The sequence below is a fragment of the Entomomonas moraniae genome (genome assembly GCF_003991975.1).
GTDB classification, from domain to species: domain Bacteria; phylum Pseudomonadota; class Gammaproteobacteria; order Pseudomonadales; family Pseudomonadaceae; genus Entomomonas; species Entomomonas moraniae.
The window spans coordinates 3,163,051-3,278,393 of sequence record NZ_CP029822.1; the positions used below are offsets into that span (position 1 = coordinate 3,163,051).

A 115,343-nucleotide genomic window follows, 5' to 3' on the forward strand; every position below is an offset into this window, starting at 1 on the left:
TGATTTTTATAAGCGTAAAGAAAAAACAAAAGATGAAATGGAAATTGAGTTGAATGTAGGGAAAAATGACTTAGATAAGGTGTATGCCAGTAAAAAAATACAGATAGTCATTTTAGACTTAGATACGAAAGCGATGGGTACATTAAGCTCGCTTTTAAAACCTCGCTATGAGGTTCATTGCTGTACCTCACCAAGTAGTGCCTTAAGATTATTGAGTACCAAAAAGATTGCGTTGATTATTAGTGAGCAAGCGTTCCCTAATTTAAGCATTTTAGGCGTTGATTTTTTAAAGCAGGCAAAAAAAATAGCCCCTTTTACAACAAGAATTTTATTAGCTGGGCAATTAGATTTTGGAAAAGCAAAATATTCTTTAGAAAAAGGTGATGTTTTTAAGTTAGTTAAAAGGCCTTTTGATAATAATCGTATACTTGGATTGATTGATGATGCGGTTGAATCTTACTTGGAAAAATCTGGTGGATTAGCAGCTGCTGCTGCGAAGATGCAGCAACTTTCTCCCAATATCACTAAGCAAATTGAGCTGACAAAAACAGTTTCTCCCTCTTCTAATCCTGTTGTTATTCAATGTGAGGATAATGCTTTTTTTGATGAAGTGAAAGAAAATTATACTGATAAGGCATTGTTTATTCATGCAAAGAGTAAAGAAGAAACAATTAAAACTCTAGAAACAACCGTCGTTAAAACGCTGGTTTATTGTTTTAATGACTCTAGTCTTCGGGAAGAGAAAGAAATACTTTTTTTAGAGCAAATTAAAAATGAGTTGCCTCATTTAACTATCATTACGATTATGAGTAAAGATAGAATGAATTATCAGCAAATTATGAATTTGTTAACAAATAAGATTATTTTCAATTACTTACCCTTTAATACTAAGCTTGAAAAACTTTATCAGCAATTATCAGCAGCGATTGAAATGTCTAATAGGCTTTATACTGGTCCTGTCTATTTAGTTTGGCCCCCACTTGAGCGTGTTGAGCCTAAGGCAGAGGAAGAAACGATATCTGAAGCCTTAAAAGATGTTAGTTTAAAAGTGAAAGAGGGTGTTTTGTCGGGTCTTGAAACAGTTAGAGGATTCTTTAAGAAAAAAAACTAAAGGAATCAAAACTATTTTTGTAAGTGTAATATATTAATTGTTGGTGGAGTAAATAATCGTAAAGGTAAATTATCTTCACCAATGCCTGGAGTAATAAAAACAGGGACTGTTTTATCGGTTGCTTCATGATATCCGCAAGTAAATTTATGCTGAGTTCTTATGACAAGTCTGTTTGTAATAAAAGGTAAATAGACTTGTCCGCAATGAGTATGTCCAGCCAGTAAGAGCGGAACATTAAAAGGAAGAAGACGATCACTGCTATCAGGATTGTGGGCAAGCACTAGTATGGGTTTTGTTTTATTTGCTTTATTTAAAAAGCTGGTATCATCGTGAGACTCAAGGCGATCACTTAACCCTGCCAGTTGGTAAGTACCGAAGTTGATAATGTGATTTTCAATAATATTGACACGGTATTGCTTTAGTACATTGAGTAATTCTTTGTCGGAGGTTCGATAGTCATGATTCCCTCTTACGGCATAAATAGGCTTGTTGATATGTGCCAATGGCTTAAAGTATTTTTTGTAGTCTTTGACATTAGCTTTATAGGTAAAGTCGCCTGCAATGACTACATAATCGGCAGAAATATTATTTATTTTATTAACGACACGTTGTAAGTAATCTTCGTTTTTGTATAATCCTAAGTGAATATCTGATATCAAAATAACGTCTGCATTAAAGCCAAGCCCTTTAATGGTTTTGTCTTGAGTAAGGATAATGTTGGGTTCAATATAGTGAGCCCATAAAAAAAGAAAACTTAACATAAGAACAAAATAGCTTGTTTTTCTATAATATTTCTTTTTTATAAAGTATGAACATAAAATAATAGAAACAAAACAAAACCAGCCTAGATAAACGGCTAAAAAACTCAGTAATGTAATAGTCAAAGAAATCATGTGAGCTGCGTAATAAAAAAGGCAGCGAATGCTGCCTTTGTATGATATGGCGTCCCCTAGGGGACTCGAACCCCTGTTACCGCCGTGAAAGGGCGATGTCCTAACCACTAGACGAAGGGGACAAAACCTTCTATGTTATAACTCTATAACGGGTATATGTATTATCAGTGTTAACTGATTAGCTAATACACCTAGCTGAAAGGCCGATTATAATAATATGGCTTTACAACTTTTACAAGCTTTTTTTATAGGTTTAGTGTGTCGTAATAATTATTTATTGCTAGAATAGTGTGTTGTAGCGGTTGAGCAGATTAATAAATAAATAAACTAGTAGGGCGGTGCTAAATAAGATAGGTAATATGGTTGATAATCAATATCATAAAGTATGGTATCTTTAGAGTCCTAAATGATAGGTTTTTATTTACGCTCACCTGGGGAGTGGGAACTTTTTAAAGACCTGTTTAAGGTCAATGATTAGTTCTTTTTAATAAAACTGTTTTGCATTATTAATAGTAATCATTATCATATATTTTATCTATGATTCATATATCGGGAGTATGGGCTTATGTCCTCTCATGTTAATGTACAAATCCCTTTGCCTTTAGCTCCTAGGAATCAAAAGCTACAAGTGGTTAATGTGACAGGGAGAACAGAGACTGTAAAAAAACTGTCGAGTATGGGCATTATGCCCAATACGATGGTTGAAATTCTTCAGTCGGCCGACGGAAATTTGATTATTGGTGTAGGAAATTCTCGCATTGCTATTGCATCGAGTCTAGCGCAAAAAATTATTGTTCAGCCTAATTAAAGCATAAGAGATACTAATTATGGGTTCTATAACAGATTTAAAAGTTGGCTGTAAAGCAAAGATAGTCAGTTTTGCTAAAGGGAATAAAGTATATCGTCAAAAACTGTTAACAATGGGTTTAACCCCAGGGACTGAGTTCACGTTAACCCGTTTAGCCCCTATGGGAGATCCTGTAGAAATTAATGTGAGAGGCTTTGCCCTTTCTTTGCGTAAAGATGAAGCCGCAATGTTAATTATTGAAGAGTAAAAGGATAAGCATAGGTAGAATATGGGAAAGCGAAAACTAGAAGTCGGCCTTGTCGGCAATCCGAATTGTGGAAAAACAACATTATTTAATGCGTTAACAGGTGCTCGTCAACAGGTAGGGAACTGGCCAGGGGTAACCGTTGAAAAGAAAATAGGTTTTTTCAGTTTTAATCAAACCGATATTGAGTTAGTTGATTTACCTGGTACGTATTCGCTAGATTATTTTGCGGATAGCACATCGCTAGACGAGCAAGTAGCGCAAAAGTATATTCTTTCTCGTTCTGCTGATCTTATTATCAATATTATCGATGCTTCTAATTTAGAACGTAACTTATATTTAACAACACAGTTATTAGAGATGCAAGTCCCTATGATTGTGGTTTTGAATATGATGGATGCGGCGAAATCTAAAGGCATAGAAATAGATATTGAGCAACTCTCAACGTTGTTAGACTGTTCAGTTATTCCGGTTATAGCATCTAAAAATCAAGGTGTTGGTAAGCTTAAAGAGTTTCTTGATAGTACAGAGCAATTCTCTATTCCCCATACACTTCCAGAGTATCCCCCATTATTAACATCAGCTGTTGAAGCAATGCAACAGAAATTATCATCCTTAGATGTTCATCAATTAAATTCACATTGGTTGGCGTTAAAACTGATTGAAGGTGATGCTAGTGCAATGCAGCTAGTCGATGCTGAACAAGTTAACGTGGCAAGTTCAGTTAAGGAAGATTTAGAGGCGGAGCTAGATGAAGAGTTAGATATTATAACCGCAGATGCGCGTTATAGCTTTATTGGTCGCATTACTAAGGCAACGATTAAACGTAAAGATCAATTGTCACGCACGACATCAGATAAAATTGATAGCATAGTTTTAAATAGAGTGCTTGGTATTCCTATTTTTCTTGTTGTCATGTATTTGATGTTCATGTTTGCTATTAATTTGGGGACTGCATTTACAGACTTCTTTGATGGATTCTTCGGTGCTATTTTTGTGGATGGGTTTAATCATGTGTTGTCTGGCATAGGTGCACCTGATTGGGTAAAAGTAATTTTTGCTGATGGGCTTGGCGGTGGCATTCAAACGGTTTCTACCTTCATTCCTGTTATTACATTCTTATTCTTATTTTTATCTATTTTAGAAGATTCCGGCTATATGGCACGTGCCGCTTTTGTGATGGATAAGTTTATGCGTTTTATTGGCTTACCAGGTAAGTCATTTGTTCCCCTTATTGTTGGGTTCGGTTGTAATGTTCCTGCTGTGATGGCAACAAGAACATTAGAAACAGAGCGCGATCGTTTAATGACGATGGCAATGGCTCCCTTTATGTCATGTGGTGCTCGTTTACCTGTTTATGCATTATTTGCCGCTGCATTTTTCCCTGTGGGAGGGCAAAATATTGTCTTTTTACTTTATCTGATCGGTATTGGTGCGGCAATTTTAACTGGTTTAGCATTAAAGAAGACATTGTTACCCGGCGAGAGCACTCCTTTTATTATGGAGTTACCTACATATCACTTACCGAGTGTTAAGGGTGTGGCCATTAGTATCTGGGGGCGTTTAAAAAGTTTTATTTTCCGGGCAGGGTCGGTGATTGTCCCCATGGTGATGGTATTAAATCTTCTAAATTCTATTGGGGTTGATGGTAGTTTTGGCCATCAAGATACGAAAGAGTCTGTTCTTTCATCGATTGGTAAAAACATCGCACCTGTATTTTCTCCTATGGGAATGACACAAGATAACTGGCCTGCAGCCGTGGGTATTTTTACCGGTGTTCTTGCAAAAGAGGCGGTTGTTGGAACGCTCAATGCACTGTATGAGGAAGCTGCCTCCTCATCAAAAGAAGCGACAGATAAGGAAGATACGTTTGATTTCTGGGGTGAAATACGTGCTTCATTCCAGACTATTCCTGATAATATTAAGGCATTATCACATAAGCTTATCGATCCTTTAGGGCTAAGTATTGCTGAGAATGGGGAGACTGAAAATGTATCACAAACAGTATTTGGGTCTATGAAAGAGTTATTCCCTAATACCGCAGCAGCATTTGCGTATTTATTACTTATTTTGCTTTATTTCCCTTGTGTTGCTGTAATAGGGGCAGTCACCCGCGAAGCGAATTTACGTTGGGCCGTGTTTATTGGTTTGTGGTGTACAGGATTAGGCTATAGTGTTTCAGTTATTTTTTATCAGCTAGCTATATTTACAGTATCACCAATCCATTCGATCAGTTGGATTGTTGGCTTAGTTATTTTTATAGTTGCAGGATTATTAATAATGAAACGTTATGCTGCGAAAAAGCTACAAAAACTTACCGTTAAAGTTTTGGCTCAGGAGTAGTCAACATGACACCAAGTTTATTAAAGCAATATTTACAAGAACATGAACAAGCTAGTTTAAGAGACCTTGCTCTACATTTTGATGTCAGTAGTGAAGTCATAAAAGATGCTATGAGCCTTTGGTTACGTAAAGGAAAGGTTGAGCAAAGCACAGTTTCTGGTTGTGATAAAGGTTGTTGCCAATGTGATAGTGAGTTGACAACAATTTATTATTGGAAAAGTTAATACTAGGTTATTGATCTCAAGCTAAATTTTTATGTTTTTTAGCTAAAAGTCTGTACATGACGTGATGATAATGGTACGATTTGGATACCGTTATTACTTACGGATTTGATTTAAAAAATTATAGTATTTGTAAAAAAGGAAAAAGTATGCTTAAGTCTATTAAATTTGCTGCATTAGCTTCTGCTGTAGTAGTAGCTGCTGGTTGCCATAGCTTCAATACAAACAGAACTGCTGCAACCTTGTCTTCTCAAGGTATCGTAACTAACGAAATTCGTGCTGATATCAAAGTTGGTGAAAGAGTTTCTGGTGAGTCTAACCTAAATGTATTATTTGGTTTCATCTCTTTTGGTGGTGATAGCAACTTCGTTGATGGTGTTGGCTTCAATGGTGTTTCTTCTGGCGGTTTATTACCATCAAATCCTTTAGACAAAACTCCACAAGTTCAAGCAGCTGCAGCATATAATGCTTTAACTCCAGTGAACGGCGATGTATTAATTTCTCCACGTTACGAAATCACTGTTGATGATTATTTTGTTTTCAAGAAAATTCACGTAAAAGTAACTGGTTACAAAGGTACTGTTAATAGCATTTCTGCTACTAACAAGTACAGCGATGGTTGCTGTTTAGTAAAATAATTTAGTTAATAAACTAAATTAGACAAAAAACCAGCATTTTTGCTGGTTTTTTGTGGGTGATATTTTTATAAATAAAAGGAAGATTGCTCTTCCTTTATATTTTTGGGGTATTTTTACTTTTTGTTGATGGCTTGGATTGCTGTTAATGCAATAGTGAATACAATATCTTCCACCAGTGCGCCACGAGATAAATCATTCACAGGTTTTCTTAGTCCTTGTAGCATAGGACCGACACTAATCACTTGAGCACTACGTTGAACGGCTTTATAAGTTGTATTACCCGTATTTAGGTCTGGGAAAACAAAAACAGTGGCTTTGCCTGCCACTTGACTATTAGGGGCTTTTTGTTTGGCGATACTATCAACCGTTGCTGCATCGTATTGAAGTGGGCCATCAACCATTAGATCAGGTCGTTTTTGCTTAACAAGGTCTGTCGCCTGTTTTACCTTCTCAACGTCAGCACCAGTACCTGATGAGCCAGTCGAGTAACTTATCATTGCAATACGAGGGGTAATGCCAAAAGCAGTAGCTGACTCAGCACTTTGAATGGCTATGTCTGCTAATTGTTCAGCGGTAGGATTAGGGTTTATTGCACAATCACCGTAGACCAATACTTGTTCAGGTAAAAGCATAAAAAAGACGGAGGAAACAAGATTGTATTCGGGGGCCGTTTTAATAAGCTGTAATGCAGGTCGAACTGTATTGGCTGTTGTATGGACAGCACCTGAAACTAAACCATCCACATCGCCTGTGGCAAGCATGGTAGTTCCTAACATCACCGTATCTTGGAGCGCTTCAGTTGCTAATGCTTCTGTCATTCCCTTAGATTTACGTAGCTCTACTAAAGGAGCAACATACTGTTGGCGAATGGTATCTGGATCTATAATTTCAAGGTCACGAGGGATTTGTAATGTCAACTCATTAGCAATACGTTTTACTTCATCAGGTTTGGCTAATAATACACAGCGAGCAATTTTGCGCTCTTGGCAGATAATAGCTGCCTGAATGGTTCTGGGTTCATTTCCTTCTGGAAGAATAATACGCTTATTGGCTTCTACTGCACGTTTTACTAATTGATAGCGGAAGATAGGCGGTGTGATACGCAACTCTTGTTTTAAATGACTACGCTGAGTTAAATAATCTGTATCTAGTGTTTGAGAAATTTGAGCAGCAAGTTTTTGTGTATCAGTATTTAAATCGGGGGCTGCATAATTAGCAATAATTTTGAATTGGCTATTAAATAACTCGTGAGCTATTTGTTCTAAGTGTGCTTTAGAAAGGTTAGTTCCAGTTTGTGCATGGGTGTTTAGGATAGTACCAATAAATCTAGAATTTTTTATTCCCCCAAAGGTTTGAATCTGGATTTTGATATTTTCAATAAACTCCTCGGCAGTGGTATTTCGTTCACTGGGTTGTGCAGCAATAATAATATCTGCATTCAGGCTTTTAACTAATGCGGTGTTAATCAATGTGGCATAGCTAGCCTCTGGTGACGGGATAACGCCTTCAACAATGACAATGTCATTTCCCTGGGCTGCCTCTTGAACTAGATGAGCGCAGTCCTCTAAAGCTAGATCTAATAGACCCTGACTTAAATATTGTTCAACTTGTTTTCTAGAGAGTGGGTGAGGGGATTTTATATTTAAGGTTTTCTCAATCAGTTGGGTAGCGTAGTCAGGTGTATGTTCTGTTATTTGCTGTGATATCGGCTTACAGAAACCAACTTTCATCCCTTTGTTTTGTAAAGCCTGAATAAGCCCAGCGCTAATAGAAGTTAAGTTAATTTCAAAATCTGTGGACGTAACGAAAAATGCATGCATGATTTTCAATCCTATCTTTATTCTTTATTTATAAACTCATTTAAACAATATTTATACTGAATACGTTGACTACTGTTTTGTTGTGACTCCTGACTGATAAAGCACCTGTAGCGGGTTCTTATAGTATTTAAGCCCTAACAAATCTAAAGGATTGATTAGGGCTTATTTAGGCTAGCTAATAGCGTTATCTACTTACTTTACAAATAGTAATGTATCTAATGCAATTTGACGCTCTTCGTTTGTAGGCATTACAACAATACGAGGTGTATTAGGCTTATTAATTAGGCCCGCAGTCCCGCGTGCTAATTTTGTATTAGCTTGTGTGTCGATTTCAAGACCTAAGAGCTTTAACCATGAAACAGTTAGTTCTCTAATTAAAGAAGAGTTTTCACCAATACCACCTGTAAAGATTAATCCATCTAAACGAGGTAGTGCACAAGCCATGCTTGCTAATGATTTAGCGAGGCGGTAGCAAAATACTTCAATAGCCAATGTTGCCCCTTTATGGCCTTCTTCTCTAGATTGCTCTAATGTACGCATATCATTAGATAAACCAGATAGACCTAAAAGACCACTTTGTTTGGTGAGTAGATTCTCGATCTCATTGATGGACATTCCCAAAACACGAGATAAATGACCAAATAAACCAGGGTCTACATCTCCACTGCGTGTTCCCATGCATACGCCTTCTTGTGGTGTCAACCCCATGCTGGTATCTACGCTTTTTCCATTAGATACCGCACAAGTAGAACTACCATTTCCTAGATGGGCGGTCAACCAATGGCTGTTGTCTACGGGCAGATTGCAAAATTCTGCGGTTTGATGACTAACATAGCGGTGGCTAGTACCATGGAAACCGTAGCGACGGATATTATGCTTTGAATAATAGTCTTCAGGAATACAATAACGAAATGCTTGTTCTGGCATAGTTTGATGGAAAGCCGTATCAAAAATAGCAACCTGCAATAGATCAGGATAAACGTCTAGTGCTGCACGCATACCTTGTAATGCTGCTGGGTTGTGTAAAGGTGCCAGAGGAGAGATACGTTCTATTTCAGAAAGAACTTGTGGTGTTATCTTTGTTGGTGCAGTAAATATGTGTCCACCGTGTACCACTCGGTGTCCGATACCATCCAGTTTCCCATGACAAATTTCTTGAACTAGAGGCATAATCTTAGATAAAGCGTCCTTATGGTCTCCGCTTGGGATAGATAAAGTGTTTTTATCTTCTCCTATTTTCCAAGAAACAACCGCTTGGGGAGTGTTTAGGCATTCAGCTAAGCCAGAAATGGCAAACTGACTTTGTTCAGGGTTAACTAAAGCAAACTTTAGTGATGAGCTACCACAGTTGATAACTAAAATATTACGAGAGACCATAAAAAATACCTTCAAGTTATATACGTATCTACGAAAAACATTGGATAGTATAATTTATATAAAAAGCTAAGTAACTTTAATTAGCAATATTATTGTCTGTTAATTGACCGACATAAAAATACATTGAAATATTTGTAAAAGTTATTATTTTTTTGTTTCAAGTTGTTTTTATACGACTCTAATAAATTACAGTAATGGCAATATTATGCAAGACTAATTATACAAATTTTAATAAGTTTTTAGTCGATATATTCTTCTTAGCATTGTAATATGCACATCTCAATTCAAATTATTTATAAAAAAGGCCAATAGCATGCAAATTGAACCTAAAAAAGCAGTATATATTGATTATACATTAACCAATGAAGCAGGTGATGTATTAGACAGTTCTGAGGGGCATTCTCCTCTGGCTTATTTACATGGATTTAATAATATTATTCCTGGTTTAGAAGGTGCATTGTTAGGAAAAAAAGTAGGTGATGAGCTTGAAGTTACTGTTGAGCCTAAAGATGCTTATGGTGATTATTCCGTTGAGCTAGTAGCAGAAGTTCCTCGCAGTGCTTTTCAAGGTGTTGATAAATTAGAACCTGGTATGCAATTTCATGCTTCAGCGCCTGATGGCGGTGTGCAAGTTGTAGTTATACGTGATATTGATGGTGATAATGTTACTGTTGATGGTAATCATCCTTTAGCGGGTCAACGCCTAAACTTTAAAGTAAAAGTAATGGATGTTCGCGATGCAACTGAAGAAGAGTTAGCTCATGGACACATTCATGGCGAAGGCGGTCATCAGCATTAATATTTAATCATGAGATGGGTGATTAATCTTATCCATCTCATATTCATTAATTATTATTCGCTGTTTGCTTTTGTAATCCCGCCCAAATAACTGCCACGATAATAATCAAACCACCCACGACTGTTCTTATGCTGGGTATTTCATGAAATAAAATCCAAGCGCCAATAATGGCATAGACAGGTTCTAGCGCAATAATAATAGAGGCTGTTTTAGCGTTAATTGCTGTTAAACTACTAATAAAAAGATAATAAGAAAGCCCTGTACATAAAAGACCTAAGCAGGCGATCCATAACCAATCCATTTTAGGTACGGTATTTAGTTGGTTAAAGCTAAATGGAAATAGAATAATAAGGACAATAAAACATTGCCACCAGCAAATTTGTACACCTGTTGTTAGTTTTAGACTGTAACGATTAATCACTACGCTAGCACCATAAATAGTACCTGAAATAACCCCCCAAATTAAACCTACTGTTCCTTCGTTGTTAAGGTCAAAAGAGGGCGTGACCATAATAAGGCCAGCGGAGACACAAATCAGTAAGCTATATTCCGCCGCAGTGATTTTCTCTTTAAAAAAAATCATCTCAAATAAAGCGACACAAGCAGGAAAGCAAGCAAAGCCGAGAGTTGCCACGGCAATATTACCTACTTTAATGGCATGGAAGAAAGAGACCCAGTGGGCAGCCAATAAGATTCCCGTCAGTGTCAGTGTATAAAATGCTTTTAATGGGATGTGCCACGGTATTATACGAAAATGAAGGCTCAAGATTGTCATTGCAAGAATAGCAAAAATAGATCGGCCAAAACTGAGAATTGATGCATCGCTTATAATGAGATTACCAAAGATACCAGAAATACCAAATAAAACAGCGGCAATATGCATTTGAATTAATGCTATTTTTTTTGTCATGATGACTCCACGTTTATTGAGCGTTAAATGCTTGTCCATTTACTTTGTTACTGTCAGGACCAAGTAAATAAAAATAAATAGGAAGAATTTGCTCAGGTAATGGATTGTTTGTCACCACTTCATCAGGGTAAATCTGTGCTCGCATCTCTGTTCTTGTTGCACCTGGATTGACACTATTGACGCGTACGTTTGTGTGTTGCAACTCGTCTGCAAGGCATTGCATAAGTCCTTCTGTTGCAAATTTAGATGTTGCATAAGCTGACCAGTTAGCACGGCCCATACGGCCGACAGAACTTGAGGTGAATATAATAGAGCTTTCAGGGGCTTTGTCTAATAAAGGAAAGAGTGTTTTAGTTAAAGCAAAGCTAGCATTAACATTGATATGCATAACACGATTAAACTCATTATTAGAAAGCTGAGTAAAAGGTTTTAGATCAGCGGCAACGGAAGCATTATTGACTAAACCATCTAAGTGAGTGATTTGCTCAGACAGTATGGTGTAGAGTGTCTGGTAGTCATCCTCGGAGGCATGTTCTAAATCAAAAGGGATTATTATAGGCTTGGGTAAGCCTTGGTCTACTACTAGCTCACTAACATATTGCAGTTTTTTAACTGAGCGTCCTAGTATGATAACTCTTGCACCCAGAGTTGCACAACCAATAGCAAGTGCTTTACCAATGCCTTGCCCCGCACCAGTAATAAAAATGGTACGGTCAGCAAGTAAACAAGGAGGGGGAGTATAAGTATACATGTAAAAATTAAGCAATATCTATAGGGTTAAAGTGAGTTATTCTTTTTCTTTTTTGTCCATCTCATCCCATTTTACGTTACGTTCACGAATAACTTTTTTCTCTGCTTCTGTTAAGTTGAGCTTTTTATTTGATTTTAATAAAGAAAATAAAGGACTAATAATAATACAAATTGCTATAAATAAGATTGTCCAACCATACCATGGCATATTAGATCACTCCTTTTATGAATGAGTTATGTGATTAGTATAGTTTACTTTATGCTTAATAGGATACAATATTTTAATCATAACATTAGGATTGCATGTGGAACTATTGTGGCAGGAATAACGAATAGAAAGAAGTTTGTTATTGGCTTTTGGGTCATTTTTGCGTTGCTATTTATTGTGTGCCATAAATTTTTAGCCAGTATTATTCTTGATTACCAGCGTCGCCCAGCGGTTGAAACTGAAGAAGCTTATCAATTGATGAGGCAATATCAGCAGTCTGTGCTTATTTTTTACAAGCAATATCACCGTTGTCCCGTAATGACTGATAAATCGTTGATAATACATAAAGTAGAGGCTTATCATTATGTTAAAACAATACGCTTTTTAGAAGATCCCGCTACAAAAATGTGTTTTATTAATGCTGTGATGAGAAAGGATACGCCAAGTAAGGTTGTTAAAGGGCGTTTACTTATCATTGCTTACGACACAAACAAACCGAATGATAACTGGCATTGTTATACGAATATTGAAAGTAAATATACGGTGTCTCCTTGTCGCGATAGACCATTACCCCAGAGTTTTTTGCATATTGTTCAGCAATATGAGTTATCTATAAAAGATGACTAAGTAGAGAGTAAAGGAGCTTTTTGAGGTCGATTAATCTAATTCTATGCCATCGTTGATTATAAATTGAGGGCAATTTCTGTTATAGTATAGGCTTGATTTTTTTATTTTTATTATGAGTTATTACTTTACATGCCCCATCTTTTTTCTGTTAAGCCTTTTAGTCGTCAAGTTATTAAGGAGAGTCATGATGATTATCAGGTGGTACAAGATTTTTATCAGACAGGGGAAAAGCGTACATCTCCTTTTCTCTTACATAAAAACAATTCGACTCCAGTTAGCTTTGAATATGATCATCTGCTAATTGATGGCGTATTAACGTTATATTATAGAACCGGTGCAGTAGAGCAACAGATTACTTATAATGAAGGAAAACGTTGTGGGCTTTGGCAATCTTGGTATTTAAGTGGGCAGAAGGCGGGTGTTGGGCGCTTTTTACAAAATAATAAGGAAGATTGTTGGCGTAAATACTGGCCTGATGATCAAAGCTCCTATATTGAGTCTTATTATAAAAAAGGTTGGTTACATGGAGAACATAAAGCCTTTGATGAAGGGCGTTTAATCCTTGAAGGACATTTAGAAGAGGGCATGCGTACAGGAATATGGGTAACCTATTACGATAACCATCAGAAATCCATGGAGAAAAACTATTACCAAGGCTTAGAAGAAGGTTCCTTTATCTCTTATTATGAGCAAGGAAATAAGTATGTTGATGGTTATTTTCATCATAGTGAACGAGAAGGATGGTGGGTTACTTATTATGAAAATGGCCAGAAAGAACAACAACAATGTTATGTCAATGGGAAAGCACAAGGCTTATATCAAGCTTGGTATGAATCAGGAGAAAAACAGACAGAAGGCTATTACCAAAATGGTGAGCGTCATGGTATATGGCGAACATGGTATGCAAACGGACACCTTAAAACAGAGGACAGTTATGACGAGGGAATACGCCATGGCTTTTGTCGATCTTGTCACCCAGAAACGGATGAGCAAGTAGCTATTTATTTTGAAGATGGCTCACCTGTTGAAGATATTGTTTGGCTTGAATGGCATGACAATGGACAACTAGCCCTAGAAGCACCTTATGTCAATGGATTAGAGGAGGGGCTGTGGCGACTATGGTATGAAAATGGTCAGCAAGATCAGCTGATTCCTTATCATGAAGGCTCTTTTCAGGGGGAAGGTGGGTGTTGGTATGAAAATGGCCAGAAAGAACGAGAAGGATGTTATGAAAAAGATTTCTTACAAGGTCTCACAAAATATTGGCATGACAATGGGCAATTAAAAACACAAGTGGCCTATGAGAAAGGATTAGAAGAGGGGCCATGTATTGACTGGTATGCCTCTGGCAGTAAAGAAAAAGAATGTTTTTATAAACAAGGGAAGTTAGTGGGCGCTTATGTTTTTTGGCATGAAAACGGAAATAAATCTGTTGAAGGTGTTTATAGAGACGGTTTACAAGTTGGATTCTGGCGATATTATTTAGAAAATGGTACGTTATTTAATGAAGTGTTGTTTGAGAATGGATTGGCCATCACGGGGATAGATCGAATTTTCGAGTATCCCTGAGATAGAAATGACAAGGTCTCAGATAAGAACACCTTGTTAACCACTGGTAGCTAACTATTGAGACTACGCATAACTTCGATGATGTTAGGAAGTTGTGAAATACGCCCCAGTAAACGCCCAAGTGCATCTAAGCTGGTGATTTCAATAGTTATTTTCATTGTTGCGGTATTGTTTTCTTTATTTGAGAGAGTATTCATGGCGAGTGTGTTCACTTTCTCATTGAGTAAAACTTGTGAAATATCGCGCAGTAAACCTGATCGATCATAAGCTTTAATGTGGATATCCACAGGGTATGTGTGTGCAGGTGCTATACCCCAATCAACTTGTATCATCCTTTCAGGTTCTTTACTCGCCAGTTGTAGCGCATTAGGACAATCTTGGCGGTGAATAGTTACCCCGCGGCCTATTGTGATATAACCAATAACAGGATCTCCCGGAACAGGATGGCAACAATTAGCCATCTGCGTCATAAGATTTCCTACACCCTGAATTTGAATTTCTCCTGCGTTATTTCCCATCCTACTTGGGCGGCGTTGTATGAGCTCAAGTTGTTCAATGGTATTATCACTGGGTTCATTAAGTTGAGTAGCAAGGTTAACAATGTGGTTAAGCCTCAAATCACCCGCACCCAAACCTGCAAAAAGATCATCAGCAGATTTGACATTTGCTTTTTCGATTAAGGCATTAAGATTAGGTAAGCGTAAAGCAAGACGTGAAAGCTCACGTTCTAACATTGCTTTACCTGCCACAATATTTTGATCTCGATCTTGTAGTTTGAACCAGTGAATGATCTTAGCGCGCGCTTTTGATGTATTAATATAGCCAAGGTTAGAGTTTAGCCAGTCGCGACTAGGGCTTCCCTCTTTAGTTGTAATAATCTCAACTTGTTCCCCTGTCTTTAAAATATAGTTTAAAGGAACAATGCGACCATTGATTTTTGCACCGCGGCAGCGATGGCCTACTTCAGTATGCACTCGATAGGCAAAGTCTAAAGGAGTGGCGCCTTTGGGTAAGTCGATAGCATGTCCATCGGGTGTGAAAACATAAACTCGGTCAGGTTCTGTGTCTAATCTGATTTGATCCGCAATTCCCATGACATCACCGAGTTCTTCTTGCCATTCGAGAACTTGGCGCAGCCACGCAATTTTTTCTTCGTAGTGATCAGATTTATTTTTTAGATCGGTTCCTTTGTAGCGCCAGTGTGCACAAACACCCAACTCTGCTTCTTCATGCATGCTATGCGTACGTATTTGTACTTCTAACACTTTCCCTTCTGGTCCAATCACGGCAGTATGCAATGAGCGGTAACCGTTTTCTTTAGGGTTGGCAATATAATCGTCAAACTCTTTAGGAATGTGTCGCCATAAGGTATGAACAATACCTAATGTTGTATAGCAATCGGCTAATGTAGGAACGAGTACACGAACAGCACGAACATCGTAAATTTGGCTAAATTTAAGCCCTTTCTTTTGCATTTTACGCCAGATGGAGTAAATATGTTTAGCGCGGCCACTGATATCGGGTTCAATATGTGCTTCTTCAAGCTTTTCGCGTAGTTGTTGCATAACATCTGCAATGTATTGTTCGCGATCAAGGCGACGCTCATGGAGTAATGTGGCGATCTGTTTGTATTGTTCGGGTTCTAAATAACGAAAAGAGAGGTCTTCCAGCTCCCATTTTATATGACCAATACCTAAACGATGAGCAAGAGGTGCATAAATATCAGCTACTTCGTGGGCAACCTTTATTTTTCTTTCAGGTGATGCGTTTTTAACAGCACGAATGGCGCAAGTACGTTCGGCTAGCTTAATAAGTGCTACACGAACGTCATCAATCATGGCCACTAACATTTTGCGCAGGTTTTCTACCTGTGCTTGTGGTGTTAGCATATCAGATTGAACAGGGTTATTGGCAAGGGTGATAGCCGCCATACGTAAAACCCCTTCGATCAGTTTAGCAACGACATCACCAAATTTTGCTTGTACATCTTCTAAAGGAATATAGTTTTCGCGCACGGCACGATAGAGAACGGCAGCGATTAATGTTTCTTGGTCTAGGTTTAAGTCAGCAAGAATTTCGGCAATATCAAGCCCGTCATGAAAGCAAGACGTATCGTCATTCCAGCTTTTGTGAGATGGAGTTCCTGTATTAGCTGCATGATTGACATATTCACATGCTTCCCTTAAAGCATCTATATCTAAGTCAGAAACCATGGAGTTAATATGCTCTAACCATGTGTCTAGGTTAATACTACCATCTTCATTAATAGATTGATGTGCTTTGACCTGTACCATGAAACTACCTTAATAAAAAATGATTTTTTATTGTACCGATATTGCTCTTATCTCTCAAATAATACCATCGTTTCTATATGCGATGTTTGTGGAAACATATCTATTATACCTGCTTTTATTATTTGGTATCCTTGTTTTGTCAATAACTCAGCATCTCTTGCTAATGTTGCAGGATTACAGGAAATATAAAGTATACGATTTGTATCAAGCTCACCCATTTGCTTTATTACTTGTATTGCACCATCTCTGGGGGGGTCTAAGACAATAGCAGAGAGTTTTTCTCTAGTCCATGTTTTGCCAGTAATGGGCTGAGAAAGATCAGCTTGGTGAAATACGGTATTGTTAAGGTTATTGTTGAGAGCATTGTTTTTTGCGCTTTCGACCATGGTTTCTACAACTTCAACACCGATCACTTTTTTGGCTTGGGTTGCCATAGGAAGTGTGAAATTACCTAGCCCACAGAATAAATCCAAAATCGTATCATTAGGTTGTATAGTTAACCAGTCAAGAGCCTGTAATACCATCTGTTGGTTGATAGAGGCATTGACTTGTATAAAGTCACCCATTTGATAATTTAGGTGAAGCGGTTTCGTTTCAAAGCTCAATGAATATTGCAATGCTTGTGTTTCATCAAAAGGCGTAGGCTTGTCTTTACCTTGTAACCAAAGTTGACAGTGGTTCTCTTTGCAAAAGAGTTGAAATTGTTGAATATCGCTATCAGTTAGCGGTTTTATATGGCGAACCAATAGTGCGGTATGGTCGCCATCAAATAGTTCAATGTGACCAAGGTTATGGGGCGCGTTTAATGCATTTAAGCAAGTGGGTAGTTTTTGTAATAGTTGCTGTAATGGAGCTGTTAGAACGAGACAATCTTTAATCGGAACGATTTGTTGGCTAAATGCTGCCCTAAAACCAACATGAAGTGTTTTTGTCTTTTCATCAAAGCGTACCGCAATGCGTGCGCGACGGCGATAGCCAAAAGGCTCTCCGACTAATGGAGGTTGCCAGTGGGTTATTTTTATAGAAGAAAAACGCTGAAGTTGGTCAATAACACTGCTTTGTTTAAGCTGGACTTGCTCATCGTAAGGGATGTGTTGTAACTCACAGCCACCACAAATCCCCGCATACTGACAAAGGGGGGCTTGTCGAAGCGGGGAGGGGGTTATTATACGTTCGCATTTAGCATTAACCCATTGGCTTTGAGAGGACATAACTCTAGCTTCTATCTCCTCTTGAGGGAGTGCCCCTGCAACGAACCATGTTTTATCTTGTAGCTTGACGATTCCTCGGCCATCATGAGAAAGGCGCTCAATGGTCAAGCACTGCTTTTTCCCTACAGGAATTGTTTTTGTTATACTTTGCTTGTGGTTATGTTGGAAACGTAGGTTAGTATTTTTCTTTTTCATGCGTGTGGATCGTTATAAATACCAGTTGATAAATAGCGATCGCCGCGATCACAGATGATGGCTACAATGGTTGCATTATTGACTTCTTTGGATAGCCTAAGTGCCCCTGCAACTGCTCCGCCCGAAGATACCCCACAGAAAATACCTTCTTCTCGCGCTAAGCGGCGCATTGTATCTTCTGCCTCTTGTTGCTCCATATCGATAATACGGTCAACACGTTGAGCTTCAAAAATTTTTGGTAAATAGGCAGGATTCCAACGTCTGATCCCCGGAATAGATGAACCCTCTTTAGGTTGTAGACCAACAATTTCAATAGCATTGTTTTGCTCTTTAAGATAACGAGAAACACCCATGATGGTGCCTGTTGTTCCCATAGCACTGACAAAATGAGTCACAGAGCCTTGTGTTTGTTGCCATATTTCAGGGCCTGTACTGGTGTAATGTGCTTCTGGGTTATCGAAATTGGCAAATTGATTCAGTACCAACCCCTGTCCATTCTTCTGCATTTCAAGGGCAAGGTCACGAGCACCTTCCATTCCTGTTTCTTTTGATACAGTAATAAGCTTTGCACCATAAGCAGACATGGCCGCTTTACGCTCAGCACTCATATTATCGGGCATAATGAGTGTCAGTTTATAGCCTTTAATAGCCGCAGCCATGGCCAAGGCTATACCTGTATTACCGGATGTGGCCTCAATCAGTGTATCTCCTGCTTTGATAGCACCACGCTGTTCTGCCAGTGAAATCATTGATAAAGCAGGTCTGTCTTTGACAGACCCCGCAGGATTATTTCCTTCAAGTTTGACCAAAATAGTGTTGGTAGTTTTACCAGATAGTCTTTGTAGTTTTACCAGAGGCGTGTTGCCTATAGTTTCAGCAATAGAGGGATAATTTATGCCCATAGCCTTTAGTATTCTCTTAAGCTAGTTGAATTAATTATTTATCATACACTATACACATAAAAAGGATGAAACTGGATTTTTTAAGTCTTTTTATTAAGTATTTTTATTCATAAGGATAGAGAAAAAATTTATAAGTTTTATTTCAGTTTTGAGAGATGTATCACAATTACCTATTAAATAAAATGACGATAAATTATGTTAACGTATACTACCTTAGTATTAATAAACAATATTTTTATTCTAAATATAAGACGCTTAGCAGCGTTAAGTAAGGTTTTATGAGTAGCGGGAGATTACTTATATGGATAGGCGAGTTGGGCATATTCTTAAATGGCAGACATTTTTACTGTTGAGTTGTGCCTCCTCTATCGCATTAGCCGATAGAGCTAGTTGTTCAGTTTCTGCTGATGGATTAACAAATAACTGCAGTGGTGTCTATTCTTTGTATGATTCGAGTAATTTTAACTATCAAAATGTCGTGGTTAATAATACGGGCATTTCGACAGGTTATAGTCCTGATGTGCAAGGCTTCGGAGTTTATGTTTCTCAACATTCAACAGTCCAGAATTTAACAGTGAATATGAAAGGTGGTATTTGGGGTGGATTTTTACCGACCGATGGTTTTGGGACTGATGCGATTAGAACGCAAGGTAGCGGTTCACTAACCGTTACAGGAAAATTGATTGTTAATGCAATAGGGAGTTCTGCCGATGGTATTAATGCTTCTATAACTAGTAATGCTACTGTTAATACAGGTAATAATACGGAAATTAATGCAAAAAGTGGTGTTGCAGTCCGGTCTAATTTAACGCAATACAGTACTGGTGAAAATACGATAAATATTGGCGATAATGCAACGATTAATACATTGGGTTATGGCAGTAATACAAGCGATTCTCTAGGCTATGCGTTATATGCTGGCAGTAGAGACTCAGGTGATAATGTTCTTTCTCGAGAAGGGTCGGCAGTTGTCACTGTTGGAAAAGACAGTACTATCACTACCACCGGAAATAATGCTTATGCAGTGTATGCTAATAAAACAGGCTATATACAATTAGGCGATAATGCCACTATTACTACGTCTGGGGCAGCTGCACATGGTATCGTTGCGCAAGATGGTACGATTACTGCTAATGGAACTACTCAAAGTTATTCAGGAGGTGTTGTTGATCTTTTGGGCAACACAACAATCACTGTAGACCCGACGAAAAATAGTAATGCAATCTACTCCAGTGGCAATGGGTCTGTTGTATCATCTTCTAATACAGACAGAGCCACAACGGTCGCAGCACAGACATCAGGTAAGTTCAATGTTGTAGGTAATATGCTGGTTGATAATGGTGGCAAAATAGATCTACGCATGACCGATGGTTCTTCCTTTATAGGAAATACAGCGATTACTAATAATAATGGTACATTAAATTTAGATATTACAGGCGCTAATAGCCGTTGGCAAATGAACGATAGTTCACAATTGACTAATTTAGATTTAAAAAATAATGCAGCGGTTGTATTGGGGGATCAAACAACAGCAGTAGATAATACTAATCAAGTTGTGCTAACAACAGAAAATCTAACAGGAAGTGGTAATTTCTTCATGCGCACTAATATTGTTGGTTCTGGATTAGGTGCTAATAATATAGGTGATCTTTTACAAGTGACGGGTTCTTCACAAGGCAATCATGTGGTCACTGTCTCTGATTCTTATAATGGTTCTGCAGCAGTCGACGGAACAGAACGGTTGAAAATTATTGAAACGGCTGACGGAAATGCTAACTTTGCATTAACGGGTACAGGTACTGTTGATGTGGGCGCTTATCAATATACCCTCAATAAAGGAGATTCGAAGTTTTCTGAAAATGCTAATAATTGGTATTTAAGCGCTAAAGCAGGTGGTGGTCAGTTAACCAATGCGGCAGACCACTCAGTCAATATTTTAAATATTAACTATCTTTTAAATTATGCAGAAACTCAGACTTTGCTTCATCGCATGGGTGAGTTGCGTCAACCCCGTGATAAAGATTGGGACTTTTGGATACGCGGCTTTGCTGGAAAAATGAACTCATTCAGTGGCAAGTTATCTGGATTTGATATGGATTACCATGGATTTCAAGCTGGTTTAGATAGACGTTTTATTGTGGATGGTAATGACCTTTATACAGGTATTATGGTCGGAACCAGTAAAGCAAAAGCCGATTATGATGTTGGTAATGGTGATACTACAAGTTACCATGTAGGACTTTATACAACCTATAAAACACAAAATGATTTTTATGTTGATGCTATTGCCAAATACACAGTCATGAAAAATGATTTTAATACAACGACTGGCGGTGGTTATCAAGTCAATGGCGATGGTAAAACCAGAGGCTATACTTTAGGATTGGAAACAGGAAAACGTTTTTATTTTGATCATATGGCTAAAGCAGGCTGGTATGTTGAACCACAAGCTCAGTTAACCTATTCTTATCAAGACAGTGCAAAAATTCACTCAAGCAATGGACTAAAAACTAAATTAGACAGTTATGAATCCATTCTTGGACGAGCCAGTGGTGTTGTTGGATATAACATAAATCAAGGAAAAACCCCTGTTGATGTGTATTTTAAAACAGGCTATGTGAAGGAGTTTGATGGTAGAACAAGTTACTCATTTAATGGTAACTCTGCAACGCGTAATAAATATGCATTTGACGGCAGCTGGTGGGACAATGGCATTGGGATCAATGCTAAAGTGAATAAACAACATAATATCTATGCGGAAGCTGATTTTTCGAAGGGTAGTCGCTTTAATAATAAAAGTATTAAAGTAGGTTATCGTTTAGAGTTTTAATCGCATAGAGTAATACATTAAAACCTAGCAATTACTTTTTGTTTATTAGTAGTTACTAGGTTTTGTAGTTCATAAAATAAAGATTAATATTTTTCTGGTACTAATCTGTAAGGATAGTTAGGTTCTTTATAATCCCCTTTTTTCTGGCGTTCAGGAAGTGTTACTTTTTTAAGCGGTACTTTTTTATAGGGAATCAAACTAAGGATATGGCTAATAATATTAAGATGTGCTCGTCTTTTATTATTTGAGTCGACAATATACCAAGGTGCCCAAGAGGTATCTGTAGACATAATCATATCATCTCGTGCTTTTGAGTAGCCATACCAACAACTATAAGACTTAATGTCCATAGGTGATAATTTCCAAGTTTTTCTGGGATCAGTCATACGGCTTTTCATGCGTTTTTCTTGTTCTTCCATATTGACCTCAAGCCAATACTTTATCAATATCACCCCAGAATTAATGATGGCTTTTTCCATAAAAGGGATTACTTCTAAGAACTCTCTACTTTCTTTCTCTGTACAAAATCCCATAACACGCTCAACACCTGCTCGGTTATACCAGCTTCTATCAAAGATGACCACTTCGCCAGCAGCTGGTAGGTGTGGGATATAACGCTGCATATACATTTGACTTTTCTGACGCTCAGTAGGAGCTGGTAAAGCGACGACTTGAAATGTTCTTGGGCTCACTCGTTCAGTTAGTGCCTTAATAGCACCACCTTTTCCTGCTCCATCCCTTCCCTCAAAAATGATACAAATTTTTTGGCCAGTTTGCTTTACCCATTCTTGTAGAGCTACTATTTCACCTTGTAACTTTTCTAACTCTTTGTAGTATTCTTTTTTTGATAGCTTTATTTTTTTCTGTGTCAGTTGGTTAGATAAATCTATGCTTGTTGGTTTATCCTTAATTGTTGTCTTTGGTGTAGAACTTTTTTTAGATTTTTCCTTTTGTGGCTTATTCATGATAAATTCCTCTTTATAGCCATTAAAAAATGATATTTTTTTATTATTTCTGATGCTAGATTAATGCTTAATAATCGTTGTTACTAGTTTTTTAATTATGTAATTGTAAGAAAGATTAATATATGACGGCGTTTTGTTTTAATTTTTTTTCTATTGCGATGTGCGAGAAACGCTATAAGACATATTATGAATAAAATAGAATTTAAGTTTTTAATAATGAATATACAAATAAGGCCTACAGTATGGGGTTAAGATACTTTTTAGCTTATGTTACAACATTATGCTGTTTAAGTATTTCTTGTTATGGGGAGTTGCTGCCTGAAGTAAAAGAAAAGTTACTTGTCAAATTACCTGATAATTTGAGTCAGAATGCCTTTGTCGGATTGCTTGCGATAGAGTCTCCAGTAGATAGGAATCCTATGGAGATTGGCAAACAATTTATTATAAAAAGAGTGAATGCTCAGCATTTGGCCATGGAAAAACGAGATATCAATATTCTTAAAAGTACGGAGAAGCTTTTCAGTGGTTTTAGTGAGGAGAGAATATTAGGTTTTGATGACTATCAGTCTTATTTTTTTCCCTGTAAGAGTTTTATCGAGAAAAATTGCATAAGCAATATTATGGCAGAAAAAATAAAAACGAAGGCTTTTATAAGGCATAATCTCTTATTGGTACGCTATAAGGTTTACTTAAAACTACCTATTTATGAGTCAGTTGATGATGATACTGTTGGTTTGATAGGATCAAACTATATCAGATTGTTGCATTTACATTTAAAAGACATTACATATACCATCGCAGACAATCGTGTAGATGAAGGGTTAGAAAATTTACAACTAGAGCTAGATTTTGCAAAAAAAGCATTAACCCAAAATAAAAATATCACATTAGGTGACTATGTGATTTTTTCACAAGGTTTAAGAAAAATATATTATTTAATTAGTGAGCTATTGGATATACCGCTATTAGCTTCACAATTAGATAATCCAAAACTAGTTAAGTTGCTGGAGTCTTTCACAGAACTGGAGCAACAATCATTAGTTAGGGCTTTTGACGGGTATCGAGATCAAGAATTGCGAATGCTCTATTTATATCCTGAAAGGTGGAAAGATAATGTACTTAATAAAGTAACAATATTTGAAGGGCTAAGCATAATAGCAAAGCAAGATAGTGCATTCGATACCGATGAAACAATGAATTTATTTTATAACGAGATGAATACGTTTAGCGAAGAGAGTAAACAGCTATTGATTAATGCCTCTACAAATGATCAACAAGTGTTGTCGCCTGTTTTTAAAGACACTACTTTAAGTCTAAAAGCGTTGTCGGATGTCTATGGTATGGAGAATATCGGTGGTAGATATTATGTACAAGCTAAAATGAACCAGATGCATGACTGGAGATTGAGTCAATATGATTTGGTTGGTTATTTAAGTTTAGTGCAGCTTAAGTTAAAAATTAAACAAGCCCATATTAATAAAGAAGAAGTTTCCAATTTTTTAAAACAACTAAATAGCAAGGCTTCTCATCCTTATAGTAAACAACCTGCTGTGTGGGATGAGAAGACACAAACATTGTCTTATAAATGGTTAGATCAGTATTTTAGTAAGGATAATCCTACTATGCGAGTTTACTTACGTTTTTAATGGATTATTTAAGGATGATTTTTTATTGGTCAACCGTTAGTAAAAATGGGTAGAATAACAGTAATCTCTAATAATTGACTATAACAGCAGATGAAATAATAAAGTCTGTGAGGAGCTTGGTGTGGAACGTGAGTCTATGGAGTTTGATGTTGTTATCGTCGGTGCGGGACCTGCGGGGCTGTCTGCAGCGTGTCGGCTAAAACAAGAAGCATTAAAAACAAGTCAGGAAATTAATGTTTGCGTAGTGGATAAGGGTGTTGAAGTAGGTGCTCATATTTTGGCCGGTACTGTTTTTGAAACAAAAGCATTGCAGGAGTTATTTCCGGATTGGCAAGAAAAAGGCGCGCCTGTTACAACCAAAGTTCTTCGTGATGATATTTATTTATTGACCGGTGAGAAAAGTGCACAGAAGATTCCTAATCTTTTTGTTCCTAAAAGTATGCATAATGAAGGTAATTACATTATTTCCTTAGGCATGCTTTGCCGTTGGTTAGCAGAACAAGCAGAAGCTCTTGGTGTTGAAGTTTATCCTGGGTTTGCTGCTCAAGAGTTATTAATTGATGAGCAGAATAGGGTGTATGGTGTATTAACGGGTGACATGGGCGTTGATAAAGAAGGTAAGCCAAAAGACGGGTTGTATACGCCAGGCATGGAGTTACGTGCTAAATACACTCTGTTTGCCGAGGGATGTCGTGGCCATTTAGGTAAGCAACTTATTGAGCGCTACCGTTTAGATGCAGAGTCTGATGCACAGCATTATGGTATTGGTATTAAAGAGCTGTGGGAGATTGACCCTGCTAAGCATGAGGAAGGGCTTGTTGTGCATACCACAGGTTGGCCATTAACAAAGTCTAGCCCCGGTGGTTCCTTTTTATATCATGCAGAAAATAATCAAGTATTGGTTGGGCTTATTGTTGATTTATCTTATGACAACCCGTACTTATCTCCTTTTGAAGAATTCCAACGGCATAAATTACACCCCGTTATCCGCCAGTATTTAGATGGTGGTAAGCGTATTTGTTATGGTGCGCGTGCAATTACTAAAGGTGGTTTTAATTCGTTGCCTAAAATGGTTTTCCCCGGTGGTGCGCTCATTGGCTGTGAACTTGGAACACTCAATTTTTCAAAAATCAAGGGCTGCCATACCGCGATGAAAACGGGAATGTTAGCGGCAGAGTCTATTGTTGATGCTTTATCAGTGGGGCGCTCCGGTGATGAGCTAGCGACTTTCTCTTCATCGTTTAAAGAAAGTTGGGTTTATGATGAGCTGTATGCTTCGCGTAATTTTGGCCCAGCGATGCATAAATTTGGTACGTTTATGGGGGGGATGTTTAATTACATTGACCAGAGTATTTTTGCGGGTAAACTACCGTTCACGCTGCATGATAATCACCCTGATTACACGACATTAAAGAGGGCGAGTGAGTCTCAAAAAATAAGTTATCCTAAGCCTGATGGCGTGATAACATTTGACCGCTTATCTTCTGTCTTCTTGTCCAATACCACTCATGAAGAGAATCAGCCTTGTCACTTACAATTGCTTGATGCGGATATTCCTATTAAGAAAAATCTTCCTGAGTATGGTGAACCATCACAATATTATTGCCCCGCAGGTGTTTATGAGGTAGTAGATGGCGATGATGGAGCTAAACATTTCCAAATTAATGCCTCTAACTGCGTACATTGTAAAACGTGTGATATAAAAGACCCTGCTCAAAATATTAATTGGGTACCACCTGAGGGTGGTGGTGGGCCTGTTTATCCTAATATGTAGAGGTTTTAAAAGGTGGCATATAATAGCCACCTTTTTTATTTAATAATTTTGTACAGTACTATAAACGCCCTGAATAACTTTAGCCATGCGGTTATAGTCTAAATCTTCCCAACTATCGCCATTAGCCTCATGGTAGTGAACGTTACGATAAAATGAGGTATCTGTGATCATAACCGCTGGAATGTCATGTTTCCAATAGTTACGGTGGTCTGAAAAATCAACTCCAGTGATAAATGAGGGCGCGTTGAGTGAGTAAACAGGTAAATCTGTTGCGCCAAGCATATAGCTTTTAATGGTTGCTGTGGCTTTTCTATTGTCCATATTACTGATAATAGCAATAAAATTACCTTTATCACTGTAGAGTTTTTGCATAAGTTTAAAAGGAAACTGCTGTGAGTTAGGTTTATCGCTAAAATAACCTATCATCTCAAGAGATATCATGAGCTTAATTGGCTGACCTGCAACCGATTGCGCATGAATTGCACTGCCCATATCCTTTGTTCTGAAAAAGGGTGGTTCTTCTAGACTATAAGCGATTAACTCAATGGGTGTATTGGGTGGGTTTTCCTTCAAGAGCCTAGCAAGCTCCAATAGTCCGGCTATACCACTGGCATTATCATCAGCACCTTGTGTTTGACAGCAACTATCATAGTGAGCACCAATAATGATACGCGCTCCTTTTTTAGGGCCAAAGTGGCTAATAATATTACGGTATTTTATATTGTCTATTGTAAAGATTTGTTCTGACACATCATGGGAGTAAGATTGCATGTGTTGTTTTATATAATCTGCTGTTGCATTCAGGTTATCCAAATGTAAATAGTTTCTGGGGTGATTTGTGACAGAAAGCTGTTTAACATGTTGGATAAGATTTTGTGTAGAAATATTAGGGATGACCAGAGCTGTTTTTTTAGGCTTAACAGAAGATTGTGTTAATAGTGAGCAGGCAGAAATAGTCAACAAGCTGATAAAGAGAATTATGCCGGCTATAGAAATAGTTATTTTCGTATAAATAGACATGTTATTTCCTTAATATCTATTTGTATGCAGTAGCGGCTAAATAAAATTAGCCGCTTAGATTAGTCGAGTTCTTCCACAGGTTGAGGGGGTGTTTGTAGCCAATAACGGCGAGAGATCAAGTAAAAAATAACCAATGCGATTAAAACAAAAATAGCACCTACATAGCCAATATAAGAAATATCCATTTTAGCTAGTACAATACTGCCCACTAAAGCGCCACCACCGATACCAATATTAAAAATACCAGAGAACATAGAAATAGCAACATCAGAGGCATCAGGAGCCGCATCGAGGACTTTTGTTTGTAGTGCCAATGCAATGACTGTCATCGCACCACCCCAGATGAGGCAAAGTATCATTACACTAACGTGAGTATTAGCACTGATGGTTAATAAAATTAAACTGGCTAATAAGCAACTAATGGAGATGATCGGTAATGCAATGGGATGTTGAGCTGATTTTTTTGTAAAAATAATACTACCAATGATGCCTGCTCCTCCTATTATTAAGAGAAGGAATACAACGAAGTTTTCACTAAAGCCAGCCATAGTTGTCATAAATGGTGCAATATAGGTGTAGGCAGTGAAGTGTCCTGTAACAATAATCGCGGTGAGAAGATAAACGTACATTAAGGTAGGGCGTTTAAAGAGCGAAGGTAAACTCTTTAAAGAACCTGCATTATTGCTAGGCAGTCTGGGTAGTAACCAAATGAGAATAAACATCACAATAAATGCAGTGATAGCAATACAGAGAAAAGCAATACGCCAGCCTAAGTGTTGGCCGATGATGGTACCAATAGGAACACCCAAAACAGTCGCGAGTGATGACCCTGTGACAATAAAACTTAAAGCTTTTGCACGCTTATGAAAAGGGGCGATGCGTGCAGCAAGCGGTGTAGTAATTGCCCAGAAGACAGCATGTGCACAAGCTATTCCCACGCGTGCAGTCATTAAAGAGGCAAAACTCCATGCAAGCCAAGCAAGAACATGGCTACCAATGAAGAGAATAAAGAGGATAACGAGCAGTAAACGTCTTTCAATTTTTGCTGTTAAAATGGTCAATGGTAATGACATGATGGTCACAACCCATGCATAACCTGTAATTAAAAGGCCTGTATGTGATACATCCATATTAAAGCTTTTGGCAATGCTAGGGAGCAAGCCAACAGGGAGAAATTCTGTCGTATTGAAAATAAAAGCTGCAAAAGAAAGCGCTATAACAGGTAGCCAAGCTCGCCAGAATTTTGTATTTTGATCAGTGGATGTGTTATTCATAGGTGGAAGCATGCGTTAGTAGAAAAGGCTACTGTAGCAGTTTGTGATGAATATTTCATGTGTAGTTAAGAAAAATTATGCGTTGTTTTTATGTTAAATAATTTATTAATAGGTTAAATCAGCATGGTGAATATTCTATGTACTTGATTTAACCTATTTTTACTAAGGCCATAATCTATATGTTATAAGCGTTACTCATAGGCCATTATGTACATTGCTGTTCCAATGACAGACCCAGCGGTGGTATTGCCTGTTGAGTAATATTGGGCTACTAATGGAATAGAGGCAGTTCCTGATGAACTGATGGTCGCTTGTGATGTTGCATGCGTCATAAAAACTTGTTGTTGAGTAACACCATCAAGAAGACGTATTTCAACATTAGAGGCAGTCCCCCCTGTATTTAGTACATTGCCATTGCTCCCATTGAGTGCAGTATAGATCCACGCCTTGGCTTTAGAGGCTTGTGTACAATCTTTGATTTCAATAGAGAATCCTGTGTTTCCTGCTGTTTGGCCTGCAGTTGTTAACACAGAAGATGATACTGTTGGCATCAGCACGACAGGGCTTGTCGTTTCACCATTGATACTGACATTACATGTTTGAGAGGTAACTTCACCTCTAAAATTAATGGTATTAGCCTGCTCTGCAAAAGCTAAGGTAGGTAAAGTGCTGGCGGTAAGTAAAATACTAGAAATAAATTTTTTCATCGTTTCTCCTAAAACTACATATTTCAAGATATAAGATCTTCTATTAAATACCTTGTTATTTACACTATTCCTTTAATGACAAAAATTTAGATAATAATCAGACGCTAATAGTTTTAGTACAATATTTAAATATTAAGCATCTATTCTAATAATACTTTTGGCTAATACTCTTAAGTGCGGCGTAATTATAATAGAAAAATTTAAAGATACAATGCCCTTTGAAATAAAAATTAATAACAGAATTTTTTTAATTAATATTGAATTTTTTTAATTTATTGATCATCCCTATATTAAAACCGCGGTACAGTAAAAAACGCCCTTGCTTTGCTTTTTCTTTGAGGTCTTTAGGCGAGTTACCAAATTTTCGCTCCCATACCATTTGTAGTTGTTCTTGCCAGTCATACCCAGACTCATCAAGTGCTTGGGTTATTTCTGTTTTATTAATACCACGTTCGAGGAGTTCTTGTTGTATTCGTAAAGGTCCATAACCATTATTGGCTCGGCTTCGAATATAAGATTCTAAATAGCGACTTTCATTAAGGAGTTTATCTTGAGTGAGCTGATCAAGAACATTATCGATAAGCTCAGGCAGTGCTCCCTTGCGTAATAGCTTTCGTTTTAGCTCAAGACGGCCATGCTCGCGCATGGCTAATAAGTCCATAGCTACCTTGCGGATAGCCATGGGGGTCTCTAAAACAGCCATGTGTTAGTCATCTGATGAAGTTGTATCATCATCGGCTGTAAATGAAGCAGGTTGGTTCAGTAGCTGCTCACGAATAGCTGTTTCTAATGCTTTGGTAATGTCTGGATTCTCTTCCAAGAATTTAGAAGCATTCGCTTTCCCTTGGCCAATTTTTTTACCATCATGACTATACCAAGCACCTGCTTTTTCGATAAGTCCTAATTGTACGCCTAAATCTATAATTTCACCTGTGCGGTAGATACCTTTTCCGTACAGAATTTGGAACTCTGCTTGACGGAAAGGCGGCGCCACTTTGTTTTTAACCACTTTAACACGTGTTTCACTACCAGTAACTTCATCGCCTTCTTTAACAGAGCCGGTGCGACGGATATCTAAACGGACTGACGCATAGAATTTAAGTGCATTACCACCTGTTGTTGTTTCAGGGTTGCCAAACATGACACCAATTTTCATACGAATTTGGTTAATAAAGATAACTAAACAGTTGGCAGTTTTGATGTTTCCTGTGATTTTACGTAAGGCTTGTGACATTAAACGAGCTTGTAAGCCCATGTGTGAGTCACCCATTTCTCCTTCGATTTCCGCTTTCGGTACAAGCGCTGCTACTGAGTCAACAATGATGACATCCACAGCGTTAGAGCGCACAAGCATGTCAGTAATTTCAAGGGCTTGTTCACCAGTATCTGGTTGTGCTACATAAAGGTCATCAACATTAACCCCTAATTTGCCTGCATATTGAGGGTCAAGTGCGTGTTCTGCGTCAACGAAAGCGCAAACACAACCTTGTTTTTGCGCTTCAGCAATAACAGAAAGGGTAAGCGTTGTTTTACCAGAAGATTCTGGACCATAAATTTCAACAATACGGCCTTTGGGGAGACCGCCAATACCAAGAGCAATATCAAGACCTAGTGAGCCTGTTGAAATGGCAGGAATGGTTTGACGCTCATGATCGCCCATGCGCATGACAGCACCTTTACCAAATTGCCTTTCAATTTGCGTGAGAGCAGCGGCAAGGGCGCGTTTTTTATTCTCTTCCATTATCAATCCTCATTCGTGTAAAAAGAAACATCTATAGCATTATTTTTGCTAAAATTTGGTGACTATTATTTCATAGTGGTTGCTAATAACCAAAGCACTTTTTAGTTTTCAGTGGGTATTTTTTGTTGTGTTAAGCGGATGAGCCCATGAAGTGCTAATTGAATCGTTTCCTCTCTAATACTTTCGCGATCTCCCTGAAATTGTGCACAGTGACTATAGTATTGATTATTGCCATACCACCCAAACCATACCATTCCTACAGGATGTTTATCTGTTCCTCCTGTAGGGCCTGCCACCCCGCTAACCGCAACACCAAACTGTGCATTACTTTGAGTGATTGCACCTTTTATCATGGCATTCACCACTTCTTCACTCACAGCGCCTACACTACTAAACAATTGTTCAGGTACATTAAGTAATGCTGTTTTTTGCCGATTGGAGTAAGTAATATAGCCAACTTCAAACCAACCAGAGCTACCAGAGATGCGCGTAATAGCCTCGGCAATACCACCACCTGTGCAGGATTCGGCAGTGGTAACTTGCGCCTGTAATTTTTTTAGTTGCTTTCCTAAGTGTTGTGCTAAGTGGTTAATCGTCGTTTTCATGTTGAGCCTATTTATTGGCGTAAACCTTTGCCAGTTTTCAGTAAATAAAGACTTGCGACATAAAGCAGGATGGTTGCCGCAACTAAGAAACTAATTGCAATGTAAATATTGATGTCCGAAACACCCAAAATACCATAACGAAAAGCGTTGACCATATGGAGAATAGGGTTGATCAATGAGACATCTTGCCAAAACTTGGGCAGTAGATCGATGGAGTAAAATACTCCACCCAAATAGGTGAGGGGAGTTAGGACAAAGGTTGGAACAATGGATATATCATCAAAATTACGGGCATAAACTGCATTAATAAAGCCAGCCAAAGAAAAAACAGCGGCTGTAAGAATAACAACTAATAAGGTAATACCAATATGGTGTATATCCAGTTTAGTAAAGAAGAGAGATAAAATAGACACAATAAAACCAACCGCAAGCCCTCTTAAAATCCCACCCGTTATAAAACCAAAGAGTATGGTATGGGGTGAAACAGGCGAAATAAGAAGTTCTTCAATCGAACGATGGAATTTTGCACCAAAAAAACTAGAGACAACATTGCTATAAGAATTGGTGATAACCGACATCATAATCAGGCCGGGAACGATGTATTGGATATAATCAAATCCTCCCATGTCACCGATACGGCTTCCAATGAGCTTACCAAAGATAATAAAATATAATGCCATTGTGATGGCAGGTGGTAGCAGTGTTTGTGGCCATATTCGCATAAAGCGATTTATTTCGCGAAATACAATGGTACGTAGGGCGATTAGGTTTGTTGTTAATTCAATATTCATGATGTTTGTTCTGTCTCGTTGTTTTCAACTAAATCTAAGAAAAGCTCTTCGAGTCGGTTATTTTTATTTCTCATACTAGAAACAGTGATAGCGTGCTGGTTTAATTGATTAAATAATTCATTAATACCTTCCTCGTGCTTAACAACAACCTCTAGTGTTTGATTATCAATGAGTTTACAATGATAATCCTGTAGTTTTGGAGGAGCATTTAAAGGCGTTACGAGGTCTAAAATAATCGTTTCTTCATTGAGGGTATTTAATAAACTACGCATGCTGCTATTTTTAATGATTTGCCCATGATTAATGATCGCAATATGACGGCATAACTGTTCTGCTTCTTCAAGATAGTGAGTGGTCAGAATAATGGTCATGCCTTGTTCATTAAGCTTGGTTAAAAAGTTCCACATCGAGCGGCGTAACTCAATGTCTACCCCCGCAGTGGGTTCATCTAAGATGAGTAGTTTTGGTTCATGAATAAGAGCGCGAACAATCATGAGGCGACGTTTCATCCCCCCTGATAGCATTCTAACGGTAACGTCTTTTTTATCCCATAAACCAAGCTCTTTAAAATAATATTCAGCACGTTCTTTTGCTATTTTGGGCGGAACACCATAGTAACCAGCCTGTGTGATAATTACATCAAAACACTTTTCAAACTGATTAAAATTGAATTCTTGAGGAACAACGCCTAAATGGCGTTTTAAGTTAAAAAGGTCTGTATCATAGTCATGACCAAATACTTGGATAGTACCACTGGTTTTATTCACTAGGGATGAAAGGATACCAATGGTGGTTGATTTACCCGCACCATTAGGGCCTAGTAAAGCAAAAAAGTCCCCTTGATCTACTTCTAAATCAATCCCTTTTAACGCTTCAAAGCCATTGTTATAGGTTTTTGTTAACTGTTTTATAGACAGAGCAGGTGTCATAATACTCTCATTTTTGAACATAAGTTTTTATCTTAACACTTTGATTAAGATATTTGCAGTCGTTATATTATATATGGACTATAGGCGTAAATAGCAAATCAGATTATAATAATCGATTAAAGTTTAGCCAGTAAGGTTAAGCGTTTTATTAATTTATAGGTGTATCAGTAAAAGGTTATAAAGATCAATATGGGGCAATTTCAAAGGATTCGTCCTTACCATGATGATGAAGTACCGAGCGTAATCGCTAGACTGTCAAAAGACAATGAATTTATCAATATCGTATTAAAGTACCGTTTTCCTCATCTAAGCAGTGCTTTTGGGTGGATGTTGCGTCCGTTTATTGCTTATAAATTAAAGAAGTATTTATCACAAATTAATACAGTCACCGATTTACAATTAAAGATTACCGACTATGTTCGGCATTCTATTTCTTCATCCATTGCGCATTTTAATTACTCTACTTCTAAACCACTCGATACAACAAAAGCTCATTTGTTTATAGCAAATCATCGCGATATTGTGATGGATCCGACATTAACCAATTATGCACTGCATTTATTAGGGTTAGATACTCCACGTATTGCCATTGGCGATAATCTACTGCAAAAACAATTTGTTGCCGACTTAATGCGCTTGAATAAAAGTTTTATTGTGCAGCGCTCTGTCACTGGGCGTAAAGAAAAGTTAGTGGCTTACCAAGAGTTATCAGCCTATATTAATCATTCACTTATCAACGATCATGTCTCTATTTGGATTGCTCAAGCAGAGGGGAGAGCTAAAGATGGTAATGATGAAACTGACCCAGCATTATTAAAAATGCTGCATATTAGTCGTAAAGAAGAAGTGTTTGCTGATGTAATTGCCAGTTTAAATTTATTGCCAGTGTCTATTAGTTATGAATATGACCCTTGTGATCTCATGAAAGCCCGCGAGCTCTATATTAAAGCAACCGAAGGTAAATACACGAAAGCGGTAGGTGAGGATGGTCAGAGCATTGCGCTAGGAATTACAGGGTATAAAGGTGATGTTCATGTGCACTTTGGGCATATAATTACAACAGGATTTGAAGACGCTAAAGAGTTGGCTGATCTGGTTGACCGACAAATACTTAAAAACAGTTATTTGTTTCCTGTTAATTACTTAGCTTATGAGCAATGGGATAAAGCGGATAAGAGTTTGATAGTTCCTCCGATGGAGTCACTATTTACGGATGAAAAAATAGCACAGTCAAAAATTGAATGGCAAAAAAGATTAGAGACATGCCCTGATGAGCATAAACCTTATTTAATTATGCAGTATGCTTACCCTGTTTATAATAAGTACCGATTAAAGTAGATAGTAGCTAGCCCTTTATTAAGGGGCTAGCTGATTTTGGTTATTGATTTACTTTAGATTTTAGACGGCCGGCATAATCTTTGGCAAATTGTGCTGCAATACGTCCTGAACGTGAGCCACGGTAAGTAGCCCACCGAATAGATTCTTTAGCTATGTCTTCATCATCACCCATTTCAATACCATAAGTATTTAGCCATTGGCTTACAGCAGCTAAGTATTGTTCTTGAGTAAACCCATAAACCGAAATCCATAAACCAAAGCGTTCAGAAAGAGAAACCTTTTCTTCAATGACTTCACCTGGATGAATCTCACCTTGTTGGTCAGTACGATAACTTAGGTTATCATCAATACGCTCAGGCATTAGATGTTTACGGTTTGAGGTGGCATAAATGAGAGTATTATCTGATTTGCCTGCAATAGAACCATCTAACACGGTTTTTAGGCCTTTATATCCTGTTTCGCCTTCTTCAAATGAAATATCATCACAAAAAATAATAAAGCGCTCAGGACGTCCTCTGGTTAAACTGACAATTTGAGGTAGATCCATCAAGTGTTCTTTATCAACTTCGATGAGTCGTAACCCTTGCTTGTGAAATGCATTTAAGCACGCCTTAATTAAAGAGCTTTTTCCTGTACCTCTTGCACCTGTTAATAAAACATTGTTGGCGGGTAATCCCTCAACAAATTGTCGTGTATTTTGTTCAATTAGCCCCTTTTGGCGATCAATATTTTTTAAATCATCGAAGCTAATTAAATTAGGTTCTTCAACAGGAATGAGTACGGGTTGTTCTACCCCATTAAAGAAACGATGCTCCCATAAGTAGGCGATAGTATCGCCATGTATGGTATTGTTGATGGGCGCTGGGAACGCTTGCTCTAAACTGTTTGCAATACGTGTCAATTGCGCAAGGATTTGTTGTAAAGGTAAATCATTCATAAGTATTCTGATAGATATCTTTTGGTTGAAAATGATTGTAAATGCTTAGGTTATATTAAGCATTCTACGCCGATATGTACTATATCTTATATTGTTTTACCTTTTGGGTAATCTAAAATTAAGATTAATTTTTTAAAGCACTGGTAAGGGTATTGACCAGTGCTTATCTATTAGATAGCTGTTTTAATAATGGACTCTTAAATTAGATAAAAGTTGCGGTAGATAGGTATTAATTCAAAAACTAATACCTATCTTTTAAGTTGAAGTTGATGGGGATTGTTATTGTTCTTGCATTTTTTCCATTAAGGACATCAGCCGGTGGTTTCGGTAAAGGTTGTGCCCTATCTAATAAGTTAAGAACTTCTTGGTCTAATAAGGGATAGCCGGAACTTTTAACAATTCTTTTGGCCGAGAGATTTCCTTGGGTATCGATAGTGAAGTTTACAGAAACTGTGCCTTGTTGTCGTTTCTTACGGGCCATCATGGGGTAGCGTTTATATTTTGCAATATGAGCAAATAAACGAGATTGCCAAGTGATTTGTGCTTTGGATGGACTGGTGGACGCTGTTGTTTCAGGTGCTGCGACACGGTCAGATATTTTATCACTGGCAGCAGAAGCAGTGGATGATATTTCTGCTTTAGGCAATGTATCTTCAGTTATTTCTTTAGGTTTTTCAACTGGTTTTTCAACAGGTTTTTTTACCTGCTTTTTAATAGGCTTGGGTTTAGGTTGCTTATTAATAACCACTTTAGGTTCTGGTTTTTCTATAATGGGCTCTGGTAAAGGATCAGGCTCATCGATAGGGTCAGGTTCCTCAGGTGTTGGATCAGATATCTGTTGTGTAATCGGGGCGGGGTCTTTTTGTGGTGTATTGTTAGGTGCCTCAATGGATGGAGCTAGTTCTACCATGATTGCAGCAGGTGCAGTAAGCGGTGGAGGGGGAGCCGCATGCCAACTAAACATTAAAGCAACAGCTAAACCAATGTGTAAGCCTATTACAATAATAAGCGATATAACCCAAAGAATAATCGATGAAAGTTGCTTATTTTGCATCGTTCTGAGTAGCCTCTAAACCCACCAAGCCAATTTTCAAATAGCCTGCACTTCTAAGATCATTCATAACAGTAATGAGGTCTTCGTAATTTACGGTTTTATCAGCTTGGAAGAAGATAGTTGTTTCTTTATTACCATTTGTTTGCTTATCTAGTTGTTCAGCCAACTGGTCATTATTGTTGACTAAATTATTGCCTAAATAAAGCTCATTTCCTTCCTTTAGCGTCAATATAACAGGTTTATCAGGCTTGGGTTGTGGTTTAGCTGTAGAGGTCGGAAGGTCTACTTTGATATCTACTGTCGCTAGCGGTGCGGCTACCATAAAAATAATAAGTAATACCAGCATCACATCAATAAATGGTGTGACGTTAATTTCACTCATTACTGCACTATCATCGCTTCCTTCTTTTAGATTAATTGCCATGAATGCTAACCTATTTTGACTCAGCCGTGTGGTGACTGCTTGTTCTAGATGTGTAGTTTTCTCTATCTAAGTCTCGGCTTAATAACAGTAGTGCTTTGGCCGAGATATCGCTTACAAGAACTCGATAGCTATTGATCGCTCGCACAAAAATGTTATAGATAATAACTGCTGGGATGGCGGCAACTAACCCCATTGCCGTGGCTAATAATGCTTCCGCAATACCTGGAGCAACAACCGCTAAGTTAGTGGTTTGTGTTTCTGCGATACCAATGAAGCTGTTCATAATTCCCCATACGGTACCAAATAGGCCAATAAAAGGAGAAACAGAACCGATGGTTGCCAATACACTGGTGCCAGTATTCATTTGTCGCCCACTTGCAGCGACTAGGCGGTCTTGACGAAAGGCAGCACGTTCTTTGATACCCTCTTGACTGGTTGTGTTAGCTGAGAGATCAAGTTCTTCTTGTATATCATTGATTAAGATATTGGTTAGACTATTTTTAGCAAATTGATCTGAAACATTACATGCTTGCTTAAGTGTTTTTGCTCCATTTAGTGAAGCCATTTCTTTGCGTAGTCGCTTTTTAGCAAGAGTGAGCTCAGTGAGTTTGGCAATAAAGATCGTCCATGTAGCTAGTGAGGCAAGAAGTAGACCAATCATTACAATTTTTACAATGATATCTGCGTTTTTATACATTCCCCACGGAGTAAGATCATGCGTTAGTGCTACGTCAGAAGCTACTGTATCGTCATTTATTGTGAGGTTTGGTGTTGGGGGTAATGTTTTTCCTTCACTGCCAGCTTCAGAAGTTGTTGCTACACTGTGCTCCATTGGGTTTTGAGGCGTAGCTGTTTCTGATTGTTGCGCAAAGCTTACAGAACTAAAACAGAGCGCTGTTACTAAAAGCATTTTTATGACAATCGATGTGTAATGACCTGATACTTTTAACATAGCTATCCAAAATTTTAATGGTTAAAAATAATAAGAATTATTCTCATTATCTCAGAATATGTTATTTAACAAAAGTCATTTTATATTTTTTTTGAGTTTTGTGCTGAATGTTTAATGCAGTTGTTAGCAAATAAACTGTTGTATACTGTTTGATATCAGTGGAGAAAGGTATTATTTATGCAGGTAACTGTTGTTGAGGGAGATTTACTAGACCAGCCTGTAGATGTGATTGTTAATGCATGGAATCGTAATATTATTCCATGGTGGCTTTTAATTCCCCAAGGGGTATCTGGTGCTATAAAAAAGCGAGCAGGTTATGCCCCTTTTTGTGAGTTGGCTAAAAAAGGGCCTATAGCTCTAGGGGGTGCAGTGATGACAGGTGCAGGAAAGTTACCTTATAGGGCTATTATACACGTTGCAGGTATTAATCTGTGTTGGTTTGCTACACGCTACTCGATAGAGCAATCTGTATTATCTGCAATGAAGATCGTTAATGAGCAGCAGTTTAAGCGTATAGCGTTCCCTATCATTGGCGCAGGGTCGGGGAGTTTTAGCCAAGAAAAATCATTAAAACTGATGCAAGATACATTCAGCCAAATAGAATCAAGTGCCCAAGTGATCATTGTAAAATTTAAACGCTAACTTAATAGGCTAACGATTTTATTTAACACCTGCTTTTTTTTGGCATTCTGCGTACAGCACATTTAACTCTTGATTGGTTGGCATTGTGCCTGCTTTTATTCCCTCTAGTTCAGGAATAATACAATGACAATAAGTATCAATTTGTTTGCTTGTCATTTTTTTATCAGCGTTCACTTGTGACTGTTTTTGAGCTAGCATATCAATACACATTTTTATGGTATCGTCATTGGCTAATACATTGCTTGAAGCAGCAAAGGCAATTGTTAGTAATAATATGAGCTTCATAATCTTTACCACATGAGGTGGGGTTATAAACATTATTTATACAAACTGGTTAATCAATTTATTATATAATGCATGTTCATTAAAAAGTGGAATAGCCTTATCTTTTACCTAACCATTCAATATTCGTTCAGTGAAAACAAAAAAATCCATATTTAAAAGGCTACAGCATAACCCCATTGTTTGTGTCATTATTTTATTGTTAACCGTTGCTCTTTATTATCAATTACCTGTTACAGACGATAAGTTCACTGTACGTGTTATCTCTGTCATTGATGGTGATACAGTGGATGTTTTGTCTGATAATCAGCGTCAGCGTATTCGCTTGGCTTATATTGATGCACCAGAAATAGGCCAGCCTTATGGTCAGAGATCTAAACAAACACTTATCGCATTAGTAAAAAATAAAATGGTAAATATTAGGCCTCTTAACCAAGATAATTACCAACGAACTGTGGCTATTATTGAGGTTGATAGTATGAATATTAATCGAGAAATGGTTCGATTAGGCATGGCATGGGTGTATACCCATTACAATGATGATTTACTACTTTTGTCTTTAGAAGCTAAAGCAAAAGTGAATAAAACAGGTCTATGGCAGCAGAAAAATCCTATTGCCCCTTGGATTTATCGGCAGAGTAAAAAGTAGAAATAGGTCGTTAAAGCCTTGTAAGTGTTATTACAAGGCGTAGGGTTTTATAAAGATTGTACGTCAGCATTTTGACTACGGTTTCTTAGAAAGTGGTCCATTAAAACAATCGCCATCATCGCTTCTGCAATAGGTGTTGCTCTGATGCCTACGCAAGGGTCATGTCGGCCTTTGGTGATGACGTCTATTTCATTGCCTTGGGTATCTATTGAACGCCCAGGCGTAGTTATGCTAGGAGTAGGTTTCAAAGCAAGGTTGGCTACAATAGGTTGACCTGATGAGATACCTCCCAAGATACCCCCAGCATTGTTTGATAAAAAGCCTTCTTTCGTTAGTTCATCTCGGTGCTCTGTACCCCGTTGGCTTACACTCGCGAAACCGGCACCTATTTCTACACCTTTAACGGCATTAATGCTCATTAGTGCATAGGCAAGTTCTGCATCTAAACGATCGAAAATAGGTTCTCCAAGCCCTACAGGAACCCCATCGGCAATGACTGTAATCTTAGCGCCAACAGAGTCTTGATCTCGGCGTAGCTGCTCCATGTATTTTTCGAGTTCTGGTAATAGATCCAAATTAGGTGCGAAAAAGTGATTACCTGCAGCGTTTAATGCTTCCCAACTATCAAAAGGTATTTCAATAGGGCCAAGCTGGCTCATATAACCACGTACCTTAATGCCTTGTGTCGCTAGATATTTTTTGGCAATGGCACCAGCCGCTACGCGCATTGCTGTTTCACGTGCAGATGATCGGCCACCACCGCGATAATCCCTAATACCGTATTTATGGTAGTAAGTGAAATCTGCGTGGGCAGGGCGAAAAATATCTTTAATCGCTGTATAGTCTTTAGATTTTTGATCGGTGTTACGAATTAATAAGCCGATAGGACACCCTGTTGTTACACCCCCAAAAACGCCAGATACAATTTCAACTTGATCTGCTTCTTGGCGCTGTGTGGTGAATTTACTGCTACCAGGGCGGCGTCTATCAAGGTCGTGTTGTAAGTCTGCTTCTGTTAAGTTAAGCCCCGGTGGGCAGCCATCAATAATAGCCATTAGTGCAGGGCCATGGCTTTCTCCTGCGGTTGTAACGGTGAATAGTTTACCAATGGTATTACCCGACATAATGGCATGTTCCTTTTTAGATCGATAAAAAACGAGGCAATGCCGATATTGCCTCGCTTGGTTTTATTATTGTAGTTTCACACCTTGTAAACCGACAGATGCTCCTATTTCTTGTGCTGCACTCGCACCTATTTTTTTGGCAAAGCGGTCGAAAGGGGTATCTTCTACTGTGTAGTTTTTTAAGTTTTCTACACCTATGACATCGCGTGCAACGGAGCTTGTACTACCAAAGCCATCGATTAAACCTAGTTGTTTGGCTTGTTCACCTGACCAGATTAGACCAGAGAAAAGTTCAGGATGATCTTGATATTTTAAACGATCACCTCTGCCTGCTTTAACTTGGTCAATAAATTGTTGGTGAACAATATCAAGGGTTTTTTCCCAAAAATCGACTTCATCAGGTTTCATTGGTTGGAATGGGTCTAAGAATGCTTTGTGTGCACCTGAGGTATAAGCACGGCGCTCAATACCAAGTTTATGAATTGCATCCACAAATCCAAAGCCTGCCGCTGTCACACCAATTGACCCTACAAGGCTTGATTTATCAGCATAAATTTCGTCTGCCGCACTGGCAATATAGTAAGCACCTGATGCGCCGAGATCAGTAATTACTGCATACACTTTTGTTTGTGGGTAAATTTTGCGTAAACGTTTAATTTCGTCATAAACATAGCCAGCCTGGACGGGAGTACCGCCTGGACTATTGATGCGCATGATAACGGCTTTTGTATTAGGGTCTTTAAATGCTGTTCGTAAGGCTTTAATTATATTGTCTGCACTGGCATCTTGCTGATCTGCAATCATCCCTCTAACGTCAATAACTGCTGTATGTGCGCTATTTGTTGAGATATCTCCTTTAAAACTACCCATGGCTATCGCCAATAAGACAAAAAGATAAATAAATGTAAGTAGTTTAAAAAAAATGCCCCAGCGTCTTGAACGACGTTGCTCAATGATGCTTGTTTGCAATGTTTTTTCTAATAGCTTCCAACTTTTCTCATCACTGAGTGAAACCTGAGGTTTTTGATCTTCAGACATGCTTTAATCCTAAATAGTGTATCTGTAATAATAATGCGTATTTTAAAGCTAAATCATAGCATAATTTCATTCTAAATTTATTTTCTTTCTTTTAGAATTAAGTCAATAATTAGGGGGAAAGACAATGGCCTTTTCAAAAGCAGAAAAAGAGAAACTACTCACAATCAACGGCATTGGTAATACAGTAATTCAACGTTTCGAACAAATTGGAATAGATTCTTTGTTAGCATTATCAAAAACAAATACAGAGGATGTTATTTATCAGATAGCATCTATGTTAAAAGTAAGCTGTTGGAAAAATAGCCCTCAGGCTAGAGCTGCTGTTAATGATGCAATTCAGTTTGCGAAGATCTATTGTAATGATAAGTCAGCAAATTTAAACTGATAAAGTACTATATTGGCATTCATGATCAAGTAGCCATTGTTTTCGATTCAGACCTCCCGCATAACCTGTGAGTTGATTATTTTTTCCAATAACTCGATGGCAGGGTACAACAATAGCAATGGGGTTGCGGTTATTGGCCATCCCCACGGCTCGGCAAGCCTGAGGGCTACCAATTTGTTTGGCTAGTTCACCATAGCTGGTTGTAGAACCTGCTGGAATGGCTCTAAGTGCTTGCCATACTTTTTTCTGAAACTCAGTTCCGCACGCGGAAACAACTAGGGTATCAATTGCCTGAATATTTCCTGCGAAATACTCTTTGATTGTATCAATCACCATGTGAGATTGTGCCGTTTTCTGTAAAGTTATCGTAGGGACTTGATAAAAGCGACAGAGTTGTTTCATCGTCTCTTGTCTAAATTCTTGCCAGCCGATAAATTGAAGTATGGACTTTTGATCTAACCAAATGACAAGTTCGCCGATAGGGGTGCAAATAATATGCTCATTCCATGTCAAAGTGGGTGTAGCTTTCATTGTGTTTACCTAGCTGTGGTAAAATAATAGACTATATAAAAGTATATCAATAATATTATTAGCTTGTAAGGTCACTATCGTTAAATGAGTAATAATCTCGCTACTGCCTCTGTTTGTATTGAACCCTTAGACTTGCAATGGCAGCAAAAGGCTTTAGATTTAGCTAAAGTACTAAATTTGCCACTAGGGGGCGACGCTGATTTTTCATTGCAGGTGGGGGCGTTAGGCATTCAACTACAAAGCCAACAAGAAAAAAATGTTGGGGCTTTAAGGGTTGATTTTGTTGATGGGGCTGCTGCTCATCGCCGTAAGTTTGGCGGGGGTAAGGGGCAGATGATTGCTAAGGCTATTGGTATTCAATCAGGGATTAGCCCTATAGTACTAGATGCAACAGCTGGCTTGGGTAGGGATGCTTTTGTTTTGGCAACGTTAGGTTGTCAAGTAACATTGATCGAACGACAACCCATTATTGCAACGCTTCTAGAGGATGGCCTCGTGCGCGCTAGGTTTGACGTTGAGGTAGGAGATATTCTCCAACGCATGGTGTTATTGAAAGGAAGTGCCATTGACCTGATGAGTAATTGGTTAGGTGTTGTGCCCCAGGTGATTTATCTTGACCCTATGTTTCCCCACCGTGATAAATCTGCATTGGTAAAAAAAGAAATGCGGTTGTTTCGCCCTTTGGTCGGGGATGATTTAGATTCACCTGACTTATTAGAAAAGGCGTTGGTGTTGGCCAGTCACCGTGTAGTGGTTAAGCGACCACGTAAAGCTCCTATAATTGAGGGAGCTTCACCCAGTTATAGTTTAGAGGGGAAAAGTAGTCGCTATGATATTTATACAAAACGTTCATTAAAAGAATAGAAAAATACATTATTCAACAGTAAATTGATCGCCTATTTGGAAGAAGGTGCCACCTGCTTGGTAATGAATAGAGCGTTTTTGATCGCTTGTAATATGCCATCTTCCATGACTAAAGACTTCGGGGTCAGCCCATGCAGCAGTCACTTCACCAATATAAAGATCATATTTGTCTTGATTGTACGGCTCTGGAATAAGCTTGCATTCTAATGCAGCTAAACTACCTTGGATCAGCGGTGCTTTAATAGTTTGACTCGGTAATGTTGTTAAACCAAATGTCTTAAATTTATCAATCTCACGACCAGTTGATGTTCCAACTTGTAGTACTTGTTTGGCTTGCGCTTTACTCGGAATAATGACAGCAAATTCGCCAGAGGCTTGAATTAATTCTTTAGAGTAATTATTTTTATCGATGATAACGACTAATTTGGGAGGGTCGAAATCTAGAGCCGTTGACCATGCGGCACTCATGATATTCTGCTTATCTTCTAATGCTGAACTGATCATGATAGTAGGACCATGATTGAGAAGTAAATAAGCTTTATCTAGGGGAACAGGTTGATAGTTCATTGTCTATGACTCCTTGTGTCCTGCACAGGGGATTTACCCAATAAAAAAGGCAGATTCAACTGCCCTTTTTTTATTTTGTACTGGCTTTGATTTCTTTAGGAATTTCTTCTAACGCATCTTGGTAGCGTTTTTCTAAATCTTCATTAGCACGAGTTTGTCCCGGTGGTAAAGGGTCGTTGTTACTACCTACCCAACGAACGATGGTACGTGAAAACCAATCACGGTCGGCTAGCTCTTTTACCATAGGTTTATAAGTACCACTCGCAATTGCAGGGTATTTTGGATAGTTTAATTTTAATACTTCTAAGCTACTGTTGGCTAAATCTGTCATACCCATTCGTTGGTAAGCTTCCACCATGATGGCTAAACCATTGGCTGTTGATGGGGTGCCATCAAAGTGCTCTACAATATAGGTTCCACGTCTTGCCGCCGCAATGTAGGCTTGACGTTCCAAGTAGTAAACACCCACATGTGCTTCGTATGCGGCTAGTAAATTACGTAGGTAAACCATACGTATCTTAGCATCAGGCGCATAAGCACTGTTAGGATAGAAACGTGTTAGTTGTGCAAAGTCGTTATAAGAGACTCTTGCTGCACCGGGGTCACGGGTGGTCATGTCCAGTGGGATGAAGCGTGCTAAGAAGCTTTGATCTTGGTCGAATGCCGCAAGACCGCGCATATAATAGGCATAGTCCACATTGGGTTGATCAGGATTTAAGCGAATAAAACGATTAGCTGTATCACGTACCGCCTCGGTATCAGATATCTTATAATAAGCGTAAATAAGCTCAAGTTGTGCTTGTTCAGTATAACGACCAAAAGGGTAACGTGAGTCTAGCGCTTTTAGTTTAGCGATCGCTGCACTATAATTTTTACCATTAAGATCTTTCTGAGCTTGTTGGTATAGTTCTACCTCGCTTAAATTTTCATCCACCTTGGTCGAGTTGGAGCAAGCGGAGATTAAGATCAATAATGAAATAACTAGTAAATGTTTCACACGCATGGTGATAGTGTTCTCATTTCAAAAAAACTGTTGCTATTAAGATAGTCTTGCTATGATGACTATTATAACGATTAGGATAAATTTTTCCTATTTAACCATAAGCTGAGCTTTAAACCCAAGTCAATAATGAAAAATTTATGAATTCTACAGATATAGTATTAACAGCAAAAGTTCCCTCTGAGCTAGGGGGGCAGCGTTTAGATCAGATTGCTGCGCAATTGTTTACCGATTATTCTCGTTCTCGTTTAACCCTGTGGATTAAAGAGGGTAAATTAACAGTTGATGGAAAGGTATCAAGACCTAAAGATACCATTTTTAGCGGTGCTGTGCTTGATTTACACGCCAAGCAAGAGTCTCAGGGTGATTGGGTTGCACAAAATATTCAGCTAAATGTCGTATATGAAGATGAAGCATTATTAGTTATAAATAAGCCCGCTGGTTTAGTTGTTCACCCCGCGGCAGGACATTATGAAGGGACGTTATTAAATGCGTTACTTTATCATGCCCCTGAATTACAGAATGTGCCACGCGCGGGAATTGTCCATCGCTTAGATAAAGATACCACGGGCTTGATGGTGGTTGCAAAAACATTAGAGGCTCAAACGAAGTTAGTGGAACAGTTACAAGCGCGAACAGTTAGCCGTATTTATGAAGCCATTGTAAATGGTGTTGTAACCTCCGGCGGTACTGTTGATGCGCCAATTAGTCGGCATGGCGTGCAGCGTCAAAAAATGGCAGTAGTTTCAGATGGTAAAAAAGCAGTGACTCATTATCGCGTACTAGAGCGTTTTCGTGCTTACACACATGTGCGCGTGCAATTAGAAACGGGGCGCACGCATCAGATTAGAGTACATATGGGGCATATCAATTTCCCGTTGTTGGGTGATCCCGTGTATGGTGGGCGTTTCCGCATTCCTCCTGCAACAAACCCTACTTTAGTTCAGAGTTTAAAAGACTTCCCCCGGCAAGCATTACATGCACGTTTTTTAGAGTTAGAGCACCCAGTGACGGGTAAGAAAATCCGTTGGGAGTCTGAGTTGCCCGAAGACATGGTGTGGATGCTTAGTTTATTACGACAAGACAGTGAGTCATTTGAGGAAAAATAATGGATAACTTATTACAAGAAACCATTATTAAGCCCAATTGGCCTGCTCCTGCTAATGTTTGTAGTTATGCGACTACTCGCTTAGGTGGGGTAAGCAAAAATGATTATGATTCATTTAATCTAGGTTTGCATGTAGGGGATGACGAGCAATTAGTTTTAGAAAATCGGCAACGTTTACAAACAACCCTAGGTTACAAATCAATTGCTTGGTTAGAGCAAGTACATAGCGCAATAGCAACCAAAGCCGATATCGATCAAGTTTTGCAGGCTGATGCGAGCTGGACAGATCAGTCAGAACTTGCTTGTGTTGTAATGACGGCTGATTGTTTACCCGTGCTATTTTGTGACATGTCGGGTCAATATGTTGCAGCAGCGCATGCGGGTTGGCGCGGTTTAGTGAACGGTATTTTAGAGGAAACAGTTAATCAATTACCTGTTGAACCTAATCAGTTAATGGCATGGCTTGGCCCTGCTATTGGTCCCAACAAATTTGAAGTAGGTGCGGAAGTAAAGCAAGCATTTTTAGATAAAGACAGTGAGGCAGCGTTAGCCTTTAGGGCGAGCTCGACTCACAATAAGTATTTAGCAGATATTTACCAATTAGCAAGGCTAAGGTTAAGAAAAGCGGGTGTGACAGCCGTTTATGGGGGAGATTTTTGCACAGTGAGTGATAAGGAAATATTTTTTTCTTACCGCCGCCAAGCAATGACAGGAAGGATGGCTTCGCTAATTTGGTTGTTACCTTAGTAAATCATTAGAGAACATTATGCGTAAAAGACAAAGTAAAAAGAAATTACCTCCTCGTGAAACCGCTGAAGAGGCGTTAATACAAATTGTAGAGGGTTTTAAAAAGTTTCGCGAAGTAGTTTTCCCCGAACAACAGGAACTATTTAAGCGTTTAGCCTCATCACAACAACCTCGTGCGATGTTTATCACCTGTGCCGATGCTCGAGTGGTGCCAGAGCTTATTACACAAAGCTCTCCTGGCGATTTATTTATTACACGTAATGTGGGTAATGTTGTCCCGCCTTATGGTCAAAATAATGGGGGCGTATCCACAGCCATTGAATATGCAGTCATGGCCTTAAATGTCCAACATATAGTTGTTTGTGGGCATTCTAATTGTGGGGCTATGCGTGCTGTTATAGATCAGAATACGTTAGAAACCATGCCAACAGTTAAAGCATGGCTAAGGCATTGTGAAGTTGCAAGAACTGTTGTTGCGGAAAATTGTGGTTGTTTAAATGAAGAAACATTAGATGTTTTGATTGAGGAAAATGTTATTGCTCAGTTAGATCATTTAAGAACACATCCTTCGGTTGCTTCACGTTTAGCCAGCGGTCATTTATTTATTCATGGCTGGGTTTATGATATCGAAACGGGAGCGATTAAAGCATTTGACGATGAGATAGGAAATTTCTTACCTCTCGATGGAGATATTACCCCTACCGCAACGCCTCGCTCACGTTTTATTGATAGAGACTAACAAAAAGCGCTTCATTTGAAGCGCTTTTTTATTAAATAACTAAAGCATTAGATTTTTCAAAAATAATTTGATAAACAACACCTGGTGCAAGTATTGTAAGAGGTAATGTCCAGATTAAGCCAATGCCAAGAGGAATGACAGAGATAATCAGAATAATCGTTAGAATGAAATATAAGCCAAAAAATTTAAACCAGTGTTTTGTGACAATTTTGCGAGATATCTCTAATGCTTGCCATGGGCTAACTTCAGGGTGATCAATGATAATCCACTGCATAAGACAATAACCAATAGATAAATAAATACCTGGAATAATAAATAAGAGGAAGCCAAAGACTACTAAAATGGTTGCTACAACCGTAGCGATAACCAGTGTAATATAAATATTAGACAACGAGTAAAAACATTTAAGAGCATCAATTAATTTTTCACCACGTAAATGTTTTAAAGCAATGATTGTAAAGTTTGTGGAAAGGCCGCAAGCAGCAATACTTAAGGCAATGTTAAAGACTATAGCGGCTTGCTCAGGAATGATTTCAAGGAACACATTAATGATGGTGTTAATGACCATGATAATCAAAAGGGCAACAAACAAAGGTAGTTTTACACCATTAACTTTTTCCCATGCACGGGCTATGACATCGCCAATAGAAAAATCATAGTCATAGGCTAATGCTTCTTCAATAGTACGTTTTTCTGGGTATGGATCAGCACCATTTATGTTATTAGGGAGTTGTTCTTGCACCTGGTTAATTCCTTTATAGGCTTAATAATTAAAAGCCAATTGTAACTAAATATTTAATTAAGTAAAGAGTAAGCTATTAAAGTCTGTGGGTGTTTGTTTATTCTTTGAGTTTTAAATGTAAAAGAGGGTATGGCTTTCCTTGACCATCTAAGGGGGAGCGACCAATAATTTTAAATCCATGATGTAAATAAAACGCAGTTGCTTGGGGGTTTTGCTCGTTAACATCAACATAGTTGATATTAAATTGAGTTATTGCATGGTTTAGCAATGCTTTCCCAATACCTTGGCCTCTGAGGGTGGGATCAATGAAGAGCATTTCTAATTTATCTCCTTGTACACCCGCAAAGCCGGTAATTTTTTGTTTGTCATTCAGACTACAAAAAAGATTCACCATAGGGAAATAGTCCTGCAAGACACAGGGTTTTAATTCGGCAATAACCTCTTGGGTTAAAAAGTGGTGGGTCGCTTTAACAGAGGCTTCCCATATTTCTAATAAAAGAGGGTATTCATTTTTATTGGGTGTAGTAATAGATATCATTATTTAGCTAGTTTGATGAGTTTTGCATAATAGAAACCATCATGTCCGTTGATTTGAGGAAAAAGCTGACGGCCTCTTAGTTGTTTAATACCCCATTGGTTACCTATATCGAGTTCTTGAGCATTGGGGTGTGTCGATAAAAAACGCTCAATATTTTGTGTGTTTTCTTCGGGTAATACTGAGCAAGTAGCATAGACTAGGATGCCGCCTACGGCTAATGTTTGCCAAATAGCGGTGAGTAGTTCATATTGCAAATTAGCTAGGGGGGTAATGTCTTCTAGTTTGCGAGTTAGTTTGATATCAGGATGGCGGCGAATAACCCCTGTGGCAGAACAAGGGGCATCTAATAAGATGCGATCAAAGGGGCGGCTATCCCACCAATTGGCAAGGTTTCTACCATCAGCTGTTTTTAGCGTAGCTTGTAGGCTAAGACGTTGTAAATTCTCTGTGACTTTCTGTAACCGGTTATTTTCAGCATCAATTGCGACGACTTCAGCAAGATTAGGTTCTCGCTCAAGAATATGGCAAGTTTTTCCACCCGGTGCGCAACAAGCATCTAAAATTCGTTGTTGTGGTTTTAGGTCTAATAGTTGTGCAGCTAATTGTGCTGCTTCATCTTGAACGCTAACCCAACCTTCCGCAAAATAGGGAAGTTGCAGTACTGCACATGGTCTTTTTAGTTGTATGCCTTCACTACTGTATTGACAAGGTGTCGCTTCAATTTCAGCTTGTGCTAATAAGTTGAGATAGTTTTCTTGCGTTGTATGTTGCAAGTTAATACGCAAAGTCATCGGAGGATGCGCATTGTTAGCCTCACAAATACTTAGCCAATAGTCTGGCCAATCTTGTTTCAAGCGTTTTTGTAACCAACGAGGGTGAGCAGTAAAGGAAACAGGGTCTTTCGCTAATTGTTCAAAAATCTCTAGATTTTCACGCTGGCATCGACGTAAGACAGCATTAATAAGTCCTTTGGCCCATGTTTTTTTTAAGGTGTTAACGCAGTTAACTGTTTCATTAATGGCAGCATGGGCTGGAGTACGCATATAGAGCAGTTGATACAAGCCAATATAAAGGAGTGCTTCAATATCTTTATCGGCATTTTTAAGCGGTTTTTCCAGTAGCTTATTTAATAATAACTCAAGTCGAGGCTGCCAGCGCGCTGTTCCTAATGCTAGTTCTTGGGCAAGGCCTTTATTATTTTCCTCTACTTGAGCTAATAGAGGCGGCAAGCTACTTGATAAAGAGGCTTTACCTTGTAAAACAGGCGTTAGGGCATGGCATGCGGCTAATCTCGGATTCATTTGCCGAGTATCCGATGAGGCGTAAACAACTCTTTATGGCCATTATAAACATCCCAAAAGGGGAGTGGTTTACTGTTAGGGAGTTGTAACTTGGTAATGCATAGTGCCTGTTTTCCACAGGTTACAATGAGACCTTCTTTTGAAATATTGATTATTTCACCCGCTTTGCCTGATCTGTCCTCAACATGCGCCTCTAATACTTTTAATTGCACGCCATCAATAAAACTATAACAGATGGGCCAAGGGTTGAATGCTCTTACTGTATTAGATAGGTCGGTAGCTGCTAACTGCCAATTAATTTCAGCTTCTTCTTTATTTAATTTATGGGCATAACAAGCAACGCTATCATCTTGTTTTTCTGGGGTTAGCTTTTTGTTTGCGAGGCCATCAATTGCTTTAATGACAGTTGTTGCCCCCAACTCAGCAAGGCGATCATGCAAACTACCACCATTATCTTGTTCTGTAATGGCGATTGTTGCTTTTAATAGCATCGGCCCTGTATCGAGTCCTGCTTCCATTTGCATGACAGTAATACCTGTTTCTTTATCACCCGCTTGAATTGCTCGTTGAATGGGCGCTGCTCCACGCCAGCGGGGAAGAAGTGATGCATGGCTGTTGATACATCCTAATGTAGGTATATCTAAAACTGCTTGAGGTAAAATGAGGCCGTAAGCAACGACGACCATAAGGTCTGCTTGTAAGGAAGCTAATTGTTTTTGTTCTTCTTCAGTCTTAAGGGTTGCAGGTTGAAATACAGGTATATTGTGCTGTAACGCTAGTTCTTTAACAGGGCTTGCCATGAGTTTTTTGCCACGGCCAGCAGGGCGATCAGGTTGCGTGTAAACACAAACCAATTTATGAAGATTTTGTTGAATGATCTTTGCCAGATGTATGGCAGCAAACTCAGGCGTGCCAGCAAAAATGATACGTAACGGTTTATTCATTTTATTTAACAGCCTTTTGGTCTTGTTTATGTTGCTTTTCAAGCTTATGAGCAATACGGTTGCGTTTGAGAGTAGATAAATAATCAACAAACAGTTTGCCACTTAAGTGATCCATTTCATGTTGGATACATACGGCAAGAAGCCCTTCGCAAGTCATCTCAAAAGCTTCACCATAACGATTTAGAGCATTTACCTTTACTCCTTCAGGCCGAATGATATCTTCATAAAAGCCTGGGACTGAGAGGCAACCTTCTTTGTAAACGTGAGGCTCTTCTGACAAAATTTCAATTTTAGGATTAATAAATACCAGTGGTTGTGTACGATCTTCACTAATATCGATTACAATGAGCTGTTTATGAAAATTGACTTGTGTTGCAGCAAGGCCTATTCCAGGTGCTTCATACATGGTTTCAAACATGTCGTCAATTTGTTGTTGAAGATCTGCATCCACCTTGTCAATAGGTGTCGCAATTTTACGTAAACGAGGGTCTGGAAATTCAAGTATGGTTAAAATTGACATAGTACAGTAGATTTCGTTGTAGAAAGTTAAATAAATAGCGTTATAATACCGAAACAGTTTACACTATAAGATGAATGTTTTCTGTTGTAATTTTAAAAATTAGGTAATAAAAAAGGAATGCATGGCATGAGGAAATTACTACTCGCCCTTAGTTTACTAGCCTTTAGTACACTGTTACAAGCTCAACAAGTCGAGTTAAAAGAAAATCATCCTACGACATATACGGTTGTAAAAGGTGATACTTTATGGGATATTTCAGGACGTTTTCTGAAACAACCGTGGCATTGGAAAGAAATTTGGCAAGTAAACCCAAATATCAAAGATCCTAATCTAATTTATCCAGGTGATACACTGACATTAACTTATGTTAATGGTAAACCTCGTGTAAGCTTAAAGCGTGGGTTGTCTAGAGGAACAGTGAAGTTATCACCTTCTATTCGTGTAGAGCCAACATCAGATGCTATTCCAACGATTCCTTTACAAGCAGTTAATTCTTTCTTATTACGTAACAGGGTGTTATCAAGCACCAAAGAATTAAACACAAAACCCTATATTGTAGGTGGCGAGTCTGGTAGTGTAGTGAGTGGTGCAGGAAATAGAGTCTATGCACGTGGCAAATTACCAGAGGGTGAAACAGGTTTTGGCATTTTCCGTCAAGCTAAAGAATTTAGAGACCCTAAAACCAATGAGTTATTAGGAGTTAACGCGGATGAAATCGGTTCTGCAACATTAATAACCAAACAAGGCGAAGTCTCAACATTACAACTTGTTCGTACAAACCAAGAAGTACGTAACGGCGACCGTGTATTACCTACAGAAGAGCGTAATATTTCAGCGACTTTCCAACCTAGCTCTCCAAAGACATTAATCAATGCTGAAATCGTTGATGTACCTAGAGGTGTAACACAAGTAGGTCGTTCTGATGTGGTACTTATCAATAAAGGTGCACGTGACGGCATTGAAGTGGGTAACGTATTATCTATTTATCGCTTAGGTGAAACTGTGAAAGATCAGGTTGAAGGTGGTGATGTTAAATTACCTGATGAAGAAGCAGGCCTTTTAATGGTTTTTCGTACATATGATAAATTAAGTTATGGTATTGTTTTATCAGCAAGCAGACCTTTAAGTGTGGGTGATAAGTTAAAAAACCCACAATAAGTGATGTTGCGGTATAAAAAAGAGAGATTGTTTAATCTCTCTTTTTTTATGGGAGATATTTTATTGGATTATGAAATATAACTGAGGGATAAATCAAATGAATGACTTATCTGCACAAGAATTAAAGGCACGCTTGATTTTACATAATTTACCTACGATTGGTGGGAAGCGCTTTTTCCAGTTAGTGAATCATTATGAATCGGCAGATATAGCTCTGCACTCACAAACAAAATGGCAACAGGCAGGATTACCTAATAGCAGCATTAGTGTGGATCATAAACAAGCAAAAGAGCAAGCCGAACAAACATTGCATTGGCTAGAATTAGAGAATCAACAGTTAATTTTTTGGGATTCTCCTCATTACCCTGCATTATTAAAAGAAATCAGTGATTTTCCTCCTATACTTTATGCCAAGGGGAATATTAGTTTATTGGAAAAACCTCAATTAGCTATTGTAGGGAGTCGTCATGCCAGTAAACCTGGACTAGACACCGCCTATCAGTTTGCTAAAAAGTTAGCAGAAGGCGGGTTTGTTATTACCAGTGGTTTGGCGCTAGGTATTGATGGTGCTGCTCATTCTGGCGCATTAGCTAGTCGTGGTGAGACGATTGCGGTGCTAGGCTGTGGATTGCAGCATATGTACCCTAAGAGTCACCATAAGCTCGCACAAGATATTATTGAAAATAATGGTACTTTGATTTCTGAGTTTCCTTTAAATACAGCACCTCAAGCTTCTAATTTTCCGAGAAGAAATAGAATTATTAGTGGTTTGTCGTTAGGAACATTGGTTGTGGAAGCATCATTATCCAGTGGTTCTCTAATTACAGCGAAGCTAGCCGCAGAACAAGGAAGAGAAGTTTTTGCAATTCCTGGCTCTATCCATTATGCGGGCATCAAAGGATGCCACCAGTTAATTAGAGAGGGTGCTACTCTGGTGGAAAGTATTGATCATATTTTAGATGCATTACAAGGATGGAAAAATATTGATGTGAAATCTCCATTGGATACACAGCAATCATTTTTTGATAGTATTCCAGATAGTTTATTATTAAAAACCTTAAAGGCTGCGCCACAAAGTAGCGAGTCACTAGCTATGAGCCTTGATATGCCTTTTGACAAAGTGCTAATTGAATTAACGGATTTGGAGTTAGAAGGCTTTATTAGTTGTGAGGCAGGTATTTGGTATATACGCCATACCAGTGAGTAAGAAATAATTTGTGTTTTTTTAGCGATGAGCAAATGGATTAAAAACATTTTGCAATAAATCATCCAATAGATTGAGGGAATATTAGGTGGAACTATTTTTTTTAGGTACTGGTTCAGGCTTACCTTCAAATGAGCGTAATGTCTCCTGTTGTGTACTTAACTTAATGAAAGAGCGAAAAGCTCTTTGGGTATTTGACTGTGGAGAAGGTACTCAGCATCAGTTTTTAAAAACACCGTTGAAGATTCCGAAAATAGAAAAGATTTTTATTACACATTTACATGGCGATCATTTATTTGGACTGCCAGGACTTTTAAGTTCAAGATCTTTCGATCATCAAGCGACACCTCTTACTGTTTATGGACCAAAAGGGATTAAAGAGTATTTAACGGTGGTGATGAATATTTCTGCGTCACGCGTATCTTATCAACTAGAGATTAAAGAAATTGAGGAGGGGGTTATTTTTGAGGATGAACAATTTATAGTGTCTTGTTTGCCACTGACCCATCGTATAGAAAGCTATGGCTTTAGAGTGGTAGAAAAAGATAAACCAGGTGCACTCAACACTAAATTACTGGCTAAATTAAAAGTGCCAGAAGGGCCCCATTTAAAACAATTGAAAGAGGGAAAAGAAGTCGAGTTGGCAGACGGGCGTATTTTGCAAGGTAAAGATTTTATAACCTCTCCTTTAAAAGGAAAAGTGGTTGCTATTTTTGGCGATACGGTTCCTACTAAAACAGCGATAGTTCTTGCAAACAATGCAGATGTGATGGTGCATGAGGCGACGTTTGAAGACGCTTTAGAAGAGTTAGCCGAGAAGTATGGGCACTCAACAACGACACAAGTAGCAAAAATTGCGAAGAAAGCGAATGTGAAAAAACTTATTATTACCCATATTAGCTCTCGCCACTCTGAACAAAGCCATAAGCAATTATTGGATGAATGTCGTAAGCTGTTTAAAGAAACTGAAATAGCAAATGATTTTAGCCATTTTATGATTTGATAATCCTCGATGAGGATAAACTTATTGGCTTAAAAAAATGTTCTATTAAAAGCATGCTACAGAAAAGAAAAGTAGCATGCTTTTTTTATTTTAACGGAAAACAATACCGCCATCGCTGATGATAGCTTGGCCTGTAATATAATCTGCATTGGGAGATGCTAAGAACGAGACAAGGTTAGCAATATCATCAGGTTGTTGCATTCTACCTAGTAAAATGCCAGATGAGAATTTCTTAAGTGCTTCACCGGGTTTTAACCCCATGTATTTAACCATGCCTGCATCAATACGATCCCACATCTTAGTGGGCGCAACACCTGGGCAATACGCATTTACTGTGATTTTATGTTGAGCAAGCTCTTTAGCAGATGTGTGGGTAATAGAACGTACAGCATGTTTTGAAGCACAGTAAGAGCCAAGTAGCTCATAAGACTCATGCCCTGCAATGCTGCATGCGTTTATGATTTTTCCACCAGAGCCTTGTTTAATCATTTGTTTAGCTGCTGCTTGTGTACCATAGATGACGCTTTTTACATTAATATTTAAAATTCTTTCTAAGTCATCGGGTGTGAGTTCAAGTATAGGAGCAACTTCTTCAATTCCTGCATTATTAATGAAAACATCAACTTGACCAAAAGCATTGACAGCATGATTGACTAAATTTTGCTGGTCTATTTGTTTAGAAACATCGCCTAAAAAGCTGGTTACATCAAATCCTAATTGTTTAAACTCTTGCTCAGTCTTTTGAAGAGTGGTGACATTAATATCGGAAAGAACTACTCTAAAACCATCTTCAGCTAAACGTTTAGCGATGCCTTTGCCTAACCCATCTCCTGAACCTGTAATTACAGCTACTTTCTTAGTCATAGTAATCATTCCTTAATAATTTGGTGTATAGATAGTACTATATTTTATTTAATTCGTTTATAGAGTATGAAGCAGTTTTATAATGAAATAAAATAACCATTAGTCTAGGTATTTTAATAAACTTTAATTAATTATCCACTTTCTCTGTGATTTTTGATTGGTCACTTGATGCATAAAATACAACAAGCTCAACAGGTTCATTTCCTGTTACACCACGATGAATGGGCCCTACCATTTCAGGTACGACTTGTCCCTTAGTAAATACTTTTTTACTACCATCTTTTTCTTCTACGGTTAATATACCAGAAGCTACATAAGCTGCGTTAGGAACAAAATGTTTATGCCAGGGTAAAGCAGAATGTGCGGGAATATGATAGGTCATTACAATGAGTTCTGGGTTTCCTATTGGGTAATTTTTATAAGGAACGTTATCCCATGATTTTGTTGTTTTCAAAATTACTTCAGTGGTAGTTTGAGGCGGACCTCCAGGTGTCTCAATTGTTTTAGCTAAAATTGGCAGTGTAAAGGTAGAGATCAGTAGGCCAATAATAATGTTTCTAATGAAGCATAATGTCAGGCGATTCATTTAAAGCTCCTTTATCTTTAATACTTTAGTTTTACTGTAACACTTAATACTATAGTCTAATTAATAAACAAGTCGATTTGAGGCTAGTCAGTATAAATAAGGATATAACAATTTCTTCAACAAAGGGGTATGTTCATTGATATATATTAATGTTTTGTATATTACTATTTTACTGTTTACTCAATTAACAGGGATATTATTATAGAGTTGAATATATCGTGATTTCTCAAGCGTAATGAATATAATAGAACCACAAAATTGCTGATAGTAGTTATCAAAATTAAATATAGGGTGTTATTTTTTAATAATTTTATTCGTTGATTTAAGCTAATAGCTAATGCTTTTTTAGATAGAATGCTCACTCTGGTTTTAGATTTTGAATTAAAATAAAAATGTTTTACATCAAACTATTTATTTAATCATTATCAGGAAGTTATTATGAAATTAAGGCAATTATTTGTAGGGGTTTTTCTTTGTTTATCTTTTTCTATGGGAGCCAATGCAAACGTGAGTAATAAGGCACCTTATCGTTTTCAAGATATTAATAAAATGAGTGAAACGGACTATGTAACAACGTTTACACCTCTATTTAATAATGCCCCTTGGGTTGTGAAAGAATCTAGCCAAAAGCGCCCATTTACAGGATTTGTTAATATGTATGAAACCATGGTTATTATTATAAAAAATAGCGACCATGACACACAGTTATCATTAATCAAAACACACCCACGCTTAGCTTGTAAGAGTTTACGTGCTAAAAATATTGCTGCACACTCCCTTTCAGAACAATCTGGTTCTGGTCTAAATGTATGTACAGAAGAGGAAGCACAACGCTTACAAATGCTTAATGACAAGTACCATGAAAAATTTGGTTATGATTTTTTACTTGCCATTAAGGGGTATGATAAACAAGCAATTTTTGTGGAGTTAGAAGATAGATTTAATAATGATCCTAACACAGAGTTTAATGTAGCTATGCAACAGTTTTATAAAATTTTATTAATGCGTATGCTAGATTCCGTAAAATAAAGAACTTAACACTAGGTTGTTAAATTGCCCCCTTGTGGGGTAATTTTATTTAAATGATATATTATTGCTTATGTATCAATATGGCCAAAAAATAGATCTGTTACGAGTTTATTATCGATGGGATCATTGTTTAGTGTACGAATAAGTAACTCACTTCCCAAAAGTTGTAGCGAAAATAGCATATCTGGTTGGACACGTTTGATTTTCTGTAAATTACTACTTGAGTTTACTAGAGAAATAATTTTTGTTTGTTCCCCGATGACTTCTTTAGCCGCTAATATTATAAATACATTATCAGAGTCATCATTACGAAGCGCAAGAATATATTTCGCTTTATTAGCGCCAGCTTTTAGTAGACATTCTGTATTAGAAGGATCACCGATGACGATATCTGTATCGGCAGGGAAAGTATGGGCAGACTCTTTGTTGACGATAACAGTCACCACCATTTTTCGATCTTTAAGTCCTTGATACAAGCTGATTGCTAGCGGTGATGCACCTGCAATAATGTAGTGATTATTCCGCATATTTTGAATCCTTCTACTATGAATAATTTGTTTGAATCCCCCATCGGTGACAAAGCTGATGACACCACTGAGAGATGCAGTAAAGAATGTAATACCAAGAATAATGACCGTAAGGGTGAAGAAGCGAGCATCTTGGGTATAAGGAACAATGTCACCATAGCCCACTGTCGACATTGTCACGAGGGAAAAATAAAATGCACTTGGCATATCGGTTAATGCGGGTTTAAATTGTGAACCCATGTATAAAACACCGAATACGGCGTAAAAAAGCAGTAAGATCATCCCCGTTAAGGCAAAGTAGCTACCAGCAATAATGCTATGCTTATTATAAAATTTGAACCTTAGTATGAGTACTAAAATAAGGGTAAAAGAATAGGGCATTAACCAATGGCTTTGTATGGTGGTTAATGATGCATAGGTACACGTAAAAAAAAGTATAATAAGTGAAAAAAACCATGCGGCACGAGTACGCATCGTGAGCCCTATCGCCGCAAAAATAAGAGCGCAGCCTAATGCAAATTGGGGTATCTCAAAAAGATCAAATACAGATAAGGTGTTTTCCCACGAATTAAATGTTTCGAATTTATCAGGTAAAAGAAACAGGGCGTTAATTAAAACAGGAAATATTAAATAAAAACCATTAATAGCGATTAATAAACTAAGCACAATATTAATGAGCAAGTTAATTCGAGGATGTTTTAATATATTATTAGCCATGTTTTAAAGGTAGTCTGGCAAAAATTGTATATTACCAGTTAATAAAGTTTAATAAATTAGAAAATGGCATTAGATCGTGTTAGTGAGAGTCAACTAATGCTCTGCGCTATTGCTTTTATTAACTGAGTGCTAATAAAAGCAATATAAAGATGCAAATAATATAAGAATAATGGCTTCGTATTATTTTTGTTGTTTAATAAGGCGCTCTTGCAACCATGTTGCAATATCAGATAACTCTTTATTGCATACCTCATGCATCATTGAGTAAGTATGCCATGATGCATTAACGCCATGATCTAACAAAAAGGTATAGGCTGCTTTTCCTAAACTAATATCAACAACATTATCATCTGTTCCGTGCAAATGCAGGGAAGGAATTGCTAGTTTGCCATCAACAAAAACAGTATCTTCATTAAAAGTGGGCGCATAGGTTGATAAGGCCATTACCCCGCCAACATTTTCAAGGTATGCTATATAAGCAGTGTGCATAACAACGGCACCGCCCTGGGAGAAGCCGGCAAGAATAATACGATTTAATGCGATACCTTGTTTACGTTGTGCGTCTATTAATTTAATAACTGATTCAGCAGATCGCTGAAGCTGTGGCACACTGATTTCACGTGGGGATGATAGGCTAATAATGTCGTACCATGAGGGCATGGTCATCCCCATGTTTAAGCTAACAGGCTGATTAGGAGCTTGAGGAAGTATAAAGCGAGTATTAGGTAATATTTGTTGTTGTAACTGCTCAGCAACAGATTGGAAATCATATTTATTAGATCCCAATCCATGTAACCAGATAACTGCTGAATCGGCCTGATTTTGTGGTTCGATAATTAGCGGTTCTAGCATAATGAGATGCTCCTAGTATTTTCTTAACTTGAAATACAATAAGACTACCATATCTTTAAAATCTAGCATAGAATAGTGTTATATGTAGACACGGTGAACTTTATCATCTTTAGTGTTTCTTATATAAAAGGGTTTTTATTAGAGGAGTATTCTATGAAGCTTAAAGTATTATTTGCGTTAGTGTTTGCAGGTTTTTTTGGTGTTTTAGCAGGCTGTGCGACCCCATCAGTCATTACTTTAAAAGATGGCCGTCAAATTCAAACAACAGATACACCTAAGTTAGATGCAGATGCTGGCTTTTATCGTTTCCAACAATTAGATGGTAAAGACAGTAGCATTAATAAAGATGATGTATTAACAATTAAAGAATTATAATATTCTTTATTGGAAAGAAAGCCACTTTTAACAGTGGCTTTTTTTATGCCTATTAAAAAGTAACCAGATTATTTAGTGGTTGTAATGTTAAATAATTTACCTATAAAATGACCTTGCTCTATAGAATGAACAATAATTAAAAATTTTATTGAAAGAATGTTTTGGTATACGCAAGATAAATAAGAAAGACCGTTAACATTTTAGGAGTCAATGTGATTAAAAAAATATTGATAGCCAATCGAGGGGAAATTGCTGTTCGAATTATCCGCGCTTGTGCTGAAATGAATATTCGATCGGTTGCTATTTTTAGTGAGGCTGATCGACATGCACTGCATGTTAAACGGGCTGATGAGGCTTACAATATTGGGGAAGAACCACTTGAAGGCTATCTAAATCCACAAAAGATCGTTGATTTAGCCGTTAAAACAGGTTGTGATGCTTTGCATCCAGGGTATGGTTTTTTATCTGAAAACCCTGAATTAGCAAGATGTTGCCAAGCAGCAGGTATTCGTTTTATTGGCCCCTCTCCAGAAGTTATTCATCTGATGGGAGATAAAACCCAAGCCAGAAATACCATGATTAAAGCAGGTGTTCCCTGTACACCAGGGACTGATGGAAATTTAAAAGACCTTGATGAAGCGCTTCACGAAGCTGAACAAGTAGGTTACCCTATTATGTTAAAAGCTACCTCGGGTGGTGGCGGGCGCGGTATTCGCCGCTGTGATAATCCTGATGAGTTAAAACAAAACTACTCACGTGTGATTTCTGAGGCTACTAAAGCTTTTGGTAGTGCTGAAGTCTTTTTAGAAAAATGTATTCTTAATCCTTGTCATATTGAGGTACAAATTCTAGCCGATAGTCATGGTAACGTGATTCATTTATATGAGCGTGATTGTTCGATCCAGCGTCGTAACCAAAAGCTGATTGAAATAGCACCTAGTCCACAGCTAACAGAAGCACAACGGCAATATATTGGTGGTTTGGCTGTCCGTGCTGCGCAAGCTGTGGGTTATGAGAACGCTGGAACCATTGAGTTTTTATTATCTGATAATAACTTTTACTTTATGGAAATGAATACTCGTGTTCAAGTAGAACATACCATTACAGAAGAAATCACAGGTATTGATATTGTTCGAGAACAAATCAATATCGCAGCTGGTAAATCACTGTCTATCAAACAAGAGGATATTCGCTTTAAAGGCTATGCATTACAGTTTCGCATTAATGCAGAAGATCCCAAAAATAACTTTTTACCTACGTTTGGTCGTATTACCCACTATTATGCGCCGGGTGGGCCAGGGGTACGTGTTGATACAGCGATTTATACAGGGTACAACATTCCACCGTATTATGACTCCATGTGCTTAAAATTAGTAGTACGCGCTTTAACGTGGGAAGAGGCTATCAATAGAGGTTCTCGTGCGTTGGATGATATGCGCCTACAAGGGATTAAAACTACCGCTAACTATTACCAAGAAATTTTAAAACACGCTGATTTTAGAAGTGGTCGCTTTAATACAAGTTTTGTTGACTCCCATCCTGAGTTAGTAGATTACTCGACTAAACGCAGGCCAGAAGAGTTAGCATTGGCAATTTCTGCAGCAATTGCTGCTTATACAGGTCTATAACAGCAAGGTAGAATGAGATGACTAAAAAGATTCTTATAACAGATACCATCCTTCGTGATGCGCACCAATCATTACTAGCAACACGTCTTCGTACTGAAGACATGCTACCTATTTGCGAAAAGTTAGATAAAGTAGGTTACTGGTCATTAGAAGTTTGGGGCGGTGCTACCTTTGATGTATGTATTCGCTTTCTTAAAGAAGATCCATGGGAACGTTTACGTTTATTAAAAAAAGCATTACCTAACACCCGTTTGCAGATGCTATTGCGTGGTCAAAACTTATTGGGTTATCGCCATTACAGTGATGATGTAGTACAAGCATTCGTTGAAAAGTCAGCCGAAAATGGTATTGATGTCTTCCGTATTTTTGATGCCATGAATGATGTGCGTAATCTAGAGGAAGCTATTAAAGTTGTAAATAAAGTAGGTAAGCATGCTCAAGGAGCGATCTCTTACACGACTAGCCCTGTTCATACGATCGAATTATTTGTTGAGCAAGCCAAGCAAATGGCTGATATGGGCGTGCAGTCCATTGCTGTTAAAGACATGGCGGGCTTATTAACACCCTTTGTAACAGGTGAATTAGTTAAAGCGATTAAAGATGAAGTTGATTTGCCTGTCTTTATTCACTCTCATGACACAGCAGGCTTATCAACAATGTGTCAATTAAAAGCCATTGAAAATGGTGCTGATCATATCGATACAGCTATTTCTAGTATGGCGTGGGGAACGAGCCATCCTGCGACTGAGTCAATGGTCGCTGCGCTTCGTAATACTCCTTACGATACAGGATTGGATTTAGAGTTAATTCAAGAAATTGGTATGTACTTCTATGGTGTACGTAAAAAGTACCACCAGTTTGAAAGTCCATTTACTGGTGTTGATACCCGTGTACAAGTGAACCAAGTGCCGGGTGGTATGATGTCAAATCTTGCTAATCAATTACGTGAGCAAGGTGCTTTAAACCGAATGAATGACTTATTTGACGAAATACCTCGCGTGCGTAAAGACCTTGGCTATCCTCCTTTAGTGACACCAACATCGCAAATTGTAGGTTCACAGGCTTTATTTAATGTCCTCTCTGGTGAGCGCTATAAAACCATTACTAATGAAGTCAGACTCTACTTGGAAGGCCGCTATGGTAAGGCTGCGGGTGAAATTAATGAAGAATTAAGAACGCAAGCCATTGGTAACTCGTTCGTAATTACTACTCGCCCAGCAGATTACTTAGACCCTGAAATGGAGAAGTTAAAAGCTGAAATAGGTAGCTTAGCACAATCAGAGGAAGATGTATTAACTTACGCGATGTTCCCTGATATTGCTCGTAAATATCTAGAAGAGCGTGCTTCTGGCAATTTAACACCAGAAGTTTTGTTACCTTTACCTGTCGCAGGCGAAGTGGATACAACAGAAGCGAATTCTTCTGCGGTTACTGAGTTTATGGTTGATGTCCATGGTGAGCGTTATCATATTGATGTTAAAGGTGCGACAGCTAAAAACAAAGGGAAACGTCATTTCTATCTATCGATTGATGGTATTCCACAGGAAGTTGTCTTTGAACAGATGGTGTCAGGTGAAGTCACGGGCGATGGAAGAAAACAAGCAACCAAGGCAGGCGATGTAACGGTCGGGATGTCAGGCACTGTAGTTGAAGTGTTGGTTAAAGAAGGTGATAGTGTTAAAAAAGGTCAACCTTTATTTATTACTGAAGCCATGAAAATGGAATCTGAAATTAAAGCACCGATTGATGGTATTGTAAAAGCAATTAATATTAAAGGTGGTGATAAAGTCAACCAAGGTGAACTACTCATTGAAATTGAATAATTAATCTTTATTCACTGTGAACGCGCTATTAAGTAATTAATGGCGCGTTTTTTTATGGTTGAACGCTAAGTTATTAAAGTATTACTTGTGTTATTGACTATAAAATGATGAGTTTTTAACGCATCTTGAATTGAAAAATCATACTTTCTGCACCACAACAGAAATTAAAACTCGCCAAAAGTTTTACACCGTCTTCTACTTGATCTATCGTGTGAGTTATTTGACAAGGATCAGATGCGATTCCCTGTGCTATTTCAGTCAACTTCGAAAATGCTTCTTCAGCCTCTTGCTGACTTGTAAATAGAGCGTCATAAGAAACTATACAATCCTCATTACTTATCACTGTCCCAATGTCAACACCACAACAGGCTGCTGTTTCGTTGGCTTTACATTTATTTGTTAAATCTACCATAACGATAACCTCTTAGTTTTTAGTTAAACATCAGTACATCTAACTTATTATAAAAAAGAATGGTTAGATTAGCTAGCTTAACCGTAAAACCAAACATGAGGTGTGAATAACTTATTAAGTCTCAAAAGAATGGATAATAGTCACATTATTATTTTTAAAATGGCATCTAGGGTCTCAAGTTTTTAGGTAAATCGAGTGTATCGACAATAGTTTCTCCTGCCAGTGCTAACCCTTTATCACAATGTAGTGCAGGTTTATCACTTAAAAAGGTCAGTGTAGCTGTTGCCTTTATTGTAGCGCCATAAACCTCTCCCGTATAAGCATCTAAACCAGAGGGCGTATCAATAGCTAATGTTGGTGTATTTAAATTGTTTAACTGTTGAATAATAGCTTGCCACTCTTCTGATAAGGAGCGATTAAGACCAATCCCAAATAGACCGTCTACAATTAAGCTAGGTCTTGTTGTTAGCTGAGTGAGGCTGTTAATGTCTAAAAGATGGTTAGCTTTACAGAAAGTTAAAGCATTCAGTGCAGCTGAGCTTTTTACGGGTTGTGGGATAAATAATATCACTTGATAATCGCGAGCATCTAAATTTAGCGCTGCCCATAGCGCATCACCACCATTATTGCCTGTACCTACCGCGATTAAAATAGTATCTTGTTGCGAGTAGTGCTGTGTTACCCGATCAGCAATCGAACGTGCCGCCCGTTGCATTAAGTCAATACCTGCTTGCTCCGCCTTTTGTTCAATTTGGCGGAGTTGGGTAAGGGTATAGAGCGGTAACATAATGTAAGTTTACCGACTGTCTTTTTTTAATTGGTCAATGGATATCATCAAATTATAAGCTAGTTCTTTGCAATCTTGTTGAGACCTTTGCCTTAACGTGTTTGTCATCCTTTCTAACCCTTCCTCACGTTCTGCTGAAGATTTACTGTTATAGTTTCTTGATGATGGATCATCGTACATATATGAAGTAACTTGATGATAAGCTTTTAATGCATCAATACAATCACCAGTTATTCCTTCTGGTACAGTAATTTGTATATTAGCAAGCTGTGCTACTGGATCGGTAGGTTCTGTTTTTTTATCACAGGCAGTTATTAATAAAGAACCGATAGTAAGTATAAGAATTTTTTTAAGCATGCTATTTTTCCCTAAAATGGATAAAAGTAAATATGTCAGCTTTTTGAGCTTAGGTGGGAATAGTTATACCCACCTAGTTTGACTAAGCTATTTAACCCGTTGTCCCGGAATTGCACCGCTGTCTGGGCTTAGTAAGTAGATTTCTTCACCACCAGGCCCTGCAGCCATAACCATACCTTCTGACATGCCAAAGCGCATTTTACGGGGTTTTAAATTGGCAATCATCACGGTTAAGCGACCCTCTAGTTTGCTTGGGTCTTTATAAGCGCTTTTAATGCCTGCGAACACATTACGTTGTTCATCGCCAATATCAAGGGTTAATTGAAGAAGCTTATCTGCCCCTTCAACTGATTGGGCTTTGAGTATTTTGGCTACGCGAATATCGACAGCTGCAAAAGCATCAAACTCAATTTCAGGGGCTAGTGGGTCTTTAGCCAACTCACCATTACCTTTTGGCGCATTTTCGGCTTTTAAATCTTCTTTAGAGGCTTCAATCATTGCATTCACTTGGTCTTGTTCGATGCGAGTCATTAATGGTTTAAATTCGTTAACAGTGTGGTTTGCAAGGCTTGTTTGGTAATCAGCCCATGTTAATGGCGCAATATTCAAATAAGCTTCAGCTTTAGCCGCTAATTCAGGCAGTACAGGCTTTAAGGTAAGAACCAATAAACGGAAAAGGTTAATACCCATGGCACAAATAGCTTGTACTTCGGCTTGTTTTCCTTCTTGTTTATTGAGTGCCCACGGTGCTTTTTCAGCAATCCATGCGTTAGCAAGGTCGGCCAATGCCATAATTTCGCGCATAGCGCGGTTAAAATCACGAGCCTCATAAGCTTCAGCAATGGTTGGCATGGCATTTTGGAAGGTTTGCCATAGCTCTGGCGCTGCATTGCTTTCGACAAGTACGTTGTTATTACCACGGGCAACAAAGCCAGCACAACGACTGGCAATATTAACTACTTTGCCGACAAGATCAGAGTTCACTTTTTGGATAAAGTCTTCTAAGTTCAGATCAAGGTCATCCACGGAGCGAGTGAGTTTGCTAGCGTAATAGTAGCGTAAGTATTCAGGTTGTAAATGGTCAAGGTAGGTACGGGCTTTAATGAAGGTGCCGCGAGACTTAGACATTTTTGAACCATTAACGGTGAGGTAACCATGCACGTTGATCGCGGTAGGTTTACGATAACCTGCACCCTCTAACATGGCAGGCCAGAACAAGGCGTGGAAGTTAACAATATCTTTACCGATAAAGTGGTACACTTCAGCGTTTGAATCAGGTGTCCAATAGGTATCAAAATTTAGCTCTGGGCGACGTTCACATAGGTTTTTTAAGCTTGCCATATAACCAATGGGAGCATCTAACCATACGTAGAAAAATTTATTGGGCTCACCAGGGATTTCAAAACCAAAATAAGGGGCATCACGTGAAATATCCCATTCTTGTAAACCTGCATCTAACCATTCAGCTAATTTGTTAGCCACAGATTCTTGAAGTGTACCACTGCGTGTCCATGTTTTTAGCATGTCTTGAAACTGAGGCAGTTTAAAGAAGAAGTGCATGGACTCTTTTAAAACAGGGGTAGCACCAGAAATAGTCGACTTAGGATTTTTTAATTCAGTAGCATCGTAAGTGGCGCTACATTTTTCACAGTTATCACCGTATTGGTCTTCGGCACCACAACGTGGGCAAGTGCCTTTAATAAAGCGATCAGCCAAAAACATTTGTTTTTCAGGGTCAAAATATTGTGTTACAGGGCGCGTGGCAATATGTCCATTTTCTTTAAGCTTTAGGTAGATTTTTTCTGAGAGTTCTTTATTTTCAGGGCTATGGGTTGAGTAGAAGTTATCAAAGTCTACCAAGAAATCAGCAAAATCTGTGCTGTGTTCTTTTCGTACGTTGTCGATTAATTGCTCGGGAGTAATCCCTTCTTTTTCAGCACGTAGCATAATGGCTGAACCGTGAGCATCGTCTGCACACACGTAAACAGTTTGATTGCCACGCATTTTTTGAAAACGTACCCAAATGTCGGTTTGAATATACTCCACTAAGTGGCCTAAGTGAATTGATCCATTAGCATAGGGTAGTGCGCTGGTTACCAATATTTTACGAGGTGTCATGATGTTAGCCATTGTTCCCATGAAGTTAAAAAGGTTATTGTACTAAATTTATTACACTTGCTGTGCAGAATGCGTTAAATTAATCGATTATTATAAATAACTATAGGCCTGTTATTCTAGATGAAAGGTAATCTATTTTTCCAACGAGGGTTCAAATTATGGGTATTAATTTGGGCAAGCTTGTTGTTGCAAGGCTGTATCTCATCTGCTCCTAAAAGTAACGATTATAGAAGTATTATTATTGAGGGCGCTAAGCAAGGCGATGCTGAGCAACAATATTTGCTAGGCTGGCATTATCAATTTGGTTGGATTGTGCCAAGGGATAACGGATATGCATTGTATTGGTATGAGCAAAGTGCAAAGCAAGGCAATGTAGACGCACAGTTTCATTTAGCAAAGGTTTTTGATAAGGGGATTGGTGTTACCCCTAATAAGTTACGGGCTTTTTATTGGTATCAAAAAGCAGCTGAGCAAAATCATACCGATGCACAAATTGATGTGGGGTGGTTTTATCTGTTAGGGGAAGATATTCCTAAAAATAATGAGCGAGCGATTTATTGGTTTAAACGATCAGCGGATCTGGGTAATGGTGAGGCTATGGTTATTTTAGGTAGCCTTTACCGCTATGGTCAGGGCGTGACTAAAGATGGTCAGCAGGCAATTCATTGGTATGAACAGGCAGTTCAAGCTAAGCGCATCGTTGCAATGGCATTATTGGGTGATATGTATGAAAAAGGTGATGGGGTAAAAAAGAATTTACCACTTGCAAAAGAATGGTTTATGAAAGCCGCCGCTCAAGGTTATAAACCAGCCATTGAGCGGTTGAAACAGTTAAAGTAAATTGGCTTGTTGTAAAGCGTTAACTGCTTCTTGCCAATAAGGGTTAGCCTTGTAGTCGGTGTCGGTTGATGTTTGAGCGCGCATTAAGCCAAGCTTTTGGCTTGGTTTGATGTTAAGTTGTTGGGTGCTGATAAGGGCTTCTTCAGCCATAGCGCGATTATTACAAACCAGTGCCATATCACAACCAGCACTAAATGCGGCGTTAACACGATTATGGATATTACCAACAGCATGAGCACCGGCCATGGAAAGGTCATCACTAAAGATAATGCCATTAAAGCCTAGCTCTTGGCGTAAAACCGTTTGAACCCAGTAAGGTGAAAAACCAGCAGGTTTGTCATCGACTTGAGTATAAATAACATGGGCGGGCATGATGCCAACAAGTTGTTTGATGAGTTTTGCAAAGGGAATTAAGTCTGTTTGTTTGATTTCTTCTAATGAGCGTTCATCTTCAGGGATCACAAAGTGCGAATCGCCCGTAACCCATCCATGCCCGGGGAAATGCTTACCTGTGGCTTGCATACCTGCTTGTTGCATGCCTGTAATAAAACTTGAGGCTAGTAAGGTAACTTGGTCTGGCGTATGGCCAAAAGCGCGTTGCCCGATGACTTGATTACGTTGATAGTTAATGTCTAAAACGGGTGCAAAGCTAATATCTAAACCTGCTGCTAAGACTTCGGTTGCCATCAACCAGCCACAGTAGTGGGCAAGTTGTTTGGCATTGCTATGGTCTATAAAACTGCCCATAGCGGGTAGCTGTAAAGTATTTTGCCGTAAGCGTTGGACACGACCGCCTTCTTGGTCAATCGCTAGAATTAGGTCAGGGCGAGTAGCACGAATGGATTGGCACAGTTCTCTGACTTGTTTAGGGTCTTCGGTATTGCGCGCAAATAAGATTAATCCGCCAATTTCAGGGTGCTTTAAGAATTGTCGATCTTGTGCGTTAAGCCATAGACCTTCAACGTCAACCATCAGTGAGCCTTGCATAAATATCCCTTAACGATAGGACTGTTCGATGATTTCTACATCGCAGTGTATGGGTGTTATATCAAATAGTTTTATTATATCAGTATTGCGTAGGCGAATGCAGCCATGAGATTTTGGGATGCCCATTGGTTCGGTATCAGGCGTACCATGCAAGTATATATAGCGTTGAAAACTATCGACAGAACCTAAACGATTAAATCCTACTTCACAACCGCTAAGCCATAAGATACGGCTGAGTATCCAATCTCGCTCAGGGTATTGTGCATTTAAAGTGGGTGACCATATTTCCCCCGTCCAACGGCGCCCTCGTAGAACAGCATTGAGGGGCAAGTTAGCACCAATCTTTGCCCTGATCTGGTGCTTACCACGAGGAGTACAGTTGCTATTTTGTTGTTCCCCCACGCCATTGAGGGCAGTGGAGACAGGCAGAATAATCTGTGGCTGATAATTATTAAAGCCGTAAAGAGTTTGATCAGCCACTGAGATAATAAGCTTATCTAACATGCACTGCCATATTTTGCATTCAAGAGATCTGGGTCTGTAATTGTTGGCCCTACAGACAAGCCTGCCGTAATATAAGGAATCATGAGTTGCATGACTTGTGATGTACGAATAGAGGATTTAAACTCTTGCTTCATCAATGTCTTGAAGTAGTCAATACTGGCAATGTTTAAAAGAACGGTACCTAAACTAAAATGTAAGCGCCAAAACCATTCCACATCTGACATATTTTTATGGGTGGAAGCATTTCTAAGTAGTAAACCAAAACGCAAAAAGATAAATCCAAAATCATTGGTCATGAACTCATGTAAAAAAAGTTGCTTTTGGAGCAGTGCATTACTGAGTAGACGCATAAAAGTCACCACCCCTTTGGATGAGTGAGTTTTAATTGATACGATGAGTTCCATAAAAACAGACAGTAACTCTTCAATTGAGGGAGTTATATTTTTTTGTTCGTAATGATTTAGCTTTTTTTCAAGTTCTAAAGAAAAATCTGTTAGGTAACGTTTAAAAATGGCTTTGATAAGCCCTTCTTTTGATACAAAGTGGTAGTTAACGGCAGCTAAATTTACCCCCGCTTTTGCGGTGATCGCACGTAATGATGTCTCAGTAAAGCCTTTTTCAGCAAACAGTTGTTCAGCGGCGGTGTAGATACGTTCTTTTGTCTTTTCGGATGCTTTCATTGCAGACTTCCAAGGAATATTAAATAATAATGCATAGAGATGCATGCAGTATACTTACTTACGTTACGTTGTATAGGATAATACAATTTTATACCCTTTGAGCAATAATAATATTATCAGAATGTAAGATAAATTAATATTTTTGGTTAAAAAATGAACAGATTATTGCCAATTTAGTAGAACAATTAATCTATTCAAGATAAACTACGTGACTTTATTGCATTAAATTATTTGCCTTTAATTGGTTAGGCTAATTTTCACTCACAGCACAGAAGAGGGCACCTATGAAGGTTCTTGTAGCGATTAAACGAGTGGTCGATTATAACGTAAATGTTCGCGTTAAGGCGGATAATACGGGGGTTGATCTAGCGAACGTTAAAATGTCAATGAATCCATTTTGTGAAATTGCTGTTGAAGAAGCAATTCGTTTAAAAGAAAGGGGCATTGCGAGCGAAGTGGTTGCAGTAACTGTAGGTTCTACCGCGGCACAGGAGCAGTTACGTTCTGCCTTAGCGTTGGGCGCTGACCGTGCCATATTGGTTGAAGCTCCTGAGAATTTAAGCTCTTTAAACGTGGCTAAAATACTTAAAGCCGTGGCTGATAAAGAACAACCACAAGTGATTATTTTAGGTAAACAAGCTATTGATACCGATAATAATCAAACAGGACAAATGTTAGCTGCACTTGCAGGCTATTCACAAGGTACATTTGTGTCTAAAGTCGAAGTGGCTGACGGTAAACTGAATGTAACAAGAGAAATTGATGGTGGTGTACAAAATTTAGCATTATCACTGCCTGCTATTATTACATCTGATCTTCGTTTGAACGAACCTCGTTATGCTTCATTACCAAATATTATGAAAGCGAAGAAAAAACCACTTGAGACATTGACCCCTGCTGATTTAGGTGTCACTGTTACAGAGACGGTTAAAACATTAAAAGTAGAAGCACCTGAACCTCGTAAGGCAGGTGTTAAAGTGAGCTCCGTTGCAGAGCTTGTTGATAAATTAAAGAATGAAGCGAAGGTGATCTAATGACGATTCTTGTGATTGCAGAGCATGATAATTCAACACTCAACCCAGCAACACTAAATACAATAGCCGCAGCAAAAGCCATTGGTGGTGATATTGATGTATTGGTTGTGGGTGAAAATGCACGCGGTGCTGCAGAAGCTGCTGCTAAAGTTGCTAATGTAAATAAGGTATTACTAGCTGATAATGCTGTATACGGTCATTTATTGGCTGAAAATGTAGCAAAGCTAGTGGCTGACTTGGCTAAAAACTACACACATATCCTTGCTCCTGCGACAACTAATGGTAAAAACTATTCGCCTCGTGTGGCTGCTTTATTAGATGTTGATCAAATTTCAGAAATTATTGCTGTTATTGCGCCTGATACATTTAAACGCCCTATTTATGCAGGTAATGCAATTGCGACTGTTCAAAGTAGTGCCGCTATTAAAGTAATTACGGTACGTACGACAAACTTTGATGCAGTTGCAGCAGAAGGCGGTAATGCTTCGATTGAAGTAATTACTGAGGCGGCGAATGCTGGGGTATCTCAATTTGTTAATGAAGAGCTTATGACATCTGATCGCCCTGAGTTAACAGAGGCAAGAGTTGTTGTTTCTGGTGGTAGAGCATTACAAAGTGCAGAGAACTTTAAACTTATTTATGACTTGGCTGATAAGTTAGGTGGTGCTGTAGGTGCTTCCAGAGCAGCAGTTGATGCCGGCTATATATCCAATGATTTGCAAGTGGGTCAAACCGGTAAGATTGTAGCACCTGAACTTTATATTGCAGTAGGTATTTCTGGTGCGATACAACATGTGGCTGGCGTAAAAGACTCAAAAGTCATTGTTGCGATTAATAAAGATGAAGAAGCCCCTATCTTCCAGATTGCGGATTATGGCTTGGTGGGTGACTTATTTGAACTTCTTCCCGAGTTAACGAAAGCAATATAGTACTTTTAGCAAATATCATTGAAGGTATAAAAACCCTATACTTTGAACGTATAGGTTTTTTTTTAAAACAGAATTTTATGGAATGTCGTATTGGTTGTGGTGCTTGTTGTATAGCACCCTCTATTTCATCATCTATCCCTGGAATGCCAAAGGGTAAACCAGCGGGTGTACGCTGTGTTCAGCTTGATTTAGAGAATCGTTGTCAATTATTTGGTAGCAAAGAGCGCCCATTAGTTTGTTCAAGTTTTCAGGCAGAGCAGAGTATTTGTGGGGAAAGTCAAGAACAAGCAATCAAAATAATTTCTGAATGGGAGTTATTAACGCAAATACCTTAGTAGGATCGTGCCATGTCAAAAAAGAAATTATCAACGCGCTTATATGATTATCTAAGTGGCCATGCTAACGCCGAGAAAAAAATACCACTTGATCAGGCGGCTATAGAGCGAAATTTTTTCTGCCATTTATGGATATCGTTAGGCAATAAGTTAGCTGACTCCTTAATCAGCCCTCGCCTCATTCTTCCATGGTTATTAAATGCAATGTTATCTCCTATGTGGGTAGTGAGCTTGCTCGTGCCTATTCGAGAAGCTGGAGCATTATTACCGCAGTTGTTAGTGGCAAGTATTCTAAGAGTAAAAAAGGTTCGTAAATGGGTTTGGGTTAAAGCCTGTATTGTATTGACCCTTTGTGGTCTAGTTTTAATGGCGCTCTCTATGGTGGGTGAAGGTTCTTGGGGGGCTGTTTTAGTTTTAATTACACTGACCGTTCTATCCTTGGCCCGTGGCGTGACTTCGATTACCAGTAAGGATGTGATGGCTAAGACGGTTGACAAGTCGAGCCGTGGTCATTTAATGGGGTGGAGTACGAGTATTGCTGGTGGAATTACTTTATTAGCTGGCTTTGTCTTGATTTTATTAACAGATCAACCAAGCCGACCGATTGTGGCATGTTTGTTATTATTAGCAACACTAGGATGGGCTGTTGATATTCTATTCTGTGCACGTCTAGTTGAACCTGATAGTGAGATTGAACCGTCTGTCAAACAAAAAAATACCTTAGTCAGAGCCTGGGAACTGTTAGTTAAAGATAAACAGTTTTTCCATTTCAATGTTAGCCGTTCACTGTTACTTTCGAGTGCATTAGCACTGCCTTATATAGCAGTTTTAGGCAGGCAACACAGTGGTGCAAGCCTTGATGGCTTAGGTATATTGGTTTTAATCTCTGGTGTTGCCACCATGATAGCCAGTCCTTTTTGGGGGAAGTATTCAGACTATTCTAGCCGCAATGTGATGCGTGATAGTGGTTTGATTGTAGCCGCCTTGTGTATATTAATTACTTTGTTTGGTTATTTACCTACTGTGCTTAGTGCTAGTATTTGGCCCTATGCATTGGCTTATGGTGGGGTTGTGATTGGTGAGGTAGGTATTAATATTGGTCGTAAAACCTATATCGTTAATATGGGGGATGGTGAAAGCAGGGCACTGTATATTGCCTTGTCTAATACGATTACAGGTGTTCTCGTGTTAGTGCTAGGGGCTTTATTGGCCTTGCTGAGTATTTGGACACGTATTGACACCGTTCTTATTGTGCTAGCCGTGGGGTGTATCATCGGGGCATGGTCTACTCAGCAATTGCAGAATATTTAGTTTAGGCGCGTAAATAAGTTACGCGCTTAAAATAGCTTCTAATTTTTCTTGGTCTCTAGCGAATGCTCGAATACCCTCAGCTAACTTTTCTGTGGCCATCGCATCTTCATTTAATTGCCAACGGTACTGGCTTTCAGTGAGTATTTGTTTTGACTCATCGCATCCTTGCTCAGGGGTTAATACTTGAGGAAGAGGATTGTTATCTTGTGAGAGCTTTTCTAATAGATCAGGGCTGATGGTTAGTCTATCACACCCTGCCAATTGCTCAATTTGCCCTAAATTGCGAAAGCTTGCGCCCATAACAATGGTTTTATAGCCATAATGTTTATAGTAATTATAAATACGACTGACAGATTGAACACCTGGGTCATTAGAAGCAGTAAAATCATGACCTGTGGATTTTTTGTACCAGTCGTAGATACGCCCCACAAAGGGCGAAATTAAAAATACACCGGCCTCTGCACAGGCTAAAGCTTGAGAGAAAGAGAAAAGTAGAGTTAAGTTGGTTTGAATGCCTTCTTTTTCTAGTTGTTTAGCGGCTTGTATCCCTTCCCATGTGGCTGCAATTTTTATTAATATGCGATCTTTCTCGATATGTTGTGCTTGGTAAAGTTCAATCAGGCGCTTTGCACGTGCCACTGTTGCAGGTGTATCAAATGAAAGGCGAGCATCTACTTCGGTAGAAATACGCCCAGGAATGGCCTGTAAAATTTCTTTACCGACAGATACAGCAAATTGATCACAAGCCAATAAGATATCTTTGTATTTTTTAGCTTGTTCTAGTAGGTTTTGATACTGTGCTAACGACGCTGCTTTTAATAGCAATGATGGATTGGTTGTTGCATCAACAGGCTTCAAACGAGTAATAGCCTCTAAATCTCCTGTGTCGGCAACTACAGTTGTCATTTTACGCAATTGTTCGAGTTTATTTGGCATAGTGTTCTCTATCTAAATCAATCCATGGAAAATGAGTCTACACTACCGTAGTTGATAAAATTACTCAATAATATTCATGGAAATAGTCGTTAAAGTTTTAGTCTATCACTAAAAGTATCATATAATAGGCACAAATTTAGTAAAAAATTATCCTCGTTAGGAACAAGAATATGCATTGTCCATTTTGTGGCGCTAATGATACCAAAGTAATCGATTCACGTTTGGTGGCCGAAGGTGATCAAGTTAGACGTAGACGTGAGTGTATTGAGTGCAGTGAGCGTTTTACTACGTTTGAAACAGCTGAGTTAGTCATCCCTCGTATTGTTAAGCAAGATGGTACACGACAACCTTTTAATGAAGATAAATTACGTGCGGGTATGCTAAGAGCTTTAGAAAAGCGTCCTGTCGGAATGGAATTATTAGAAGAGGCATTGGCGAGAATTAAGCATAAACTTCGTGCAACAGGTGAGCGAGAAATCAGCTCATTAAAAGTTGGAGAGCTTGTGATGAAAGAGCTAAAAGGTCTCGACGAGGTAGCCTATATTCGTTTTGCTTCCGTATATCGTAGTTTTCAAGACATTAATGCATTCCGTGATGAAGTAGAGCGGCTTTCAAAAAATATTGATGAACATGATAGCTAATGATCAGTTATGGATGAGTAAAGCATTACAGCTTGCTCATCGTGGTATCTACTCCACGCATCCTAATCCCCGCGTAGGTTGTGTTATTGTTGCTGAAAATCAAGTGATTGGGCAAGGCTGGCATCAAAAAGCAGGTGACCCCCATGCAGAAGTTCATGCGTTACGTGACGCGGGTAGTAATGCGAAAGACGCAACAGCCTATGTGACGCTAGAGCCTTGTAGCCATTTCGGTAAAACTCCGCCGTGTGCAGATGCCTTGATAAAGGCCGGAGTTAAAAGAGTTGTTGTTGCGATGCAAGACCCTAATCCAAAAGTGGCTGGGCGGGGGATAGCAAGATTACAAGCGGCAGGTATTGATGTAACCTGTGGTGTTTTGGAGCAAGAAGCCTATACCTTGAACAAAGGGTTTATCAAGCGAATGTGCACAGATATGCCTTATGTGACGGTTAAGTTAGCCATGAGTTTAGATGGTAGAACCGCAATGGCTAGTGGTGAAAGCCAATGGATTACTTCATCTGCTGCACGTCAGGAAGTACAGAGATTACGTGCTCAAAGTAGCGCTGTGATTACGGGGGCTGATACTGTATTGTTTGATGATGCTAAGTTAACTATAAGATCTAGCGAATTAGGGTTAGACCAAGAGTTAACTGATTTGGCTATGCAGCGACAGCCTTTGAGAATTTTAATTGATAGTAATCAGCGAGTTCCGCTGGATAAAGCATTTTATCAGTCACCTTATTCATTAACTGTATCGGGTGTTGATAAGCCCGAAAAATTAAAAGAACAACAAGCGTGGTTAAAATTACCTTTAAATCAGCAATCACATATCGATTTAAATACACTCTTAGCAAAATTAGCACAAGATTATGAAGTTAACGAATTGCTTGTTGAGGCGGGTGCTACTTTAGCGGGTGCTTTTGTACAAGCTGGGTTAGTTGATGAGTTTGCTATTTTTATGGCTGGTAAGTTTTTAGGCTCCTCTGCTCGCCCTTTACTTTCTCTACCATTGGATACAATGTCCCAAGCTATTAATTTAACGATTAAGGACATTCGAGCAGTGGGGGATGACTGGTTAATTAAAGCCTTTTTAGCAGCTTGATTAATATATTATTCAGGCAGCCCTGATAAGAAATGTGGACCTATAAAACGCTTGGGAATATCATACTTTTCAGGGTATTCAACGTTAACTAGATAAAGCCCATAGGGAACTGCTGTAACACCTGCCTTTGTTCGGTCTTTAGCTTCTAATGCCTCTTTTGCCCAGCCGATGGGGCTTTCCCCGGAACCTATCGCCATTAATAACCCAGCAAAATTACGAATCATATGGTGTAAAAAAGCATCTGCCCTGACATCCAGAATAATTAATTTACCAAAACGAATAATCTTGAAATGAGAGATCGTTTTTATGGGCGATTTTGCTTGACATTGGCTTGCTCTAAAAGAAGTGAAATCATGAGTACCTAAAAAATAATTAGCGGCTTGTTGCATTCTGTCTATATCTAATGGATATGAATACCATGTGACCTCATCAGCTAAATGAGCAGGGCGTATAGGGTCATTATAAATAACATAGCGGTAACGACGAGCAAAGGCTTTATAACGAGCATGAAACTCAGGCAATACCTGTTTAGCCCAGGTGACGCTAATATCTTTTGGGAGGTTTGCTGTAGAACCCATAACCCAAGCATGCATTGATCTATTGGCTGTGGTGTCATAGTGTATGACTTGACCACTGGCGTGTACCCCTGCATCGGTTCTGCCTGCAACATAAATCGATATAGGTTGATTGGCAACTTTGCTTATGGCCTTTTCGAGTTCTTCTTGAATACTAGGGATGTTATCTTGTTGGCGTTGGAAGCCTCGGTAGTTAGCCCCTTTGTATTCAACACCCATCGCTATTCTAGAAACAGTTGCGGCAGCCGTATTGGCTGCCGCATCATTGATTGATACTTCTTTCATTCTTATTAACTAATAGATTTTAATAAATCTTGTGCCTTTAGTTTTTGCTCTGCATTACCTTCATGTAATACTTCATCTAAAATATCTTTAGCACCTTGTTCATCTCCCATTTCAATATAAGCATTAGCTAATTCAAGTTTAGTTGATACTTCATCTTCTGGAGGTAACTCAAAACCAAGCTCAAGTTCGGTAAGTGCTGTATTTGAATGATCAACTGAGTTAAATAAGTCATGATCAGTACTTTCTTGAGCGATATGCATTGAGTCATTGCTATGGGTTGAAGGTGTTGTATTTAATGAAGCTAATAATGATTGTGCTTCATTTTTTTGAGCTTCATTGCCTTCTTGAATTATCTCTTTAAGTAGGTCCTGAGCTCCTTCAGTATCACCCATATCCATATAAGCATGAACTAACTCAAGCTTTGTGGTCACTTGATCTTTTTCAATAATATCATCATCTAAATCATTGCTTTCTATTTGTGAAATATAGTCAATACTGTCAGATTTTTGATCACCAATACCTAGATCAAATTTAATACCTTCGTTGCTCTCTTTGGATTGAGTATCCTCTTCTTTTTCAAAGATAGTTGTTGGAGAGTCTGATGAAAAATCTTCTTCTTCCGTAGCATTAAACAAAGGCGAAGAAGCATGTTGTGTTTCAGGCGCGATTTTTTCTAGTTTAAAGTTTGCAGCGTCTTCCTCTAACCGTTTCATAGGTATTTCTGTTTCTTCGGTCTCTGGTGATGCAGATGCTAACTTTGTCTCTTTTGGAGTAGGCGCTACGACAGGCTCTGCAAAGTCAGCATAATCAAAACTGAACTCTGGTTCTTCGTTCGGTGTATCTTGCGTATTTTCCTTGGCATCTTGTTTAAAAGAAGTAAATGTTTCATTTTGCTCTTTAACGGATGTAGGGTTATTAGAAAAACTAAAATCATTAAATGAGGTTGGATACTTTTCTTTAATAGCATCTATCTTGTGTTGTGAAAGAGGGTCTAATAATAAAAGTTCCTGCTCTTCTTTTTCAAAGCTATCAGTATTGCCTTTATCTGCATAAATTTCCATTAGCTTTAGTCGTAACTCTGTATTGGTAGGGTCTTCTTGCAAAGCATTTGACAGTAGCTCTTTTGCTTCTTCATCATGATTGTAAGCAAGGTAAATATCTGCTTTATCGATAATTCCCATTCCTTCACCCAGTTGCGATAAAGGGCTTATTACATCATTATCAGGTATTTTTGTTGCTGATATTTGTGTATTAGGCAATGAATCGTTTAAATCTTCATCATCTAATACAACATTACTTAAATCAACAACTTGTGCATCATCGTCGTTTGCTGCTTTTTTACGGCGAGAGATAACCACTGCAATACAAAGGAGCAATAAAATACCACCACCAGCTAAAAGCATCATATTGTTATCTAATAATGACGATATAAATGATGGACTTGTATCTTCCACTGGTGTTGGAGTAGATGATTTAGCGGGTTGGGATTCTGGAGCAGTATTGGTTTTTGGAGATTGTGGTTTTGGTTCTGCATGCGATTGGGCAACTGTAGGCTCTACTGGTTTATTTGTAGTAGTAGTTTGTTGTGGCTCTACAGGCGTTTGACTAGTATTTTGTTGATCTGCTGTTTGAGACGTTGTTGTTGCTTGCCCTTTTTGTGCTTTTTGTTGAGTCGCTTGAGTAGCTGCTAATTTTGCCTGTTCAGCTTTGGCTATTGCCTCATCTTTTTCTTTTGAAACTTGTTCTAAACTTGCAATTTCAGACTCAATATTTTCAAGTTCTGTGTTGAGTGTAGTGTTCTCAGTACGAGCAGTTTCAAGTTCTTGCTGAGAGCTTTTTAACTGATCTTGTAGCGCTTTTTCATGTTTGTCTGATATTGGTTTTTTTTGTGTGGCTGTGGTAGGCACTTCTTTAGAAGGAGAGCTTAAGAAGGCATTAGCCTGTGCTACACTAATGGCATTAACTTCTTGTTGGGTGGGCATGCTTAATGTATAGCTATGCAATAAAGAGTTGATGTCCCCATTAATAAATGCTTTAGGATTCTTCTCAAAAATGGCTTTCGATGCTTTGGCTGTAAGGGACTTCCCATAGTTTGCTTTTGCAATACTCCAAAGTGTATCACCTTGTTTAGTTTTGTAAGTATTTGCCACTTGGCTAGGACTGCTTATAGGTGGAGTACTACTTACTGTATTTTTTGCTGTATTGTTGGTTTTAGGTGTGGGAGTAGTTGCTTTTGATTCAGGCATATCGAGTAAAATGGTATACTCTTTTGATGCTTTACCATTAGGCCAATTAACATCAATTAAAAAATTCATAAATGGTTCTTTAATTGGCTTAGCGGAAGTTATCTTAATATAGCCTGTACCATCAGGATTAATAATTGTACTAAACGATAAGTTGGATAACGTAGGCGAGTATTCAAGACCTGCTTTAGAGAAGTCATTAGTATTGGCTATGCTCGATTTGATATCGCTGGCTTGTAAGTTCTTAGCATCCGAAAGCTCAATTCTTGCATCAAGTGGCTGACCATAAGATGATTTCCATGATATAGATCCCATGTTTAATGCATATGCGCTGCTTGTTGATAAAGTAATAGTAGTGGCGATAGCCGCAACTAACTGATGAACTTTTACCATAGTATAATCCCTTGAAACCCTACTTTATGATGTTTAGTTTAAAAATTTTCTATAATGATACTATATAAATACTTCTTATATATAGTATTTCCTAAACTTTTTCGTTATTTTATTGAAAAAAGCAATAAAATGGTCAATTAATCGTGCTTAATAGATTTTAGGTCATTTTTGCTAATGGGTCTTTAACAAGAGAGAAATGTTTTTTTATTGCGAATACTTATAGAATAATAACTCAGTATTCCTCGGCTAAAATGGCTATAATAAAAAGACTATATTTTATTTAACGGCGTTTTATCTATTTAACGCATTATGTTGTCTAATTAATTATTCATTAAAGTCTATGCATGAAGATCATCAATAAAATTTCTCAATCTAAATACGCTGTTGTTGGTCAATGGTTGTTTTTTATTGTACTAGCAGCGCTTTCTGGCTGGTTTTTAGAGAAAGTTGCAATGCCCGCTGCCTTGTTGTTAGGGCCTATGCTGTGTGCCATCACCATGGGGGTATTAGGTGTCAAAATTAGAATGCCTAAGGTTTGTTTTAAATACAGTCAAGGGATTATTGGTTGCTTAATTGCCCATGCAATGACATTACCTATTCTGATTGAAATTTTAGGAATGTGGGATGTTATGTTGGTAACCACTGTCGTCACATTATTGCTGAGTGTGCTAGTGGGTATTTTGAGTGTTCGTTATGGTGGCTTGCCCGGATCAACTGCTGCATGGGGAACCTCGCCAGGGGGTGCCGCAACTATGGTGGCTATGGCTGAAGACTATGGTGCAGACGCTAGAGTAGTGGCGACCATGCAATATATTCGAGTCATTTGTGTGGTATTGATGGCTGCGTTAGTTAGCCATATTTTAGGCGACGTGCACGTTCCACAAGAAGAAACTATTGTTGTCATGCAAGGAAGCCAAACGGCTGTTCATTTCTTTTTGACACTGATTGTATTATTAGTTGGCGTTTATTTAGGGCGTTTTATGCCCGCAGGTTTTTTACTTATCCCTATGTTATTGGGTACGTTATTACAGTTACTAGGTTATGTCCATATTGTAATACCCCATTGGCTAGTCGCTATAGCTTATGGGGTGATTGGGGCATATATTGGGTTTAGGTTTGACCGTGAAACTCTACGTTATGTGATGTACGCTATGCCCATTATGTTTGCTGCTTCAATGCTATTAATTATTTTATGTGGCGTTTCTGCTCTTTTTATTAGCTGGTGGTTGGGGGTTGATTACTTGTCTGCTTATTTAGCAACGAGTCCGGGGGGCTTAGACTCCTTATCTGTGGTGGCTATTGATGTTCACGCAGACATTGGCCTTGTTATGGCGATGCAAACATTACGTTTATTTGCTGTTATTTTAACAGGCCCTATGCTAAGTAAATACATTGCTCGTTTTGCAGTTGAGAAAGCTTCATAAAATGATGATAACTATTGAGCAGTTATTAAAAAATAGCCAACCATTAAACTCTCCTACTGAGCGATTGGATAAAGAGCTTTTATTAGCGGCTGCGTTAAATAAGCCAAGGAGCTATTTGTATACTTGGGCTGATCAGGCCGTAAGTGAGCAAGTGTTAGCAGTTTTTCAGAGTTATTTAGCAAGAAGAAAACAAGGTGAGCCGATTGCTTATATTTTAGGTGAGCAAGGTTTTTGGTCACTTGATTTACATGTGGGAGAACAGACACTTATTCCTCGATCGGACACAGAAACCTTGGTGGAACAGTGTTTATTACATATTCCTAACGATGATGCTTGGCGAGTACTAGACCTTGGGACGGGAACGGGTGCAATAGCGCTTGCTATTGCTAATGAGCGACCTTTAGCACAATTGGTTGGTGTTGATTTTATTGAGGAAGCTGTTTCTTTAGCCAAGAAAAATGCGTCAACGCTGAATATTAAGACGGTAACATTTATAAAAAGCCACTGGTTTGACGCATTGGCTGGTGAACGATTTAATCTTATTGTGAGTAACCCACCTTATATTGCAGAGGGGGATATTCATCTACAACAAGGCGATGTGAGATTTGAGCCTAAAACAGCATTGGTTTCTGGACACGATGGTTTAGACGATATTCGCCATATTGTTAAGCATGCCCCTGATCATTTAATCGCGGGTGGCTGGTTATATCTAGAGCATGGCTACCAGCAAGCACAGGCAGTACAAAAGTTATTAGTTGAGCGGGGATTTAGCCATATCAATACCGTCTGTGATTTAGGCGGTAATGAGCGAGTAACGGGAGGGCGGTTATGCTAGATGATCAAGCGTTATTTCGCTATAGTCGACAAATTCTTTTATCCGAAGTTGACGTAGAAGGACAGGATAAGCTTAAAAATAGTCGTGTGGTAATTATTGGTATGGGTGGGCTTGGCTCTCCTGCTTCATTATATTTGGCCGCTGCGGGTATAGGGACTCTTTGTTTAGCCGATTTTGATACGATAGACCTTAGTAATTTACAACGTCAGATTATGTATGGCGCTGACCAAATTAAACAGCAAAAAGCTCAAGCCGCCAAGCAACGATTATCAAATCTTAATCCAGATATTACGATTCATCCTTTTACAGAAGTAATTAGTGAAGAGAATATCTACTCCCTAATTGATAATGCGGATGTTGTACTCGATTGCACGGATAATTTTTTAACACGTGATTTAATTAATCAGACCTGTTTTCATCATAAAAAAAGATTAGTCAGTGGGGCCGCAATACGTTTACAAGGGCAAATAACTACCTTTGACTTCACAAAAAAACAAAGTCCCTGTTACCACTGTTTGTATGGTGATGGTAATGAACAAGAGTTAACCTGTAGTGAAGCGGGCGTGCTTGGCCCTGTGGTTGGTGTTGTGGGGACGCTACAGGCATTAGAAGCCATAAAACTATTGGTCGGTTTTGGTGAGCCACTTGTAGGCCGATTACTTGCTTTTAATGCAATCAATAGTCAATTCCGTGAACTAAAGATAACAAAAGACCCTGCTTGTACTGTTTGTGGTGGTTCTTATGAGTAACAATCAAGCCATTGGTGTATTTGATTCTGGAATGGGTGGGTTATCTGTTTTGAAGGCAATTCATGAATGCTTGCCTCAAGAACATTTAATTTACTTAGCAGACACAAAATATATTCCTTATGGTGAGAAAGAGGCCGAGTTCATTATTGAGCGTTGTATAAAAATAACAGATTATTTTTTATCATGCTCTGTTAAAGCATTAGTGATCGCTTGTAATACCGCAACAGCAGCGGCCAGTGTTGCTTTACGTGAGCGTTACCCTGATTTACCTATTATTGGGATGGAACCTGCGGTTAAACCTGCTACACAAGCAACGCGTACGGGGCGAGTTGGTGTGTTAGCAACCTCAGGTACTTTAAAAAGCGCTAAGTTTGCTGCTTTGCTAGATCGCTTTGCTCATGATGTGACGGTGATTGCTCAACCTTGTCCGGGGTTGGTTGAGTGTATTGAAGCGGGTGATCTTACGGGAACTAAAATTAGAGCGTTATTGCATAAATATTTACAACCTATGCTTGATAATGGTTGTGATACAATCATTTTAGGCTGTACTCACTATCCTTTTTTACGCCCATTATTGACCGAAATTTTACCGGCGCATATTCAGATTATTGATACGGGTGCGGCAGTCGCACGTTATTTGCAGTCATTATTGATGAAAAAAGATGTATTGTCTGATAATAGTTCTTTGGGAACTGTTGATTTAATCACCACTGGCAATTTAGCTACCTTTAATGAAGTAGCTAATTCTTTATGGACGAGTCATATTACCAGTAGTCAATGTGTTGTATTAGAGTAGTGATCGCTAGTTATTTAATCAGCGCTTCAAAAACTTTTTTGGCTGCACTGGTTGCTGCTTCTTTAGGGTTGTTACGAATATAGCTTTCTTGGTTGCCAATAACGGTAAACAATCCATCAATTGCCTTGTTAGTAACATAGTTTTCAATCTTTAAGTTATCATTTGTAATGCCTAGTGCTGAAGCTCTTTGTACAATTGTATTGTATTGTGTTGATAGGTTAGATTGATTAGTAATTGTCTTAACTTTAGGTAGTAGCTTGTTAAAAAGTTGAGTTCGGTTCGTTTTTTCTAAATAGGCCGTTGTTGCTTTATCGCCCCCAGTGAGAATGCTTTTAGCGTCACTAAAACTCATTTGTTGTATGCTGTTAATGAGAATTTGTTGTGCCTCGGGAACAGCCGCTTCTGCGGCTGCATTCATACTGTTTTCTAATTGTGTAATTTGGTTACCTAAACCAACCATTTTTAATACTTTACTGGCTGACTCGAGTTTTTCAGGTAATTCGATTCTAACTTCAGGGTTATTATTGAATCCCCCAGATGTGCCTAGTGTTTTGACCGCCGTTTTAGTGGCTTGGTTTAGCATACTTTTCAGCCCTGTACTCGCTTCCGTTTGGCTAATGTTTGCTGCATTGGCATTTAGGATGATTGAAAAGATAAATAAGGCAATAGCACAAAAAATAATTCTTTTAACAGTAAACATAAAATAATTTCGAAAGTAAGGGATTAAATGATAAGTATAGAGTATTTAAAGAACATAAAGTTTAAAAATTTAAATGCCACCTATTGGCGATAGATGGCATTTTTATGAGAGGAACTACGATAGTTAATTAATCATCACCGCCGCCGAGTTCAGATAATAACTCAGGTGAGGGGATAAAAAATAAAGTGCCTGTAACCGCTTTACTAAAATCAAGTAAACGATCATAGTTACCAACAGGTTCTCCAATAAACATATTGCGTAGCATACGCTCGGTAGTTGTAAAAGTACTTGCATAACCAATGAAATAGGTACCGTACTCACCTTTTGAGGCATTAGCAAAAGGCATATTAGCACGCATTATTTTTAGTTCTTCGCCATTCTCATCTGAGATGTTAGTAACAGCATTATGGGCGTTGGCAGGCTTTTCTTCATCTGATAATTCGATATCTGAAAACTTCTTCCGTCCAATAACTTTTTCTTGCTCTTCGGTTGATATATTGTTCCAACCTTTCATATTATGAAGATATTTTTGAATAAAGGCATAGCTACCGCCTTTGAATGTTTCATCTTCATCGCCTATCATTGAAAAGTAGTTGGCATCTTCATTTTCTGGGTTTTCTGTTCCATCAACAAAGCCAATAATTGTTCTGCCATCAAAGTAGCGGAAGCAATGGGTTTCATCAATAGACTCAACAGCCCCCTCTAATAAGGTAGAGATTTCAGACGCCAATTCAACACAAAGGTCCATTCGTCTGGCACGAATATGGAAGTATAAATCACCGGGGGTTGATGGTGCGGTATGTTTATCACCCTTAATTTCTTCAAATGGTTTTAGTTCTTTAGGGTAAGGTTGTTCTGGAAAAAGTTTTCCCCACGCATGTGCACCAAACCCCATGAGTGCACTGATATGCCCATCAGGCTCTCGCTTTTTTAAACTTCTAACAAACGCAGCAAGGCTACCACATACATCTTTTACTTGATCAACACTTGTGTCTGTTTCAAGTAAACGCAATATTATTAATATGGCTGAGTCGCCAGGAGGTTGTATAACATCGGCTGGGGTTGATGGTGTTTTAGACATGTTGTTCTCCAGTTTTCAAGCAGGCTAAAAAATATATCGGATATTTTATCTAATATGCTTTTAAGTTTATCTTCTATAGTATACATCTTTTGATTTATAAAATGATTTCTATATATAGTGATTGGGCAGTCTCATTGTGGGGAGGCTTGATTTAATGTTCCTAATTTCGTGTATTTTATATAGTATTTTCCTTCAACAGGGTTGAGCTTATTCAGGCTGTTTCGACCAAATAGAAAGCCAAAGCTAGCATCTTGAATAAGGTATTGTGTTTCTCCTGCTTTGATATTAAATGTTACATTAGAGGTGTTTTCAGCGGTTGATGTTACCGTATGTTGACCCGGCTCTACATAAAAATAGATATATTGATTGCCACGTGTATAACCTATTTGATTTGCATCAGACTGACCGTCTAAGAAAACATTGTATTTAAAAATACCATACAAAGAGCTAGGTCTTACGACATAAATTAATCCTTTGTCTGCTGAGGTTAAATAAGGGGTTTGATAATTTTCTGTATCCTTTATCATTTCTTTTACAGAGGTTTGTGTATAGCAGCCTGTTAAGAACAAAGGAAATAATAAAATAGCAATAATCTTCATTTTATTTCTCTATAGAGTGATACTTGTGTTAGATAGATATATTAGTTTTGTATTAAAAACTATGCTAGCAAAAAAAGAATTGATACAAATATTATTCTAAAGAGTTATTGTGTTTTTTTATGATAAATGAGACTGTAACGACAGTTTTGAAAATAGAGGTGTTAAAAATATAATGAAATTAACTCAATCAGTCGCCTTTATATTAGGCACTTTAGTATCCGTTTCGGCTTATGCATCAGAAACGATAGTTTATCAATGTGATGATGGGCAACGTATTGAAGCTGCCTATCCCGATACCAATACAGCAATTCTTAATTATCAAAGCCAACTATACCTTTTAAAGGTCGCTATTTCTGCAAGTGGTGCTCGCTATACGGGGGAAGGCTTACAGTGGTGGACGAAAGGTGGTGAAGGAAATATAGCACCTTTGTTAAAAGATGAAAAATATGCCTCTGCTAAAGGCAAAAACTGCTATGCGTTACAACCGACAGCAAAAGAATTAATAAGCTCATCGAGTAAATAATTTTTCAATGAGAGAGTATTATTAATACTCTCTTTCAAAGTGTACAGCATTTTTATCTATCATTTTAATATCACTTAAATGATTAATAAAATAATGAAAGTTTTTAACTTAGCATTACAGCTAAATTAAAACATGCGATAATAACCAGCCTAAATCTTCATCATCTCAAATTTTTCTTTAGAAAGGTATCTAATGCTCAATTATTTGTGGCTAGGTTTTTTTATAATTGCAGCAATCTCAGCCGTTATTCGCTTATTAGGCGGTGATGTTGATGTATTCGCCAACATGGTAACTGGCCTATTTGATATGGCTAAATTATCTGTTGATATCATGATTATTCTCTTTGGAACATTAACACTTTGGATGGGATTGTTAAAGATTGCCGAGCGTTCTGGTCTTGTTGATGTGTTGGCTAAATGTCTAGGTCCATTATTTCAACGTTTAATGCCAGAGGTTCCTAAGGGGCATCCTTCTATTGGCCTAATTACTCTTAACTTCACTGCTAATGCATTAGGTCTAGATAATGCAGCGACACCGATTGGCCTTAAAGCGATGAAGTCTTTGCAAGAGCTAAATCCCAGCAAAACGGTGGCAACTAACGCACAAATTTTATTTTTGGTCTTAAATGCTTCTTCTTTGACATTATTACCCATTAATATTTTTATTTTTAGGGGGCAACAAGGTGCACCAGACCCTACCATGGTCTTTTTACCTATCTTATTAGCTACAAGTGTATCAACCTTGACAGGCTTGCTCAGTGTTGCTTTTATGCAGCGCTTGAAGCTATTAGACCCTGTTGTGCTACTCTGGTTTGCAGGTATTGGCTTTTTTCTTGGGGTATTTGTTTGTATTTCTGTTGGCTTAACTTCAACAAGTTATAACTTGCTCAATTATTTTATTTACTCTTTAGGATTGCAAGGGACTTCTCTCACAACCTTTTCTTCTTTGCTCGGTAATATTACGCTATTTGCTATTATTCTTTTATTCTTAGTTGCGGGGGCTTGTCGAAAAGTTCCTGTTTACGACACTTTTCTTGAAGGGGCAAAAGAAGCTTTTGATGTCGCTAAAAATCTCTTACCTTACTTGGTTGCAATGCTCTGTGCTATAGGGGTATTAAGGGCCTCGGGCGCGTTGGATTATTTTTTAGACCTGATTCGTTACTTTTTCAATTTCTTAGGTACAGATACCCGATTTGTTGACGCATTGCCTACGGCGTTGGTTAAGCCTTTCTCAGGTAACGCAGCACGAGGATTAATGATAGAGACAATGCAACATTACGGCGTTGATAGTTTTCCTGCATTAGCTGCAGCAACGATGCAAGGTAGTACGGAAACTACGTTTTATGTGCTGGCAGTCTATTTCGGCTCTGTGGGTATTCAGCGTGTTCGACATGCTGTTGGCTGTGCATTATTATGTGATATAGCAGGTGTTATCGCATCTATTTTAATCTGCTATTGGTTTTTTGGATAAGGTTATCAGTAATTATAAAGGGAGTAGGAAAATTGAAAAAAATTATTTCTATAACTATTGGACTTTCATTATTCGGTTGCGCGAGCGAAAAGGGTTATCAAGAACACCTAAATAAGTGGCAGGGGGTTGATACTCTCACGCTTATCAGAGATTGGGGAGCCCCAGAGCAAGTTTACAGTTTTGAAGGGCATGACTTTTACGTTTATAGCCGTGAGTCCTACGGAAAGAATCCTCGTTATCCTTATACCTGTCCAGATCTACAAAAAATTGATAAAGATGATAGCGATTTTTTAAAGGACTATAAAAAAGATCAAAATAAAAAAACAATTAATAAGTGTATCGAAGATCGACAAACACAACCGAGAGAAATCTATTATCAATGTAAAACCACGTTTGAAGTTTTTAATGGTAAAGTTATACACTATAAGTTTGAGGGTAATAACTGTGTTAAATAAATTTAATGTTTAACACATTATTTGACTAAGGCCATTTGAAGAGTGGCCTTTTATTTTATATTTTGGAATTTTATGAATAGTATTAATAATCGTATAGCAGAAGAATTATCTTTATTACCCTCTGGGAAAGTAAACGCTAACCAAGTGGCTGCGGCCGTTACACTTTTAGATGAAGGCTCTACAGTGCCTTTTATAGCTCGTTATAGAAAGGAAGTAACAGGGAGTTTAGACGATACGCAATTACGGTTACTCGAAGAGAGATTACGCTACTTAAGAGAACTAGAAGATCGTCGAGCGACTATTCTAAGCAGCATTGAAGAGCAAGGAAAGCTAACACCTGAGCTAAAATCAGAAATAGAAACAGCAGATACTAAAACAAGGCTAGAAGATCTATATTTACCTTATAAGCCTAAGCGTCGTACCAAAGGGCAAATTGCTATTGAGGCAGGGTTAGAGCCATTGGCTGATTTGTTATTCAATGATCCTACTAAAGATCCAGAGAGTGAAGCAACGGCTTTTGTGGACGTTGATAAAGGTGTTGCAGACACTAAGGCTGCATTAGATGGTGCGAAGTATATTTTGATGGAGCGTTTTTCTGAAGATGCAAATTTATTAGAAAAGCTTCGCCATTTTATGAAGCAAGAAGGTGTATTAGCTTCGCGCGTCGTTGAGGGTAAAGAGCAGGAAGGGGCTAAATTTAGCGATTATTTTGAATACAATGAGCCATTAAAAACAGTACCTTCACACCGTGCATTGGCTATTTTCCGCGGTCGTAATGAAAGCATTTTGACTGCTTCTTTAGTGGTGGGGGATGAAGAGACTAAAAGTCACCCTTGCGAGTCTATTATTGCTGACTGGTTTAATGTTCATGATAGTGGGCGCCCCGCTGATAAATGGTTGGCAGAGACTGTACGTTGGACATGGAAAGTAAAACTTTATAATCATATTGAAACAGACCTTTTAAGTGAGCTAAGAGAAAAAGCCGAAGATGAAGCCATCAGTGTGTTTGCTCGTAACTTACATGATTTATTATTAGCAGCTCCTGCAGGGCCAAGGGCAACTTTAGGGTTAGACCCTGGTTTAAGAACAGGAGTAAAGGTGGCTGTGGTTGATGCCACAGGCAAGTTGTTGGTAACCGATACTATTTATCCTCATGCTCCACGTAATGATTGGGATAGAAGCATTGACACTTTAGCCAAGTTATGTGCTAAGCACCATGTTGATTTAGTTGCTTTTGGCAATGGAACAGCGAGCCGTGAGACTGATAAATTAGTCATTGAGTTGATTAAAAAAAATCCAGAATTAAAAATGACCAAAATCATGGTCAGTGAGGCGGGTGCTTCAGTTTACTCAGCCTCTGAATTGGCCGCTAAAGAATTCCCTGATTTAGATGTGTCATTACGTGGTGCCGTCTCGATCGCCCGTCGTTTACAAGATCCTTTAGCGGAACTTGTGAAAATTGATCCTAAATCTATCGGGGTCGGCCAATATCAACATGATGTATCGCAACTTAAATTAGCACGCTCATTAGATGCTGTCGTTGAGGACTGTGTGAATGCTGTTGGTGTAGATGTAAATACCGCATCATCTGCTTTGTTGGCGCGTATTTCAGGTTTAAATGGCACCATTGCACAAAATATTGTGAATTATCGCGATAGCAATGGCGCATTTAAAACCCGCAATGAACTTAAGAAAGTCAGTCGTTTAGGAGAAAAAACCTTTGAACAAGCGGCAGGTTTTTTAAGAATTATGCAAGGGGATAACCCATTAGATGCCTCAGCTGTTCACCCAGAAGCTTACCCTGTGGTTGAGCGTATTGCGACTCAGGCTACAAAAGATATTCGCTCATTGATTGGTGACTCAACGTTTCTAAAACAATTGGATCCGAGTAAATTTACTGATGAAACCTTTGGTTTACCGACGGTTATTGATATTTTAAAAGAGTTGGATAAACCAGGCCGTGACCCGCGCCCAGAATTTAAAACAGCAGAATTTCAAGAGGGGGTAGAAACATTAAAGGATCTCAAACTGGGGATGATCCTCGAAGGAGTGGTCACCAATGTTACTAACTTCGGCGCATTTGTGGATGTCGGTGTTCATCAAGATGGCCTAGTGCACATTAGTGCCTTGTCTGAAACTTTTGTGAAAGACCCTCATCAAGTTGTAAAGGCAGGTGATATTGTTAAAGTCAAAGTGATGGAGGTTGATATTCCCCGTAATCGTGTTGGCCTTTCAATGCGCTTAGGAGATACTCCGGGTGAAAAGATAGAAGGGGTTGCTCGTTCTAATCATAAAGCTGGTGCTAAACGCCCTACTCAGCAACAAACACCTAAAAGTAGCGCACCACCAGCTAATAACGCGATGGCAGCGTTGTTTGCTAATGCAAAACAAATAAAGAAGAAATAATTTAAGAAAAGTATGATTAGCTGTTTTGGGAGCTAATCATACGTCGATATTAAACCATCCCTAACGGTGAACGACAAATACCCATATTAATATGGGTCTGTTGGATAATGAGTTGTTTAATTGTTTGGATGGTTGATTCAGTGTAAACAGTGGCAAGCAGTTGTTGGATTTTTTCTTCTTGCTGTGCTGTTTCTTGATGAATACATAGTTGATTAAAGTATTCGCCTATCTCTAGAGGGTATATATTGCCAGCAATGGATGATAATCGGTTAAAGCCTGCATTTAACTTTTCTTTTAGCTGTGTTTCTCCACCACAGTAAATATCAATAGGGCGCGTTATCTGTTTTAATATTACGGTTGCTTTGTCAATCGCACCTGCTTCCTTAATACCTGTCACATTAGGATTTTTGGCCAATACAATAAATGAATCCGTTAATAAATCAAACCCTGTTCGCTTTGGATTGTTGTATAAAATAATATTTTTGTTGCCTAAACGTTCGATGATTGATGAAGCATAAGCAATGGCTTCTTTTTGAGAAGGTAATAAGTAAGGAGGAAAACCAATTAAGACCGCTTTTACCCTTAGGCTATTGTTAAGTTGTTCTGCTAACTGATTGGCTTCTTTTAAGCGAATGCATGCAAGACCAAAAAAAATTTCAAGATCTTGAGGGAGCGAGGCGTTTTCTATCGCTGTTAAAAGCGTTAGTTTTTCATTTAATGAAAGGCTATGTTGCTCTCCGGTTGAACCACAAACAAGCACTGCTCTGATACCTTTTTGATACAAGTTAATGATGTGCTCTAGCGTTTGCTCTGTATTTAATGTTTCATCTAAATAAAAGGCGGTGGGTACAGCAATGTGGTAGTTTTGATAGAGCGGCATCATGGCGGACTGCTTCCCTTAAGAACATGTTATGGCATGTATTGTTTAATCTGTCGTAAAAATAAATGATATCTTGTTATAGAATGACCTACAATAGTCATCAATTATTCACTTAATGATCTAGGAAAAGCCATGGAAAACTTAGTTTGTTATAAAGAGATGCCGATTTGGACAAAAGCGACTGTTCCGCAAGGTTTTAAAGAGCAACACAATACAAAAGAAGGAACATGGGCAAAATTAACGGTTTTAAGCGGTGAGCTAACTTTTGCAATACTTGATGAAGCAGGTAATACAACAGAACAGTTTTGTTTTTCTAAAAAAAATCAGCCTCCTTTTATTGAACCGCAGCAATGGCATAAGATTATTGATTGCTCTGATGATTTGGAGTGCCAATTGGCATTTTATTGTTTACCCGAAGATTATGTACATAAAAAATATGATTTAACGAAAACACATTCAGAAGTGCTTGAAGCAATGTCTGTTGTAAAACCTTGCAAAGCCTTAGATTTGGGCTGTGGTGGTGGTAGAAACTCACTATTTTTAAATTTATTAGGGTTTGATGTTACTGCTGTAGATGAAAATATTGAGCGATTAGCAACAGTTGTTAATGAAGAGCAATTGCCAATAACGGTTAAACAATACGACATTAACAGTGCAGCAATTCAAGCTGATTATGGCTTTATTTTCTCTACTGTTGTTTTCATGTTTTTAGAGCGAAATCGTATTCCTGATATTATTGCCAATATGCAGGCGCACACGGTATCGGGTGGCTATAATCTTATTGTATCAGCCATGTCGACGGAAGATTTTCCTTGTCCTATCGATTTTTCATTTACATTTAAAGAGAATGAGCTAAAAGAATATTATAAAGAATGGGATATTGTGAAATACAATGAAAATGTGGGCGAGTTACACCGCCTTGATGAAAATGGTAATCGGATTAAATTACGTTTTGTAACGCTATTAGCACGCAAAAAGGTGTAGTGGTTATTGTATGATAAAACGGTTTATTATTTGTTGTTTATTGTTTGTATCCAGTGTTTGCCATGCACAGGGTTTTATTACCCGTTTGTTAAATAAGCCTGTACAGGGTGGTGTTGCTGTGGTTGCTCTTGAGCGAGAGCAGGCAAAGCCTAGCGTTTATTATCAAGGTAATCCAGTCTTGGTATTACATGAGGAAGGGCAACGCTGGATAGCCGTTGTCGGTATTCCACTGACAGTAAAAGCGGGTACTCAATCTTTAACGGTAGAGGGTGCTTCAGGTAAATACTCTGTAAATTTTGAAGTAGGGCATAAGGCTTACCGTGAACAGCGAATTACTTTGAAAAATAATCGGCAAGTTAATCCTAATAAAAGTGATCAGACGCGTATTACGAAAGAGTTAAATGAGCAAATTGCGGGTTATAAGCAGTTCTCTGATCGTATTCCAAGTAATGTCTTATTCGATTTACCTGTACAGGGGCGTTTATCTAGCCCGTTTGGTTTACGGCGGTTTTTTAATAATCAAGAGCGCAATCCTCACTCGGGATTGGATTTGGCGGTACCCAAAGGAACACCTGTGAAAGCACCGGCCGATGGCGAGATTATTTTAGTGGGTGATTATTTCTTTAATGGCAAAACTGTTTTTATCGATCATGGTCAAGGGTTAATCAGTATGTTTTGCCATTTATCTGCAATTGATGTGAAAGTAGGTCAACAAGTAAAACGGGGTGAGGTAGTTGCTAAGGTAGGGGCTACTGGTAGAGCAACAGGCCCACATTTACATTGGAATGTGAGCCTTAATAATGCACGGGTTGACCCTGCTATTTTTATTGGTAAATTTCAACCTTAGTAGTAGGCGTTTTCTTTATTGGTATGGTCAGTCACATCGCGTACTTCAGTTAGTTCTGGGATACGCTCAAGCAAGGTTTTTTCAACACCATCTTTTAAAGTGGTGTCAACCATGCCGCAGCCTTGGCAACCACCGCCAAATTGTAGTACAGCAACTGTTCCATCAACGATATCGATTAGGCTGATATGTCCACCATGGCTTGCTAAACCTGGATTAATTTCGGTTTGTAGATAATACTCAACCCGTTGGTTTAAAGGGCTATCTTCATCAATCATCGGAACTTTTGAATTGGGGGCTTTGATCGTGAGTTGTCCACCCATGCGATCTTCAGCAAAATCAATCACTGCATCTTCTAAGAAAGGCTCACTCACTGAGTCAATCCACGCTGTAAACTTAGCGAGCCCAAGTACTCTGTCGGTAGGATCTTCTTCACCCGGTCTACAATAAGAAATACACGTTTCTGCTTGTGGGGTACCCGGCTGGGTAATAAAAACACGAATACCCACGTCTTTATGGTCTTGTTTAGCCAGTAAGCTAGCCAAGTAATCTTGAGCTGCTTCGGTGATAATAATAGCTGTCATAATTACTCCTAAATGATTGGTGCTTAGTTTACGACACTCGTTAGTTTTTATAAAGACTTAGTAATTCAGTCGGAATAATTTGTTACTTAATTAATAATAAAACTCCGCAAATAATTAAAAAACAGCTAAATAAAAACTTTAATACTTTCTGTGGTAAAGCGTATGCTAATTTTACTCCCCAGCCAACGGTTGTTAATCCCCCTAGTGCCAATGGAATGCCAATAGTCCAATTTACTTGACCATGCAATACATACATAAATAGAGAAGCTAATAAACTAGGGAGTGCTAAGCATAGCGCAAGGCTTTGTGCAATAAGTTGTGATAAGCCGAAAACGAGGGTAAGAAATGGTGTAGCTAATACACCACCACCCACCACAAAAAAACCTCCTAAGAAACCACAGCAACCCCCTAAGATAACGAACCATATTAAACTGTAAGTTGTTTCTTTTGCACCTAGAGAACCTTTTTTGCGAAATAATAGGTTGATAATGGAGTAAACGGCTAAACAGAATAAAAAGATAGCGAATATTTTTTGTAAACTTTCAGACTTCAGGGTAAGAGCAATATAAGCACCAATAAAAGCGAGAAAGAAACTGGGCGTACTAAGAGAAAGAGCATAAGATAAGTTGATTTTGTCACGTTTATGGTAGCTACGCAGTGAGAATATGACATTAGGAACGACCATTATCAAAGCGGTACCTTGTGCCATTTGTTGATCAAAGCCAAAAAATAGAACGAGCAAAGGAATAGCCAGTAATCCGCCACCAATACCAAATACTCCACCTAAAAAGCCGACACAGGCACCCAGCAAAAAGTCGAGTATAAAGTTTAATGGTGTCATCTTGTTATTCCTTATTATTTTTATGAAAACTTAATTACCTGTTGCAATTGGGTGTGATGGGTCTGTAATCCATTCGCTCCAAGAACCTGCATAAAGTGGGGCGAGGGGATACCCTGCAAGGCACATTGCAAATAGATTATGACAAGCAGAAACACCCGAGCCACAATAAGCAATCAGTTTTTCGATGGGTTTGTCTTGGATGAGTGTTTGAAAGCGTTCTCTTAGTTCTTTAGTGGGTAAAAAATGCCCCGTATCATCTAAGTTTTCTGCAAAGTTAGCGCATGTTGCCCCAGGGATGTGCCCTGCAATAGGGTCCATCGGTTCGACCTCACCTCGAAAGCGAGGAAGTGCTCTTGCATCAAGTAGCGTAAGCTGTTCGTCATTAAGTTTGGTTACTAACGTTTTTGCATCAATCAATAAGTTCGCGTCAGGTTGCCCCGTAAAGTTGCCAGCGGATGTCATTGTCTCTTTATTGGTCACTGGAAGGTTATCGGCTTGCCATGCTTTAAATCCGCCGTCCAATAGATAAACGTTATCGCGTTTCCCAAGCCATACGAGTGTCCACCACATTTTAGTGGCAAAAGGTGTGGCGCCATCGTCATAGATGATGACGCGGCTATTATTATTTAATCCGAGCGCTGCCAGTTTGGCTATTAATTTGTCTGTGTTTGGGAGAGGATGTCGACTAGTTTTTCCTTTAATTACATGGCTTGAAAGGTCAAGGTCAAGGTCTATAAAAATAGCATTTTCTATATGAGATTCTTGATAAGCTTGTTTTCCATAATGAGGATTATCAAGAGAAAATCGACAATCAAAAATAATTAAGTTCTTGTCATTTAATTGTTTGGATAGTTCTTTACAACTGATAACTTGTGCAAGTGCCATGGAATCTCCCCTTATTATTTGTATTAGGCTGTGTTGCCATTAATGATAGTACAAGTCGCTGTAGATAGATACTTTCTAAGACCTTAAATTTACTCAGTATGCACCAATATGAAGAGCACCCCGTTTACATTTTGCACCAATAAGAATCATGAGAAAATGAGTAAAAAATATATTTATAATAAAATCAATTAACTATAAATTTTCACCATTTTTTTATTTTGGCAAGGTTTCTGCAATATATTCATGAACAGCTCTATTTCAATATAGTTTACAAATTTTAAGCACGAAATGAAATATATAGGCTAAACTGTACAGCGGGGATTCTCTCCTGTACTGATTATTTTGTAAAAGGAGAGTTTTAATGAAACTAGTAACGGCAATTATTAAGCCTTTCAAATTAGATGATGTAAGAGAGTCACTCTCTGAGATTGGTGTGCAAGGTATTACTGTAACTGAGGTAAAAGGCTTTGGACGTCAGAAAGGGCATACAGAGCTTTATCGTGGTGCAGAATATGTCGTTGATTTTTTACCTAAAGTAAAGATTGAAATAGGTATTGCTGATGAACAGCTTGATGCTGTAATTGAGGCCATTAGTAAAGCTGCCAATACGGGCAAAATTGGTGATGGTAAAATTTTTGTGACCGCTTTAGAACAAGCCATTCGTATTAGAACTGGCGAAACAAATAATGATGCGATCTAAATAATTATCAGTGTAGGAGAATCCCCATGTTATCACTACGTAAGCTATTGGTAGCGGCATTTTTATTGATGCTTGTTACACCCTTTTCTTTTGCTCAAGAAGTGTCTAAGTTAGACAGTGGCGATACAGCTTGGATGCTCATTTCGACAGTGCTTGTGCTCTTTATGACCATTCCGGGACTTGTTCTTTTTTATGGCGGGATGGTACGCTCAAAAAATATTTTATCTATTGCTATGCAATGCTTTGCTATTACCGGGCTAGTGACCATTTTGTGGTTTGTTTACGGCTATAGTTTGGCCTTTAGTACCACAGGAATGTCTGAGGGGGTTATTAATTTACATTCCTTTATTGGCAATGTAGACAACTTATTTTTGAATCAATTAACGCGTGACAGTTTAACAGGAACTTACCCTGAGACCGTTTGGATTATTTTTCAGCTCACCTTTGCTATTCTAGCACCAGCACTTATTGTCGGTGCTTTTGCTGAGCGTATGAAGTTTTCTTCAATGCTTGTGTTTATGGGTGTTTGGTTCACCTTAGTGTATATTCCTATTGCTCATATGGTTTGGGGAGGCGAGAGTGCACTCATGCATAGTTGGGGAGTATTAGATTTTGCTGGGGGAACGGTTGTCCATATCAATTCAGGTGTTGCTGGGTTGGTTGCTTGTTTGATGTTAGGTAAACGTAAAGGCTACCCCTCTCAATCTATGGCTCCTCACAATTTACCCTTTACTCTTGTTGGTACCGCCATGTTGTGGGTGGGATGGTTTGGCTTTAATGCAGGGTCAGCTGGTGCGGCCAACGGTTCGGCTGGTATGGCAATGTTAGTTACCCAAATGGCTACAGCGGCAGCGGCTTTATCATGGATGTTTTGTGAGTGGATGACGCATGGTAAGCCAAGTGCATTGGGTATCGCTTCGGGGGCTGTTGCAGGCTTAGTTGCAGTGACTCCTGCAGCAGGGAGCTGTGGTCCTGCGGGAGCTTTAGTTATTGGTCTTATTTCAGGTATTATCTGTTTCTTTTCAGCTACAACATTAAAACATAAGCTTGGTTATGATGACTCGTTAGATGCATTTGGTATTCATGGTGTGGGTGGTATTGTCGGTGCTATTTTAACAGGTCTTTTTGCTGCACCGTTCTTAGGTGGTGCAGGGCTAAGCGATAAAGTAACGGGTGTGTTTGACCAAGTATGGGTACAAGTCTTAAGTGTATTGTTAACGATTGCTTACACGGCTATTGCAACCTTTATTATTTTGTTTGTTATTAATAAAGTAATGGGGCTACGTGTTTCAGAAGAAAGTGAGCTAATTGGGTTGGATCTTTCTTGCCATGAAGAGCGTGCTTATAATTTCTAACGTATTAAATATAGATAAGGAAATACCCGATAGTTTATTGGGTATTTCTTTATACGATAGAATAATAAATTGTTATTGAAATACTCTAAATAGCTTTATATCATTAGCGTTTTATACATGTTACATATGCCATTGGAGCCTTTATGATTGATGATGAAGATTTAGAACAAGAAGAATTAGATGATGCAGAAGATCAGGAGGATGTAACTGCTTATAATGGTCCAGATAGAGATGAACCAGAAGATGTAAATGAGTTAGATGAACTACCTAAAGAAGGTAAAAAAATAAGTAAGCCTTCTCTTGACGAGGAAGAGTTGCCTAATATTGAGGCAAAACAAAAAGATCGTGATGCTTTAGAGCTTGCGATGAAAGAGTTTCTTGCGAAGGGAGGTAAGATCGAAACGTTAGAGTCATCCAATGACTAACGTGAATGTTGAGTTGCGTTAAGAAAAAACGCAACTCAAGCTATCTCTGTTACTGAGTTAACAACTCAATACCTTTCTCTTTTTTTGCTAAGAACACTAAATCAGCACGTCTTTTAGCAAAAAGACCATTACATACAACACCTGTAATATTATTTATCTTTTCTTCTAATGCGTGTGGATTTGTAATAGATAAATGGTGAATATCAAGAATAATATTACCATTATCTGTGACAAACCCTTCTCGATAAATAGGGTCACCACCAAGTTTAACAATTTCTCTCGCAACATAGCTACGCGCCATAGGAATGACTTCAACAGGGAGAGGAAAATTGCCTAAACCACTGACCATCTTGCTTTCATCGGCAATACAAATGAAGGTTTTAGCCACAGCAGCGATAATCTTTTCACGGGTTAGAGCACCGCCACCCCCTTTAATCAATTCAAGGTACTTGTTGAGTTCATCAGCACCATCAATATAGAAGTCCATTTCAGAAACACTGTTTAGGTCGTAAACTGGAATACCATGCTTTTTTAAGCGAGTAGCGGTTGCTTCAGAGCTTGCAACAGCACCGTCAAAATCCATTCGGTATTCTGCTAGTAAATCTATAAAGTAGTTAATGGTTGAACCGGTACCAATACCAATCACCATTTTGCCATCAAGTTTTTGTAATAAGTATGTGAGGGCAGCTTTTGCTGCAGCATGCTTTAATTCATCTTGTGTCATGGGAGTTTTCCAATCTATGAGATTTTTAATATAGTATAACAGATATTATTTAGTTTATTGCGCGGTAAGAAGTTAATAATAAGTATATAGGAAATAGCCAATTTGCTAAATAACAAATTATTTAGGGTAAAAAGATGATGTGATTGTTATACTAAGTGTAAAATTTAGTCATGAGTTAAATCGTTAATGTTACCTTTATCAATTATTGTCGCGCTAGGTGATAACCATGTTATTGGTTGTAATAACCAACTCCCTTGGCATTTGCCTGCTGATTTAAAGCATTTTAAGGCATTAACAACCGGTAAACCTGTGGTCATGGGGCGAAAAACTTGGGAATCTTTAGGGCGCCCTTTACCAAACCGCTTAAATATTGTTGTTACACATCAAGCTGATTTCTCAGCCACGGGGGCAGAAGTTTTTTTATGTTTAGAGGCCGCCTTACAAAGGGCAAATGATTGGGCGATAGCGCAACAACAGCAAGAGATTATGTTAATTGGTGGTGCTCAACTTTACAAACATGCCATGGCTGAGGCATTAGTAGATAACCTATATATCACACGGGTGCATTTATCACCTGAGGGCGATGCATGGTTTCCTGAATGGGATACTTCTGTTTGGGTTAAAACGAGTTCGCAAGACTTTCCTGCAGAAGACGGTAAGCCAAGTTATACAATTGAAACGTGGGAAAAATAGACAAAGTAGATTTATATAAGGCTATTTAAATAGCCTTATATATTTTTAGCGGCGTTTAAATAAAGGAAGTGGTTGTACTACAGCTGCTTGGTAGGTTTCGCTAAAGTCATTTAAACCAAGAAGTGCATTGTTAATATCTTTCCCTTGTTTGATCACGAAAGAGTTAAAACCACAGCGGTGCATAGCAAATAACTGATCTTTTAATACATCACCAATTGCCCTGATTTCACCTTGATAGTGGTAACGCTCACGTAGAATACGTGCACTAGAGTAGTGCCGACCATCAGTAAAGCTAGGAAATTCTAGTGCGATCAGCGGAATTGCTGTCACGTTTTTAGCAATGCTTTCTATTTCCTCCGCAGAGTTAAGCCATACCCCCGTTTTTTCTTGGCGATTTTCTAATTGGCTTTTATTTTCTAGCCATAGAGATAAAGGCAAAATAACATTGTCTTGCGCAGAAATATCGTCAAGAGTAGTTTCTATTGACAATAGTTGCCAGTTATCATTAACGACCTGAGCATCTTTAATTATTTGCATAAACATGCTCCTTAAAAGGTTCCATTCCCATGCGTTGATATGTATCGATAAAGCGCTCATCAGCATGACGGTTGTTCAAATAGAATTGAATAATCTTTTCTATCACGTCGGCTACGTCTTCTTGTGCAAAGGAAGGGCCTAATACATTTCCTAACACTGTATGATAGCCTGTATTGCCCCCTAAGGACACTTGATAGAACTCTTCTCCTTTTTTATCAACTCCAAGTATTCCAATGTGACCAATATGGTGATGTGAACAGGCATTCATACAGCCTGAGATATTAAGGTCTAGCTCACCAATATCAAATAAATAATCTAAGTCATCAAAGCGGCGTTGTATAGACTCTGCTACAGGTATTGATTTGGCATTAGCCAAAGAACAGAAGTCGCCACCAGGGCAAGATATAATATTGGTTAATAAGCCAATATTAGGTGTTGCAAAGTTTAGTTCTTTGAGCTTTTGCCATAGCTCAAAAAGCTTTGCTTGTTCAATATCAGCCAGTACCATATTCTGTTGGTGAGTTGTTCTTACTTCCCCAAAGCTGTATTGGTCAGCTAAATCGGCCACTGCATCAAGTTGTTTGTCACTGATGTCGCCGGGCGGTGTAGCCGTGGCCTTTAAAGAGAGTGTGACGGCTACGTAACCAGGTTGCTTATGTGCTTGGGTGTTTTGTTTGCGCCAACGGGCAAATCCTGGATATTGTTGCTCTATGTCTGAAAAATCAATATCGGTTAGTTGTTTATAGTTGGGAGCTATAAAATTAGCGTGAATACGGTTGACCTCTGTCTCTGTTAAGGTCATTGGGCCATTTTTAGAGTGAACCCATTCATCAGCAACTTTCTTTGCGAACACTTCGGGTGTTAATGCTTTAACTAAAATTTTAATACGTGCTTTGTATTTATTATCTCGGCGGCCATAGCGATTATAGACACGAATAATAGCTTCTAGGTAGGTTAATAGATGTTGCCAAGGCAAAAACTCATTAATTAATGAACCGATAATAGGTGTACGGCCTAGCCCACCGCCTACGTAAACTTTAAAGCCAAGTTCATTATTTTGGCGGACGACTTCAAGGCCTATATCATGAACCTCGATGATGGCACGGTCCTGTTTTGCACCATTAACCGCAATTTTAAACTTACGTGGTAGGTGGTGAAACTCTGGGTGAAGTGTCGACCATTGGCGAATAATTTCACACCAAGGGCGAGGGTCTATCGCCTCGTCACGAGTAACCCCTGCAAATTGATCTGTTGTTGTATTACGGATACAGTTGCCGCTGGTTTGGATCGCGTGCATTTGTACAGTCGCTAATTCGGCTAGAATATCTGGTATAGATTCGAGTTCACACCAATTAAACTGAATGTTCTGTCTTGTTGAAACATGTGCATAACCTTTATCATAATTACGTGCAATATTTGCTAATTTACGCAATTGTTTTGATGATAAAAGCCCATACGGAACTGCTATACGTAGCATAGGTGCATAGCGTTGAATATAGACGCCATTTTGTAAACGCAGTGGTCTATACTCATCCTCAGTAAGTTCTCCTGCTAAATAGCGATTTGTTTGATCGCGAAATTGTTTTACACGGTCATCTACAATTTTTTGATCATATTTATCATAAGTATACATTTAAAGTCCAATAAAAGCTGAGCAACGGTTTGACTCTGGCTAATAATGATTGCAGAAGCCTATTTAAAAAAATTATTGTTTATGTAAAGACAAGATATCAGTTTCTGATTATGCTTAAAAGTTCTATTTATTCATAAAGAAATAGCTTTATGGAATAAAAAATAATAATTTCTCCGTCTATTTAAAAGTTTTTATACATTTAGTCCAGTATTATGTGTGAAAAAAGATCAATTATTAACGTACGATGAGAAAAAGTATAAAAAAATTGACTTGTACCCATTAGAAGCTGGTCAGTCTATACTAAAATAAGTAATATACTGTAATAAATTGAATAGAGGTTAGGGGGGAATTTAACTTTGACATATTAATGTTTCCAATAATATTAATATGATATCTCATACATAGGTATGAGAGCGTTAAAGAAATGTTACAAAAGTGTATTATACTATAACTACATATGTGCCAAGCCAACACTTAGGATATCGATTTATGAGAAAATTGCTGATATTAACTGCCACTTGTACCTCAACGCTTTGCCTACCCTTTAATGCTACTGCTCAAGAACATGGGTTCTTAGAAGATAGTAAACTAACTATTACAGCCAAAAATTATTATATTAATACTGATAATAGAGAGCATCAAAATAGCTCTGGACAATTGCGGGAGTGGGGGCAAGGATTTATTTTTGATTATAAATCAGGTTTTACTCAAGGCACAGTAGGGTTTGGTGTTGATGCTATAGGGATGATAGGTTATCGTTTAGATTCTGGTGGTCGTTCAGGAAAAGCAGGTATTGACCGTAACCCAGGAACATTATTCCCATTAAAGCGTAATGGTAAAGCTGAGAGTAGCTTTGGTAGCTTTGGTGCGGCAGCTAAAGTTCGTGTCTCAAAAACAGAAGCAAAGTATGGTACTTTCATTCCTAATATGCCAGTGATTGTTGCGAATAATGGTCGTTTACTACCTCAAACATTTGATGGTGGAATGATTACTTCAAACGAATTTAAAGACTTTACGTTTTTAGGTGGTAAGTTAGAGCATGCTAAAGGCCGTGCTTCAACTAATCAGCAATCATTATCAGTTTCCGGTGCAGGAAAGGGCGTAGCATCAAATAAGTTTTATTTTGGTGGTGTTGAATACACCCCTTCAGTTGTTAAAGATTTAAAATTGAGTTATTACTATGGTGGTTTGAAAGAGTTTTACAATCAACATTTCTTAGGATTAAACCACAAACTTGCTTTACCTGTTGGGTCATTAACTACTGATGTACGTTATTTTTATAGTGATTCAAATGGTAAGAATGGTAAAGCTTCTGGCCGTGCAGAAGGTTATCGTATTAAAGGCTATAATAATAAGGGTGAAGTGGATAACCAAACATGGAGTTTAGCTTTAACCTATAAACTAGATGGGCACAGTTTGACAGCTGGTTATCAAAGTCTTTCTGGTAATAGCCAGCTTCCTTACTTAGATCAAGGATCTGCTTGGTCGGGTGCGGGTGGTTCTACTGCCTATGTTTGGACTGATAGCCTTGTTGGAAAGTTTGTTAATGCGGGTGAGCGTACTTGGTTTGCTCAGTATGCATTTAATTTTGCTGATATTGGTGTTCCTGGATTGACAGCTAGTATTAAGTATTTGAAAGGTAGCAATCTTCATAAAGTTAATAGCAGCAGTATTACACCGATTAACAGTAAAAGAACAACTGAGTGGGAACGTGATATTCAGTTAGCTTATAAAATCCAATCAGGTCCTTTAAAGAACTTAGAATTTGCATGGAAAAATGGTATGTTCCGTTCTGGGGCTGATAACAATATGGATGATAATCGTTTAATCGCAACTTATACTATTGATTTTGATTTAGGTAAATATCTTAAACCATAGAGTCATCACTGGTTATAAACTTGAAGTATAAAAAAGGCTACATTATATATGTAGCTTTTTTTTATAATGACTAATTGGACTTACTCATTTTTTGAGGCTTCAATACCTAATGCCGCTTTTTCTTGCCATGTCTCATTGATTTCATTTTTTACAGTAACACCGAGTTCTACAAAGCCATTAACGAGATTAACCAGATTACCTCGGCCATCAAGTAATTGTCTTTTAGCTTCTTGGTAAGCATCTTGTGCACTCACTAATCCTTTTTCAATTTTATCCATGCTGTTTAAAAAGGTGCGCAGTTTGTCATAAATTTTACCAGCGGTATTGGCGAGTTCGAGTGTATTACGGCTTTGATTTTCTAATCGCCATAGTTGTCTAACAATGGTTAGGCAGGCAAGTAGCGTGGTGGGAGTGGCGACTAAGATATTTTTATCAATCGCTTTTTGAAAGAGTGTTTCGTCGGTTTTTAATGCGCTCACAAAAGCAGACTCGATAGGAATAAACATGATCACTATTTCGGGAGAGTTAACTTCAGGTGATTGGTAATAGAATCGTTCAGAAAGTTCTTTAATACGCTCAGTTACTGCTTTGGTATGTTCATTCAGTGCAACGCTTTGAAGTATTTCTGTTTCTGCATTGATTGAGCGCGTATAAGCATTAAGTGAAACTTTTGCATCAATAATAAGGTGTTTGTGTTGGGGTAGCTGGATGATAACGTCAGGGACTTGATTATCTCCCTCAGGTGAATGAATTCTTTTTTGTATATAGTAGTCTTTATTAACTTGTAATCCCGCACGCTCAAGAACATTTTCTAAAATAAGTTCACCCCAGTTACCTTGCATTTTTTTATCACCTTTTAAAGCTAAGGTGAGGTTCTGAGTTTCTTCGGTGATGTGCTGATTCAACTCTTTTAAATGCCGTAATTCTTGATTTAAAGTGGCTTTTTGGATAGTTTCATTACGGTGAATTTCTTCGACACGTTGTTTAAAAACAGAGATTTGCTCTCTAAACGGGGTGAGTAGGGATTGTAAAGATTGCTGGCTTTGTTCATTAAAGCTTTTTCCTTTAGCCTCAAATATTTGGGTAGCAAGCTGTTCGAACTCAAGTTTGAGTTGCTGTTTATTATCATTAAGTAATTTCAGTTGTTGTTCGAAATACTCTTCTTTTTGTTTGAGTAGGGTGTTAAGCTCAGTGTTTTGATTACTCAGTTGTATACACTGTAGTTGTGATTGTTCTAGCTTATTAGCGATTTGTTGGTAGTTATTTTTTAGCTCTGTATTGTACTCTTTAAGTTGATTACCTTGGGTTTTAAAGTTTTCTGCTTGTACGTGGTATTCTTGCTGTTGTGTTTGTAGTCCCTGTATCTTTAAATGTGCCGAGCACAACTGTTGATATAGGCTATAAATAATAGTGGCTAATAAAACAATAATGATGCTAACAGCGGCAATACTTAACCAAAGAAGTAACGTAGTATCTATCATAATAAAAAGAATAATCTGTTATAAAATAATCACTATTGTAATAGAGAAGTCATTCTAAAAGGGGATTTTGTTTGTAAGGTCTTTTTTTAAGGACAGGGGTTAGTCCGTTATAAAAACAGATTGGCCAGTTAAACCAACCTGTTTTTGTATTATTTAAAAATCAAAGGATAGCTTAGTCCATAAGGTTCTTCCAGGTTCAGGTAGTTGTTGGTTAGCAGAGAAACCAAACATATTAACGCCAGCCCTATTCAAATGTTCGACATAATATTTATCGAAGAGATTATCAACACCTGCTGTCAGTTTCAAATTTTTGTTAATATCATAGCCTGCATTGAGTGAGAAAATAGCAAAGCCTGAACTTTTACCAAAGTCTTTCCCTGTGACATTACCTTGATTAACGGCAACACGATGTTGTGAGTCCGCTAAACGAAGCAATGCCCCCGCAGACCATTTTTCACGTTGGTAGTTAAGTCCTAATCGAACTTCTAAGGGAGGCATCTGTGGTAGCGCTTTATTTTGTGTGCTATTTTTTCCCCATGAATAAGCTAAGCTAGCATCAGTTGACCAATGATCTGTTAGCTTATAAGCGGAACCTAGTTCTCCCCCCATGACTCTGGCATTAATGTTATTGGCATTATTGGCAGAACCTTGTTGGGTAAATAAAATATAGTCATTAATCCAACCTACATAACCTGATGCCCAAGCACTCAATCGACCATTATCATATTGTGCACCAAAATCGATTTGGGTAGTTTTTTCTGGACCGAGTTTGTTAAAGATGGCTTTTTTATTAGCGCTGCTAAAAAGCTCCCAGTAATCAGGAAAGCGTTCAGCATGGCCAAGCCCCGCATAAAGGGTTGTAGGGGAGCTGGTGAGATCATGTTCGTATCGAATAAAACCACTGGGTAGCGTTTTGGTTCTTTCTTGATCAGTTTGTTCTGCTTTGACCTTGTAATGGTCTGCTCGAGCACCTGTAATAATCCTATTTTTGTCATTGGTATACCATGTGAGCTCACCGAAAGCACCGTAGTTGGTGAAGTAAGCATCTTTAGTCCAACCCTTGGTGGTTAACATCATCTGACGATTTTTATTACGATGAGTATCACGTTTAGCGTCAACACCTGTTTGTAGCTTAAAATCACTCCACTCCCATGTTGTGCTAATTCTTCCACCTAATGTACGGCGGTCAGGGTTTGACTCCATCCAATTTTTGGATGGGTTCATGTGGCGCAATCTAAAATTATCCATCACATGGTTAATATAGTTATAGTAAACCTGTGCTTCTACCTTGGTTAATACGTCGTTAATATTAGATTTTACAAATCTTGCACCGTAAGATTCTCTTAAGAAGCGAGAGCCGTCCATGCCGCGATCAGCATAGCGTGCTTCACCATTGCCTCGACCTGCTGTGAGTTCAAGTAGGGTATCTTCATCTGGTGTGATACCCGCAGCAAGGTCACCGTTCCATTTATTCCATTTCGAGTGTATTCGTTTGCCATCACCGTCATGGTAGTCATTGGATTTTGCTTGATTACCTGTGAATCTAAAGTAACCGTATTGATTGCCACCAATAGCATCAAGTGTTTTATCAAAACGTCCATCAGTACCAAAAAGTACACTGCCGCTGATATGTGCTTCAGGGTTATAGAAATATTGAGGGTCTCGCTCAAATAAAATAGTCCCTGCTGAAGCAGTTGGTCCCCAAATCACAGTTTGAGGCCCTTTGATGAGGGTGATACGGTCATAGGTTTCTGGTGCAATGTAAGAGGTGGGTGCATCCATTCTACCGCCACACCCTCCCAGTATGGTGCCGCCATCGGTCAAGATATTCAGGCGTGATCCGAACATGCCTCGAAAAACAGGATCGCCATTAGATCCTCCTTTTCTAACCACTGAGAATCCCGGTATGGTTTTTAGGTAGTCAGCGCCATCACTGGCTGGCACAGGTTGGCGTGGTTGTTTTGGGTCGGTTACTACGGTGAGTGGTGATGTTTGAGGCGATGATGTGATCACTAGCGTATCTAATGTGATATCAGTTTCCGATGATTTATGTGTCTTAGATTCTTCAGCATAGCTTAATGTGGCTACATTTAGAGAAAGCACAGAAACACCCAAAACTAAGTAAGCCTGCTTATAAGTAGGTTTAGCCATTAAGGTTTTCCTTTAACAAAATAGAGGATGGTGCTTTATACAAGCCCCTGTTTTTATTGATATGTTAAGAAAAGAGAGGAGGTGCTTGGCTTAAAGGGTAGTTATAGCCTAATAGAAAAAAAATAGGCGCGTGATACTGGATGGTCTGTTGGTGAACGGATAAAGATTGTATGGAAAAAGGAATAAATGTAGAAGTAATCGGAGTATGCAGTAAATCACAGTAGCCACATAAACTCATCGAGTGATGAGCGGGCATTTTGTTGATTGGTTTTGTTTGTACCGATGAGTTTGTTAGGTGATGGTTTTTTTCAGTAGTTGAGTCACATCCACGGGAGGATGGGCTATTTGTTGATACTTTTTGTTCGATTGCAATAGCCGCTAATAGTTGCGAAGTGAATGGCCCAAAGGTGAGCATCAATATCGCAAATAAGCTGAGAAAAACAAAATGAAACTGTTTAGTTTTATGTCTGAAAAGTTGCATAAATGCTATTGTTTAAAAAGGATGGAGGATATTATAAGGCATTTATTTATTTTAGCTAGGCGTTAACTATTGCCTTGTTATTTTTATTGCTTGTTTTTTAATTTTATCGATCTTTTATTTTGTTTTTATTTTTTTATTGGTGTTTATAACTAATTTTTATTTCTAGTTTGCAATTATTTTTTGTTTATTTTATTGTGGTGCCATGAAAATATCTCACATACTTATACTCTATCGGCAATTTTGCTGCCTAAAATTAGTGGCGCAGCGACTCTGTTTTTACTAAAACTAAACGCTAAAAATAATTGTTGATCTCCCTTTTTGAAGGAATTTTTATTATGTCTATGAAACAAGCCACTGCAAATAAGTATCGTCCATTTCCTGTCGTTGACATCTCTGATCGTACATGGCCCTCTAAAACCATCACGAAAGCACCAATATGGTCTAGTTCAGATTTACGTGATGGTAATCAGTCATTGATTGAACCGATGGATGCCGAAAAGAAAATGAAGTTTTTTAAAACATTGGTAGACATAGGTTTAAAAGAAATTGAGGTGGCTTTCCCCTCAGCATCACAGACGGATTTCGATTTTGTTAGACATTTGATTGAAGAAAACCACATTCCAGATGATGTGTCTATACAAGTGTTAACTCAAGCACGCGAGGATTTAATTCGTCGTACATTTGAATCCTTACGTGGTGTTAAGAAAGCAATTGTCCATTTTTATGTGGCTGTATCGCCGTCATTTCGTAATATCGTCTTTAAGCAAGATAAAGCGGCTATGATAGCAACAGCAGTGAAATCGGCAAAATTATTTGCGGAGTTGGCAGCAGAACAACCTGAAACTGATTGGACTTTTGAGTTTTCACCTGAAACCTTTAGTATGGCAGAGTTACCGTTTTCTGTAGAAATTTGTAACGCTGTGCTAGATGTTTGGAAGCCAACACCACAAAAGAAAGCAATCTTAAATTTACCTGCCACAGTGGAGTGTTCTACACCTAATGTTTATGCCGACCAAATTGAATGGTTTGGTCGCCACGTTAATCACCGTGACAGCGTGATTATTAGTTTGCATTGTCATAATGACCGTGGTACAGGTATTGCCGCAACTGAGTTAGGTTTATTAGCCGGTGCAGACCGTGTCGAGGGCTGTTTGTTTGGTAATGGTGAGCGTACAGGGAATGTTGATCTTGTGACATTGGCATTAAATATGTATACACAAGGCGTTGATCCAAAGTTAGACTTTTCAGATATCGACAGTGTTCGTCATGTGGTTGAGGAGTGTAATCAGTTAAGTGTTCATCCTCGTCATCCGTATGTTGGTGATTTAGTGCACACAGCTTTTTCTGGTTCTCATCAAGATGCGATCCGTAAGGGATTTGCTTTACAAAAAGATAAAGAGTATTGGGAAGTTCCTTATTTACCCATTGACCCAAGCGATATCGGGCGTAGCTATGATGCAGTTATTCGTGTGAACAGCCAATCAGGTAAAGGTGGAATTACTTATTTGTTGGAGCAAGATTATGGTATCAGCTTGCCACGCCGTATGCAGATTGAGTTTAGCCAGATTGTGCAGAAAGAAACTGATCGCTTAGGGTTAGAAATGACATCTAAACAGATTTATGATTTGTTAGATCGGGAATATTTACAAATAAAAGAACCTGTACAATTGATAAAACATCGCTTGCAAGAAGAGAACGGAGAGAGTACAGTTCGCCTCGAAGTAAATGTAGGCGGTAAGACTGAACATTGGCATGGAGTTGGTAAAGGCGCACTAGAGGCTGCTGTTTCAGCGATTCCTACAAATGTTGAAATAATGGATTATAACGAACATGCTATTGGTGTAGGAAGTACAGCTAATGCGGCTGCCTATATTGAAATACGCATGGATGGTGGACGCTCTTTACACGGCATCGGTATTCATGAGAATATTACAATGGCTAGTTTTCAAGCCCTATTTAGTGCACTGAATCGTGCAATGCAGTTAGCAAATAAAAAGGTGTTTTAGTTGCTTTAGCAAAAATAAATAAATAAAGGCTAGCTATATGCTAGCCTTTATTTTTTTCAAAATAATAATTAAGTTATACTCAATATCTATAGTTTTAAATGGAGGGATGGCGATAAAATGGGTAGCTTCACAGGAGTGAGTAAAATACAGTTGATACTATTTACTGGTATTTTTTTTGAATTGAATTGCATACAAGCAGTGGCTACAGATTATTCTCCGATATCTAGTAATCAGCCTATAAGTTTAAATGATGGTGATAGGGTTATTTATAATGTACCCAGTAACACAACGGGTATTATTGGAGTTGAGTCATCAGCAGTAACAGGTTCTTTGAATGTTAATGGACAAACAGAGATCAACATTGCAAATGGTAATAAAGCAACGGGTGTTCGCGTAACCAACCGTAATAACTCAAATAATTTGGGGAAAGGTACTTCTATTAATGTAACAGGCAATACGCCTATTGATGATGCACAAGTTAATACAGTCAGTAGTGTGGAGGTCGTCGGTAGAGGAACAAGCTTAACCGCTGAGAATTTGAATGTTAGTGCAACAAATACATATATTGATAATAATAAAAAAGAATCAGGTGGAGCTGTTGGAATAAGGACTCAAAATGGTGGCAATGTTACTTTAACAGGGAGTAACACAATAATAACGGTAGTAGGCGGTAAGAATCTAGAAGCTGGGGCGAGTGCTGGCTTAAAAGCAGCTAATCAGAAAAATGATTCTGGAGATACTAACAATAAAAATATTATTAAAGTAAATGACAATGTAACCATCAATACAACCAATGCTATAGGTGCCTATGCGGATTCCTACAGTGAAATAGAGCTTGGTAATGGTAGTACCATAACAACGATAGGAAATAATTCAAACGGGATTGTTGCATTGAATAATGGAGGTGTGGTAAACGCAAGTACTGGTCTTACAGTTAAAACATCAGGATCGTTATCGGCGGGTGTATTAGCAAGAGCAGGCGGAAAAATAAGAATTGGTGAGGGTAGTAGTGTTGAGACAAATGGATCATTTGGTCTTGATGTTAATGCGAATACTTATACAGGCAGTGGAACTGTTGTGAGTAGCCTAACATATGTTGGGACAGATGCTAATCGAAATAAAGTTATAACTAATGATACGAGTCTTACGCCTAAAGTAGCAGGCGTTTTTTCTCAAGGGACTGGGGCAAAACTTAATATAGCGAAAACAGATGTTGAGACCAAGGGAGCTTATGGATTAAGGGCGGACAGTAATGGTACTATTGGAGGGATAGACCTTACAATTAAAACAGAGCGTGCAGCTAATGCAACAGCCTCAATTTTTGCTGTGTATGCAACAAGTGGTGCTAAAGTTACCCTTCTCGGAAAGACAGAGATACAATCCGATGATGGTATAGGTTCTGCCTTATTTGCTAATAATGCAACTATTGATATTACTGGAAAAATTAATATAAAAGGTAATATTGATGCATTTTTAAGTGCTGGTAAAATTGATATAAATGCGACGGCAGGTTCTGTTTTTGAAGGCCATTCTTTGACTGAAAACGGTGGTACAGTTAATATTACTATGACTGACAGTGTCTGGAGTATGAACAATAGTTCTGCTATACCTGATGCTACGACTCAGATGAAAGAATCTACTGTAACAAATTTGACATTAAATAATAGCGTTGTTAACTTTATAAAATTACCAACTGTGGGGGGGAATCAACAGTTTACTCAACTGACCACTAACACGCTCAATGGTAGTGCTACCTTTAATATGAACACGGATATTGTTGGCCAGCAGGGCGATCTTCTTATTGTTGATAGTACCATAGCAGGTAATCATAAAATTGGAGTAACCAATAATGGTTCCGCTGCCACCGACGGAACAGAAACCTTGACTATTGTAAAAACTGGTGCAGGCAATACTCCGCTTGGTAACTTTAGTCTAGTGAATAATGTTGAACTAGGCGCATATGAATATGGCTTAAGAGCAGTTGCGGGATCGCCGAATAATCTTGAACTTTATGCAGCAGGTAGGTCTGGCGGTGGTGGTAAATTAACAACAACAGCTGAAGCTGCGGGAAGTTTTCTTAATATTGGTTATTTAACAAATTATATTGAGAATCAAACGCTTTTACAGCGTATGGGCGATTTACGTAACAATCAGTATGGTACCGCTAAGCAAGATGGTTTTTGGGTTAAAGGTTTTGGTGGAAAACTAAACTCATTTGCAGGGAATTCATTAAAAGGTTTTGATATGACCTACACAGGCACCCAGTTTGGTATAGATAAATCTTTTGATGTGGATAATGGCAGTTTAGTCGTTGGTGCTATGGCTGGTTTTACACGAACCAACCCTAACTATCGTAAGGGGGATGGAAATGGTAAAAACTATACGGCGGGGCTTTATACCACCTATTTACTCGATAATGGCTTTTACATCGATAATGTTCTGAAATTTAACCGTATGCTAAACCACTTTAATGTAAAAGATACCGCAGGAAAAGGTGTTAAAGGAACAGGTAAAACTCATGGTGTAAGTCTTTCTATGGAGGTTGGTAAACGTTTCTGGATGGGAAGTCAAAAGCAAGGCTTTTATTTAGAGCCTCAAGCACAATTATCTTATGGCTATCAAACAGGTGATACAGTGAAAGCCAGTAATGGGCTTAACGTAGGATTAAGCCACTATAACAGTACATTAAGCCGAGTGAGTGGTATTTTTGGCTATCAAATTCAAGGTGATACACCCGTTAATGTCTATGTTAAAACGGGATTTGTAAGGGAAATGAGTGGTGGTGCTAGCTACCGTTTTAATGATGGCGATAAAAAAGACCATAGTTTCCGTTCTAATTGGTTTGATAATGGCATTGGTGTTGATGTTAATATCAATAAAAAACATAACATTTATGCAGAGGCCGATTATGCAACAGGTAACCAGTTTGATAATGCAAAATTTAATTTAGGTTATCGTTATAGTTTTTGATGAATTTAATAAAAAGCCCAGTCATCACTGGGCTTTTTTATAAGCGATAATTAATTAGACGCTATTAGCTCATAATCATGCGTTATTTCGACCCCACCAGCTCGAAGCATGGCTGCTGCAGAGCAGTATTTCTCAGCGGATAAATCGATGGCGCGCTTTATATGAGCCTCTTTAAGTTCACGTCCTTTTACTACGAAGTGTAAATGAATTTTAGTGAATACTTTTGGTTCTGTTTCTGCGCGTTCAGCATCTAAAAAAACCTCACAGCTTTCTACCTGTTGGCGTGCTTTTTCTAAAATATTGATTACATCGAAATTACTACAACCACCCAGTCCCAGTAATAGCATCTCCATGGGGCGAATGCCTATGTTGCGGCCACCATGGTCTGGTGGGCCATCAATGACTACCGTATGACCACTGCCAGACTCTGCAATGAACTGTCTTTCACCTGTCCAACGTACTCTACCTTTCATGAGTGCTCCTAATATATTTTGATAATTATTTTATTAATTATTTTAGCAGATAATGTAAAACAACCCTTGAACTTTATTATAAACGACCTTATCTAATGATACATATTGCGAGTTATGTTATGAGTGTTTAACTAATATAGCTTAGCCTCAAAAATAGGAGCGTTATTATATGCGTATAGACCGCTTTACCAGTAAGTTACAAAGTGCATTAGCAGATGCACAATCTTTAGCCCTTGGGCAAGATAATCCAAATATAGAACCATTGCATTTATTTTCTGCTTTATTAAATCAGCAAGGTGGTTCAATAAAGCCATTATTAGGTCAAGTTGGTTTTAATGTTAATCAGCTAAATACAGTGCTAGATAAAGCCATTGCTGATTTGCCTAAAATTCAAAATCCAACGGGCGATATTACTATTTCCCAAGATCTATCTCGTTTGTTGAACCAAGCAGATCGTTTGGCACAACAAAAGGGTGACCAATTTATTTCTAGTGAACTAGTGTTGCTTGCTGCACTAGATAATAGCACCGCATTAGGTAAGTTATTGTTAGGGCAGGGTGTAAGCAAACAAGCCCTAGAAAATGCTATTGATAATTTACGTGGTGGACAAAGCGTTAATGATGCTGACTCAGAAGATCAACGCCAAGCCTTAAGCAAATATACAGTAGATATGACCAAGCGTGCTGAAGAAGGTAAGCTTGATCCTGTGATTGGTCGTGATGATGAGATCCGCCGCACCATCCAAGTATTGCAACGTCGTACCAAAAATAACCCTGTGTTAATTGGTGAGCCAGGTGTGGGTAAAACGGCCATTGTTGAAGGTTTAGCACAGCGTATTGTGAACGGTGAAGTGCCCGATGGTTTAAAAGATAAACGCTTATTAGCGTTAGACATGGGAGCATTAATTGCCGGTGCTAAATTCCGTGGTGAATTTGAAGAGCGTTTAAAAGCGGTACTTAATGAGCTTGGTAAACAAGAAGGACGTATTATCCTCTTTATTGATGAAATTCATACCATGGTTGGCGCAGGTAAAGCTGACGGAGCGATGGATGCAGGGAATATGTTAAAACCTGCTCTAGCACGTGGTGAGTTACACTGTGTTGGTGCTACTACGTTAGATGAATACCGCCAATACATTGAAAAAGATGCAGCGTTAGAGCGTCGTTTCCAAAAAGTATTGGTTGATGAACCCAGTGAAGAAGATACCATTGCGATTTTACGTGGTTTGAAAGAGCGTTATGAAGTTCATCATGGTGTTTCGATCACTGACAGCGCAATTATTGCAGCCGCTAAGTTATCACAACGTTATATTCCTGACCGTCAATTGCCTGATAAGGCCATTGATTTAATTGATGAAGCGGCTAGTCGTATTCGGATGGAAATTGACTCTAAGCCTGAAGCTTTAGATAAGTTAGAGCGTCGTTTAATTCAGTTGAAAATTGAACGCGAAGCACTTAAGAAAGAGCAGGATGAGGCGGCTAAACAACGTCTTCAAAAATTAGAGTCTGATATCAGTCTGCTTGAAAAAGAATACGCTGATTTAGAAGAAATTTGGAAATCTGAAAAAGCAGGTGTTCAAGGGACAGCGCAAATTCAGCAACAAATTGAACAAGCGCGTACTGAGTTAGAGAATGCCCGTCGTAAAGGCGATTTGAACAAAATGGCTGAGTTACAATACGGTACCATTCCCAACCTTGAAAAACAATTGGATGAGGCAGTAAAAAATACTGAGCACCAACCTGAAAATCGTTTGTTACGTAATAAAGTAACTGAAGAGGAAATTGCTGAGGTTATTTCTAAGTGGACGGGGATTCCCGTGTCTAAAATGATGGAGGGTGAGCGTGAAAAACTCCTTCATATGGAAGACGATTTACATAAACGCGTGATTGGTCAGGAGGCTGCTGTTGTTGCGGTATCTAA

General features: G+C 38.4%; 113 protein-coding genes and 1 tRNA gene (2 of these 114 only partly in view). 52 read left to right on the plus strand and 62 right to left on the minus strand.

All coding sequences use genetic code 11. The features are described 5' to 3' along the window. Positions 1-1,111: the 3' portion of a response regulator gene (locus DM558_RS14720; protein WP_127164630.1), read on the plus strand. 35 nt of this gene lie to the left of the window's left edge; only the last 1,111 of its 1,146 coding nucleotides appear in the window; its start codon lies beyond the left edge, outside the window; its stop codon occupies positions 1,109-1,111. A gap of 11 nt (positions 1,112-1,122) precedes the next feature. On the opposite strand, the gene DM558_RS14725 is transcribed toward DM558_RS14720, so the two are convergent. Further along, complete coding sequence (locus DM558_RS14725; RefSeq protein ID WP_164731474.1) at positions 1,123-1,872, minus strand: metallophosphoesterase; 750 nt, start codon at positions 1,870-1,872, stop codon at positions 1,123-1,125. A gap of 179 nt (positions 1,873-2,051) precedes the next feature. Next, a tRNA-Glu gene (locus tag DM558_RS14730) sits at positions 2,052-2,126 on the minus strand. Between the two features lie 443 nt (positions 2,127-2,569). Here DM558_RS14730 and DM558_RS14735 point away from each other — a divergent pair. The 5 genes from DM558_RS14735 to DM558_RS14755 all read left to right on the plus strand — a co-directional run bounded on the left by DM558_RS14735 (position 2,570) and on the right by DM558_RS14755 (position 6,258). Next, the gene (locus tag DM558_RS14735) at positions 2,570-2,812 is read left to right on the plus strand and encodes a FeoA family protein (protein ID WP_109703805.1); all 243 of its coding nucleotides are present in this window, start codon (positions 2,570-2,572) and stop codon (positions 2,810-2,812) included. 19 nt (positions 2,813-2,831) lie between these two features. Next, positions 2,832-3,059 (plus strand): FeoA family protein, encoded by a 228-nt coding sequence (locus tag DM558_RS14740; RefSeq protein WP_127164632.1) that lies wholly within the window; start codon positions 2,832-2,834, stop codon positions 3,057-3,059. Between the two features lie 21 nt (positions 3,060-3,080). Further along, positions 3,081-5,399, plus strand: a complete 2,319-nt coding sequence (gene feoB, locus DM558_RS14745; protein ID WP_127164633.1) for a Fe(2+) transporter permease subunit FeoB — start codon at positions 3,081-3,083, stop codon at positions 5,397-5,399. A 5-nt stretch (positions 5,400-5,404) separates the two neighbouring features. Next, on the plus strand, positions 5,405-5,623 hold the full coding sequence (locus tag DM558_RS14750; protein WP_109703800.1) for a FeoC-like transcriptional regulator: 219 nt from the start codon (positions 5,405-5,407) through the stop codon (positions 5,621-5,623). Between the two features lie 146 nt (positions 5,624-5,769). Continuing rightward, positions 5,770-6,258 (plus strand): hypothetical protein, encoded by a 489-nt coding sequence (locus tag DM558_RS14755; RefSeq protein WP_109703798.1) that lies wholly within the window; start codon positions 5,770-5,772, stop codon positions 6,256-6,258. Positions 6,259-6,371: 113 nt separating this feature from the next. Here the strand turns inward: DM558_RS14755 and pta are convergent, their stop codons facing one another. Together pta and DM558_RS14765 are read right to left on the minus strand one after the other, a co-directional pair. After that, positions 6,372-8,078: a phosphate acetyltransferase gene (gene pta, locus DM558_RS14760; RefSeq protein WP_127164634.1), complete on the minus strand. Its 1,707-nt coding sequence runs from the start codon at positions 8,076-8,078 to the stop codon at positions 6,372-6,374. Between the two features lie 192 nt (positions 8,079-8,270). Further along, positions 8,271-9,455, minus strand: coding sequence for an acetate kinase (locus DM558_RS14765; protein ID WP_127164635.1), 1,185 nt, complete (start codon positions 9,453-9,455; stop codon positions 8,271-8,273). 313 nt (positions 9,456-9,768) lie between these two features. Between DM558_RS14765 and DM558_RS14770 the strand changes: the two genes are divergently transcribed. Beyond that, the gene (locus DM558_RS14770; protein WP_109704375.1) at positions 9,769-10,254 is read left to right on the plus strand and encodes an FKBP-type peptidyl-prolyl cis-trans isomerase; all 486 of its coding nucleotides are present in this window, start codon (positions 9,769-9,771) and stop codon (positions 10,252-10,254) included. 46 nt (positions 10,255-10,300) lie between these two features. Here DM558_RS14770 and DM558_RS14775 read toward each other — a convergent pair whose 3' ends face one another. From DM558_RS14775 to DM558_RS14785, 3 genes are read right to left on the minus strand one after another with little or no spacing between them, the layout of a single operon-like run. Further along, positions 10,301-11,164, minus strand: coding sequence for a DMT family transporter (locus DM558_RS14775; RefSeq protein ID WP_127164636.1), 864 nt, complete (start codon positions 11,162-11,164; stop codon positions 10,301-10,303). Positions 11,165-11,177: 13 nt separating this feature from the next. After that, positions 11,178-11,915: a YciK family oxidoreductase gene (locus DM558_RS14780; protein ID WP_127164637.1), complete on the minus strand. Its 738-nt coding sequence runs from the start codon at positions 11,913-11,915 to the stop codon at positions 11,178-11,180. 36 nt (positions 11,916-11,951) lie between these two features. After that, a complete protein-coding gene (locus tag DM558_RS14785) occupies positions 11,952-12,122 on the minus strand; it encodes a DUF2897 family protein (protein ID WP_109703789.1) in 171 nt (56 codons plus the stop codon). A 108-nt stretch (positions 12,123-12,230) separates the two neighbouring features. On the opposite strand from DM558_RS14785, the gene DM558_RS14790 reads away from it, so the two are divergent. After that, positions 12,231-12,749, plus strand: coding sequence for a hypothetical protein (locus DM558_RS14790; RefSeq protein WP_127164638.1), 519 nt, complete (start codon positions 12,231-12,233; stop codon positions 12,747-12,749). Positions 12,750-12,878: 129 nt separating this feature from the next. Next, a complete protein-coding gene (locus DM558_RS14795) occupies positions 12,879-14,318 on the plus strand; it encodes a toxin-antitoxin system YwqK family antitoxin (protein ID WP_127164639.1) in 1,440 nt (479 codons plus the stop codon). A gap of 50 nt (positions 14,319-14,368) precedes the next feature. Here the strand turns inward: DM558_RS14795 and relA are convergent, their stop codons facing one another. Genes relA through cysM form a run of 3 tightly spaced genes read right to left on the minus strand, consistent with a single transcriptional unit; the run spans position 14,369 to position 18,920 of the window. Beyond that, complete coding sequence (relA, locus tag DM558_RS14800; RefSeq protein WP_109703784.1) at positions 14,369-16,612, minus strand: GTP diphosphokinase; 2,244 nt, start codon at positions 16,610-16,612, stop codon at positions 14,369-14,371. A 47-nt stretch (positions 16,613-16,659) separates the two neighbouring features. After that, positions 16,660-18,018 (minus strand): 23S rRNA (uracil(1939)-C(5))-methyltransferase RlmD, encoded by a 1,359-nt coding sequence (gene rlmD / locus DM558_RS14805; protein ID WP_127164640.1) that lies wholly within the window; start codon positions 18,016-18,018, stop codon positions 16,660-16,662. Then, entirely contained in the window at positions 18,015-18,920 is a 906-nt protein-coding gene (gene cysM, locus DM558_RS14810) for a cysteine synthase CysM (RefSeq protein ID WP_127164641.1), read from the minus strand. Before cysM ends, rlmD begins: the two co-directional genes overlap by 4 nt. Positions 18,921-19,221: 301 nt before the next feature. Between cysM and DM558_RS14815 the strand changes: the two genes are divergently transcribed. Next, a complete protein-coding gene (locus DM558_RS14815) occupies positions 19,222-21,750 on the plus strand; it encodes an autotransporter outer membrane beta-barrel domain-containing protein (RefSeq protein WP_127164642.1) in 2,529 nt (842 codons plus the stop codon). Positions 21,751-21,833: 83 nt separating this feature from the next. Here DM558_RS14815 and ppk2 read toward each other — a convergent pair whose 3' ends face one another. Next, positions 21,834-22,715 (minus strand): polyphosphate kinase 2, encoded by an 882-nt coding sequence (gene ppk2 / locus DM558_RS14820; RefSeq protein WP_109703776.1) that lies wholly within the window; start codon positions 22,713-22,715, stop codon positions 21,834-21,836. Between the two features lie 242 nt (positions 22,716-22,957). Here ppk2 and DM558_RS14825 point away from each other — a divergent pair, with 242 nt between their 5' ends. Continuing rightward, positions 22,958-24,361: a hypothetical protein gene (locus DM558_RS14825; RefSeq protein ID WP_127164643.1), complete on the plus strand. Its 1,404-nt coding sequence runs from the start codon at positions 22,958-22,960 to the stop codon at positions 24,359-24,361. Positions 24,362-24,482: 121 nt separating this feature from the next. Next, positions 24,483-26,135 (plus strand): electron transfer flavoprotein-ubiquinone oxidoreductase, encoded by a 1,653-nt coding sequence (locus DM558_RS14830; RefSeq protein ID WP_127164644.1) that lies wholly within the window; start codon positions 24,483-24,485, stop codon positions 26,133-26,135. 39 nt (positions 26,136-26,174) lie between these two features. On the opposite strand, the gene DM558_RS14835 is transcribed toward DM558_RS14830, so the two are convergent. The 8 genes from DM558_RS14835 to DM558_RS14870 all read right to left on the minus strand — a co-directional run bounded on the left by DM558_RS14835 (position 26,175) and on the right by DM558_RS14870 (position 33,202). Beyond that, the gene (locus tag DM558_RS14835) at positions 26,175-27,155 is read right to left on the minus strand and encodes a M28 family peptidase (protein ID WP_127164645.1); all 981 of its coding nucleotides are present in this window, start codon (positions 27,153-27,155) and stop codon (positions 26,175-26,177) included. Positions 27,156-27,214: 59 nt separating this feature from the next. Next, positions 27,215-28,429 carry a sugar transporter gene (locus DM558_RS14840; protein WP_109703769.1) on the minus strand — a complete coding sequence of 405 codons (1,215 nt, stop codon included), beginning with the start codon at positions 28,427-28,429 and terminating at the stop codon, positions 27,215-27,217. A 191-nt stretch (positions 28,430-28,620) separates the two neighbouring features. Further along, on the minus strand, positions 28,621-29,136 hold the full coding sequence (locus DM558_RS14845) for a fimbrial protein (protein WP_127164646.1): 516 nt from the start codon (positions 29,134-29,136) through the stop codon (positions 28,621-28,623). A 247-nt stretch (positions 29,137-29,383) separates the two neighbouring features. Next, complete coding sequence (locus tag DM558_RS14850) at positions 29,384-29,839, minus strand: regulatory protein RecX (RefSeq protein WP_127164647.1); 456 nt, start codon at positions 29,837-29,839, stop codon at positions 29,384-29,386. Positions 29,840-29,842: 3 nt separating this feature from the next. After that, complete coding sequence (recA, locus tag DM558_RS14855; RefSeq protein ID WP_127164648.1) at positions 29,843-30,877, minus strand: recombinase RecA; 1,035 nt, start codon at positions 30,875-30,877, stop codon at positions 29,843-29,845. A gap of 101 nt (positions 30,878-30,978) precedes the next feature. After that, the gene (locus DM558_RS14860; protein ID WP_127164649.1) at positions 30,979-31,482 is read right to left on the minus strand and encodes a CinA family protein; all 504 of its coding nucleotides are present in this window, start codon (positions 31,480-31,482) and stop codon (positions 30,979-30,981) included. Positions 31,483-31,493: 11 nt separating this feature from the next. Then, positions 31,494-32,273 carry an ABC transporter permease gene (locus tag DM558_RS14865; RefSeq protein WP_127164650.1) on the minus strand — a complete coding sequence of 260 codons (780 nt, stop codon included), beginning with the start codon at positions 32,271-32,273 and terminating at the stop codon, positions 31,494-31,496. Next, positions 32,270-33,202, minus strand: a complete 933-nt coding sequence (locus DM558_RS14870) for an ABC transporter ATP-binding protein (protein WP_127164651.1) — start codon at positions 33,200-33,202, stop codon at positions 32,270-32,272. Before DM558_RS14870 ends, DM558_RS14865 begins: the two co-directional genes overlap by 4 nt. A 189-nt stretch (positions 33,203-33,391) precedes the next feature. Between DM558_RS14870 and DM558_RS14875 the strand changes: the two genes are divergently transcribed. After that, positions 33,392-34,540 (plus strand): 1-acyl-sn-glycerol-3-phosphate acyltransferase, encoded by a 1,149-nt coding sequence (locus DM558_RS14875; RefSeq protein WP_127164652.1) that lies wholly within the window; start codon positions 33,392-33,394, stop codon positions 34,538-34,540. 40 nt (positions 34,541-34,580) lie between these two features. On the opposite strand, the gene DM558_RS14880 is transcribed toward DM558_RS14875, so the two are convergent. From DM558_RS14880 to exbB, 4 genes are all read right to left on the minus strand, one after another. After that, positions 34,581-35,477, minus strand: coding sequence for an ATP-binding protein (locus tag DM558_RS14880; RefSeq protein ID WP_127164653.1), 897 nt, complete (start codon positions 35,475-35,477; stop codon positions 34,581-34,583). A gap of 241 nt (positions 35,478-35,718) precedes the next feature. Continuing rightward, positions 35,719-36,531, minus strand: a complete 813-nt coding sequence (locus DM558_RS14885; protein ID WP_127164654.1) for an energy transducer TonB — start codon at positions 36,529-36,531, stop codon at positions 35,719-35,721. Then, positions 36,521-36,955 (minus strand): TonB system transport protein ExbD, encoded by a 435-nt coding sequence (gene exbD, locus DM558_RS14890; protein ID WP_127164655.1) that lies wholly within the window; start codon positions 36,953-36,955, stop codon positions 36,521-36,523. Before exbD ends, DM558_RS14885 begins: the two co-directional genes overlap by 11 nt. 10 nt (positions 36,956-36,965) lie before the next feature. After that, on the minus strand, positions 36,966-37,907 hold the full coding sequence (gene exbB, locus DM558_RS14895; RefSeq protein WP_127164656.1) for a tonB-system energizer ExbB: 942 nt from the start codon (positions 37,905-37,907) through the stop codon (positions 36,966-36,968). A 177-nt stretch (positions 37,908-38,084) separates the two neighbouring features. Here exbB and DM558_RS14900 point away from each other — a divergent pair, with 177 nt between their 5' ends. Next, positions 38,085-38,549, plus strand: coding sequence for a macro domain-containing protein (locus tag DM558_RS14900; RefSeq protein ID WP_109703752.1), 465 nt, complete (start codon positions 38,085-38,087; stop codon positions 38,547-38,549). An 18-nt stretch (positions 38,550-38,567) separates the two neighbouring features. Here DM558_RS14900 and DM558_RS14905 read toward each other — a convergent pair whose 3' ends face one another. Then, positions 38,568-38,834: a hypothetical protein gene (locus DM558_RS14905; RefSeq protein ID WP_127164657.1), complete on the minus strand. Its 267-nt coding sequence runs from the start codon at positions 38,832-38,834 to the stop codon at positions 38,568-38,570. 130 nt (positions 38,835-38,964) lie between these two features. On the opposite strand from DM558_RS14905, the gene DM558_RS14910 reads away from it, so the two are divergent. Further along, entirely contained in the window at positions 38,965-39,480 is a 516-nt protein-coding gene (locus DM558_RS14910) for a thermonuclease family protein (protein ID WP_164731475.1), read from the plus strand. Between the two features lie 47 nt (positions 39,481-39,527). Here the strand turns inward: DM558_RS14910 and aroC are convergent, their stop codons facing one another. Then, entirely contained in the window at positions 39,528-40,604 is a 1,077-nt protein-coding gene (gene aroC / locus DM558_RS14915; protein WP_127164659.1) for a chorismate synthase, read from the minus strand. Positions 40,605-40,670: 66 nt separating this feature from the next. Next, positions 40,671-41,642 (minus strand): S49 family peptidase, encoded by a 972-nt coding sequence (locus tag DM558_RS14920; RefSeq protein WP_127164660.1) that lies wholly within the window; start codon positions 41,640-41,642, stop codon positions 40,671-40,673. A gap of 124 nt (positions 41,643-41,766) precedes the next feature. Between DM558_RS14920 and DM558_RS14925 the strand changes: the two genes are divergently transcribed. Further along, complete coding sequence (locus DM558_RS14925) at positions 41,767-42,027, plus strand: helix-hairpin-helix domain-containing protein (RefSeq protein WP_127164661.1); 261 nt, start codon at positions 41,767-41,769, stop codon at positions 42,025-42,027. Here the strand turns inward: DM558_RS14925 and DM558_RS15965 are convergent. After that, complete coding sequence (locus DM558_RS15965) at positions 42,019-42,558, minus strand: methylated-DNA--[protein]-cysteine S-methyltransferase (RefSeq protein ID WP_127164662.1); 540 nt, start codon at positions 42,556-42,558, stop codon at positions 42,019-42,021. The two genes, DM558_RS14925 and DM558_RS15965, sit on opposite strands and share 9 nt — an antisense overlap. Before the next feature lie 84 nt (positions 42,559-42,642). Here DM558_RS15965 and DM558_RS14935 point away from each other — a divergent pair, with 84 nt between their 5' ends. Further along, positions 42,643-43,422, plus strand: a complete 780-nt coding sequence (locus tag DM558_RS14935; RefSeq protein WP_127164663.1) for a class I SAM-dependent methyltransferase — start codon at positions 42,643-42,645, stop codon at positions 43,420-43,422. A 9-nt stretch (positions 43,423-43,431) separates the two neighbouring features. On the opposite strand, the gene DM558_RS14940 is transcribed toward DM558_RS14935, so the two are convergent. Further along, positions 43,432-43,989 (minus strand): flavin reductase family protein, encoded by a 558-nt coding sequence (locus tag DM558_RS14940; RefSeq protein ID WP_127164664.1) that lies wholly within the window; start codon positions 43,987-43,989, stop codon positions 43,432-43,434. A gap of 70 nt (positions 43,990-44,059) precedes the next feature. Next, entirely contained in the window at positions 44,060-44,992 is a 933-nt protein-coding gene (locus tag DM558_RS14945) for an outer membrane protein assembly factor BamD (protein ID WP_127164665.1), read from the minus strand. Between the two features lie 137 nt (positions 44,993-45,129). Between DM558_RS14945 and rluD the strand changes: the two genes are divergently transcribed. From rluD to DM558_RS14960, 3 genes are read left to right on the plus strand one after another with little or no spacing between them, the layout of a single operon-like run. Next, on the plus strand, positions 45,130-46,098 hold the full coding sequence (gene rluD, locus DM558_RS14950) for a 23S rRNA pseudouridine(1911/1915/1917) synthase RluD (protein WP_127164666.1): 969 nt from the start codon (positions 45,130-45,132) through the stop codon (positions 46,096-46,098). Then, positions 46,098-46,844: a peptidoglycan editing factor PgeF gene (gene pgeF, locus DM558_RS14955; protein ID WP_127164667.1), complete on the plus strand. Its 747-nt coding sequence runs from the start codon at positions 46,098-46,100 to the stop codon at positions 46,842-46,844. The genes rluD and pgeF overlap by 1 nt, the downstream gene beginning before the upstream one ends. Positions 46,845-46,863: 19 nt before the next feature. Next, complete coding sequence (locus DM558_RS14960; protein WP_127164668.1) at positions 46,864-47,583, plus strand: carbonic anhydrase; 720 nt, start codon at positions 46,864-46,866, stop codon at positions 47,581-47,583. Between the two features lie 31 nt (positions 47,584-47,614). Here the strand turns inward: DM558_RS14960 and DM558_RS14965 are convergent, their stop codons facing one another. The 5 genes from DM558_RS14965 to def form a co-directional block, all read right to left on the minus strand. After that, positions 47,615-48,325 (minus strand): DUF975 family protein, encoded by a 711-nt coding sequence (locus DM558_RS14965; RefSeq protein WP_127164669.1) that lies wholly within the window; start codon positions 48,323-48,325, stop codon positions 47,615-47,617. A 97-nt stretch (positions 48,326-48,422) separates the two neighbouring features. Next, positions 48,423-48,863, minus strand: a complete 441-nt coding sequence (locus tag DM558_RS14970) for an acetyltransferase (protein ID WP_127164670.1) — start codon at positions 48,861-48,863, stop codon at positions 48,423-48,425. Next, positions 48,863-50,164 (minus strand): 16S rRNA (cytosine(967)-C(5))-methyltransferase RsmB, encoded by a 1,302-nt coding sequence (rsmB, locus tag DM558_RS14975; protein WP_127164671.1) that lies wholly within the window; start codon positions 50,162-50,164, stop codon positions 48,863-48,865. Before rsmB ends, DM558_RS14970 begins: the two co-directional genes overlap by 1 nt. After that, positions 50,161-51,108 (minus strand): methionyl-tRNA formyltransferase, encoded by a 948-nt coding sequence (fmt, locus tag DM558_RS14980; protein WP_127164672.1) that lies wholly within the window; start codon positions 51,106-51,108, stop codon positions 50,161-50,163. The genes rsmB and fmt overlap by 4 nt, the downstream gene beginning before the upstream one ends. 1 nt (position 51,109) lies before the next feature. After that, positions 51,110-51,628, minus strand: a complete 519-nt coding sequence (def, locus tag DM558_RS14985; protein ID WP_127164673.1) for a peptide deformylase — start codon at positions 51,626-51,628, stop codon at positions 51,110-51,112. Between the two features lie 126 nt (positions 51,629-51,754). On the opposite strand from def, the gene DM558_RS14990 reads away from it, so the two are divergent. The 3 genes from DM558_RS14990 to rnz all read left to right on the plus strand — a co-directional run bounded on the left by DM558_RS14990 (position 51,755) and on the right by rnz (position 54,993). After that, positions 51,755-52,786 (plus strand): LysM peptidoglycan-binding domain-containing protein, encoded by a 1,032-nt coding sequence (locus DM558_RS14990; protein ID WP_127164674.1) that lies wholly within the window; start codon positions 51,755-51,757, stop codon positions 52,784-52,786. A gap of 97 nt (positions 52,787-52,883) precedes the next feature. Next, positions 52,884-53,993 (plus strand): DNA-processing protein DprA, encoded by a 1,110-nt coding sequence (dprA, locus tag DM558_RS14995; protein WP_127164675.1) that lies wholly within the window; start codon positions 52,884-52,886, stop codon positions 53,991-53,993. An 85-nt stretch (positions 53,994-54,078) separates the two neighbouring features. Continuing rightward, entirely contained in the window at positions 54,079-54,993 is a 915-nt protein-coding gene (gene rnz / locus DM558_RS15000) for a ribonuclease Z (protein WP_127164676.1), read from the plus strand. A gap of 90 nt (positions 54,994-55,083) precedes the next feature. Here rnz and DM558_RS15005 read toward each other — a convergent pair whose 3' ends face one another. Next, complete coding sequence (locus tag DM558_RS15005; RefSeq protein WP_127164677.1) at positions 55,084-55,857, minus strand: acetoin reductase; 774 nt, start codon at positions 55,855-55,857, stop codon at positions 55,084-55,086. 127 nt (positions 55,858-55,984) lie between these two features. After that, complete coding sequence (locus tag DM558_RS15010) at positions 55,985-56,443, minus strand: cupin domain-containing protein (RefSeq protein ID WP_127164678.1); 459 nt, start codon at positions 56,441-56,443, stop codon at positions 55,985-55,987. Positions 56,444-56,881: 438 nt separating this feature from the next. Here DM558_RS15010 and uraD point away from each other — a divergent pair, with 438 nt between their 5' ends. Continuing rightward, positions 56,882-57,472 carry a 2-oxo-4-hydroxy-4-carboxy-5-ureidoimidazoline decarboxylase gene (gene uraD, locus DM558_RS15015; RefSeq protein ID WP_127164679.1) on the plus strand — a complete coding sequence of 197 codons (591 nt, stop codon included), beginning with the start codon at positions 56,882-56,884 and terminating at the stop codon, positions 57,470-57,472. Positions 57,473-57,540: 68 nt separating this feature from the next. Here the strand turns inward: uraD and kch are convergent, their stop codons facing one another. Both kch and DM558_RS15025 read right to left on the minus strand, forming a co-directional pair. Next, positions 57,541-58,716, minus strand: a complete 1,176-nt coding sequence (gene kch, locus DM558_RS15020) for a voltage-gated potassium channel protein (RefSeq protein ID WP_127164680.1) — start codon at positions 58,714-58,716, stop codon at positions 57,541-57,543. 180 nt (positions 58,717-58,896) lie between these two features. After that, positions 58,897-59,568, minus strand: coding sequence for an alpha/beta hydrolase (locus DM558_RS15025; RefSeq protein WP_127164681.1), 672 nt, complete (start codon positions 59,566-59,568; stop codon positions 58,897-58,899). Positions 59,569-59,721: 153 nt separating this feature from the next. Here DM558_RS15025 and DM558_RS15030 point away from each other — a divergent pair, with 153 nt between their 5' ends. The 3 genes from DM558_RS15030 to oadA all read left to right on the plus strand — a co-directional run bounded on the left by DM558_RS15030 (position 59,722) and on the right by oadA (position 63,394). Next, positions 59,722-59,943 (plus strand): YgdI/YgdR family lipoprotein, encoded by a 222-nt coding sequence (locus DM558_RS15030; protein ID WP_127164682.1) that lies wholly within the window; start codon positions 59,722-59,724, stop codon positions 59,941-59,943. A gap of 212 nt (positions 59,944-60,155) precedes the next feature. Continuing rightward, the gene (locus DM558_RS15035) at positions 60,156-61,571 is read left to right on the plus strand and encodes an acetyl-CoA carboxylase biotin carboxylase subunit (RefSeq protein WP_127164683.1); all 1,416 of its coding nucleotides are present in this window, start codon (positions 60,156-60,158) and stop codon (positions 61,569-61,571) included. 17 nt (positions 61,572-61,588) lie between these two features. Next, on the plus strand, positions 61,589-63,394 hold the full coding sequence (oadA, locus tag DM558_RS15040; RefSeq protein ID WP_127164684.1) for a sodium-extruding oxaloacetate decarboxylase subunit alpha: 1,806 nt from the start codon (positions 61,589-61,591) through the stop codon (positions 63,392-63,394). A 115-nt stretch (positions 63,395-63,509) separates the two neighbouring features. On the opposite strand, the gene DM558_RS15045 is transcribed toward oadA, so the two are convergent. The 4 genes from DM558_RS15045 to metG form a co-directional block, all read right to left on the minus strand. Further along, positions 63,510-63,806: a YfcZ/YiiS family protein gene (locus DM558_RS15045; protein ID WP_127164685.1), complete on the minus strand. Its 297-nt coding sequence runs from the start codon at positions 63,804-63,806 to the stop codon at positions 63,510-63,512. 166 nt (positions 63,807-63,972) lie between these two features. Next, positions 63,973-64,593 (minus strand): NAD(P)H-hydrate epimerase, encoded by a 621-nt coding sequence (locus DM558_RS15050; RefSeq protein WP_127164686.1) that lies wholly within the window; start codon positions 64,591-64,593, stop codon positions 63,973-63,975. A 9-nt stretch (positions 64,594-64,602) separates the two neighbouring features. Then, complete coding sequence (locus DM558_RS15055; protein WP_109703703.1) at positions 64,603-64,950, minus strand: hypothetical protein; 348 nt, start codon at positions 64,948-64,950, stop codon at positions 64,603-64,605. An 87-nt stretch (positions 64,951-65,037) separates the two neighbouring features. Beyond that, positions 65,038-67,071, minus strand: coding sequence for a methionine--tRNA ligase (gene metG / locus DM558_RS15060; protein WP_127164914.1), 2,034 nt, complete (start codon positions 67,069-67,071; stop codon positions 65,038-65,040). 117 nt (positions 67,072-67,188) lie between these two features. Between metG and DM558_RS15065 the strand changes: the two genes are divergently transcribed. Continuing rightward, positions 67,189-67,908: a tetratricopeptide repeat protein gene (locus DM558_RS15065; RefSeq protein WP_127164687.1), complete on the plus strand. Its 720-nt coding sequence runs from the start codon at positions 67,189-67,191 to the stop codon at positions 67,906-67,908. Here the strand turns inward: DM558_RS15065 and nagZ are convergent. From nagZ to DM558_RS15080, 3 genes are read right to left on the minus strand one after another with little or no spacing between them, the layout of a single operon-like run. Then, a complete protein-coding gene (nagZ, locus tag DM558_RS15070) occupies positions 67,900-68,895 on the minus strand; it encodes a beta-N-acetylhexosaminidase (RefSeq protein WP_127164688.1) in 996 nt (331 codons plus the stop codon). The genes DM558_RS15065 and nagZ overlap by 9 nt on opposite strands. Positions 68,896-68,904: 9 nt before the next feature. After that, positions 68,905-69,399 carry a L,D-transpeptidase gene (locus DM558_RS15075; protein WP_109703700.1) on the minus strand — a complete coding sequence of 165 codons (495 nt, stop codon included), beginning with the start codon at positions 69,397-69,399 and terminating at the stop codon, positions 68,905-68,907. After that, the gene (locus DM558_RS15080) at positions 69,393-70,079 is read right to left on the minus strand and encodes a TetR/AcrR family transcriptional regulator (protein WP_164731476.1); all 687 of its coding nucleotides are present in this window, start codon (positions 70,077-70,079) and stop codon (positions 69,393-69,395) included. The genes DM558_RS15075 and DM558_RS15080 overlap by 7 nt, the downstream gene beginning before the upstream one ends. A gap of 284 nt (positions 70,080-70,363) precedes the next feature. On the opposite strand from DM558_RS15080, the gene DM558_RS15085 reads away from it, so the two are divergent. The 4 genes from DM558_RS15085 to DM558_RS15100 all read left to right on the plus strand — a co-directional run bounded on the left by DM558_RS15085 (position 70,364) and on the right by DM558_RS15100 (position 73,688). Next, the gene (locus DM558_RS15085; RefSeq protein ID WP_109703698.1) at positions 70,364-71,113 is read left to right on the plus strand and encodes an electron transfer flavoprotein subunit beta/FixA family protein; all 750 of its coding nucleotides are present in this window, start codon (positions 70,364-70,366) and stop codon (positions 71,111-71,113) included. Next, positions 71,113-72,042 carry an electron transfer flavoprotein subunit alpha/FixB family protein gene (locus DM558_RS15090; protein ID WP_127164690.1) on the plus strand — a complete coding sequence of 310 codons (930 nt, stop codon included), beginning with the start codon at positions 71,113-71,115 and terminating at the stop codon, positions 72,040-72,042. The genes DM558_RS15085 and DM558_RS15090 overlap by 1 nt, the downstream gene beginning before the upstream one ends. 77 nt (positions 72,043-72,119) lie before the next feature. Continuing rightward, positions 72,120-72,377 (plus strand): YkgJ family cysteine cluster protein, encoded by a 258-nt coding sequence (locus tag DM558_RS15095; RefSeq protein WP_127164691.1) that lies wholly within the window; start codon positions 72,120-72,122, stop codon positions 72,375-72,377. Between the two features lie 12 nt (positions 72,378-72,389). Further along, positions 72,390-73,688 (plus strand): MFS transporter, encoded by a 1,299-nt coding sequence (locus tag DM558_RS15100; protein WP_127164692.1) that lies wholly within the window; start codon positions 72,390-72,392, stop codon positions 73,686-73,688. A gap of 18 nt (positions 73,689-73,706) precedes the next feature. Here DM558_RS15100 and tal read toward each other — a convergent pair whose 3' ends face one another. Further along, positions 73,707-74,624: a transaldolase gene (gene tal, locus DM558_RS15105; RefSeq protein ID WP_127164693.1), complete on the minus strand. Its 918-nt coding sequence runs from the start codon at positions 74,622-74,624 to the stop codon at positions 73,707-73,709. 170 nt (positions 74,625-74,794) lie between these two features. Here tal and nrdR point away from each other — a divergent pair, with 170 nt between their 5' ends. Together nrdR and ribD are read left to right on the plus strand one after the other, a co-directional pair. After that, positions 74,795-75,265: a transcriptional regulator NrdR gene (gene nrdR, locus DM558_RS15110; protein ID WP_109703693.1), complete on the plus strand. Its 471-nt coding sequence runs from the start codon at positions 74,795-74,797 to the stop codon at positions 75,263-75,265. Beyond that, the gene (gene ribD, locus DM558_RS15115; RefSeq protein WP_127164694.1) at positions 75,255-76,364 is read left to right on the plus strand and encodes a bifunctional diaminohydroxyphosphoribosylaminopyrimidine deaminase/5-amino-6-(5-phosphoribosylamino)uracil reductase RibD; all 1,110 of its coding nucleotides are present in this window, start codon (positions 75,255-75,257) and stop codon (positions 76,362-76,364) included. The genes nrdR and ribD overlap by 11 nt, the downstream gene beginning before the upstream one ends. A gap of 8 nt (positions 76,365-76,372) precedes the next feature. On the opposite strand, the gene truA is transcribed toward ribD, so the two are convergent. Together truA and DM558_RS15125 are read right to left on the minus strand one after the other, a co-directional pair. Next, the gene (truA, locus tag DM558_RS15120) at positions 76,373-77,224 is read right to left on the minus strand and encodes a tRNA pseudouridine(38-40) synthase TruA (protein ID WP_127164695.1); all 852 of its coding nucleotides are present in this window, start codon (positions 77,222-77,224) and stop codon (positions 76,373-76,375) included. Positions 77,225-77,229: 5 nt separating this feature from the next. Next, positions 77,230-79,860 (minus strand): FimV/HubP family polar landmark protein, encoded by a 2,631-nt coding sequence (locus tag DM558_RS15125; protein WP_127164696.1) that lies wholly within the window; start codon positions 79,858-79,860, stop codon positions 77,230-77,232. Positions 79,861-80,204: 344 nt separating this feature from the next. Here DM558_RS15125 and DM558_RS15130 point away from each other — a divergent pair, with 344 nt between their 5' ends. The 4 genes from DM558_RS15130 to murI are packed head-to-tail and all read left to right on the plus strand — an operon-like array spanning position 80,205 to position 83,664. Then, positions 80,205-81,284, plus strand: a complete 1,080-nt coding sequence (locus DM558_RS15130; protein ID WP_127164697.1) for an AbrB family transcriptional regulator — start codon at positions 80,205-80,207, stop codon at positions 81,282-81,284. Between the two features lie 4 nt (positions 81,285-81,288). Then, positions 81,289-82,119, plus strand: a complete 831-nt coding sequence (prmC, locus tag DM558_RS15135) for a peptide chain release factor N(5)-glutamine methyltransferase (protein ID WP_127164915.1) — start codon at positions 81,289-81,291, stop codon at positions 82,117-82,119. Further along, positions 82,113-82,868 carry a HesA/MoeB/ThiF family protein gene (locus DM558_RS15140; protein ID WP_127164698.1) on the plus strand — a complete coding sequence of 252 codons (756 nt, stop codon included), beginning with the start codon at positions 82,113-82,115 and terminating at the stop codon, positions 82,866-82,868. The genes prmC and DM558_RS15140 overlap by 7 nt, the downstream gene beginning before the upstream one ends. Beyond that, entirely contained in the window at positions 82,861-83,664 is an 804-nt protein-coding gene (gene murI / locus DM558_RS15145) for a glutamate racemase (RefSeq protein ID WP_127164699.1), read from the plus strand. Before DM558_RS15140 ends, murI begins: the two co-directional genes overlap by 8 nt. A gap of 10 nt (positions 83,665-83,674) precedes the next feature. Here the strand turns inward: murI and DM558_RS15150 are convergent, their stop codons facing one another. From DM558_RS15150 to DM558_RS15160, 3 genes are all read right to left on the minus strand, one after another. Beyond that, the gene (locus tag DM558_RS15150) at positions 83,675-84,364 is read right to left on the minus strand and encodes a DUF4197 domain-containing protein (RefSeq protein WP_109703687.1); all 690 of its coding nucleotides are present in this window, start codon (positions 84,362-84,364) and stop codon (positions 83,675-83,677) included. A gap of 127 nt (positions 84,365-84,491) precedes the next feature. After that, on the minus strand, positions 84,492-85,445 hold the full coding sequence (locus DM558_RS15155) for a Dyp-type peroxidase (RefSeq protein ID WP_127164700.1): 954 nt from the start codon (positions 85,443-85,445) through the stop codon (positions 84,492-84,494). Between the two features lie 131 nt (positions 85,446-85,576). Beyond that, positions 85,577-86,044: a DUF2846 domain-containing protein gene (locus DM558_RS15160; RefSeq protein ID WP_127164701.1), complete on the minus strand. Its 468-nt coding sequence runs from the start codon at positions 86,042-86,044 to the stop codon at positions 85,577-85,579. Positions 86,045-86,216: 172 nt separating this feature from the next. Here DM558_RS15160 and DM558_RS15165 point away from each other — a divergent pair, with 172 nt between their 5' ends. From DM558_RS15165 to DM558_RS15180, 4 genes are all read left to right on the plus strand, one after another. Continuing rightward, complete coding sequence (locus DM558_RS15165; RefSeq protein WP_127164702.1) at positions 86,217-86,567, plus strand: MliC family protein; 351 nt, start codon at positions 86,217-86,219, stop codon at positions 86,565-86,567. 192 nt (positions 86,568-86,759) lie between these two features. After that, positions 86,760-88,037, plus strand: coding sequence for a nucleoside recognition domain-containing protein (locus DM558_RS15170; RefSeq protein ID WP_127164703.1), 1,278 nt, complete (start codon positions 86,760-86,762; stop codon positions 88,035-88,037). 32 nt (positions 88,038-88,069) lie between these two features. Continuing rightward, the gene (locus DM558_RS15175; RefSeq protein WP_109703682.1) at positions 88,070-88,492 is read left to right on the plus strand and encodes a hypothetical protein; all 423 of its coding nucleotides are present in this window, start codon (positions 88,070-88,072) and stop codon (positions 88,490-88,492) included. Between the two features lie 72 nt (positions 88,493-88,564). Continuing rightward, entirely contained in the window at positions 88,565-90,898 is a 2,334-nt protein-coding gene (locus DM558_RS15180; RefSeq protein WP_127164704.1) for a Tex family protein, read from the plus strand. A gap of 49 nt (positions 90,899-90,947) precedes the next feature. Here DM558_RS15180 and DM558_RS15185 read toward each other — a convergent pair whose 3' ends face one another. Then, positions 90,948-91,781 carry a dihydrodipicolinate synthase family protein gene (locus tag DM558_RS15185; protein WP_127164705.1) on the minus strand — a complete coding sequence of 278 codons (834 nt, stop codon included), beginning with the start codon at positions 91,779-91,781 and terminating at the stop codon, positions 90,948-90,950. Positions 91,782-91,910: 129 nt separating this feature from the next. Between DM558_RS15185 and tehB the strand changes: the two genes are divergently transcribed. Beyond that, a complete protein-coding gene (gene tehB / locus DM558_RS15190) occupies positions 91,911-92,762 on the plus strand; it encodes an SAM-dependent methyltransferase TehB (protein WP_127164706.1) in 852 nt (283 codons plus the stop codon). A gap of 10 nt (positions 92,763-92,772) precedes the next feature. Then, positions 92,773-93,609, plus strand: a complete 837-nt coding sequence (locus tag DM558_RS15195) for a peptidoglycan DD-metalloendopeptidase family protein (RefSeq protein ID WP_127164707.1) — start codon at positions 92,773-92,775, stop codon at positions 93,607-93,609. Here DM558_RS15195 and nfuA read toward each other — a convergent pair. The 3 genes from nfuA to DM558_RS15210 form a co-directional block, all read right to left on the minus strand. After that, complete coding sequence (gene nfuA, locus DM558_RS15200) at positions 93,606-94,190, minus strand: Fe-S biogenesis protein NfuA (RefSeq protein WP_127164708.1); 585 nt, start codon at positions 94,188-94,190, stop codon at positions 93,606-93,608. The genes DM558_RS15195 and nfuA overlap by 4 nt on opposite strands. Positions 94,191-94,272: 82 nt before the next feature. Further along, entirely contained in the window at positions 94,273-95,031 is a 759-nt protein-coding gene (locus DM558_RS15205; protein ID WP_127164709.1) for a sulfite exporter TauE/SafE family protein, read from the minus strand. A gap of 30 nt (positions 95,032-95,061) precedes the next feature. Continuing rightward, complete coding sequence (locus DM558_RS15210) at positions 95,062-95,916, minus strand: sulfurtransferase (protein WP_127164710.1); 855 nt, start codon at positions 95,914-95,916, stop codon at positions 95,062-95,064. Positions 95,917-96,277: 361 nt separating this feature from the next. Here DM558_RS15210 and glnK point away from each other — a divergent pair, with 361 nt between their 5' ends. From glnK to DM558_RS15225, 3 genes are all read left to right on the plus strand, one after another. Then, the gene (gene glnK, locus DM558_RS15215; protein ID WP_109703675.1) at positions 96,278-96,616 is read left to right on the plus strand and encodes a P-II family nitrogen regulator; all 339 of its coding nucleotides are present in this window, start codon (positions 96,278-96,280) and stop codon (positions 96,614-96,616) included. A gap of 68 nt (positions 96,617-96,684) precedes the next feature. Beyond that, positions 96,685-97,971: an ammonium transporter gene (locus DM558_RS15220; RefSeq protein ID WP_127164916.1), complete on the plus strand. Its 1,287-nt coding sequence runs from the start codon at positions 96,685-96,687 to the stop codon at positions 97,969-97,971. Between the two features lie 143 nt (positions 97,972-98,114). After that, a complete protein-coding gene (locus tag DM558_RS15225; protein WP_228411769.1) occupies positions 98,115-98,396 on the plus strand; it encodes a hypothetical protein in 282 nt (93 codons plus the stop codon). Between the two features lie 49 nt (positions 98,397-98,445). On the opposite strand, the gene rpiA is transcribed toward DM558_RS15225, so the two are convergent. Next, on the minus strand, positions 98,446-99,120 hold the full coding sequence (gene rpiA, locus DM558_RS15230) for a ribose-5-phosphate isomerase RpiA (protein WP_127164711.1): 675 nt from the start codon (positions 99,118-99,120) through the stop codon (positions 98,446-98,448). A gap of 186 nt (positions 99,121-99,306) precedes the next feature. Between rpiA and DM558_RS15235 the strand changes: the two genes are divergently transcribed. Next, complete coding sequence (locus DM558_RS15235; protein WP_127164712.1) at positions 99,307-99,813, plus strand: dihydrofolate reductase; 507 nt, start codon at positions 99,307-99,309, stop codon at positions 99,811-99,813. Positions 99,814-99,858: 45 nt separating this feature from the next. On the opposite strand, the gene DM558_RS15240 is transcribed toward DM558_RS15235, so the two are convergent. After that, positions 99,859-100,350 (minus strand): DUF934 domain-containing protein, encoded by a 492-nt coding sequence (locus tag DM558_RS15240; RefSeq protein WP_127164713.1) that lies wholly within the window; start codon positions 100,348-100,350, stop codon positions 99,859-99,861. Beyond that, complete coding sequence (locus DM558_RS15245; RefSeq protein WP_127164714.1) at positions 100,337-101,983, minus strand: nitrite/sulfite reductase; 1,647 nt, start codon at positions 101,981-101,983, stop codon at positions 100,337-100,339. Before DM558_RS15245 ends, DM558_RS15240 begins: the two co-directional genes overlap by 14 nt. 489 nt (positions 101,984-102,472) lie before the next feature. Here DM558_RS15245 and DM558_RS15250 point away from each other — a divergent pair, with 489 nt between their 5' ends. Further along, entirely contained in the window at positions 102,473-103,861 is a 1,389-nt protein-coding gene (locus DM558_RS15250) for an OprD family porin (protein WP_127164715.1), read from the plus strand. Positions 103,862-103,941: 80 nt separating this feature from the next. Here the strand turns inward: DM558_RS15250 and rmuC are convergent, their stop codons facing one another. The 3 genes from rmuC to DM558_RS15265 all read right to left on the minus strand — a co-directional run bounded on the left by rmuC (position 103,942) and on the right by DM558_RS15265 (position 107,974). Next, positions 103,942-105,342, minus strand: coding sequence for a DNA recombination protein RmuC (gene rmuC, locus DM558_RS15255; protein ID WP_127164716.1), 1,401 nt, complete (start codon positions 105,340-105,342; stop codon positions 103,942-103,944). 153 nt (positions 105,343-105,495) lie between these two features. Then, positions 105,496-107,493 (minus strand): TonB-dependent copper receptor, encoded by a 1,998-nt coding sequence (locus DM558_RS15260; protein WP_127164717.1) that lies wholly within the window; start codon positions 107,491-107,493, stop codon positions 105,496-105,498. 64 nt (positions 107,494-107,557) lie between these two features. Then, complete coding sequence (locus DM558_RS15265; RefSeq protein WP_127164718.1) at positions 107,558-107,974, minus strand: DUF2946 domain-containing protein; 417 nt, start codon at positions 107,972-107,974, stop codon at positions 107,558-107,560. 335 nt (positions 107,975-108,309) lie between these two features. Here DM558_RS15265 and leuA point away from each other — a divergent pair, with 335 nt between their 5' ends. Then, the gene (leuA, locus tag DM558_RS15270; RefSeq protein WP_127164719.1) at positions 108,310-109,980 is read left to right on the plus strand and encodes a 2-isopropylmalate synthase; all 1,671 of its coding nucleotides are present in this window, start codon (positions 108,310-108,312) and stop codon (positions 109,978-109,980) included. Positions 109,981-110,097: 117 nt separating this feature from the next. Further along, entirely contained in the window at positions 110,098-112,950 is a 2,853-nt protein-coding gene (locus DM558_RS15275; RefSeq protein ID WP_127164720.1) for an autotransporter outer membrane beta-barrel domain-containing protein, read from the plus strand. Between the two features lie 50 nt (positions 112,951-113,000). Here the strand turns inward: DM558_RS15275 and DM558_RS15280 are convergent, their stop codons facing one another. After that, positions 113,001-113,423, minus strand: coding sequence for an OsmC family protein (locus tag DM558_RS15280; protein ID WP_127164721.1), 423 nt, complete (start codon positions 113,421-113,423; stop codon positions 113,001-113,003). A gap of 169 nt (positions 113,424-113,592) precedes the next feature. On the opposite strand from DM558_RS15280, the gene clpB reads away from it, so the two are divergent. Beyond that, on the plus strand, positions 113,593-115,343 hold the 5' portion of the coding sequence (gene clpB, locus DM558_RS15285; protein WP_109703663.1) for an ATP-dependent chaperone ClpB. The gene runs 820 nt beyond the window's last position; the window shows 1,751 of its 2,571 coding nt (coding positions 1-1,751); it begins with the start codon at positions 113,593-113,595; its stop codon lies off the right edge, out of view.

Bases quoted from the DNA above. Each gene is read 5' to 3' on its own strand.
- DM558_RS14725 (WP_164731474.1), bottom strand. From the start codon at position 1,872: ATGTTAAGTTTTCTTTTTTTATGGGCTCACTATATTGAACCCAACATT.
- DM558_RS14735 (WP_109703805.1), top strand. From the start codon at position 2,570: ATGTCCTCTCATGTTAATGTACAAATCCCTTTGCCTTTAGCTCCTAGG.
- DM558_RS14740 (WP_127164632.1), top strand. From the start codon at position 2,832: ATGGGTTCTATAACAGATTTAAAAGTTGGCTGTAAAGCAAAGATAGTC.
- feoB (WP_127164633.1), top strand. From the start codon at position 3,081: ATGGGAAAGCGAAAACTAGAAGTCGGCCTTGTCGGCAATCCGAATTGT.
- DM558_RS14750 (WP_109703800.1), top strand. From the start codon at position 5,405: ATGACACCAAGTTTATTAAAGCAATATTTACAAGAACATGAACAAGCT.
- DM558_RS14755 (WP_109703798.1), top strand. From the start codon at position 5,770: ATGCTTAAGTCTATTAAATTTGCTGCATTAGCTTCTGCTGTAGTAGTA.
- pta (WP_127164634.1), bottom strand. From the start codon at position 8,078: ATGCATGCATTTTTCGTTACGTCCACAGATTTTGAAATTAACTTAACT.
- DM558_RS14765 (WP_127164635.1), bottom strand. From the start codon at position 9,455: ATGGTCTCTCGTAATATTTTAGTTATCAACTGTGGTAGCTCATCACTA.
- DM558_RS14770 (WP_109704375.1), top strand. From the start codon at position 9,769: ATGCAAATTGAACCTAAAAAAGCAGTATATATTGATTATACATTAACC.
- DM558_RS14775 (WP_127164636.1), bottom strand. From the start codon at position 11,164: ATGACAAAAAAAATAGCATTAATTCAAATGCATATTGCCGCTGTTTTA.
- DM558_RS14780 (WP_127164637.1), bottom strand. From the start codon at position 11,915: ATGTATACTTATACTCCCCCTCCTTGTTTACTTGCTGACCGTACCATT.
- DM558_RS14785 (WP_109703789.1), bottom strand. From the start codon at position 12,122: ATGCCATGGTATGGTTGGACAATCTTATTTATAGCAATTTGTATTATT.
- DM558_RS14795 (WP_127164639.1), top strand. From the start codon at position 12,879: ATGCCCCATCTTTTTTCTGTTAAGCCTTTTAGTCGTCAAGTTATTAAG.
- relA (WP_109703784.1), bottom strand. From the start codon at position 16,612: ATGGTACAGGTCAAAGCACATCAATCTATTAATGAAGATGGTAGTATT.
- rlmD (WP_127164640.1), bottom strand. From the start codon at position 18,018: ATGAAAAAGAAAAATACTAACCTACGTTTCCAACATAACCACAAGCAA.
- cysM (WP_127164641.1), bottom strand. From the start codon at position 18,920: ATGGGCATAAATTATCCCTCTATTGCTGAAACTATAGGCAACACGCCT.
- DM558_RS14815 (WP_127164642.1), top strand. From the start codon at position 19,222: ATGGATAGGCGAGTTGGGCATATTCTTAAATGGCAGACATTTTTACTG.
- ppk2 (WP_109703776.1), bottom strand. From the start codon at position 22,715: ATGAATAAGCCACAAAAGGAAAAATCTAAAAAAAGTTCTACACCAAAG.
- DM558_RS14825 (WP_127164643.1), top strand. From the start codon at position 22,958: ATGGGGTTAAGATACTTTTTAGCTTATGTTACAACATTATGCTGTTTA.
- DM558_RS14835 (WP_127164645.1), bottom strand. From the start codon at position 27,155: ATGTCTATTTATACGAAAATAACTATTTCTATAGCCGGCATAATTCTC.
- DM558_RS14840 (WP_109703769.1), bottom strand. From the start codon at position 28,429: ATGAATAACACATCCACTGATCAAAATACAAAATTCTGGCGAGCTTGG.
- DM558_RS14845 (WP_127164646.1), bottom strand. From the start codon at position 29,136: ATGAAAAAATTTATTTCTAGTATTTTACTTACCGCCAGCACTTTACCT.
- DM558_RS14850 (WP_127164647.1), bottom strand. From the start codon at position 29,839: ATGGCTGTTTTAGAGACCCCCATGGCTATCCGCAAGGTAGCTATGGAC.
- recA (WP_127164648.1), bottom strand. From the start codon at position 30,877: ATGGAAGAGAATAAAAAACGCGCCCTTGCCGCTGCTCTCACGCAAATT.
- DM558_RS14860 (WP_127164649.1), bottom strand. From the start codon at position 31,482: ATGAAAACGACGATTAACCACTTAGCACAACACTTAGGAAAGCAACTA.
- DM558_RS14865 (WP_127164650.1), bottom strand. From the start codon at position 32,273: ATGAATATTGAATTAACAACAAACCTAATCGCCCTACGTACCATTGTA.
- DM558_RS14870 (WP_127164651.1), bottom strand. From the start codon at position 33,202: ATGACACCTGCTCTGTCTATAAAACAGTTAACAAAAACCTATAACAAT.
- DM558_RS14875 (WP_127164652.1), top strand. From the start codon at position 33,392: ATGGGGCAATTTCAAAGGATTCGTCCTTACCATGATGATGAAGTACCG.
- DM558_RS14880 (WP_127164653.1), bottom strand. From the start codon at position 35,477: ATGAATGATTTACCTTTACAACAAATCCTTGCGCAATTGACACGTATT.
- DM558_RS14885 (WP_127164654.1), bottom strand. From the start codon at position 36,531: ATGCAAAATAAGCAACTTTCATCGATTATTCTTTGGGTTATATCGCTT.
- exbD (WP_127164655.1), bottom strand. From the start codon at position 36,955: ATGGCAATTAATCTAAAAGAAGGAAGCGATGATAGTGCAGTAATGAGT.
- exbB (WP_127164656.1), bottom strand. From the start codon at position 37,907: ATGTTAAAAGTATCAGGTCATTACACATCGATTGTCATAAAAATGCTT.
- DM558_RS14900 (WP_109703752.1), top strand. From the start codon at position 38,085: ATGCAGGTAACTGTTGTTGAGGGAGATTTACTAGACCAGCCTGTAGAT.
- DM558_RS14905 (WP_127164657.1), bottom strand. From the start codon at position 38,834: ATGAAGCTCATATTATTACTAACAATTGCCTTTGCTGCTTCAAGCAAT.
- aroC (WP_127164659.1), bottom strand. From the start codon at position 40,604: ATGTCGGGTAATACCATTGGTAAACTATTCACCGTTACAACCGCAGGA.
- DM558_RS14920 (WP_127164660.1), bottom strand. From the start codon at position 41,642: ATGTCTGAAGATCAAAAACCTCAGGTTTCACTCAGTGATGAGAAAAGT.
- DM558_RS14925 (WP_127164661.1), top strand. From the start codon at position 41,767: ATGGCCTTTTCAAAAGCAGAAAAAGAGAAACTACTCACAATCAACGGC.
- DM558_RS15965 (WP_127164662.1), bottom strand. From the start codon at position 42,558: ATGAAAGCTACACCCACTTTGACATGGAATGAGCATATTATTTGCACC.
- DM558_RS14935 (WP_127164663.1), top strand. From the start codon at position 42,643: ATGAGTAATAATCTCGCTACTGCCTCTGTTTGTATTGAACCCTTAGAC.
- DM558_RS14940 (WP_127164664.1), bottom strand. From the start codon at position 43,989: ATGAACTATCAACCTGTTCCCCTAGATAAAGCTTATTTACTTCTCAAT.
- DM558_RS14945 (WP_127164665.1), bottom strand. From the start codon at position 44,992: ATGCGTGTGAAACATTTACTAGTTATTTCATTATTGATCTTAATCTCC.
- rluD (WP_127164666.1), top strand. From the start codon at position 45,130: ATGAATTCTACAGATATAGTATTAACAGCAAAAGTTCCCTCTGAGCTA.
- pgeF (WP_127164667.1), top strand. From the start codon at position 46,098: ATGGATAACTTATTACAAGAAACCATTATTAAGCCCAATTGGCCTGCT.
- DM558_RS14960 (WP_127164668.1), top strand. From the start codon at position 46,864: ATGCGTAAAAGACAAAGTAAAAAGAAATTACCTCCTCGTGAAACCGCT.
- DM558_RS14970 (WP_127164670.1), bottom strand. From the start codon at position 48,863: ATGATATCTATTACTACACCCAATAAAAATGAATACCCTCTTTTATTA.
- rsmB (WP_127164671.1), bottom strand. From the start codon at position 50,164: ATGAATCCGAGATTAGCCGCATGCCATGCCCTAACGCCTGTTTTACAA.
- fmt (WP_127164672.1), bottom strand. From the start codon at position 51,108: ATGAATAAACCGTTACGTATCATTTTTGCTGGCACGCCTGAGTTTGCT.
- def (WP_127164673.1), bottom strand. From the start codon at position 51,628: ATGTCAATTTTAACCATACTTGAATTTCCAGACCCTCGTTTACGTAAA.
- DM558_RS14990 (WP_127164674.1), top strand. From the start codon at position 51,755: ATGAGGAAATTACTACTCGCCCTTAGTTTACTAGCCTTTAGTACACTG.
- dprA (WP_127164675.1), top strand. From the start codon at position 52,884: ATGAATGACTTATCTGCACAAGAATTAAAGGCACGCTTGATTTTACAT.
- DM558_RS15005 (WP_127164677.1), bottom strand. From the start codon at position 55,857: ATGACTAAGAAAGTAGCTGTAATTACAGGTTCAGGAGATGGGTTAGGC.
- DM558_RS15010 (WP_127164678.1), bottom strand. From the start codon at position 56,443: ATGAATCGCCTGACATTATGCTTCATTAGAAACATTATTATTGGCCTA.
- uraD (WP_127164679.1), top strand. From the start codon at position 56,882: ATGAAATTAAGGCAATTATTTGTAGGGGTTTTTCTTTGTTTATCTTTT.
- kch (WP_127164680.1), bottom strand. From the start codon at position 58,716: ATGGCTAATAATATATTAAAACATCCTCGAATTAACTTGCTCATTAAT.
- DM558_RS15025 (WP_127164681.1), bottom strand. From the start codon at position 59,568: ATGCTAGAACCGCTAATTATCGAACCACAAAATCAGGCCGATTCAGCA.
- DM558_RS15030 (WP_127164682.1), top strand. From the start codon at position 59,722: ATGAAGCTTAAAGTATTATTTGCGTTAGTGTTTGCAGGTTTTTTTGGT.
- oadA (WP_127164684.1), top strand. From the start codon at position 61,589: ATGACTAAAAAGATTCTTATAACAGATACCATCCTTCGTGATGCGCAC.
- DM558_RS15045 (WP_127164685.1), bottom strand. From the start codon at position 63,806: ATGGTAGATTTAACAAATAAATGTAAAGCCAACGAAACAGCAGCCTGT.
- DM558_RS15050 (WP_127164686.1), bottom strand. From the start codon at position 64,593: ATGTTACCGCTCTATACCCTTACCCAACTCCGCCAAATTGAACAAAAG.
- DM558_RS15055 (WP_109703703.1), bottom strand. From the start codon at position 64,950: ATGCTTAAAAAAATTCTTATACTTACTATCGGTTCTTTATTAATAACT.
- DM558_RS15065 (WP_127164687.1), top strand. From the start codon at position 67,189: ATGAAAGGTAATCTATTTTTCCAACGAGGGTTCAAATTATGGGTATTA.
- nagZ (WP_127164688.1), bottom strand. From the start codon at position 68,895: ATGCAAGGCTCACTGATGGTTGACGTTGAAGGTCTATGGCTTAACGCA.
- DM558_RS15075 (WP_109703700.1), bottom strand. From the start codon at position 69,399: ATGTTAGATAAGCTTATTATCTCAGTGGCTGATCAAACTCTTTACGGC.
- DM558_RS15080 (WP_164731476.1), bottom strand. From the start codon at position 70,079: ATGAAAGCATCCGAAAAGACAAAAGAACGTATCTACACCGCCGCTGAA.
- DM558_RS15085 (WP_109703698.1), top strand. From the start codon at position 70,364: ATGAAGGTTCTTGTAGCGATTAAACGAGTGGTCGATTATAACGTAAAT.
- DM558_RS15090 (WP_127164690.1), top strand. From the start codon at position 71,113: ATGACGATTCTTGTGATTGCAGAGCATGATAATTCAACACTCAACCCA.
- DM558_RS15095 (WP_127164691.1), top strand. From the start codon at position 72,120: ATGGAATGTCGTATTGGTTGTGGTGCTTGTTGTATAGCACCCTCTATT.
- DM558_RS15100 (WP_127164692.1), top strand. From the start codon at position 72,390: ATGTCAAAAAAGAAATTATCAACGCGCTTATATGATTATCTAAGTGGC.
- tal (WP_127164693.1), bottom strand. From the start codon at position 74,624: ATGCCAAATAAACTCGAACAATTGCGTAAAATGACAACTGTAGTTGCC.
- nrdR (WP_109703693.1), top strand. From the start codon at position 74,795: ATGCATTGTCCATTTTGTGGCGCTAATGATACCAAAGTAATCGATTCA.
- ribD (WP_127164694.1), top strand. From the start codon at position 75,255: ATGATAGCTAATGATCAGTTATGGATGAGTAAAGCATTACAGCTTGCT.
- truA (WP_127164695.1), bottom strand. From the start codon at position 77,224: ATGAAAGAAGTATCAATCAATGATGCGGCAGCCAATACGGCTGCCGCA.
- DM558_RS15125 (WP_127164696.1), bottom strand. From the start codon at position 79,860: ATGGTAAAAGTTCATCAGTTAGTTGCGGCTATCGCCACTACTATTACT.
- DM558_RS15130 (WP_127164697.1), top strand. From the start codon at position 80,205: ATGAAGATCATCAATAAAATTTCTCAATCTAAATACGCTGTTGTTGGT.
- prmC (WP_127164915.1), top strand. From the start codon at position 81,289: ATGATAACTATTGAGCAGTTATTAAAAAATAGCCAACCATTAAACTCT.
- DM558_RS15140 (WP_127164698.1), top strand. From the start codon at position 82,113: ATGCTAGATGATCAAGCGTTATTTCGCTATAGTCGACAAATTCTTTTA.
- murI (WP_127164699.1), top strand. From the start codon at position 82,861: ATGAGTAACAATCAAGCCATTGGTGTATTTGATTCTGGAATGGGTGGG.
- DM558_RS15150 (WP_109703687.1), bottom strand. From the start codon at position 84,364: ATGTTTACTGTTAAAAGAATTATTTTTTGTGCTATTGCCTTATTTATC.
- DM558_RS15155 (WP_127164700.1), bottom strand. From the start codon at position 85,445: ATGTCTAAAACACCATCAACCCCAGCCGATGTTATACAACCTCCTGGC.
- DM558_RS15160 (WP_127164701.1), bottom strand. From the start codon at position 86,044: ATGAAGATTATTGCTATTTTATTATTTCCTTTGTTCTTAACAGGCTGC.
- DM558_RS15165 (WP_127164702.1), top strand. From the start codon at position 86,217: ATGAAATTAACTCAATCAGTCGCCTTTATATTAGGCACTTTAGTATCC.
- DM558_RS15170 (WP_127164703.1), top strand. From the start codon at position 86,760: ATGCTCAATTATTTGTGGCTAGGTTTTTTTATAATTGCAGCAATCTCA.
- DM558_RS15180 (WP_127164704.1), top strand. From the start codon at position 88,565: ATGAATAGTATTAATAATCGTATAGCAGAAGAATTATCTTTATTACCC.
- DM558_RS15185 (WP_127164705.1), bottom strand. From the start codon at position 91,781: ATGATGCCGCTCTATCAAAACTACCACATTGCTGTACCCACCGCCTTT.
- tehB (WP_127164706.1), top strand. From the start codon at position 91,911: ATGGAAAACTTAGTTTGTTATAAAGAGATGCCGATTTGGACAAAAGCG.
- DM558_RS15195 (WP_127164707.1), top strand. From the start codon at position 92,773: ATGATAAAACGGTTTATTATTTGTTGTTTATTGTTTGTATCCAGTGTT.
- nfuA (WP_127164708.1), bottom strand. From the start codon at position 94,190: ATGACAGCTATTATTATCACCGAAGCAGCTCAAGATTACTTGGCTAGC.
- DM558_RS15205 (WP_127164709.1), bottom strand. From the start codon at position 95,031: ATGACACCATTAAACTTTATACTCGACTTTTTGCTGGGTGCCTGTGTC.
- DM558_RS15210 (WP_127164710.1), bottom strand. From the start codon at position 95,916: ATGGCACTTGCACAAGTTATCAGTTGTAAAGAACTATCCAAACAATTA.
- glnK (WP_109703675.1), top strand. From the start codon at position 96,278: ATGAAACTAGTAACGGCAATTATTAAGCCTTTCAAATTAGATGATGTA.
- DM558_RS15220 (WP_127164916.1), top strand. From the start codon at position 96,685: ATGCTTGTTACACCCTTTTCTTTTGCTCAAGAAGTGTCTAAGTTAGAC.
- DM558_RS15225 (WP_228411769.1), top strand. From the start codon at position 98,115: ATGATTGATGATGAAGATTTAGAACAAGAAGAATTAGATGATGCAGAA.
- rpiA (WP_127164711.1), bottom strand. From the start codon at position 99,120: ATGACACAAGATGAATTAAAGCATGCTGCAGCAAAAGCTGCCCTCACA.
- DM558_RS15235 (WP_127164712.1), top strand. From the start codon at position 99,307: ATGTTACCTTTATCAATTATTGTCGCGCTAGGTGATAACCATGTTATT.
- DM558_RS15240 (WP_127164713.1), bottom strand. From the start codon at position 100,350: ATGCAAATAATTAAAGATGCTCAGGTCGTTAATGATAACTGGCAACTA.
- DM558_RS15245 (WP_127164714.1), bottom strand. From the start codon at position 101,983: ATGTATACTTATGATAAATATGATCAAAAAATTGTAGATGACCGTGTA.
- DM558_RS15250 (WP_127164715.1), top strand. From the start codon at position 102,473: ATGAGAAAATTGCTGATATTAACTGCCACTTGTACCTCAACGCTTTGC.
- rmuC (WP_127164716.1), bottom strand. From the start codon at position 105,342: ATGATAGATACTACGTTACTTCTTTGGTTAAGTATTGCCGCTGTTAGC.
- DM558_RS15260 (WP_127164717.1), bottom strand. From the start codon at position 107,493: ATGGCTAAACCTACTTATAAGCAGGCTTACTTAGTTTTGGGTGTTTCT.
- DM558_RS15265 (WP_127164718.1), bottom strand. From the start codon at position 107,974: ATGCAACTTTTCAGACATAAAACTAAACAGTTTCATTTTGTTTTTCTC.
- leuA (WP_127164719.1), top strand. From the start codon at position 108,310: ATGTCTATGAAACAAGCCACTGCAAATAAGTATCGTCCATTTCCTGTC.
- DM558_RS15275 (WP_127164720.1), top strand. From the start codon at position 110,098: ATGGGTAGCTTCACAGGAGTGAGTAAAATACAGTTGATACTATTTACT.
- DM558_RS15280 (WP_127164721.1), bottom strand. From the start codon at position 113,423: ATGAAAGGTAGAGTACGTTGGACAGGTGAAAGACAGTTCATTGCAGAG.